This window comes from Niastella populi (assembly GCF_002078015.1).
Lineage (GTDB): Bacteria > Bacteroidota > Bacteroidia > Chitinophagales > Chitinophagaceae > Niastella > Niastella populi.
Window position 1 is genome coordinate 1 of record NZ_LWBP01000156.1, and the last position, 115,343, is coordinate 115,343.

Consider the following 115,343-nt stretch of genomic DNA (forward strand, 5'->3'; position numbering starts at 1 on the left):
GTTCGAACACCGGTTGGTTTTCCAGGTTGCCGATGAATTTCAATTCTGTTTTGTGATCATCTTTCCCACCATCATTGGCCATTGTTGGAGTAGAAAATGCCAGGGTAAAAGCCAGCGCTACGATAGCCAATTTTCCAAAATTCCTCGAATCAGTTTTCATAATTGTATGTTTTAAGGTGTGTTGCGTTTTGATGATGCAAACATACTGCGGCTTTTGGGGTGGTGAAAATCAACTCAACCGCATTTTTAGGATGCTAAAACCGTGTATAAAATGTTAAAAGCCGCCATGGCAGCGGTTTCTATTAAAAAAGCATTATGATGTCCAGGGCTGTAAAATGATTATAAATGTTTTTGGGACATGTATTTTTTATGATCAGCAACGGATAACCGAACGAACGAATGTTAGGGAATACGAATACAGCTGAAAGCTTAAAGCTTAAAGCTGAAAGCGAATACAGGAATACGGAATACAGCTGAAAGCTTAAAGCTTAAAGCTGAAAGCGAATACAGGAATACAGCTGCAAGCTGCAAGCTGAAAGCTGCAAGCGAATACGGAATACAGCTTAAAGCTGAAAGCGAATACAGGAATACAGCTGAAAGTTTAAAGCAAATTCAGTTTGAAGGAACTAAAAACTATAAACAATAAACCATAAACTTACTTTTGTATAAAATATTACTGTATGCAATTTGAACTTGAAAAAGCAATACCGGTGTTGGAAAGAACACCATTGGTGATCGAGTCATTATTATACGGTCTCGACGATGAATGGATCTACAGCAATGAAGGCGGCGATTCGTGGACTCCCTTCGAAATTGTAGCGCATTTGGTACATGGTGAAAAAACGGACTGGATCCCGCGAACCCAGATCATCCTCGGCGAAGGCAGCAAGGAGTTCACCCCGTTCGATATGGAAGGCCATATAAAAGAAGGCCGGGGAAAAACACTTCCGCAGTTGCTCGATGAGTTTAAAGTATTGCGAAAAGAAAACCTTGCACAATTGAAAGCTGTAGAAATTTCTCCCGATTTGTTAAACAATACAGGTATTCATCCCGTGCTGGGCGAGGTAACTTTACGGCATTTACTGGCAGCGTGGGTAGTACACGATATGACACATATTCATCAAATAAGCCGGGTGATGGCCAAACAATACGATGAAGCCGTAGGCCCATGGAAACAGTTTATGGGAGTGCTGGGGGGCAGGCGCTAGTTATGCAGTTCATTGGTTTTTTAGGTATTGAGTTTTGGCTCCTTTGATTGGAATTACTCCGAACTGAACAACTGAATAACTGAACAACTGAATAACTCATAAACAAACAATAATTTTTTTCAGGATAATACAATTTGATGACTTTGTTTCTTTTGTGTGTATTCGCCTTTCTTGCCGGCTTCACTGATGCCATTGCCGGTGGCGGCGGTTTAATTCAAACCCCGGCCGCATTGGTGCTGTTGCCTCAGTATCAGCTGGCCACCGTATTGGGAACGTTAAAAATTCCCTCATTCAGCGGCACCAGTATAGCTACTGTACAATACCTCCGCCGTGTACCGGTGAACTGGTTACTTATAGGGTTAATGACCGCTGTTGCGTTCTGCGCAGCCTTTGCCGGTTCTACCCTGCTTACCCATGTAAACAACAGCTTCATGAAACCGCTGTTGCTGTTCATGCTTGTCATTGTAGCCATCTACACGTACACCAATAAACGGTTTGGCGATCATATAGAAAAAGCGCACAGCTTCCGCCAGCAGGTGACCTACTCCTTGTTAATTAGTTTGATCATTGGATTTTATGATGGGTTTATCGGTCCGGGTGCGGGCAGCTTTCTGATCTTATCGTTTATCGGACTAATGGGTTTCGATTTCCTGAAAGCAAGCGCCTATGCCAAGTTCGTGAACCTGGCCACCAACCTCGGTTCTATAACATTTTTTACACTCACGGGTAAGATCATTTATTCCATTGCGCTTCCTATGGCCCTATGTAACGCATTGGGCGGATGGGCAGGCGCCCGGCTCGCCATCCTACGCGGCAACACTTTTATCAGGATCTTCTTTCTCATCGTTGTATGCGCTACCATTATCAGGTTTGCCTACGATGTGTGGGTGCGTTAGATAAAAGAACTGTTAAAATTTATTCAGATCGTATTTAGTTATGATCTTTAAACCTGTTACTCGTCAACTTGTAAACCAGTTAACTTGTTAACCTGTTAACCCTTTCAACTAATAATCTTATCTTTAGTAATCAATTTTACTGATCATGACGCAGGAATCAGAATCAAAGAAAAATGTGCAGGCAGGCAGCTATACCGCACTGGTGTGTGGGTTAATGCTGGTAATATTCTTTTTTGTAAAATGGGGCATGCCGCCGTTACCAGAGCCGCCTATGGATGAAGGTATTGAAGTGAACCTCGGTAACAGTGATATCGGTATGGGCAATGATCAGCCATTTGAACCCGGCTCACCTGCCCCTGCCAGCGAGCAAACAGCCTATGTTCCGCCCAAAGCAGAACCTGCAAAGGAAGATGTAAAAGATATCGAAACCGACGATACAGATGAAGAGGCCCCGGTAATTAAAAAGCCACCGGTGGCAAAACCCGAGGCTACCAAAGTTCCCGAAAAAGAAGTGGTGAAAAGCAAACCGGTGAGGAACCCGGTTCCGGTGGAAAACCCTGCGCCCCCGGCGCCGCGCGCAAAAGCGGTGTTCAAAGGCGTTAATGGAAGCGGTACCGGCGGTAATGAAGCATCTACCTATAAAAAAGGCGGCAGTGAAGGTATTGCAGGCGGCCGTGGCGACCAGGGACAACCCGGCGGTAATCCTGACTCTAAAAACTATACCGGTGGCGGCCGTGGAAATTCCGGAATAGGCATCAGGTCGGGCCTGGGTAGCAGAAAAGTAACCAATTGGCCCGGTTTCAGAGATGATTTTAATGAAAATGGCAAGGTAGTGGTAGCTGTTAAGTTCGGGCCCAATGGTAATGTACTTGGGGTTGAAATTGTTCCGAGAGGAACTACCGGCGGTGCGAAGCTGGTAGAAATAGCGAAGAGAAAAGCCCGGGAACTTAAGCTGAATGTCGATGAAAACGCGGCGGAAACGCAGATCGTTACATTCGAAATGAATTTCAAGGTCACTAACTAAGTAAAGCCCAAAACTTACTAGTCCATTTATATTGAAAGGTGTGCCATACTTTGAAAGTGCGGCACACCTTTTTTCATGGTTTTCTTTTAGCTTTGTCGCCCTAATTATACCGATGACCTACGAGCAAGCGACAAACTATCTGTTTACCAGGCTGCCGATGTTCAGCCGTATCGGCGCAGCTGCCTATAAAAAGGACCTCAGTAATACCATCAGGTTGTGTGCGTACCTCGATGACCCGCACAATAAAATAAAAACCATTCACATTGCCGGAACCAATGGCAAGGGCTCTACCAGTCATATGCTGGCGGCGGTATTGCAAACGGCCGGTTATAAAACCGGTTTATATACTTCCCCCCACCTGCGCGATTTCAGGGAGCGTTTCCGCGTAAACGGCGAAATGATCGACAAACAGTATGTCGTTGATTTTGTAGAACGCATTCAACCTGCCATAGATGAAATAGAGCCTTCTTTTTTCGAGATCACCGTGGCTATGGCATTCGACTATTTTGTGCGCGAACAGGTAGAGATTGCCGTAATAGAAACCGGTCTCGGTGGACGGCTTGATTCAACCAACGTTATTACACCCGAAGTGTCGGTGATCACCAATATCGGCTGGGATCATATGAACCTGCTGGGCGATACGCTCCCTGCCATCGCTTTTGAAAAAGCAGGCATTATTAAACAGCAGGTACCGGTTGTAATTGGAGAAACAGCCGCTGAAACCAGGGAGGTTTTTGAAAAGGTGGCCGTCGAAAAACAGGCGCCCCTGTTCTTTGCCGATCAACAACGATATGTAGCTGAATGGAAATACGAGCACCATCAGTTATTGATGCAGGTATCGCCTGCCGGTTCCGGTGAACGCACCACGTATCAGCTCGACCTGCCCGGTTATTATCAGATCAAGAATTGCATTACCGTGCTGGAAGTGGTGCATCATTTACAAAAAGCCGGGTATAAAATAACCGATGCGCATGTGCACCAGGCATTGAAGCAGGTAAAAAAACTCACTGGGTTACATGGCCGCTGGGAGGTTATTCATGCCAACCCGGTAGTGGTGCTCGACGTAGGGCATAACGAGGATGGCATAAAACAGATCACCGCACAAATTGAACTAAGCGATCACCAGCATTTGCATATCGTGATCGGACTGGTTAAAGATAAAGAGATTGAAAAGGTATTGGCGCTGTTGCCCAAAGAAGCCACTTATTACTTCACCCGTGCGCAAATACCGCGTGCATTGCCTGAAACGGAACTGGCCGCCCGGGCGCAGGCCATTGGGTTAAATGGCCATACTTATAGTGATGTGAATACCGCCTTGAAGCAGGCGATGAGTAAGGCCGATAAGCGCGATCTGATCGTTGTTTGTGGTAGTGTGTTTGTGGTTGGGGAGGTTAGTTTGTAAGTTGTTCAGTTATTCAGTTATTTAGTTCATGAGTTCCTGAGTTCATGAGTTCTAGAGTTCTAGAGTTTGCTATTAATCGCGAGCCAACTGAATAACTGAATAACTGAATAACTTAAAATTGTATTTCACCTAATTTACGTAGTGCATAAAACAACGCGGTAACGTGCATAGATTGTATGATCTGGTTATCGCGAAGTAATTGTTTTACTTCTTCCATCGAAGCCAGGTGAATGTCGATATCTTCATTATCGTCGAATTCCTGCTCTTTTACTTTTTTGCCGCCTGTTGCCAGGTAAAAATGCATCCAGTTATTATTGGTAGAAGGATTGGCGCAGGTTTTACCCAGGTATTCATAGTGCGTGAACTCGTAACCTGTTTCTTCCAGCAGTTCGCGGGCGATCGCTTCTTCATAATTCTTATCGGTATCATCAACACAACCGCCGGGGATCTCGTAGTTCGTGTCCCCTATTCCATGACGGTATTGCCGTTCCAGGATGATCTTTCCATCTTCTGTCAACGCCACCGCCGATACCCAGGTTGGGAACTCATACACATAATACGGGGTAACCAGTTTTCCATCGGGTCTTTCGCAGGTATCGTTCCGCACGGTAAACCAAAGGTCCTTGAATAAATACTCCGATTTGATGGTCTTCCATTTTAGATCTCTCATTGTTCTGTTTTTTATCGTCTATCGTGAATCGTGAAACGGCAAATCCCGGCTTCATCGGGGCAATCTGTATTCCATTATCACATCATCACATTATCGCATTATCACATTGAATTTACCAGCCATTTCTTTCTCTTAACGAAGTAATGTGCGCCACATGGTGCCGGCCGTGCCAGCTGTACGAACCCAGCAGGTAATACAACGACATTTCTTTTTTGCTTTCCGGGTGGAAAACCGAGCGGTTGTTCCAAACGTCTGCAGGCAAATTTAAGATAGCCGAATGCCAGCGGGTATGTAAAGCGTATAACAACGTAATGGAAATATTGATGGGCACTGCATTTACATCATTCAGGTTGGCCCATAACGCTTCCTCGTATGGTTTTATGGTCGGTTTGTCTTCCGTTAAACCCAGTTTGAAACGGACGTAAGCGTTCATATGGCTGTCGGCCACATGATGCACTACCTGTTTCACCGTCCAGCCGCCATCGCGGTAGGGTGTGTTCAGTTGTTTTTCATCCAGGTTTTCAATGGCCATTTCGAGTAAACCCGGTAAGAACTGAATATCCTGCAGCCATTCGCGTTTTTGTTTGTCGGAAAATGGTTGCGGTTCGTATTTGCCGATGGGATAACGTAGATCCATAATGTGCTGATTTGATAATTCGATAATGTGATAATGAAATACAGTTCAAAGGGCAAGCTGTCGGGAATCCGAATATAAAGCATTAGCTAATTAGCACATCAGCAAATTAGCTGATTGGTATTTATTCTTCCCGGAGGGCGTGTCCCGTCATATGAATGAACACATCTTCGAGGTTGGCTTTTTTTACTTCTTTGGGGCGTTCAAAACCGGTGGCTACCAGGTCGTCGATCAGTTTATCGGGCGTTGCCAGTGCAATGATCTTTCCCGAGTCGATGATGGCAATGCGATCGCACAACACCTCGGCTTCATCCATGTAGTGAGTGGTGATGATAACGGTAGTGCCTTTGGCCCTGATACTTTTAATGAGGTCCCACAAATTGCGGCGCGCCTGTGGATCGAGGCCGGTAGTGGGTTCATCGAGGAAAATGATCTTTGGATCGTTGATAAGCGTGGTCGCTATTGAAAAGCGTTGTTTTTGTCCGCCGCTGAGGTCCTTGAACTTGCTTTTGGCTTTGTCTTCGAGGTTCACCATTTTCAGCAGATCGCGCGGGTTGATCGTACGATTGTACAAACCGGCGAACAGGTCGATCAGTTCTACCAGGTTCAACCCGGGATAGAAACCCGAGGTTTGTAATTGTACGCCGATAAGTTGTTTTATGGAATTTTGTTCTGTATCGAGGTTGAAGCCGCCCACGAACACCTGGCCGGAGGTTTTTTCGCGCAGCGTTTCTATGATCTCGAGCGTTGTAGATTTACCGGCGCCATTGGGACCCAGCAAACCAAAGATCTCGCCTTCAATAACATCAAAGCTGATGCCTTTTACCGCTTCGAACTGTCCGTAATTTTTTTTCAGGTCCTTTACTGAAATGATCACCTTGCTCATTGGCCTTTCCTGTATTTATGCCACAAGATAGCGTGAAAGTTTGAAAACGGGTGCCCGGAAATGGAATAGCTGGCAGGCTGGTTGGGGCTGGAAAGCAATTTCAGATTTTAGATGTAGAGATTTGAGATTTCAAAAAGTTTTAGCCTTCTGATAAATTGTCAAATGCTGAAATCTCAAATCGAAAATATCGCTCACCTGGCAAAGATCTGGGTAAAATAAAGCTGGTTCTGCATATTACGGGTAACACCGATACCGGTGTATTTGAAATTGCCTTCCATGTTCTTCCGGTGTTCGGTGCTTTTTATCCAGCCGCTGACAACCGCCTTAGCCGACAGGTTACCAAATGCCACATTTTCGCCAACGATTGTGGCGCCGGGCACTTTCTCCTGAATATATTTTATGCGGAAGGATAAGCCCTGGTGGCCAAATGGAATGCGGTGGGTACCCATATCCATACTGTGACGGCGCGCCTGGTATTCGATGGCGGCGTTGTTTTGTAATGGCGCCAGTTTCTTTGTTTTGCGGTAATCGTTTACCAGGTCGAGGACCTGGCGTTCGAGTCCAGGCGCCAGGTTTGCCTCAACAACGGGCGTAGAAGGCGTTACGACCACCTTTTTTTCTGAAGTTGTTTTGGTGCTGCTCTCTTTGCCGGTAGTTCTGCCGCTTGTGCCGGAACCCGACGATTTGGTAGACTCACAACCGGTGTTTGTTAAAAATATGCTAATGAAAATTGTATAAATGCTTATAAATCGACACATATCCCGTTTCATGAAATGACTTTGATGCAGCAAAGCTAATACTATACCAGAAATACGCTGAACGCTAAAGGCTGAAGGCTTAACGCCAGTTCGCGAACTTTCCGGCTGTAAGAATAGACGGCCGCATTTTTCCTTTTCAGCCTTCCGCCTTTTCGTTATGAGGCTGAATATTGAGGGGCTGGCGTTAAGCGTTAAGCCTTCAGCCTTAAGCATTCTTCCAGTTCATCCATCATGCCCCTGCTGCCGATGAAGAGCGGACTGCGTTGATGCAGTTCTGTTGGCACCACATCGAGAATTCTTTCTTTTCCATTCGTAGCGCGGCCGCCTGCCACTTCCGCAATAAATGCGAACGGATTGCACTCATACAACAAACGCAGTTTGCCTTTGGGTTTTTCGATCGTGCCGGGATACATGAAGATGCCGCCTTTGATCAGGTTACGGTGCACATCGGCTACCATGCTGCCGATATAACGTTGCGTATACGGGCCGCCGGTATCCTTGTTCTTTTTCTGGCAAATATTGATGTATTTCTGAACACCCTGTTCGTACTGGAAGAAATTGCCATGGTTTACGGAGTAGATCTTTCCGAACTCGGGGCATTTTATATTGGGATGACTTAAACAAAATTCGCCAATGGAAGGATCGAGCGTAAAACCGTTCACCCCGCGGCGGGTAGCATACACCAGCATCGTAGAGCTGCCGTAAACGATATAACCTGCAGCTACCTGGTACCTGCCTGCCTGTAAGAAATCCTTTTCTGTGGCAACGGTGCCTTTTTCACTCACCCGGCGGTATACGCTGAAAATAGTTCCGATCGACACATTCACATCTATATTACCACTACCATCTAACGGATCGTATAAACAAACGTATTTCGAATTCTTGCTCACCGCATCGTCGAATGCAACATATTCATCGAGCTCTTCACTGGCAATACCGGCGCAACTGATACCGTGCTGCAACACACCGGTGAACTGGTTATTGGCAAAAATATCCAGCTTTTTTACATCTTCACCCTGTACATTGATGGAACCTGCATCGCCGAGGATATCTACCAGTCCGGCCTTGTTCACTTCCACGTTCACCCGTTTGGCTGCAAGGCCGATATCGCGTAACAAACCGCTAAGCTCTCCGGTGGCATGGGGGAAATCTCTTAACTGCTGAATGGTAAACTCGTCAAGGGTTAAAACATTTCTGTTGATAGTGGTCATAGATCAATCCATTGTTTTGGTTAACAGTTGTTAGTTGGCGAAGGTAGGGAAAACAGAAGCAATTTTTGATTTGAGATTTGTTGATTTCGGGATTTTCCTTAATCCAGGCCTTCCGCAAAATCGAAAAATCTCCAAATCCCAAAATCTCTAAATCCAACATGGCCAGCCACGTATATGTCCTACATCTGGCCCCAACTTCTACTTCTAACATACCTCTCACCTCCGACTTCTGACTTCTTTCACTACTTTTGCTCTCCCTTATCAACTTTTCATCTTGTAAACTTATCAACTCAGCAATGAAAGTCTTCAAATTCGGCGGCGCCAGTGTAAGCAGTACAGAAAGTATCCGGCAGGTTGCACATATATTAAAATCATACCAGGGTGAGGAATTGCTTATTGTGATCTCGGCCATGGGTAAAACCACCAACGCGCTGGAAAAAGTTGTGGAAGCGTTCTATGATAATAAAAAAGAGGCGGCGCTGCAATTGTTCGAAGCCATCAAACAAAGCCATCTTACCACGGCCAAGTACCTGCTGGTTAAAAATTTCAACGAAACGCTTGAACAGCTCACCAATTTTTTTACCGAAGTAGAGTGGCTGCTGCATGACAAACCGGTACAGGGTTTCGATTATTATTACGACCAGGTAGTATGCATCGGTGAATTATTATCAACCGTTATTGTAAGCGCTTACCTGAACGAGGCCGGCTTCGCCAATCACTGGGTCGACGTTCGCGATATCATCAGGACCGACGATAATTTCCGCGATGCCAATATCGACTGGCATTATTCAGGTGAAAAAGTAGAGAATGTAGTGTTGCCGTTGCTGAAAGAACATAAGGTGATCGTAACCCAGGGTTTTATCGGTTCTACCGATGAGAACGAAAGCACTACCCTTGGCCGTGAAGGCAGCGATTATACTGCCGCCGTATTTGCGAATTTGCTGAACGCCGAAGGACAATATATCTGGAAAGATGTGGAAGGTGTGATGAATGCCGACCCCAAATTGTTCCCCGATGCACAGTTGTTAAGCGAACTGAATTACGATGAGGTAATTGAAATGGCCTATTATGGCGCGCAGGTGATTCACCCGAAAACGATAAAACCGCTGCAGAACAAAGGCATTCCCCTGTATGTAAAATGTTTTCTGAATAAAGACCTGCCCGGCACCGTCATTCATAAAAAAAGCCTGAAAGGACTGCCGCCGATAGTGGTATTGAAACAGAACCAGGTGCTGATACAACTGCACTCGAAAGATTTTTCGTTTGTTGGCGAAAAACCGGTGGCCGACCTGTACCAGTTGCTGGCCGATAGTAAAATAAAACCCAACCTCATGCAGACCGGAGCGGTAACCATTCAGATTTGTCTCGATAACCAAACCGAAAAAATTGAAAAACTGGCCCTCGCTGCCGCCGGCATCTTTGAAGTTCAGGTTGAAAAAGGGCTCACCCTGCTTACCATCAGGCATTATAATGATGTGATGTTACAAAAGATGATCACCGGCAAAACGATTGAACTGATGCAGCAGACGCCGGAGACGGTGCAGGTAGTATTAAAGGGTATTTAGTCTTTTGTTCCCCCTTTGTGGTTCTTAGCTTATATTCCGGTAGTTCATAAGTTATTGAGTTATTCAGTTCGTAAATCGACAACTGACCAACTGAATAACTGACCAACTGAATAACTGAACAACTGAACAACTATCTCAAATATTTCTCAAAATCCAGTTTCCCGTAAATAAGCTTGTCTTTAACTAACAGTATATAAAGGACAACCTCCCGCCAGCGCATTGTCCAGCTTTCAACCGAACGCCAGGTAAACAGTTTATGTATGGGCAGCAGGTCGTATTCATAGGCGTTGAACACCAGGTTCAGGGCTTCCATGTATTTTTTTCGCTTTGACGTTACCTTATAAAATACACGTTTGCCAATACACATATGCGAGAAGATCCTGAATTCAATGCCGCGTAAAAAAATAAATGCGGTAGTATGAATTTGTATAGGATAAGTGACATGATCGAGCACGGTGTGCGGCGGCAGCTCTTCTACCCTGCCCTTGTACACGTTGATGTTGAAAATATATTTTGTAGCGCCGCCTGCAGAAAGTACATATGTAAATTGAACGGGTTTGAAATAACGCCTGATAAAAAACGGCAAACTGGCTGAGAATTGCCCAAAATACTCCGTCACTACCTGTTTTTCGATCACCGCCTCGTCTTCCAGCTTATAAAACTTTTGCAGGCTTTCGCTTTGTTGCTGTAAGTATTCTGCCAGTAAGGTTTCGCGGTTGGTGAACCAGTCTTTGTCGCTGATGTGGAAGCCGGTTTCAGTTGACCAGCGATCACCCGACAACATTACTTTCACCTGGGGTGTTTGTATGCCATGTTTTTTAAAATACGCTTCCACCAGCAGCGGATGTTGAATATACCGGTTGAAATGAAAAGAGTCTTTATGCAAATGGCAATGGTTGCTGGCGAAAGGAATGGCGTACCGGGCGCCGGTTGCCTGTGCGGTTTGCGCAAATTCTTTTATGTAACGGTCGAGGTCGTCAACGGGCGTTTCGGGTTCATCAACTATTTCATAGGAAAGCCGTTCATTGGCCGAGCTATGGCTTCTGAATACAAAATCGATGGGCCGGTGTTTGCGGGTGATCTGCCGAAGTGTAAGCCCCATATGTTTGGAATCGTTCAGGTTCAGCAGTTTTACGCCATCACATTCTATCAGCAGCGCGCTGTCGAGGAACATCCAGAACTGGTACGATGTAATGCTGAAACCGGCGTCGAGCTGAAACCGTTCGCCATGTTTTAATTCGATGATGTTTTTGTACCCGAGGTAATACAGGTCGTCTTTCATGCGTGTATAATTTCCCTTCGGAACAATAATGGGAATGTTACACGGGAACCGCTTTAATGAATCGCCATGAAAGTGGTCCCAGTGAATATGGGTGAGATAGATGAGATCGGGTTGAAGCGAATTGATGAGGTCTTTGCTTACAGGGGGGTAATTCCACCACGAGCGCCAGTAGCTGCTTCCAACGAGCCAGGGATCGCAAATAAGCGATTTGCCGGGCTTATTTTTTACCAATAAACCGGCATGGGATAAGATTTGAAATTCCATTTGCCAAAACCGTTTAACGTAGCTAAAGTTAAGGTTTATAACAGTGTAACACAAGTGAAGATGCCTGTGAATTCATATTTAAGTGACGGTAATATTTTGTGGAAGTATTGGGGAATTATTGAATATGGGCAGCCGTGAAACGGCAATCGGCAAACCTCAGCACGGAGTACAGCGGCAAACGGCAATCGGCTCGAATATCACGAGCCCTTTCACTGCCTGCCCCGGTGAAGTCGGGGTTTCACGTTTGCCGTTTCACGATTCACGATTCCGTATCTTGCATTCCGGAAAAATTATATACACCAACAATTATTATGGAGCCCACCATTGTTTACTACGAGGAAAAAGTGCAGTCTTATAAGGAAGCTTTACAAAAAATAAAGCCCGTAACCACGCTGATAGCTGCATTGCGGCTGGCTTGTTTTGTTGTGTTTGGCTGGGCCATATATAAATATATCGTTACCAATAGCACGGGCTGGATGGCCGCTACCCTGCTGTTGGCCGCAGCTTTTGCCATATTGGTACGCATTGCCTGGCGCCTGAACGATCGCAAGGCGTTGTTGGAGAAATTGCTGTTCATCAACACCAATGAATTGAATGTACTGCGGCATTTGCCGAATAAATTTGAGAATGGCGCGGCTTTTTCATCAAACGACAATAATTCGGGCGACCTCGATATCTTCGGTTCCGGCTCTTTATATCATTTACTCAACCGCACCACCACCTGGCATGGCAAACAGCAACTGGCTGCCATGTTGCAAGAGCCGCCGCTGGTAAAAAACGGAATAGAACAGCAACAACAGGCGGTACAGGCGTTAAGCACCCAAAAGGAATTACGGCAGTTGCTTACCGCGCATGGATTGTTGAACGAAGAAAAGGAAGGCAACCTGCACGATATCGCCAGCTGGCTGCAACGGCCGGCCATCATCCATGGTAAGGGCCAGATCAATGCCCTGCGTTTCATTACCTCTATATACAGCGCCGTATTGTTGATCTACTGGTTGATCTCGGGAAACTACTACCTGCTTATTCCGGTTGTTTTCCTGAATTGGATCATTATCGGCACCTATGCCAAACATATTCAGCAACAACACATCCTGTTGGGAAAAAAGCAGACCATATTAGATCAATACGCTGCTATATTATCGCTATTCTGTAAGGTGGAAACGGGTAATTCGGCGCTGCTGCAAAAAGAAAAAACCAGTGCCACCGAAGCGCACCAGGCGGTGAAGAAACTGTCGCGCCTGTCGGCCATGTTCGATCAGCGGCTGAACCTTATCGTAAATATCTTCCTGAACAGCTTTTTTATGTACGATATCCAATGCCTGTGGGCGCTGGAAAGCTGGAAGAAAAAACACAAAGCCCATTTTAACGACTGGATCCATTGCGTGGGCATGATCGAATGCCTGAACTCCCTGGCGACATTTGCGTCAAACTTTCCCGGCAATCAATACCCAACTGTAAACAGTGGTGGTATTTCCATTTCTGCTACGCACATGGCGCATCCGTTGATCCCCGCCGAAGAACGGGTGGCCAATGATTGTACGTTTGGCATAAATGAAAAGCTGGTACTGGTAACCGGTTCAAATATGTCGGGCAAAACCACCTTTCTGCGAACACTGGGGGTAAACCTCATACTGGCACAATGCGGCGCCCCGGTTTGTGCAGCTTCATTTGCCTTTACACCCATGGTCATTCGCAGCTCTATACGGGTAAGCGATTCGCTGCAGGAGCATACCTCCTACTTTATGGCCGAATTGAAACGCCTGCAGCAGATCATTCATTACCTGCAACAAAATTCAGTGCCGGTGCTTATTTTGATCGATGAAATTTTGCGCGGTACCAATTCGGAAGACAAAACCCATGGCTCGGAACAGTTCATAAAAAAACTGTTGCAGTACCGGTGCCTTACTTTATTTGCCACGCACGACCTGGCATTGAGCAGGTTGGAAGACGAACTGGCGGGAAAGGTAAACAACTATTGTTTTGAAAGCACCATCCGTAATAACGAACTCCTTTTCGATTACAAATTACAACGCGGCGTGGCCAAGAATAAGAATGCATCTTTCTTAATGGAAAAGATGGAGATCATTTAAATAATTCTTCGTAAGTATATTTATAGGTGTAGGTGATTGCTGATTTCGGGACTTAGAGATTTAGTCCAGCGCAAGCTTGCTGATCAGTTTTGAAATCCTACATCCTTAAATCTCAAAATCCCAAAATAAAAAAGCCCCCCGCAATAAAGCGAAGGGCCTTCGTCTTTTATAATCTCCTGTCGTCCTTATTTCACTTCTTCGTATTCGGCATCGGTTACGTTTTCACCGCCGCCGCCATTGTTACCGCCGCCCTGTTGCTGACCGTCGCCAGGTTGCTGGCCGCCGGCCTGTGCGCCTTGTGTGGCTTTGTACAACTCTTCGCTGGCTGCTGTCCAGGCATTGTTCATTTCCGTTGTAGCAGCGTCGATAGCATTCAGATCCTGCGATTTGTGCGCTTCTTTCAACTTATTCAGCGCAGTTTCAATAGGCGCTTTTTTATCAGCGGGGATCTTGTCGCCGTATTCTTTCAATTGTTTTTCGGTCTGGAAGATCAGGCTGTCGGCCTGGTTAACCTTGTCAACCTTTTCACGGGCTGCCTTATCGGTAGCTTCGTTGGCTTTTGCCTCGTTCTTCATTTTTTCGATCTCGTCTTTGCTTAAACCGCTGCCGGCTTCGATCCTGATCTTTTGTTCTTTGCCGGTGCCTTTATCCTTTGCCAGCACGTGCAGGATACCATTGGCATCGATATCGAAGGTTACTTCAATTTGCGGAACGCCACGGGGTGCAGGTGGAATGTCTGTCAACTGGAAGCGGCCGAGGCTCTTGTTTTGATTGGCCATTGGGCGCTCACCCTGCAACACATGTATTTCAACACCAGGCTGGTTGTCGCTGGCGGTAGAGAATACTTCCGATTTTTTAGTGGGAATGGTTGTGTTTGAATCGATCAAACGGGTCATTACACCACCCATAGTTTCTATACCGAGGCTCAGCGGAGTTACGTCGAGCAACAGTACGTCTTTTACTTCACCGGTCAATACCGCACCCTGAATAGCAGCGCCTACAGCTACCACTTCATCGGGGTTAACACCTCTGTTGGGTTTCTTGCCGAAGAACTTTTCTACGATCTCCTGTACTTTAGGAATACGGGTGCTGCCACCTACCAGAATCACTTCATCGATTTGAGAAGTAGACAAACCGGCATCTTTCAGCGCCTGCTCGCAGGGCTTCAGACAGCGTTCGAATAATTTATCGGCAAGTTGTTCGAATTTTGCGCGGCTCAGTTTCTTTACCAGGTGTTTGGGCACGCCGTCAACTGCGGTTATATATGGCAGGTTGATCTCTGTTTCGGTGGAAGAAGACAATTCAACTTTTGCTTTTTCAGCAGCTTCTTTCAACCGTTGTAAAGCCATCGGGTCTTTACGCAGGTCAACGCCTTCATCGTTCTTAAATTCGGCTGCCAGCCAGTCCATGATCACTTTATCGAAGTCGTCACCGCCCAAGTGGGTATCACCATTGGTTGATTTTACTTCGAAAACGCCATCACCCAGTTCCAGTACAGAAATATCGAATGTACCGCCGCCAAGGTCGAATACTGCGATCTTCTGATCGTGTTTGCCTTTATCGAGACCGTAAGCCAGCGCCGCAGCGGTAGGTTCGTTCACGATACGGCGTACATTGAGACCGGCAATTTCACCGGCTTCTTTGGTAGCCTGACGTTGTGCGTCGTTAAAGTAAGCCGGAACAGTAATTACGGCTTCATTTACTTCCTGACCCAGGTAATCTTCTGCTGTTTTCTTCATTTTCTGAAGTATCATGGCAGATAATTCCTGGGGTGTATATAAGCGGCCGTCTATGTCAATACGTACCGTATTATTGTCACCTTTTGCTACCTTATAGCTCCAGTGGCTGATCTCTTCTGTCACCTCGTCAAACCTGCGCCCCATGAAACGCTTAACGCTCATGATGGTATTATGCGGGTTGGTAATGGCCTGGCGTTTCGCCGGATCGCCTACTTTACGTTCGCCGTTCTTCAGAAAAGCCACTACAGACGGGGTGGTACGGCGTCCCTCGTCATTGGCAATTACCACCGGTTCATTTCCTTCCATTACTGCAACGCAGCTGTTGGTGGTACCGAGGTCAATTCCTATTATCTTTCCCATATATGCTGAATTTAATGTTCCAATATGGTTATCAATGATTATGCCGTGAGGGAGAAGGGTGCAAAAATGTCAGTTTTGCTGGCAGAATGAAATGTAAATGTGATAATTTGATAATTCGATAATGTGATAATGCTTCAGGTGTGGCAGGCTTGTTTTCCGAAAACTCCCTTTATGGCAGTTGTAGTTACTTTCTTGCATTTAAACCAGCCCACGCGTAGCACCCACGATGCTGTATTCAGTTATCACATTAGCAAATTCGCTAATTGACCCAAATCGAATAAGAAACAGTGACGCCACCCTTGTACATATAGTGATGTATTTATATCTTCACGCAACACCCCTAAGCTACCGGTTATACGCAGTAGAATTACTGTGCAGAACCGGGTGATTTTCAGTTAGAACGAATAAACCGTGAGTAAAACGATAGTTTTTGAAATCCGGCATTCCCTTTGAAAGAAAAGGGATTGACCTTAAATAATGTCCCTTAAAAAATTCTCTTATGGTTTTTCAGTTCTGGGCCCTATTTGCCATCCTGACTGCTGGCATTGTTTTTTGCGACCGAAAGTTCAATATGCTGCGTGACCTCAGCAAGGCCAATCCCCGGCCATATAGCTGGTCACGGGTTCAGTTAGCCTGGTGGTCGGTGATCATTCTGACCTCCTTTACCACCATCATGCTGCAAACCGGGCATGCACCCAATTTGCACACGTCTACACTGGTTTTACTGGGTATCAGCGCCGGCACCATGGCCGCCGCCCGGGTTATCGATCTGGCAGATCAGCAGAATTCGCTGGTATTCCGGCATCAGGACATCAAGACCAGCAATTTTTTTCTCGATCTCCTGTCAGATCAGAACGGGGTAAGCATTCAGCGTTTCCAGGCTATTATTTTCAATGCCGTGTTCGGCATCTGGTTCATTTCCTCCACGCTGGGTAACCTCGGCGATCCCAACTTTTGTTTATCGGATTTTGCCAAAGGCGATCCCAACCTGGCGCAATGCCTGCTGCATTCAACCGACTTTTTAATTCCAATCGTCAGTGACAATAACCTGATACTGCTTGGATTAAGTTCGGCCACCTACGCCGCATTGAAAATAACCGAAAACAAAGGAACTGCTTCGGAAACCCTGTCGGAAAAAGTGGTGGATGAAGCCTTGAACACCCCTGCACAGGGTTAAATCATTTATATGAACATCACTCCTGTTTTAAGTCCCAATTTTACCCAGGGAAGAAGGACCTACCGACCCGAAGCCATCGTTATTCATGTTATGGATGGAACGCTAAAAGGCACCGATAGCTGGTTCTGCAGCGCGCTGTCGCAGGTGTCGGCCCATTATGGTATTGGCAAGAATGGCGAAGTACACCAGTATGTCGATGAGATCGATACCGCCTGGCATGCCGGCCGCATTCATGACCCTACCTGGCCGCTCATTAAAAAAACTTCCGACGGAATGTATATAAACCCCAATTATTATACGATTGGGGTAGAACACGAAGGCAACGAGCAAAGCGAGTGGACCGACGCCATGTACGCCACCAGTGCCGAACTCATTCGCAAAATGTGTCAACGCTGGAGCATTCCGGCTGACCGCCTGCATATTATAGGGCATCATGAAATTTATTCTTTAAAGAACTGCCCCGGTTTTAAGGTGGATATGGATAAGCTTATCGCCCTCGTGAATGGCAGCACACAACATGTGAACGGACAAATAAGCAAGACCGAAAAATTCGGTAAAGTGACCACGTTAACCCGGCTGAACCTGCGTGCAGGGCCGGGTAAAGTATATAAGATAACGAATATGGTCAATGCCGGAATACAACTGGCCTATGATGGGTTTACCATGCAGGGCGAAACGGTGAACGGTAATGGAAAATGGTTTTATACTGAAGAAGGCAATTGGTTCTGGAGCGGCGGGGTGAAATAATGTGAGAATTTGCTAATATGATAATGTGATAATGCTTCTGGTGCAGCAGTCTTATTCTCCGAAACCTGACTATATCGCAATCGTAAACCCCTGCGTCAGCACCCAAACCGATCATGCGCAGCATCCTCGATGCTGTATTCATTATCTTATTATCACATTATCATATTATCACATTAGCTAATTATCTTTTCCTCTTCCTCAACAGTCGCCAGCTCTGCTGCATCTTCGGGCTGCAATATCTCCGGCGTTTCAGCGTCTGCTTTAAAAGTAAATTTCTTTTGGGTAATGAAACTGAAGGCTACTACAATGAGCGTAGTGAATATTTTAGCTACCGTGGGGTATAAATGACACTGTTCAACAAACAACTTAATAAAAATATAATTCAGCGATATACAGCATACCACCAATAAAAAGTACCGGAACAACTGAATACGGCCACGCAAAGTTGATCCCGGAAATACAATGGTGCGGCTCATATAAAAGCCCAATGGGAAAGTAATAGCAAAGGAAACAAGGAAAGCCGCTATATACGGACTGATATTTATACCAATGGGTGTATGAACCAACTGCTTTTTGAAAATGAAATTGTAGCTTATGGCATACAGGCTTATATCCAATATGGTATTGCCTCCCCCGCAAGCTGCATACCTAAAGGTTTGTAATGGCATGAACCGGCGAAAAAAAGGATAAAAGAAGTCTATAACGGCATTGATCAGGTTCTTCACTTTCGGTTATTTGTACGGTACAAAGGTAATTGAATAACAACAAACACCGGCGCCGTTCGCCCATTCATTCAGATTTAATGAGCTTACGGACCCGGATACCGCTTTTACCGCTCTTTTTTTGCCAAAACGGCGAAAACCTTCAATGTTTTTAAGTGTCCGATTGACCTGAATCAATAATATGCGACAACTGCATTTGTTCTCATAAAATACTACATATTTGAGTTCAGTTTAACCCCTAAGCACCATTTAAGAGCTTCTGCCGAAGGCAGGGGCTCTTGAAATTTTCCCCCGTCCATTCTACTCACAATCCACCTTCTTCAACGCACAATGGCGGTTATTGATTGTAAAAAGCAAATTATTCGTTCGCAACAGGTACTAATGACGCGTCAACGATAAAAATGCGGGCCCCAAAGTGGGTCTCTCACCAAAGGGTTCTAAAGGGTGGCTCATCTAAACCAGAATTGGGATCCTTGGCATGACACAAGTTTGTTGTAGGGGTATTGACTGGAATAGCTCTAAAATAGCGCTGAATACTCTCTGGGTATTCTCTGAATATTCTCTGGGTATTCTCTGGCGCCTATGTGTTCCTGTAGTGTCCGTAGAGTATCTCGGTACAGTACCCAGGCTATATTTCTACCATTCCCCTACCATTAGACTACCATATTGGTACTATTCCGCTACTATTGTCTGCCCACCCCGGTTCAATTATTAGGCAAGGGGCTCTCCTGTTTTAACCCGGTGAAGGTACCATGTGCCCGTTAACCATGCCCGAACCTGGAACCTGAAACTGAAACCCCGCAAAGCGGGGCAAGCGCTGAAAACCGTACCTTTGCACCCTCAAAATCAACGAATGGCAATAGTTTCCGTTATTCAGTCGGCAGTAAGCGCACAGATCAGTCAATTGTACCAGGTAAACATTGAGCCTTCTTCCATTACGGTTAGTGAAACAAAACCCGAGTTCGAGGGCGATTATACCGTGGTGCTCTTTGCCCTGCTGAAGACCCTGAAAAAAAAGCCTGAAGAATTAGGTACTGAACTGGGCCAGGCCCTGGTGGCTGGAAATGCCGCCCTTTTCAGCGGTTTTAATGTGATCAAAGGCTTTTTGAACCTCGCAGTCAGCGACAGTTGGTGGCTGCAATTCCTGAAAGAACAATACAATAATGCGGATTATGGCCGCCAGCCGCGCAATGGCCAGCGGGTAATGGTTGAATATTCTTCGCCCAATACCAATAAACCGCTGCACCTCGGTCATCTGAGAAACAATTTCCTGGGCTGGAGCGTAGCCGAGATCTATAAGGCCAATGGGTATGAAGTGGTGAAGACCTGCATCGCCAACGACCGCGGTATTCATATCTGTAAAAGCATGATCGCCTGGCAACGGTTCGGTAATGGCGCCACGCCTGAAAGCACAGGTATTAAAGGCGACCACCTGGTGGGTGATTATTATGTAATGTTTGGCAACGTGTTGAAAGAACAAATGAAACCCATTCTGGAAAAGAAACTGGCTGCATTAATTGCTGATGGAAAAACGGAAGAAGAAGCGCTCAAATACCTGAAAGATAAAAAAGATGAGCTGGAAAAAGAAGCCGAGATCATGCAGGCCGCCCAGCAAATGCTGGTTGACTGGGAAGCCGGTAAACCCGATGTGGTGGAACTGTGGCGTACTATGAACAGCTGGGTGTACAAAGGTTTTGATGAAACGTACAAACGTATTGGCAGCAACTTCGATAAGATCTACTACGAAAGCGAAACCTACCTGTTGGGTAAAGACCTGGTTGAAGAAGGCCTGCGCAAAAAAGTATTCTTCCTTAAAGATGATGGCAGTGCATGGGTCGATCTAACGGGCGACGGGCTCGATCAAAAGATCGTTCGCCGCCGCGATGGTACCGCTGTGTATATTACCCAGGATATTGGACTTGCCCACGAAAAGCAAAAAGAATTTCATTGTAACCGGAGTATATATGTGGTAGGTGACGAGCAGAACTATCACTTCAAGGTATTGAAACTTATTTGTCAGAAACTGGGTATTGAAGGCGCCGACGGCATTTACCATTTAAGCTATGGCATGGTGGAACTGCCTACCGGTAAAATGAAAACGCGTGAAGGTACGGTGGTTGATGCCGATGATATGCTCGATGAAATGATCCGTGAAGCAAAAAAGAAGAGAGAAGAAAAAGAAAAAGAACTTAACAAAACTGCAGAATTGAGCGCAGCGGAATTGCAGGAGCTGGACGAAATAGTTGGCAGCGGCGCTATTAAATTCTTCCTGGTTCGTGTAGATCCGCAAAAGCGGATGATCTTTAACCCCGAAGAGTCGATAGATCTGCATGGCTTTACGGCTACCGCTGTACAGTACACCTACGCGCGAACACAATCGGTATTCAGAAAAGAAATGTATACCGGCGGGGAACCTGGCGCCGACCTGTTGCCGCTGGAAAAAGAAATGATCATTAAGCTGGAAAGATACGCTGATATCATTCGCCAGGCCGGAGATGAAATGAACCCCAGTGCCATTGCCGGTTATGTGTACGAGGTGGCGAAGTTGTACAATTCGTTTTACAACGAGCATAGCATCCTGAAAGCTGAAACGCCCGTTAAGAAAGAATTGCGTTTACAGATAAACCAAATGACCGCCCATGTTATTAAATCGGGGATGGCATTGCTGGGAATACGGGTGCCGGATAGAATGTAGAACCAATAGGCAATAGGCAATGGGTAAAGGCAAGGAAATACAAACTTTTATTAAACAAGAAAAGCCCTGGAGTTAATCCTGGGCTTTGTATTTATTGCCAATTAAATGCTGTTGTGATTGATAGATCTGTTTCTTAAGAAACATTTACCTATTAGATACCTCCCGGCATCTTCTGCTCCTGCTTTAAATTCTTCAACGACGGGTCCATTTCAATGGCTTTATCGCACAACTGCTGGCCTTTCGCCTTCTCTCCTTTTTTCTGATACGAGAGGCCGATCATGTATAGTGCGTTGGCGTTTTTCTTATCAATGGCCAGGGCTTTATCCCAGTAATTGATGGCATCGTCGTATTTGCCGGTCTGGTAATAGGCGTCTGCAATATTGTACAGCAGTTCCATATCCTGCGGTTTCTTTTGCAACACTTCCTGCATCAGCGCCAGTCCTTTTTCATAATTCTTTATGTTCAGGTAGGCATTGGCGAGGTTTTCAATATAATCGTTGCTGCGGTTGTATCCTTTGGCGCCGGCTCTTTCGAACCAGTAAATGGCTTTTTTATCGTCGGGAATGGCGTAATACACCAGTCCGGCCTCATACATCCAGTTCGCTTTTGTGCTGTCGCGCTCGATGGCCTGCTCAAAACAACCGGCTGCTTTTTTGTAATTGCTCATTTCAACCAGGCTGCGGCCTGCGATGTAAGGCGTTTCAGCCCGTTTGGGATCTTCTTTAAACGCCAGTTCGCAATACTTCAGGCATTCGCCATAATTTCCCTGCTCGTAAAAACTTTTTGCAATTATGTAGTTGGAGGAATTGCCAACTTTGGCTTCCTGCATTTTTTTCGCGTAGGTAACCGCATCGTTCCACTGGCGGGTATTTAACGAAAGTATGGCCAGTTGTTCCAGCACTTCAGGATCTTTCGCATCTATCGCAAAGGCAGCTTTGTACTTTTCGCGCGCTTCCATATAACGTTTCTGCTCGAGGAGCGCCTGCCCCCAGCCTGCCTGTACTTTGGCATCGTTGGGTGAATAACCGGCGGCTTTGGAGAAATTCTTTTCCGCTTCACGAAAGCGGCGGGCTTCCTTTTCGGCTACTCCTTTTTTAAAATAATATTCAGCGCTGTCAGACTGGGCGTAAGTAATGTTGGAAATGATTCCAAACATTAAAATGAGGTTAATGCTTTTCATAGTTATCAACTTTTTCCGGTGTTTCAGGTGTGGCATCCGCCAGCTGGCGGATACCACACCTTTTTCACAAATATCTTTACTTCAAAACTACTGCTCCCAACGGCGGCAGGTGCACATTTATTTCATACATATTATCATTTTTATCCAGACAGGTTGTTAATATTTCCGGATTGAATACATCTCCGGTTCCCCAATATTGTTTGGCGTCTGAATTAAAGATCTCGCGCCATTCACTTTTCCCGTGCGTATATACCTTCCAGTCGTGCCGCGCCACCGGGGTAAGGTTTAAAATGATCAGCAGATCATTGGCCGGGTCTTTTCCCTTACGGCGATATGCCACCACACATTCTGCCGGATGGTTCAGGTCGACCCATTCGAACCCGTAAATATTGAACTGATTTTCATACATCGCAGGCTCGTTACGTAATAAATTATTCAAATCACGAACGCAATCTTTCAACCCACGGTGCGAATCGAACTGCAACAGGTTCCATTGCAATTCGCTTTTATAATTCCATTCACTGGTATCGCCGAACTCGCAACCCATGAATAAGAGTTTCCCCCCGGGATGCGTAAACATATATGTATACAGCGTGCGCAGGTTGGCAAACTTCTGCCAGTTATCGCCCGGCATTTTAAAGATCATGGGGCTTTTACCGTGTACCACTTCATCATGGCTTAAGGGCAACAGAAAATTCTCGTCGTAGTAATACATCATACTGAACGAAAACTTGTTCTGGTAATGCCGGCGGTAAATGGGGTCCATTTTAAAATAGTCAAGCGTATCGTGCATCCAGCCCATCATCCATTTCATGCCAAAGCCAAGTCCGTTCCCAAATGTGGGGCGCGAAACGCCCGGCCAGTCGGTAGCTTCCTCGGCAATGGTTTGCACGTCGTGAAAATCGCGATAGATGGTTTCGTTCAGGTCTTTTATAAAGGAAATGGCCTCTATATTGCCATCGCCGCCATATTCATTAGGTTCCCACTGGCCGTGAGTACGCGAATAATTCAGTTTCAGCATCGAACTTACCGCATCCACCCGAATACCGTCGATATGGTATTTATCGAACCAGAAGCGGGCGCTGCTGATAAGGAATGATTTCACTTCTCCCCTTTTGTAATTGAATACATAGCTGTTCCAGTCGGGGTGAAAACCTTTACGCATATCGGCATATTCGTAGGTGTTGGCCCCATCGAACATAAACAGCCCGTGCGCATCGTAGGGAAAATGCGAAGGCACCCAGTCGAGGATAACGCCAATGCCTGCCTCATGGAAGGCATTGATGAGCTCCATAAAACTTTGCGGATCGCCGAAGCGGGAGGTGGGGGCGAAATACCCCGTGCCCTGGTAACCCCAACTGCCATCGAACGGATGTTCCATTACCGGCATAAACTCAACATGGGTAAACCCCATTTCTTTCACGTATGGAACCATCAGCTCGCGGATCTGATCGTAGGTGTTGTATGATTCTTCGTCATGTTTGTTCGGCCGCATCCAGCTGGCAAGGTGAACTTCATAAATACTGTAGGGCGACTCAAGCGTATTGTGCCGGCCGCGGGTTTTCATCCACGCTTCATCTTTCCAGGTATAGTTCAGGTTCCAGGTAATCGACGCCGTATGGGGGCGTTTCTCCCAGAAATTGGCATAGGGATCGCCTTTGTCGCTTTTGGCGCCCTTGAAACCGTCGATATGATATTTGTAAACTTCTCCTTTAGGTAAAGCTGGAATAAATCCTTCCCAGATGCCCGAACTGTCGAGCCGTACATAGAGGGGATGAATGGTAGGGTTCCAGTCGTTGAAATTACCGATCACCGAAACATAGGTGGCATTGGGCGCCCATACGGCAAAGTAATACCCTGTTGTTCCCAGTACCTCTACTTCATGCGAACCAAACAGATCGTATAAGCGATAATGCGTTCCCTGTTGAAAGTTTCGAACATCTTCTTCTGTGAAAAATGAATAGTTCCATACTTTTTTTGTACTGTCTACAAAATGGATCTCTTCATATTTTTTTACCATATCCATGCCTGATTATTGGTTTTGTTCAGTTGTTACTTGTCTTGATAATAGCAACCAGATGATTATCGGTTTCTTTAACGATTAATTAAGAATACGTTTGTCCATTTACGAAATTCATTCCAGACATTCGTTCAACCACAAAGGCGTACAAGGGTGAGATTTCTTAAACATATTAACAGGTTAATATGCGTTTACGCTTTTGTCTTTTCCTAACCGCCATGAAAAAAACAACCGCACTCTTTTTCGTACTTTTTGTCATTTCCATTCCCGTATTTTCCCAGGATGCTGCTCTTAAAGGTACAGTAATTGATACTTCGGAAAAAAGAAACCTTTCCAATACAGTTATAGCATTATTGAGGCCAGCCGACTCGGTGTTGGTATCCTTTACCCGTACCAATAAAGAGGGAAATTTTACATTACAAAAGCTGCCGCCCGGTAAATTTATCCTTATGGTAACCCGCCCCGCCTATGCCGATTATTTCGACCGGGTAGCGATTGCCTCCGGCGCCACCGTTGACCTTGGTAAGGTCGCCATGACCCTGAAAAGCCAGTTGCTGCAGGAAGTAGTGGTGCAACATAAACTGGGGGCCATTCGCATCAAGGGCGATACCACCGAGTATGTGGCCGATAGTTTTAAGATGGCTGCCGGCGCTACGGTGGAAGACCTGTTGAAAAAATTACCCGGTTTGCAGGTAGATAAAGATGGCAAAATAACGGCCCAGGGCGAAACCGTGCAAAAGGTATTGGTTGACGGGGAAGAATTCTTTAGCGACGATCCTACCATTGCCACCCGCGGGCTCACCGCCGATGCGGTTGATAAAGTTCAAACCTTCGACAAAAAAAGCGACCAGGCTGAGTTTACCGGTATCGATGACGGGGAGAAAACAAAGACCATCAACCTGAAGCTGAAAGAAGACCGGAAAAAAGGGTATTTCGGAAAACTGGAGGCCGGGGCCGATGGCAATAAGTTCTGGAATAGTAACCTGATGGTAAATGCCTTTAAGGGCAAGCGGAAATTGTCGGCCTTCGGTATCATGTCGAGCACCGGCCGTACCGGGCTCGATTGGCAGGAAAGCACGAACTATGGCGGCGCTTCTATGGAAATGAATTCCGAAGACGGCGGCGGCATGTCGATAAATTTTAGCGGTGGCGACGATGAATTTGGCGGCGGCAGTTACTGGGGCGAAGGATTGCCAAAGGGCTGGAATGGCGGCCTGCATTATTCGAATAAATGGAATGCCGATAAAATTCATTTCAACGGCGGTTACCAGTATAATAAACTGAATACCGAAGCACAGGGAAATACTTTTAGTCAAAATAAACTGCCGAATTCTATCCTGTATACAAACGACTTTGGCAACAGTTTCAGCAGCCGAAACCGGAACATGGTCCGCGGCCTGTATGAATTTCAGATCGATTCGCTTTCAAGCCTGAAGATAACCGCTCAGGGATCGCAGGGAAATTCATTCAGCAAAAGTAATTTTCACCAGGAGTCACTGAACGGGAATGGCGATACGCTCAGCATAATCGACCGCGAAACAAATGTGGATGCCAATAGAAAGAATTTCAATTCCACGTTATTATGGCGGCAGAAATTTAGAAAACAGGGAAGAACACTATCGCTGAGTGCCCGGCAGAATTATACCGAAAACACTTCAACCGGTATTTATTTTTCCAATAATCATTACTATAAGATCGGGATCGATAGCACCAAAGTGCTCGACCAGCAAAAGCTGATCGACAATAAAAACTCGGTAGTGAACGCACGTATTTCCTATACCGAACCGCTGAACAAACGATCGTTGCTCGAGTTCAATTACAGCGTCGATAACAACAAACGGGAGTCGGGCATCATCACACTTGAAAAAATTAATCCGGTTGGGAAATATGAAGATAAGATCGATTCGCTGAGCAATGAGTACAGCTTTAATGTGCTTACCCAGTCGGGCGGCATCAATTACCGGTATGCCAAACCCAAAAAGATCTCGTTCTCCTTCGGGATGAATGTATCTTATGCCGAATTTACCCGCAAAGACCTGCGCGGCGATTCGGCCATCAGTTACAACTTTACCAATTTCTTTCCGCAGGCAAATTTGAACTGGACCATGGGACGAAATGGCAACCTGCGGTTCAATTATAACGGCAGTACGCGGGCGCCCGGCATCGACCAGATACAACCCATTCAGGATATTACCGACCAGATGAACATCAGGGAGGGGAATCCCGATCTGAAACAGGCTTTCCGCCATAACTTTTCCCTGCGGTACAACAATTACAAGTTCCTTTCCGAACGGGGTATTTATGCAGGTGTGAATTATAATGCCACGCAGAATGATTTCAGCTCAATAAATATCCTCGATACCACAACCGGTAAACGCACCACCCGGCCGGTGAACGTGGATGGTAATTACCGCATGAACGGCTGGATGGGGTATGGGCAGAAAATTAAGAAACTGGGCATCAGGGTGGGTATTGAAGGTGAGTGGAATATAAATCATAATACCAATTTCATTGGCGAATTACTGAACGAGAACGACAGTTATGTGTTCGGCGCCGGCCCCACGTTAAGTTATGAAAAAGAGAAGAAATTCGAGATCTGGATAAACACCAGTTTCAGGCGTAACATTTCGAAATCATCGTTACGAAGCGACCTGGTCACTAAATTCTGGACGCAAAACCATCATATTGATATGCGGGTGTACCTGCCCTGGAAACTGGAGATCGGCAGTTCCTGCAATTTCAATATCCGCCAAAAAACAAGTGTGTTTGAACGGAATAACAATTCTATCAGGTGGGATGTAAGGATCGACCGGAAGCTCTTCAAAAATGATGCAGCGCGTTTGCGGTTTTCGGCCAATGATATCCTCGATCAGAATATCGGGTTCAACCGGAATATCAACAGCAACTTTGTTTCGGAAAGAACATACGATACCATCAGGCGGAACTTCCTGTTGTCGTTCATCTGGAACTTTAGCAAGAACGGAAAGCCGCAAAGCTGGTAAACACGGATTCTTAAGTTGTTCAGTTATTCAGTTCATGAGTTATTGAGTTCATCAATTTCACTGGCTCGCTATTAGGAGCGAGTTTGAACAACTGAACAACTGAACAACTGAACAACTGAACAACTGAACAACTGAACAACTAATTATTATAAAATGAAGATACTCGTTTATATACTGGCCTTTTTGCTGCCCCCCACCCTGCAGGCGCAGCAGCAGAAATTTATTACCGAGGGAAAAATAGAATACGAACGCAAAACAAACCAGCATGCTTTTATGGAAGAAGGCAGTATGTGGGATGAAGCGGCCAAAAAGAGCATGTCGAAATTTGTGACCTATTATTACGATCTCACGTTCAAAGGCGACCGCACCTTGTTTCAAACGGGCCGTGATCCCGAAATAAAACAGTCGAAGTTCTGGGGTGTATTTGATTCTGAGAATACGATCTTCACGCGGCTCGACAGCAATGCATCAGTGACCCAACGGAACATTTACAGCGATCAGTACCTGGTAGCTGATTCGCTTCGCAAGATCGACTGGAAGATAACGCCTGAGATCAGAAAGATCGCGCAGTTCGATTGCCGCAAGGCCGTGGGCCGCATAATGGATTCCATTGTAGTGATCGCCTTTTATACCGATGAAATCCTTACCACCGGCGGACCGGAATCATTCAACGGGTTGCCGGGGATGATCCTTGGGCTGGCCATTCCCCGGATGCATACAACCTGGTATGCTACCAAACTGCATCTGGTTGAGGTAAATGATAAAGATCTTGTAGCGCCAAGGCGGGGAAAGAAAATGACCGGCAATAATTACCGGTCAACAGTAAAAGATATTCTTAAAGAATGGGGAACGGAAGGCGCTAGGCGGCAGCCTCAGCTGTTGTTGTAACGGCCTCGCCCAGTACTTCGTCGATCATGCCGAATGCTTTGGCCTCCTGCGCTTTCATCCAGTGGTCGCGGTCAGATGCTTCGTGCACTTTTTCATAGGATTGACCACTGTGCCGCGCAATAACGGAATAGAGTTCCTGTTGCAGTTTTTTTATTTCATTCATCGTGATCTCGATGTCGGACGCATTGCCTTGTATTCCGCCTGAAGGCTGGTGTATCATTACGCGGGCATGTTGTAAGGCAGCACGTTTGCCGGCTGCGCCGGCGCATAACAGTACGGCGCTCATCGATAAGGCGGTACCGGTGCAAATGGTGGCCACATCGGGTGAAATATATTGCATGGTATCGTAAATGCCCAGTCCCGCATATACCGAACCGCCCGGAGAATTAATGTACAATTGAATGTCGCGCCGCGCATCGGCCGATTGCAGGAATAACAACTGTGCCTGTATGATGTTGGCTATTTTATCGTCCACCGCATCGCCAAGGAAAATGATGCGGTCCATCATCAGCCTTGAAAAAACGTCCATTTGAGCAACGTTCAATTGCCTTTCCTCTGTAATATAGGGCGTCATAGCCATGGGAATAAAGCGGTTTTCCGTGCGGGCTATAAACCCGTCGACGTACTGGCTGCCTATGTGGTGGTGTTGAACGGCATAGGCACGAAAATCCTGTTTCATATTTGTCATATGATCGCTATTTAAGTTATGTGGTTTGTTTATTTCTATCAGTGCGAAACGCCTTTGTTAATGTTTAGGCGGGCGATGGAACAGGGCCATAATTTTCCGGCGGAAAGAATGATGTTCCGGTTCGGTGAACAACTGCTGATGAACCATTTCTATTTCGGCTTTTAACCGGCGGCGGCTGTATTGTTTTATGACCTCGTATGTTTTTTGTTGCCATAACAGGTCTTCCTGTAAGGCAGGTTGCAGTATCAGGCGCGCCTCGAATAAAGCCCGGTCGGTTTTGCCGGCATATTGCAACAGGTAATCGTCTATTTGTTGTATGTTATTCAAGGAAGTCCTCATACGTTAACGATTTATCTTTTACAAGATCCCTTACTTTTTCGAGGCATTTGTATTTCTGTACGGTGGCCGAGCGTTCGGTGGAGAAACCGAACAGGCCGGCTACTTTATTCATGGGCAGTTTGTCGTAATAGAATGCCTGTAACAGCTCCATGCATTTTTTGCCGGAGGCGTGCAACAGATCGAGCAGTTTACCAGTTGCGGTTGAAGCGGGGCTTTCTTCCATGGCTAAACCGTCAAGCGAGTTGGGAAGCGATGTATACCGGTTGTTCAGTTTGTTTTTCTTTGCCCAGCAATGGCGGGCTATGCCGAGCAGGTAGGCCTTTTCGCTGTATTGCAGCTTAAGGTTGGTTGTGGCCACCTTTTCATAATAGATGACCAGCGCATCCTGAAAAACATCTTTGGCTTCTTCAAATGAGCCCCCCATGTCACGTACATATTTAGCCACCAGCGGAAATGCCTGCTGGTACAATTGCATAAAAAGGACTTTCCTTTCCGCAGCAATATCTTCTATTTCCATCGTTTGGGTCATAGGCTTGCTTTACTAATAAGTGCCTGTTTGCAGTCAGATATCACCCAGAAATTACGAAATTATTTTTAAATGGGAGATGTTGGGGCGGCGGCATGGCAATGCTATTTAGCGATAAGCTGGTTGTATTTCATATGGAAGCAATGTTAGTTTACCAGCTTCTTACGGCATCAAAAAAATATCAATCAGCAATTTATTATCCTGCCGCCAGCGGATCCAGCCGGTTTGAGCGTTGTCGCATTTGTCAATGAAGTTATGACAGGGCTGACCTTCATATTTGCTGTCCTCATCGTTGTAAAAACAGTCATACTTTACCTGTAACCAATCGCCCTGTACCTGCATGGCGCAAAACATTTCGTGTCCGGCCGGCAGCGGTAAAATAGCTGCCGTATCGCTGGGGGATCTGTGCAGCTCGGTCAATGGTTTGTCCTCTTCTTCGGTGGCAGTTGTTTTACGCCTTACGCCAAACGAATGCAGCAGGTATTGCTCCCAGGTTTCGAACTGGATCTGTTTTTTAGGTAAATATTTCGTTTCCGACCGGTTGATCAGCACCCGGTATGCGTTTTCCGTTTCGCCTGTGCAGGCAAAATGCATAAGCCCGTATTCGGGATCAAACACCATGGTACATATGTTGGCCAGGCTGTCGTTTTGTTCGTTCATGTCAACGGCCAATGGCTTACCGGCAAGCAGGCTGTCGTCGTACAAGGTAAAGGTCTTGGGGGCTATTACCAGCCCAATGCCCAATGAGGCTACTTCGTTATCGATTGTGCATTTGTTTACACTGGCTTTAACCAGCCTGCTGCTGTCGCGGCTGATAGGAATGCTGATACTGTCTTGTTTAAGAACTGTTGGTTGTTCGTTGTTATTGTTTCCGGCACAGGAATACAATAGAACGGTCACCAGGGTTGTAGAAATGGTTTTCATTTGGGTATTATTGGGATTGTGATTTTGGATCGTAACCTGGCAACCAGGCGTTGTAAAAAGTAAAATGAGATCATGCCGCCTGCCAAACCGGATACCAGTCCGCAGCCCGCACCCAGCAGGATAGCATTTAATGTATCATGCCAATGGGTAGATAAGTTCAACAACCACAACCCTGCCGCGCCGAAAGTGCAACCTGCTACAATTGAGCACGAGATAAAAAATACTTTAAATCCTTTGGTCAGTGACCTGGTATAAATTCCTACAATAACCGAAGCAGAGATGATCCCTGCTGTTACCATGGCCGATACAATAAATAACGCTCCGATAGTTAGCAGAATTCCTATCCCTATTCCAGCCATAATTATTGCACAAACGCCCATTGCAAAAAATAAGAGAAAGCCTAAGAACTCGCCATCGTCCACGGGTTCAGTTGCTGCAGGGGTGGCCGCTACAACAGAATCAGCCTGTACAGTGGCCTGTTTTTGTTTGGCACTGTCGGTAACCTGCGCATGTGTTAGAGTGGCTGCCGTTAAGATCAGGATCAGTATTGTAAGGAAAAATTTCATTGGAACTTTGTGTTTAGGATTATTCAACTGTTTCCGGTCGAATACAAATTATCATTGGCCTGTTCACCTCTGCAGCTACTGTTTTGCCTCCACACACACCGGGCTGCCATTTGGGCATTAGCCTGATGATCCTTAGTACTTCCTTTTCAAAGGGGTTGAGCAACGTTGTATCGGGCTGGTCATGTACCACCGGGTTGATAATTCTTCCGTCAGTATCTACTATGAACTTCATTTTCGACATGGAACTTACATTTGCAAATTCTTCATTGTCTATCATCTCCTGTGGATACCTCAGATGGCGGTTAAGAAAACGCAGAAAAGCCGCCGGCCCACCCGCAAATTCCGGTTCAATGTCTGTTGTTGTATATACGTTCTTATTGAGCGGCTGGCTGTAATAGTGCCTGCAGCCTGTACCAGTATCATGTTCTGGCGAATACGAGCCGGCAATGAACAAAAATGCAAAGGATACTATTGATAGTTTCATTATCATTTCAACTCCTTACTTAAAAACTTTGTCACCTGGTCGCCAATTTCATTAATGGTCAGTAATACCGCCTGGTTTTGTACCCGGTTTCTTGCTTCATCCGTTTCAATGTCGGTTTTGTTTTGCGGTCCCATAAAATCACGGGTAACCACAGTGGTAAAGGGTACCAGTCCGGTGCGCACATCCATTATGATCAGCTGCGTAGTGGCAAACGCTTTTACGTCTGGCCTTTTGAACGAGCGATATTTTGTATAAATATCGCTGTTGATGGCATATACCACCACTACATCTGCCTGCATGCGCACTGCCGATTCACGTAATGTAGTGAACGATGCCGGCGCCTTTGACAATAACATGTCCGGAATGGAGGTGATCTTTATTACCCGCGGCGATTGTTGCAGTTTTGCGGTGAATGAGTCGAGGTAGGCTTGTTGTGTTTTCAAATACGCCTCGTCGCTCCAGTAGTTCCAGTAGTATCTTTTTTGCGTACCTTCGAGTTTTATTAGGGCAACCCGCAATTGTTTGGGTAGTGAATAATTACCGTCGAGGATCTTTTGAATGTTTTCTTCCGAAATAGTGGCCGCTTTATCGGCAAACAGTGATTGGGTTATCGGTGGGTCAGAATAATTGCCGCCATAAGATAATTGATGTGGTGATCCGCAGGATGACATCAGGCTTACAATGGCTAAGAGGCCAGCCAGGTATTTCATGACTAAGGGTTTGGGGACTAAAATATAAAAACATGCAGGCATTTCAAAGGATATTAGCGGATTCTAATGTTAAATTGACATTTCGCTGCCCCAAACCCATAAAAGGAGCAGGTGTGCCACACTTCAAAAGTGTGGCACACCCTGAACCCTTATTAAATTCGTATTAGAATTATTTTAACGGAATCAGTTTCACCGCGCCCTCCAAACCCGAAGGCTGCACCTTCCATTTGGCGGCATCGAAGTTCTTATAGTTGATGTTCACAAAGTTTATTTCGTGGTAATTGCGCCAAACTTCGCCTTTGCGGTCCAGATCCCTGATGCGGTTGGCCATGAGGTTACGTACCTCGATGCTGATGGTGTTTTTCCCTTCTTTCAAATACGCTCCTACGTTCAGTTCAAATGGCAGGCTCCAGATAAGCCCGGCATCTTTACCGTTGATGATCACCCGGGAAGATTCATACAACTTTTCCAACTGCAAAATGTAATCAGCCGCTTTGTTTTTAAGGGTAAAGGTTGTAGTATACACCCCGCTGCCCGAATACGATTGCGTGGTTGAATCATCAGTGAAAGCCGTCCACGGTTGAATAGTGGTCATTTTTTTCGTGGCCGGGCGTTGCGGACCGCCTTCTGTGAATTGTAACACCCAGCCGTTATCGTGAAGGTTTATTGGTTCGCCGGCCGTTTGCATATACCGGTATGGGATGGCCGTTTCTTTTATGTTGCTCAATTTCAGAATAACCGATTCGCCCGATCTCAACTGTAACCTCACTGCCGTTGCATTGTTTTGCTGATGATGCGGCAGCGAATTGATCTGTCCGTTCAGCGGGTCCATACGCAAAAGGGTACTGGCTGTATTTCGTAATACAACAGTTTCATCGACGTCATTGGCTGTGTTATTTACAATGAAATAGTATGTGCCATCCGGTTTTTTTCTGCGAATGAATTTTAAACCGCCTGCGGCTATGGATTCAGGCGCAATACCCAGGTATTTCAGGGCGGCGTTTACATCGCCCGCTACTATTTTTCCTTTCCCTGCCACTGCGGTTTGTAACTGGTTATTACCAGCGGAAAGCTGAATGCCGGCTATCAGCGCCTTCAGTTCCTGCCTGCCTTTTTCGGGGTCATTAAATCCGGGCACATCGTGCGGGAACTGTTCAAAGATCACGGTAGTGCCTTCATTTGCCAACCGGAGTATATTCCTTAATGTAGCCACGGGCATTTTATCACAGGCCGGCACCAGTAACAATTGGTGTTGCGCTCCTTTTGCAGCAACCCGTAAACCGCCATTTTGAGCGTGTGCCTGTTCTAGCATTTTGTCCGAGGCAAAGTCAAGCGAATAACCGGCGTTCTGTAAAGCCACCACATTTTTATAAAACCGTGTGGGGTGCAGCCAATGGTCTACATCATGCACTTTCAATGGCATATCCATTCCTTTTGCATTATGCCAGGCATCGTATACCGGCCAGTAGATCAGTATTTCATTATCGGGTTCGCCGCTCTGTAAAACAGACTGGCAACGCGTTATATAATCGTTCAGGCCTTTCAGGTGCGGCCACAAACTGTTATTGGGCACAAAGTTCACCGAGGCATAAAATAACCAGCCGGGCCATTTGGCATCGGCCGGACTATATGTTGTTCCATGATAAAAAACATGATTGATGCCTGAGAGAAATACCTGGTCAACTTCGGGTTTACACTGGCTCCATGATGTTTTGAAATGTTCGGTGAGCCAGGTAAAGGTTTCGCAACTGGTGAGCGGTTTGCCATAGGCATGGGCCGCAGAAGAGGCAAACTTTAGCATATTGGGATCGGGATCAACATCTCGAATGTCGGCGCTGTCCCTTCTTAAACCCCGGATGGGAAAATAACTGCTGCCAAATGTTTCCGTTTCCGGTATGTCGAATGCGGCATACAGATCGAGCAGGTTGCCGGGCGAACCATGCGCCTGGTTAACCGAAAGCGTTTTTCTTTTATTGGTCCATTGGGTGAATACGGTCGAAAAATTCTCACGCATGAGATCGGCCAGGGTTTCGCGGTAATCTGATTTCAGCCGCGCTGTGGCATCGTTTGAATCTGACAGGAACAGGTTGATGTATTTCCTGAGATCGTACCCTCTTCTCTTTTGAAATTCGGTGAAGAAATCGGGCGTCCAGTCGGCATTGTATACTTCATAGCTGTCGTTGAAGAAAGCTTTTACACCATGTGATGAATTGCCGAAGGCCGTATCGAAGATGGTGAAATAGTTGACTGTTGCCGCTTTTGAAAAATGATCGATGGTAAACCCTTCCCCACCCGGCGCCGCTCTTTTTACCGCCTGTTTCGTTTTGCCGGTGAATACGGCATACAGTTTAAGGTCACTGGCAGCATTGTATTGCAGGTTGCCGCCGGCATCTACCTTACCGGTAAGATCGATGGCTTCGCCATTACTATTAAAACCCATTAAAGCACTTAGAGAGGCCGCCTCTTTTTGTTTGGGATCGTTAATGACCAGAGGCTGTGCCAATGCGGCGCCCGCTTTTAGATCGTATTGCTGAACCAAAAGTTTTGAAGCGGCGTCCTGTACCGTTACATGCGAACCGCCAATGGGCCAGCCGGTTCCAACAGAAATATAAACGCCCATGTTGCGGGCATTCGATTGCTGTACGGTATAGTCGAGCATTTTCATCCATTGGGGCGACAGATATTTTATATACCGGTGCTCAAAACCTTTGGCGCCATAAATGGGTACAATTTCTACCCCGCCAAATCCGGCCTGGCTATATTGTTGTAAACTGGTGCTGATATTCTTTTCGTCAACGGCGCTTCCCATCCACCACCAGCGGGTCCAGGGCTTGCTTTGCTGTGTAAAGGCGGGCCATTTTGTTTGGGCAGAAAGATGCAATGTGAGTGCGGTCACATAGCAGGCAAGTAACGTTTTCTTGAACATGCCGCTAATATAATGAATTTGATATTCGGGCCGTCTTGTACTGTCGGGTAGCTTTCCCTGGTCTGAAGCAGGGCATATCCCGCCTGGTGTTTTGAATTTTGGATCTAATCCCCGGTACGGTCCTGCGCGTGCTCCTTCGGCCCCCATGGTGGCCGCATAATTGCAGGGTTTAATAAAGGTGAAATTTCCGCCGGTTGCCAAAGGAAACAGGGAAATGTTTGACGCCCAACCCTTATAATGAAGTTTTCTCCCGATTGACGGCAATGGCATGTATGAGTTGGCTGAACCCCCGGCGTAAAAGTGGTAAAGTCAGAAAAAGAATGACAAACGATATGCAAAAAGTAAAAACCCTGAAGGCGCAGCATAATTTTCTTGCCAATGTTCATGAGCAGATTGAAATAATCGAGCACGGGCAAACAGGAAACTTTGCCCTGGCGCCTTTTCAGCAAAAACTCGAAGCGGCCGGCCTGTTTCCGCTCAAGCCTGCCGCCATTGACATTTTCCAGGTAAACATGGGTAAGATGTGCAATCAGGTTTGCAGTCACTGTCATGTGGATGCCGGACCCGACCGTAAAGAAATCATGTCGAAAGAAACCATGCAGCAGTGTTTACATATTATCAGGAATGATCAATCATTTACAACCGTTGACCTCACAGGCGGCGCACCCGAAATGAATCTGCATTTTCGTTGGTTTGTCGGCGAAATAAAAAAAATGAACAGAACAGTGTTGGTGCGTTCCAATCTTACTATTATCCTGGCAAATAAAAAATATCATGACCTGCCGGAATTTTTCAAAGAGAATAATGTACAGGTAATAGCGTCATTGCCCTGTTACACAAAAGAAAACACCGACCGGCAAAGAGGCGACGGTGTTTTTGAAGATAGCATCAAAGCCCTGCAAATGTTAAATGCAGTGGGGTATGGAAAAGAAAATTCAGGGTTGAAACTGACGTTGGTGTACAATCCGGGCGGCGCCTCGCTGCCACCACCACAGCAAACATTGGAAACGGATTATAAACAAAAATTGCTCGACTGGTTTGGGATCAGCTTTAACAACCTGTATGTCATAACGAATATGCCAATCAGCCGCTTTCTGAATTATTTGCTTGAATCGGGTAAATATGAAACCTATATGGAGAAACTGGTAAATGCCTATAATCCTGTTGCCGCTGCCAACGTAATGTGCCGGAACACCATTTCGATCGGATGGGACGGATATATATACGATTGCGATTTTAACCAAATGCTTGAACTGAAAGTTGATTGTCATTCGAGGCATATTGCTGAATTCAATAAGGAGGCTTTAACGGGAAGAAGTATCGTGGTTGGTCAACATTGTTATGGTTGTACCGCGGGCGCCGGAAGCAGCTGTGGCGGCGCGGTAGCATAATTGTATTTAAACCTTATTATGATGAAACAGGCACTGCTGATCTTCGCACGGAACCTGGTATATGGGCAGGTAAAAACAAGGCTCGCCGCCACCATCGGCAGGCAGAGGGCGTTGGCTGTTTATGAACTCTTGCTGGAGCATACAGTTGCCGTTACGGAACGATTGCCCTTCGATAAGGTGGTCTTTTACTCCGAAAAAATCGATGGGGGTGATATATGGAACGATAGATCTTATAAAAAGCAGGTTCAGGCCGGCAATGACCTGGGAGAAAGAATGCGCCATGCATTCGCCACGGTATTTGGTAAAGGGTATCAGAAGGCAGCGATCATAGGAACCGATTGTTTCGAGCTCACCACGCTGATTATTACGGAAGCTTTCGAATGCCTCGACAAATACGATGTGGTCATCGGTCCCGCGAAGGACGGAGGATACTATTTATTGGGAATGAAAAAACTTTACCCGGGGTTATTCAATGACATACAATGGAGCACTGACCAGGTGTTGAAACAAACCCTTGCTGCCTGTGAACAATTGCAGATTTCAACACACCTGCTTCCGGCTTTATCAGATATCGATCATGAAGAAGACCTGAAAAATATACATATTTAATGTTATCGAAACGGCGGTAATATGATAAGCGTTATTATACCTGCATACAATGAAGAGGCACACCTCAAAACAACCATAGAAAAGTTATGGGACCTTGACGAGGAAAATTTAATCCAGGAGGTCATTGTAGCTGATGGTTCAAGTGAGGACGGAACGGTTTCCATAGCACAATCGGCAGGTGTAAAGGTTGTTACTGGTGATAAAGGAAGAGCAAAGCAAATGAACCGGGGCGCCTCGGCGGCAAAAGGAAAGATCTTATATTTCCTGCACGCAGACAGCATTCCGCCGAAAAGATTTAGTACAGACATCGTTAATGCCCATAGCAAAGGTTATCAAAGTGGATGCTTTCGGCTCGCTTTTGACCATGATCATTGGTTTCTGAAAGCAAATGCCTGGTTCACCCGGTTTGACGTAAATGCCGTTCGTTTCGGCGACCAGAGTTTGTTTGTGACAAAGAAGCTGTTTGAAAATGCAGGTGGTTTCAGGGAAGATCTGTTGATGATGGAAGACCAGGAGATCATTCATCGCATAAAAAGACATGGGAAATTTAAAGTAATGAATGATTATGTCACTACTTCTGCAAGAAAATACCTTGACAACGGCGTGTTTAGAATGCAGCGTATTTTTTATCGCATCTGGGCGCTGTATTATCTCGGGTATTCTCAGGAGAAATTACTTGAAATGCATAGAAAACTTATCAGGAACCACAAATTGTAAAAGGAACATTGCTGCGCTTATAAACAATCTGAATAATGAAACCCAACGACGATAACGCAAAACTTCCAACGGAACAGCGTCCTTTCAGGGTGTTGATCATTTCCGGGTCGAACAGGAGGCAATATAATTGTCCCGGTGTTGACAGTAAATCGAGGGCCCTGATGTTGAAGATGGCCGACATGCTGCCGGTGGATTGGGAAATTGATTATGAAGACCTGGGAAATGTTTATGCACGGGAAAGAATTCAAAGTTGTAATTCCTGTGTATCTACTTCGATGGCGCTCTGTGTATGGCCATGTAACTGTTATGAAAAGAACAGTAAAAAAGAGCCCGACCTGATGTGGAACCTTGACCTGTATGCGCGACTGGATATGGCGGATGCCTGGGCGATCATCGGGCCGATAAACTGGTATGCGCCTTCCGGTAACCTGAAACTTTTGTTTGACCGTTTGGTATGCATGAACGGTGGCAACCCCGACGAAAGAACGATAGATCATAAGAATCCCGAAAAAGCAATGACACTGGAACATACCGAAGAATGGAAGCGGATAAGTTTGAACCACCTTGAGGGCCGAACGGCAGCCTTCTTTTGTTATGGCGATGAAGGGGGCGACGAATTGGACGAAACAGGCAGGCCGGATATCCTGCAACACAAAAATTATTTCGATCCGGGGAAAGAACCCTTCGGAAATGAACGGGATGCCTATGCGCCATTGGTGTGGCAATGCAGGTATGGCGGCGTAGAAGTGCCCGATCGCTTATGGAAACACTGTACAAATGGAAAAGGAAAAAAGTACAGCGATAACCAGGCAGAGGATATGATCACCGAAAACGAATTCATGACTTCATTCGATAATTGGGTGCGCGATTTTGAAAACCTGGTTCGGCAAAAAGGAAAAGTGCCGCCAAATAAATACCGGGCTTATGGCTACAAACCACCAAAGCATTTTTGGGCCAATGTAAAGGATGGCATTCGATATTTTGAAATGATGGTGGGAAAGGCGCCAAAGCATTCGTCGCCCCGAATACAGGAGGAATTGGGGTTAAACCGGGATGCGGTGTGGCAGACCAAAAAAGGGGAAGGAAAAAAATTGAGAGATGATTAGATCCATTTTTGATCAGTTGGGCACTCCTATATTGATAGGGCTATTTTTGCTACTTTTTCTTCTTGAAACAAAATTTCAGCTGAGAAAACGTGTTCAACGCCGTATACAAAGGCTCATCGTCAACTTTGTAGTTTCGTTGCCGGCTTTTGCGTTATTAAGGATCCTGTTCATTCCCGCCATGTTGTGGCTGGCATCGGGCAATCAGGCCTGGCATTTCGGGCTGAACTACCTTTATAATGCCCCGGAATACATAAAATTCGCCATAGCTTTTTTACTTTTGGATTACAGCAATTACATCTGGCATATTTTACTTCATAAGCTTCCGCTAATGTGGCGGTTTCACCTGGTGCATCATACAGACCTGGATCTCGATGTAACCACCGCATTCAGGTTTCATTTTGGAGAAATGATAGCATCCGTTTTTTTCAGGGGCGCTGCAGTGCTCCTGACCGGCGCCTCACCCCTAACCGTTCTTGTTTATGAGATCGTATTCGAAGCGGCCACCCAGTTTCATCACAGCAACATGAAAATTCCATTCCGGTTTGAAAAGCTTTTGAATAAAATAGTTGTCACGCCGAGAATGCATGGCGTACATCATTCCATGATAAAAACTGAAACAGACAGCAACTATTCGATCATATTTTCCTTTTGGGACAGAATACACCGAACTATCCGGCTAAATCTTCACCAGCATGAAATAGTAACCGGCGTGCCGGCGTATGCAAACGAAAAAGAGCTAACGATCGGCAATTTGCTGAAGCTGCCTTTTACGAAAATTCGCGAGTGGAAGAACGCCGAACGAAATGCAGAAGGAAATGTAAGTCAATTAAAAGAATAAACGTGCCTTAGGTTTCAGCGCAATACACGGGGAAGCAGAAATGCTGCCCCGTTTATTGTATTCATGCTGAAATGCAGTCGGTTATTGCTGAGAGCGATAGAAATCGTAGTATGAAACAGCGTTGTGGCTGCCGGTGACATAAACCTGTACGTAGGTGTTTTCATTATCCTCGGCACTACAATAAACCGGGGTCGATGGGGTAAGGAATGCGTATCCGTTCGCGGAATATACCGTGTAATTGCCGGAAGAAACATACAGGTAATTGCCCGACCAGCTTAAGCCTGATATGGGGCCATTGCCGAAGGCGTAGGTGAAGGTCCAGACAAAAGCCGGTGCATGCAGGCCGGGAGCGGAAGTAACGGGTTTAAATGAGGAGGTGGCTTTAATACTCAATCCGCAACTAAGAATAATGGCAACGATCAAAAGGCAAGACTTTCTCGTCATAAGATAATTTTTAAATGATTAATGATTAAACCATCCAAAAGTTACCGAGACTTCCTATAACCGCTTATTCAATTTGTTTCATATTGTTGGCAATTTGAATCATTTTTGAGTTGCTTCATCAGGGCATTGAATATTCGGGCGATCCTATGGAGCAGTTATATTTCTTTAACGCGGCGGCGAATGGGGTGGGCTTTCTTCACACTAATAATTGGTCACTGCACTATTATCTTTTCTATTTGTTCTCCCGTTTTTAAAAGATAAATGCCGTTTGCATAACGGCTCACATCGATGCTATGTATGCCGGGAGCCAGTTGCCTGCGCCAAAGCAGGTTCCCATTACCGGAATGCAGGGAAACGGGTGTTGCTATGGATGCGGTTATTTTTACCAGTAATATTCCGCTCGCAATAAGATTGTTCATTACCTGAACCCCTTCCCTGTTCGTATTAAACTTTACACTGTTTATGACCGAATAACCAAATCTTCCATCAACATCTCTTTGCACAATGCGATAGTAGTTCATGCCCTGTAGAGGAGCTGTATGCAGATAACTGTAATTATTGATTGAAGAACTATTGCCTGTAGCAGCGTTGGTGGCAACGTTGGTCCAGCTACGGCTGTCTATACTGTGCTGCACAAGAAAATCTTTTGTATTATGCTCCTGTGCCGTACTCCATTGAAGCAATACATTGTTGTATTGTTTTGTTGTGATAAAGGAAATCCACCGCAACGGCAGAATAACCAGGTTGCTGTTTTGCGTTAGGTTGTTGGACGTACTGCCGCTGAGTGCAAAATTGGTGAGCGTACCATTGTTGCCGTTACCCGATTGGTCGATCAAAGCGGTAAGCCCCGTGTTATTACCAGCCGCAATACCCTGGTTGAACGTATAATACAGAGCAAGGCCGGAAGTGGAAGGGGCAATTTCACTATTCATGTTATTTTGTATCTCGGTTTGGGTACGGGCCGTGTTCCAGATCCGCACTTCGTCGATCATACCTCCAAATGGCTGACCATTTGCAACCGTATTAAACCCTAAAATAAAATTAGCAGAAGGCGTATTCGGGGTACCGGTATTGGAGTAAACATTCACGCCATTTTTATATAAAGTAAAACCCGTTGTGCCAATAACGAGAGCAAGGTGTGTCCATTGGCCTGTGGATAGGCCTATGCCCGTATTCCAGGTATTTACGCCATTAAATAGTACGATCAATTTGTGTGAAGTATTTAAAAACAAAGCATAACCATTGGAACCCATGACCCCATTTACCATAATAAGATGATCGGTACCGGTGCCTCCCTGGTGATACACCCATGCTTCCATCGTTACATTGCTGGTGGCGGTAGTGGGCAAAGGCGCTATGACCCGGTCATTGCCCTCATCAAAATGCAAGGCATTTCCTGCAAATTGAATGGGACTTGCCGCCCATGTGGGCCCGTTAGTCAGTGTTCCATCTGCACCGCTGGTATTGGTGCAGCTATTGGCAGCGGTGGTGCTGCTGCCCTCATTGAAACGATAGTAAGCAACCAGTCCTGTTGCATTGTTTGCAAGGTTTTTATTGAACATATTGGCTACTATTTCGGCCGCCGAACGGGCCGTGTTCCATATTCTGAGTTCATCTATTTTGCCTGCAAAAAAATCTGACTGGCTGGCCCGCCACCGAACACCGGCGTTTACTTTTGTGGGAGTCCACGAGGCCGGAGCGGTAAATGTTGCATTGTCTTTTAGCACGCCATTGATATAGGTTTTAATATTTGATGCCGAGGTTCGTACCACTGCAACATGCACCCAGGTGTTTGCCGTTACGGTGGCTGTTGCAGGTTGCATTACCAGACCGGTAGCGGAATTATCCCTCAACACCAATTCTATTCCGCCACCATTTGTACTACGGGGAATAATGCTGAACATCGGGCTGTTATTTCCCTGCACGGTTTCAGAGTAAATACATCCGTTGCCCGTGCCATTCCAATACACCCATGCCTCAACGGTGAACGTATTCAACTGGCTTACCGCAACACTTGTTGGAAGTGAAACGTAGTCATTAGAACCATCATTATTAACAGCATAGTTCGATTGTGCTAATGCGCAATTATTAATAATAAGACCAAAGAAAAAAACAAGTTTTCTCATGAGTCAGGTTTTTCAGGTTAGATTAATGCCAAAAAATAATATGTAATGTGCAGGAAATAAAAAAGTGAAGGATAAAAAGTAATATTCATTCCGGCCGGCTGCGTGAAAACTCTTATTCTTTATTGATAATAACCCCCATCAATAAACTGAGTTGTATTCTTTACGCTAAGTGGCTGGTCAATGGCACGATATGAAGTTTGTGCGGGTGGATAGTGTTAGATGTTTACCATGTCCGGACGTACCTACCAAACTTGCCGCTTCGCGAATACTCAATGAGGAATATGCCTGTATCCAGGCAACTTCCCAACCTGTCACATTCCACGAAAAAACAACCGGCCCCACCGAAGCAGAACCGGTTGTTATGAAGCTGTGTAATGCCAGCTGTACTTCCCGATAACCGGTAACCAGTAACCGGCGCCTACTGAATTACCCTGGCCACAGGCGGCGAATAAACGACCTGTTTACCCTTTCCAACGGCAAGTACGCGGAACCAGTAGCGGGCAACCGATCTCAGGTTAGTGAACGTATGTTCCCGCTCGGTGGTGGTTTCACTTATCCATACGTTATCGGGCGACAACGGGTCGGTGGTGTACTGGTGTACATATGACCTCGCCCCGGCTACCCTGTTAACCCGGGTGGTTGCCTGACCGGATTGGTCGCTCACCACAACCACCTTCCCGATGGGCGGTAATGCCTGTGTAAGGTCTTTATCGCCGGTGATATCGAAGCCGCTGCTGAGCAGCATCGTCTTATCGCCATTACTGGTTGTGGTTACATAATCGGCGAGATCATCGAGTATGCTCACCAATTCAGCTTTGTTATTAAGAATGAATAATTATAAGACGAACTCAATAAGAGATCGTATACCGGAGAATATTTTTTTTATTTTTTTGTAGTTCCGGGAAAATACAGCAGAACGAGGGGGCTCTTCCCCTTCACGGCTGCAACTCCCCTACCCATACCGTTTTCCCAGGTACTCTGAAACGGCCGGTTATATCCGCGATGGTACCGTCGGTGATGTTCCGCGCTTTGGTGTAGGTTTTTATTCGTTCTGCAAACCGCCGCAAATCGAGCTGCTTTTCGCCCTCACTGGCATTCATAACACACATGATCGTTTGCTGCGCATTGTACCTGAAATATACATACACGCCATCCTCTGGCACATACTGCATCAGTTTGCCGGTGGTTAACGCTGTTGAGGTTTTACGGAAGTTGGCGAGCGTGCTTACATAATTAAATACATCATTTTCGGCAGGCGTTCTACCGCCGGGCTCGAATTTATTGGCGGCATCGCCGGGCCAGCCGCCGGGAAAATCGAGGCGTACCTTGCCATCGGGATCGGCAAAGTTCTTCATCAGTATTTCAGTACCGTAATACAATTGGGGGATACCGCGGAAAGTCAACAGCCAGGCGATACCCATTTTCAGTTTGGCAATATCCTCACCTACCATACTGAAGAACCGGCTGAGGTCGTGATTATCGAGGAACAGCACATTTTTGGTTGGGTCGGTGTATACATAATCATTGGTTGCCGTCAGGTACAGGCGGTTCACCCCTTCCGTCCAGCCAAAACCCTGCGTTAATGCAGGCACAATACCATACAGGTTCAGCTGAAAATCGGTTACCCCAGGCAGATTGCTTTTGTAGGGGATGTTGTATTTGTTGCGAACGAAATAACTCTGGTTGGGGATGCCATGCACCCAGGTTTCGCCAAAGAGATGCAGTTGCGGATATTCATCGAGCAGTGCTTTGTTGCAACGGTTCATAAACGCGAGATCGTTATAGGCATAGGTGTCTATCCTCCAGCCATCGAGCCCGAACTCTTCGGTGCACCAGATGGCATGTTGTATAAGGAAATTCGCTACGAAGGAATTGTGCTGGTTCACATCGGGCATAACGCCGGTGAACCAGCCGTCGCTCATGCGTTTTTTGTCGATGGCAGCTGCGTATGGGTCCATCAGCACCTGGTCTTTGTAGGTAGTATTGGTATATTGGGGCCACCAATGGAACCAGCTGCTGTCGGGCATATCGCGGTAGAGGAAATGTTCAATACCTGTATGGTTGTACACCGCATCCTGGATGATCTTCATACCGCGTTTGTGCAGGCTGTCAATCAATTCATGATAAGCTTTGGCGCCGCCCAGCCGCGGATCGATAGTATAATGATCGGTAAAAGCATAACCATGTTCGGTGCGGTCGGGCATATCGTTTAGCAGCACCGGGTTTAGCCACAATGCGGTTACCCCCAGTTGTTGCAGGTAGTCAAGTTGGTTTTGGATGCCTTTGAGATCGCCGCCATGGCGTTTGAAATAATCGGAGCGGTCGAGGCTTTGATCGCGCAGTCCGGCTATGCGGTCGTTGCCGGCATCGCCATTACTGAAGCGGTCGGGCATTTTCAAATAAATAAGGTCGGAGCTGTTCACTCCCTGAATGCGGGTTTTGCCGTTTTGTTTGCTTCGGGGCTTTAGTTCAAAAAAGACATGATTCCATTCAGACCTGATAATACCGCCAAAGCTTATTTTATATTTGCCTGGTTTAGCATTGGCGGCAATTTCTACATCAACCACCAGGTAATGCCGGTTGCTAACTTTGTGTAGTTTTTTGATCTTTATGGCAGGGTGAGCCGATTGAATTACTCCTTTATCTACAGACAGGTTTTTAAACCTGTTATAAAATATCAGTTGCAGGTTGCGGTTTTTCATTCCCACCCACCAATGCGAGGGATAAACGTTAAGGCTGTCCTGAGCTGTCAATTGCAAAACCAGAAAGAAACAGGTAACAAAAGCGAGGGTTCTTTTACAGCAGTTCATCGGTTGTTTTTTCTTTTACTATTAAAGCGCATACAATACCTGCTGCCATTAGTAAACCGCCGCCAATTTGTACGGCCAGCAGCCGGTCGTTATGAAGTACGTTCTCCATGAACTTCCCGAAAAACAGCGACGCAATGATCTCGGGCAATACAATAAAGAAATTAAAAATGCCCATATAAATGCCAATTTTGTTTTCGGGTAAATGCCCGGCCAGCATGGAATAGGGCATCGACAAAATAGATGCCCAGGCAATACCCACCATACTCATGGCTACATAGAGTATAGACGGGTCGCTGATATATTTTACGCTGAACAAACCCAACCCGCCAATGAGCAGGCAAAAAGTATGGGTCATTTTCTTACCCAGTTTGGCTACCCAAAAGAAAAGCGTTAACGAAAACAGGAATGTAACGAGGTTGAGGATCGATGAAGTGGCGTTGGCATGTTCAATGCCCCGGGTATAAATTTCATTGGAAGTATCGGGGTCGCCCTTGAAAATATCGCGCGCTACGCCGGTTGTGTAATAGAACCACATCAGGAACAGGCCCGGCCAGGTGAGAAACTGCACCAGCGCCAGCCTTTTCATTTGCGCCGGCATATGGAGCACTGAAGAGGTAATTTCCTTAATGGCGCCACCGACGCCGCTGCCATGCTGCGCATCGAGCCGTTGCCGCCAGTTGGGATCGGTGGGTGGATATTCCCTGCTCCGGAATACCGTGTATAACACAGCGGCTAAAAACATAATACCGCCAATATAGAATGACCACATGATGTTTTGCGGAATGCCGCCCCCGGTTGTTGTGCGGGAAACGCCAAACCAGTTTACCAGTATACCGGGCAGAAAACCTGCTATGAATGCCGCTGCACCTATGAACATACTTTGCATGGCGTAACCAAACGGGCGTTGCCGTTCATTGAGGTTGTCGGCTACAAATGCCCTGAAAGGTTCCATGCTAACATTGATGCATGAGTCGAGGATCCACAGGGTGCCGGCCGCCATCCAGATGGCCGACGCATTGGGCATAATGAATAACGCAAGCGAACTGAGTATGGCGCCGACCAGGAAGTAAGGCCTTCTTCGACCCCACCGTGGGTGCCAGGTACGGTCGCTGAGATAACCGACAATGGGTTGAACGATGAGGCCGGTCATGGGCGCCGCCAGCCATAAGCCGGGGATCTGTTCTGCCGAAGCGCCGAGGTATTCGTAAATGGCGCTCATATTGTTCATTTGTAACGACCAGCCAAACTGAATGCCAAAGAAACCGAAACACATGTTCCAGATCTGCCAGAAGTTGAAACGGGGTTTACTCTGAATGGCCTGCTCTGTATTCAATACTATGGGTGATGGTTCCATATGCAATCGCTTTGAGGAGAGTAATGGAGAGTAAGTTACTTATTTTCCGTACACTTACCGTATCAAAACCGTACAGTTAAATAAACCGGTAAATTATATATTGTTGATTATAAACGATTATATTTCCGGCATTTTTATGGCAACTGGTCTGAAGCATCAAATGCCAATCACATGATCTCAAACTATTTAAAAATTGCCCGCCGCAACCTGTTCAGGAACAAACTGCATTCAACCATCAATATTCTGGGGTTGGCAACCGGTATCGCGGTGGCCTTATTAGCCGGTTTGTGGGTATGGGATGAGGTTTCGTTCAATAAATATTTCAGCAACCATAACAGGCTGGCGCAGGTAATGCTTAACCAAACCAGCGATGGAGAAACATATACCGGTAAAACAGTGGCCATGCCATTGGGTGATGCATTGAAGTCAAAATACGGGCGGGAGTTTAAATATCTTTCGCTTACGTCATATGAGTTCGAATACCTGGTTGGTGCAGGCGATAAAAAGTTTTCGCGGAAAGGTATGTGGGTGCAGCCCGATTTTACCCAAATGTTTACGCTTACCATGGTGAGGGGTGATCGGGCTGCATTGAAAGACCCTTCTTCTGTTCTGCTTTCTCAATCGCTTGCCAAAGCTACATTTGGCGAAAGCGATCCGTTGAATAAAGTAATCAGGGTAAACAATACTTTTGACCTGAAAGTAGCCGGTATTTATGAGGACCTTCCGCATAACACCAGCTTTTACAATATTCAGTTACTGCTGCCATGGGAACACCCCGAAAACTGGCTTAAGAAACAGGAAACATGGAGTAACCACTGCGGCCAGTTATTTGTACAATTGAACGATGGCGCTGATTTCGATAAAACAACCGCTACCATCAAACAGGTACCAACCCCGTTTATAAAAGATGTGAAAGAGGAGATCATGCTGCATCCGGTTGATAAATTGCACTTGTACACCGAATTCAAAAACGGAGAAGCTGTTGGCGGACGTATAGATTTTGTATGGCTGTTCGGCATCATCGGGGGTTTTGTATTGCTGCTTGCCTGTATCAATTTTATGAACCTTTCCACGGCCCGCAGTGCCATACGCGCCAAAGAAGTGGGTGTAAGAAAAACGATGGGCTCATTACGCGGGCAACTGATCGGGCAATTTCTGGCAGAATCTGTAGTGATGTCCTTTATCGCTTTTTTTCTATCCATTGTGCTGGTGCAGCTATCGCTTCCATTCTTCAACAACCTGGCCGATAAACAAATCGCCATTGTATGGAATAATCCCATATTCTGGCTGTTCACAATTGGCTTCACTTTGTTTACCGGGTTGATCGCCGGAAGCTATCCTGCTTTTTATTTGTCGGCTTTCAAACCGGTAAAGGTTTTGAAGGGAATTATACAGCCGGGCAAATTTGCATCGCTGCCGCGCCGGGTACTGGTTGTATTACAATTTTCGGTTTCCATTACACTCATCATAAGCACCATTATTGTGTTTCGCCAGATCCAACATGCACGCAACAGGCCCACAGGTTATAACCGCGATGGGCTCATCACCGTGCCAATGAACACCCCCCAGTTGCGAAAGCATTATGATGCCATAAAGAATGAACTTATGCAAAGCGGAATTGTGGAGCGGGTGGCGCTTTCAAGCCATTCGCCTGCATATTTTCCCAATAACAACAGCATCGACTGGCGGGGTAAGGATCCTAACCTGGTAGCCTACTTCAGAACAGTGACCGTGTCGCCGGAATTCGGTAAAACGATTGGCTGGCGTTTAAAAGAAGGGCGCGATTTTTTGCCCGATGCGCAAGGTGATTCTGCATCGGTGCTGTTGAATGAGACCGGGGCAAAAATAACCGGCCTTAAGAACGTTGTTGGTGAAACGGTCAAATACAACGGCAAAAATTATACGGTTGCCGGTGTAGTGCATGATATGATCACCCAGTCGCCCTATACCCCCGTTCCGCCTGCAATTTTTTTCCTCGACGGTTACCAGGGTGTTATTACCATCCGGTTAAAACCCAATACACCCATACAACAGGCGTTGGTGAAAATGGCTGCGGTATATAATAAGTATAATGAAGGCAACCCGTTTGAGTTCAAGTTTGTGGATGATGAATTTGCGAAAAAGTTCTCGAATGAAATGCGAATTGGCAACCTGTCAACCTTTTTTGCCATCCTGGCCATCTTCATTTCCTGCCTTGGATTATTTGGCCTCGCTTCATATGTTACTGAGCAGCGCACCCGGGAGATCGGTATAAGGAAAGTACTGGGCGCATCGCTCTTTAATTTATGGCGGCTTTTGTCGACAGAATTTGTGGTGCCGGTGGTCATCGCCTTATTCGTTGCCATACCAACGGCTTATTATTTTATGCATAACTGGCTGCAGCATTACGAATACCGTACCGCTATTCCATGGTGGATCTTTGCCATAGCAGGCATATGCGCTTTGCTGGTTACCTTGCTTACCGTAAGTTATCATTCAATCAAATCGGCAATAATGAACCCGGTAAAAAGCTTACGTACAGAATGATCCCATATAATGACCATATAGAATCTTAAAATATTATTCATGCTGCCTGTACATTTAAAAATAGCATGGCGCAACCTGCTAAAACATAAACAGTTTACTATATTGAACCTGGTAGGTCTCAGCACCGGACTGGCCTGCGCCCTGTTCATTTATCTGTGGGTACAGGATGAACTGAGTATTGACTCCTTTCATGAAAAAGACAAACAGCTGTACCAGGTTATAAAGACCTCACCTAATGCCGATGGTTCGGTTGATACACATGAAACCACTCCGGGTTTGCTGGCGAAATCTATGGCGGATGAGATCCCTGAAATTGCTTATGCCGTGCCGGTTGTTGTAATGGATGATTATGGACAGAATAAAGGCATCATTAATGCCGGTGGCAAACCTACTAAGGCAAGTGCTCAATTTGCGGGAAGCGATTATTTTCATGTTTTTTCTTATCGCCTGCTGTATGGTAATAAAGACAACGTACTCGATGATAAAGGCAATGTATTGATCTCTGATAAACTTGCTCATAAATTATTTAATACAACCGAAAATATTGTAGGCAAAACCATTACCTGGGACCAGGCCGATAAAATGAACGGGGTGTATGTGATTGCCGGTGTATTTGAAGCGCCGCCGGTTAATGCCTCCATGCAGTTTGATTGCATTTTCAGCTATTCGCATTACTACGATACATTCAGGGAAGATAATGGTTTGGATAAATGGTATAGCAATAACCCCCATACGTATGTTGTCCTGAAAGAAGGTGTAAACATTGAAGTTTTTAATAAAAAGATCAAAGGTTTCAGCAGGTTGAAGTATGCACAGGCGCATGGCGAAAAGGATGCAAAATGGGAAGGCGATATTTTTCTGCAACGATTTTCAAACAAACACCTTTATAACCACTATGAGAATGGCGTTATTGCCGGTGGCAGAATTGAATATGTGCGGTTGTTTTCGATCATTGCCATTTTTATTGTTCTCATCGCCTGTATCAACTTTATGAACCTGGCAACCGCAAAGGCCGCCGGGCGGTTGAAAGAGGTGGGTGTAAAAAAAGTTACCGGCGCAAGCCGCCGTTCACTGATATTACAATACCTGGGCGAATCGATACTTTTAAGTTTATTAGCATTGCTTATTGCCATTGTTATTGTCGCCCTGTTATTACCCGCCTTTAACAGCATAACGGAAAAACAAATTCAGCTTTCGTTTAACGGTGGTTTTATACCGGCCATATTGAGCATTACACTTTTTACCGGGCTCGTTGCCGGTAGTTACCCGGCATTGTACCTGTCAGGGTTTAACCCCATCGCCATTTTAAAAGGACAAATAAAAACCTCAACCGGCGAGTTGCTGGTACGAAAAGGCCTGGTGGTGTTTCAGTTTGTTTTATCAGTTGTATTTATTGTTTCGGTACTGGTAGTGTATAAACAAATGCAACTGATCCATACCCGCAACCTCGGATATAATAAGGATAATATCATTCAGTTTGCCAATGAAGGTAAACTGCGTGACGGCCTTGGGCCTTTTGTTACGGAGGTGAAAAAATTACCGGGTATTGTAAATGCCGCTGCCATGAGCGGAAACTTTACCGGTAACCATAGCGGCGGAGGTGGTATCAGCTGGCCGGGCAAACAGAAAGGGATTGAATTCGACGGCGTGGATGCGGATTATGATCTGCTTGAAACAATGGGTTTACAATTAACGGAAGGACGTTCGTTCTCGCGCCAATTCGGGGCCGACAGTAACAGCGTTATCTTTAATGAAACTGCCGTTGCCGCCATGGGTCTTAAATCACCTGTAGGGACCATCGTCGACATGTGGGGAAAGAAAAAAACAATTATTGGCGTTGTGAAAGATTTTCATTTTGAATCGCTGTATAAAAGTATAGGACCGTTCTTTATAAGATATTCAAACGATAACCAGAATGTGGTTGTCAAAATTAAAGCGGACCAGGAGCAAACGGCGCTTGCCAGCCTGAAGGCATTGTATAAAAAATTCAATCTGGGGCTCGACCTGGAGTATACCTTTCTGGATGATGATTATAACCGCCTGTATACGGCAGAGCAGCGGGTATCGGTACTCTCGCGGTATTTTGCTGCACTGGCTATTATCATTTCCTGTTTGGGATTGTTTGGCCTCGCCACCTTTACTGCACAAAAACGGCAAAAAGAGATCGGCATCCGGAAAGTGGTGGGGGCTTCGGTTCAACAGATCGTATTACTGTTGACGAAAGATTTTCTGGCACTGATACTGCTTGCGGTTATAATTGCATTTCCACTGGCCTGGCTGCTCATGCACCAATGGCTGCTCAAATTTACCCATCGCATTTCCATGGGCGCGGGGCTGTTCTTGCTAGCTGCCATGGCCGTGTTATTGATAACCATCGTTACAATAAGCGTACAATCGATAAAAGCCGCTATATCAAACCCAGTAAATAGCCTGCGAACAGAGTAGTTTTGTTTGGTTACGCGGCAGTAACAACAAAGCCCCGATGGTTCGGGGGCTACTTTACTACACGCATTGCCGAAAACGCTGATAAAAGTTAGTTTTTTTTAGTCAGTTAAAGCTGCCATGATGAAAATGGTGACGAGTTTGAAAAATAAGTTAAGGGAATTATCTTTGGCGGTAGATATTTCGGTTACACGTGTAATTTCGGTTAGTTTAAAGGCCCTTAAACATGAAATCTTTACCCCTTGCTGTTTTTTTCCTGCACTTTTTTATACTCGGAGATTATTTTGCACAATCCCAGGTTGTTGATCATAGTTTCGGCCAAAAAGGCGATCTGCTGATCAATAACAAAGATTTTGGCCAGCCCGAACACTATTTGACTGGGATACAGGTTTTTCCCGACGGGTCGTGCCTGATGGCCGCTAACTATTCATTACCCCGGGTTAATTATAGTAATAGCGGATACGCATTTGCAGTGATAAAGCTACAGCAGAATGGGCAGTACGACTCCACTTTTGGGACCGATGGTATCAGGATAATACCCATTGCTGCTACGGCTTATATGCAAAGCATGATGATACAACCTGATGGGAAAATATTATTATATGGAAGTGCCCAAGGGTACAATATTTCAATGGTACGCTTGTTGGCCAACGGTACGCCAGACAGTTCCTTCAATAAAACCGGGATCCTGAACACCTGGATAGGGCTTGCAAGTAACTATACCTTGCATACAATAAAGATCAGGGCGGATGGCAAATATTATGTGGTGGGAAGCAGGATTGACAACCTGAATATTACTTTATTAAACACCGATGGAAGTGTAAATGATAGTTTTGGTTTTCATGGCACGGTGGCGTCAAATACAATATCGAATTTGAGTAATGAGGGTGTTGAGGCAGTAGTGCATAACGATAATTCATTAAATATCTTTTATAGTTTATACCCGCAAACCACCAGCAAATACGTTTTCCAGGGCTTTAGATTAAACAGTAATGGGAAACCAGACAGCAGCTTTGGTGTAAACGGTTACTGCGATTATCCCCAGATGGGACAGTTGAAAATAACACAGTTCTTTCCTGCGGTTGATGATAAATGCTATATCCTGGCACAAACCAGCCCCGGAAACGGTACAAATGTGGTGGCGCGATTAAACGCCAGAACGGGTGATCCGGATTCTTCATTTGGAGTGAGCGGCCGGTTTGAAATTATCGACCGGCAACCGATTGGCATGGCCATGAGGCCAGATAGTACGTTTTTAATAAATTCCCGGCCAAATTCCGGAGGAAGTGTAGGTGTTATGGCTGTTACCAAACAGGGTTTTATCGACAATAGTTTTGGCGTTAACGGATTGATCAGTTATAACCTTACCCCCTTGTATAATTATAATTTTTCTCAAATTGGGACCAATAACCAAAAAATTGTTGTGGCAGGAACTGTCAACGATACAACCGGTCAGTTTTTACTACGGCAATTTGACCTAAATGGTAACGTTGACATTTCATTTGGAAACAACGGTATTTATCAATTCACTCATGGAGGAAGTTACGACCGGATCTCAGGTGTTATAGAACAACCTGGTAAAAAATTCCTGGTGGCAGGTATTACCCAGAATTATTATTGGAACCTGACCAACTGGTATTTTAAAAGATATAATAGCGATGGCACCATCGATCTTTCATTTGGCAATCAGGGGATCGTAGTAAGTAAAGAAAACGGCTTTATAATAAACGATGTAGTAGTGTTGCCCAATTATGATTTTTTGGTGGCGGGGTCACACACCAGTGGGTACATGATCAGGAAATATAAAGTAACCGGAATAATTGACAGCTCATTTGGTGTAAATGGTGTTGCTGATCCCACGGCTCTTTTCCCCAACGAAGGCTCCATAAATATTAGTAACCTTGCCGTTCAGCCCGATGGAAAAATTATTTATTCTGCAGGAGGCGCAAATTATAAAATGTACATTGGAAGACTTACGGCGACAGGTATCCCCGATGTAAGTTTTGGCAATAATGGGCTGTTGATCATTTCAAACCCATTTTCTATGGTATGGCATGAGGGAACCATGGGGGGCGTAATTATACTAACACCCGACAATAAGATCATAGTTGCAGGAACTGCCACCACCAACAACTACAAAATTTGCCACCTGGTACGGGTACTGGGAAATGGTACCCTGGATAGTGATTTTGGTACCAACGGACATGCCCGGTTTGACCAGGCAAACTCTAATGCCAGTATAAGCGTTTGTGATGCATTGATGCAACCAGATGGAAAGATTGTGCTGCTGTATAAGCAAAAACAAAACAGTGGGAATTACTACCACGGTGGCGGGGTGGTGCGCTTTTTACCCAATGGCTTTGTTGATTCGTTATTTGGGCAGGAATGCAGATATTACCTGCCTGGTATAGCCTATAAATTACAGTTGCAAAATGATGGAAGAATATTGGTAGGCGGGCTAATCAATAATAAGTCGGTCAACAGTGATGTAACAAATATGTATGTGCTTCGCGTGCGTAGTGATGGCAAAACTGACAGTACTTTTGGCAGTTCGGGAATGATAATAAACCGGAATTATTATGCCGTCAATAATGACAGGTTTCCTGCGGGTTATGGTTCGGGAACACCTACCCCCGCCATTCTGTATAAATCAGCGCCTGGCTCTTACTTTTATGGCGGTACCATTGCCTATAAGGCCGAAGATGGATTTTTGCAACATATACAGGTGCAGGAAAACGACTTTCCCGCACAACAAATAAAAGTTGCTGATACGGCTGCCGATCCGGGTTGTAAACGCACCCGTATCGATTGGGTTACTACTAATGAAACAGGCAGCGATTATTTTGTTATTGAAAGAAGTATTGATACCATCTACTTCAAACCCATTGCAGCAATAAGAGCGTCGGGCAATACCAATGGTACAGTTAGCTATAGCTATATAGATACCGTTTCAGATGGATCACTGTATAATTATCGGGTGCAATTGTTAAGCAAAGGAGGGGCCTGTATTGTTTCGAACCGGGTTACACGCAAAGCTGATTTTATTTCACCTGGCACCATTCAGCAACCTGGTTTGGTTTTTCAGAATGATGCGGGTGTTCGCCAGCATGTGATCAGTTGGAAAATTATTAAACAGCAGGTATTGAATTCGGTAATACTACAACGGAAAACCAACAACGGCAGTTTTACCAATTTCGCCGTTATTCCACCATTGCAAGCGGCCGATACGGTTGCCTACGCTTATACAGATAATGCCTTGCAGATTGATTCGGCCTATTCATATCGTGTGGTCATTACAGGAAATAATTGTATCATCATTACGTCGGCGGTTGTTAGCAATCGGGTTACCGGTTTGTTCGATCTGCCACAAGATGTTGAAACCCTGGTGGTGTACCCCAACCCGGTAAACCGCGAATTGTATATTACGGTACCTGCCAGCCTGTATAACGGGCAATTAATTGTTTATTCAATTGATGGTAAACCGGTGCTTACGCAAAAGATAACAAACAATGGCGCCAGCTTTATTCCAGTAAATATGCAATCGCTGGCTAATGGTACTTATTATATTAAATTGTTCGGTGGGAAAAAAATTTGGCTTGGTAAGATCTCGAAACTGTAAATAATAAAGAGGCTGCCGCTAACGTGACAGCCTCTCTTATAATAGAACATTCATTAATGAGATACCCTCGGCTTGTGCTCCGGAGGTATTATATCACAAACCCATCAGGCAGTATAGATCCTTTCTTAACTACCACAATGCCATCCTTGATGGTGTACAACGAGTGATCTGTATTTTCGAGGTGATTGCTGCCATTGATACGCACATCGTTGCCGATGCGGCAGTTCTTGTCGACAATGGCATTTCGAATATAACAACGTTCGCCTATGCCTAGTTTTGGCAATCCCCGTTCAACAGAGTGCTGCATTTCTTCAATGGTCTCAAAATAATCGGAGCCCATGATGTAGCTGCTTACTATCGTGGTGCCATGTCCTATGCGGCTGCGGATACCGATCACGCTGTTCTCGATGCGGCTGGCATTGATGATACTGCCTTCCGCAATAATGGTTTTCTCGAGCGTGGTGCCGCTTATTTTAGCCGGGGGCAACATGCGGGCGCGGGTATATACGGCGTTGCTGTTGTCGAATAAATTAAAGGGCGGAATATCCTGCGTAAGCGCGAGATTGGCTTCGAAAAAAGAATAGATATTACCGATATCGGTCCAGTAACCATCGTACTCGTAGCTCATGATCTTATGAACGCCGATCGACTTGGGAAGGATCTCCTTGCCAAAATCGGTTGCGTTCTTGTGTTCTTCCAGCAACTGATCGAACATCAGTCTGCGGTTGAAGATATAAATACCCATGGAAGCGAGGTATACCCTGCCCTGCTTTTGCATTTCTTCACTGGTTTCACTTTTCCAGTCAACAAGCATGTCCTGTTTGGGTTTTTCTGTAAATGCAGTGATATGGCCGTCGGGGTCGGCTTTCAGGATGCCGAAATCCGATGCTTCGCGGGCAGCCACCGGTATAGTGGCTACCGAAATATCGGCGCCCGATTCGCGGTGTTTACCAATGAAATCCTGCAGGTCCATCTGGTATAGCTGGTCGCCCGAAAGGATCAGCACATATTCAAAATCGTGCTGGCTCAGGTGACGGAGCGACTTGCGTACGGCATCGGCTGTACCCTGGTACCACGATGGATTATCGGGTGTTTGCTCTGCCGCCAGAATGTCAACGAAAGCACTGCTGAAAATACTGAAGTGATACGTGTTCTTGATGTGTTTGTTCAGCGATGCCGAGTTGAACTGCGTCAAAACGAACATGCGGTTGATGCCGGAGTTTATACAGTTTGAAATGGGAATGTCTACCAAACGGTATTTTCCGGCAATAGGCACTGCGGGTTTTGAACGGCTGGCGGTCAGGGGATAAAGCCGTGTACCGGCCCCTCCTCCCAGGATGACAGCAATCACTTGTTTACTCATCTGATGTTATTTTTTCGAGTTCTTGGTTCTTAATTCTTGAGTTGCTCGTTCGTATATCCTGTGGCAGAATATTTAGAGATTCAGAGATTTCGGGATTTATCGAACAACCCAGACCGCAGCAAATCTCAAAATCTCAAAAATCAGAAATTACTTCCTGTCTCCTACTTCTGACTTATTCTTAAAGTTATACAATTATTATACAACTAGTGCCGAATACACATCAATATAATGTTTAACGCTCGTTTCCCAGCTAAAATCGAGCTTCATCATATGTTGCCTGATGTGGTGCAGCTTTTCTTTATTGTGGTAGAGCTCGGCAGCCCGCCATACCGCATGCGTAACATCGGGTATACTGGTATGATTGTAACAGATGCCGTAGCCGTTCACATCACCAAAGTCAACAACGGTATCTTTCAATCCGCCGGTGCGGCGTACCATCGGCACGGTGCCATACCGCATCGAATACATCTGGTTCAGTCCGCAGGGTTCTACCCGAGATGGCATCAACAAAAAATCAAGCCCGGCATACATGGTATGACTTAACCCTTCATTATAACCGATAAATACATTGTAATCGTATTGCGATAATGGTTTTAGCGCCGAGAGACCGGCTTCTACTTCGGGGAACCCGCTTCCCAATACGAGGAAATTCATCCGCCGGCCTATAAAATAGAAGGAGTCGCTGATAACCTGTGGTAACAGATCGGCGCCTTTTTCGCCAACCAGGCGGCCAATAAAACCTATGAGGGGTTTATCGAAATCGAGATTGAACTGATCGCACAGCAGCATTTTATTTTTTGCCTTGCCGGCTTCCAGTTCGCCAATCGAATAATGGTGTTGCAGATATTCATCTTTGTTCGGGTCCCATACATGGTCGTCGATCCCATTCAGGATACCCACGCATTTTCCTTTTTCATACTCGAACAGTGGTTCCAGTCCGTTGCTCATCCATCTGAGCTCATCGAGGTAACTTGGGCTTACCGTGGTAACCCTGTCGGCGCATTTGATGGCGCTGGCCAGCGGGTTGATGGTATTGTTCCAGTCGAGCATCCCCCATTTCCACATATCCCATTGAGGTATCAGAATGCTGCGGTTCCAGCCCATCCAGCCCTGATATTGGGCGTTATGAATGGTGAGCACCGTTTTTACGTGCGAAAGCCCCCGGTACCTGAGGCAATGTTTTACCATAAAAGGTATAAGGCCGGTATGGTGGTCGTGCACATGAATGATGTCGGGCTTTTTTGCCCACGAGCTCAGCCAGTCGAGCACACAGATCTGAAAAGCGGTAAAACGTTCATTGTCGTCGCTGTAGCCGTATACTTTTTCGCGGTCGAGCAAACCGTTCACATCAACCAGGTACAGTTCAAAACCCAGTTTGTCGGTCTTTTCCTTGATAATGGTGAATTCGAACCACCAGTTGCCCATATTGGTGGTGCTTTTATGTACTACCGCCCACTCATTGGCATATAGGAATTTGGTGCGGTACATTGGCATTACCACTTTGGCTGTATGGCCAAGCTGGTTCATGTATTTTGGCAGGGCCCCTACAACATCTCCCAACCCGCCTGCCTTAGCTACAGGGTAACATTCCGCGCTTACGTGTAATATGTCCATTCTTGTTGTTCAGGTTAAAAGTAAAAAGGAAATGTGTGTTCAATATAGGAAGGATTTTGATTTTATGGCGCAACTATGAAAAAAATGATTACAAAAGAGATTGTATATGTCACGTTACCATGACAGGTTGCTGGTTCGGGCATATAAAATTTCATGCCGCATGTTGCTAAAGCGGTATCTTGGCAGATGTAACGAAAAAGGTATATGTAACAGTCGTAGCCGGCAATGGCAAAAATCTTATTACTTTTAAAAAATCTTTAGACTAAAACCAACCACTCAATGAGTCAACAAACAAAATGGTCGCAATTTGCTGTTCTTATTTCTGTTTTCTTTTTTTGGGGTTTTGTTGCGGCCAGCAACGATATCCTGATCCCGGTTTTTCAGGAAAAGCTTAATCTGAAACCATGGCAATCACAAATGATTGTTTTTGCTTTTTATGTAGCGTATACTGTTGGTTCTGTCATTTATAACCTCATCAGTAAAAGTACAGGGGGCGATATTTTAAACAAAATCGGCTATAAGAACGGTATTGCACTGGGCCTGGTGATCTCGGCCCTGGGTACCCTGTTGTTCTATCCTGCGGCGGAAACCCAGTCGTTTATTATCATGATCACAGGTTTATTCATTGTTGGACTTGGTTTTTCCCTTCAACAAACGGCCGCCAACCCACTGGCCATTAATATGGGCGACCCCAAAACCGGTTCACAGCGGTTAAGCCTGGCTGGGGGTATCAATAACTTCGGTACTACCCTGGGCCCGGTGATCGTAAGCCTTGCTATTTTTGGATCGGTTACCGGTGCAAAGCAGGTGGCTGATATCGGTGCGGTAAAAGTGCCCTACCTTATATTGGGCGCAGCGTTCATTCTGGTAGCCATCATTTTCAAATTCTCGCCCATTCCCAACAAGATAGAACACGCAGATGAAGCCAGCAAAGTGGCTACGCCTACTGATGTTGCCGCTCCCATGGCCGCCGTAAAACGTAGCGCGTTGAACTATTCACAGCTTTGGCTGGGGATGATCGGCATTTTTGTATATGTGGGTGTGGAAGTAGCAACCGCCAGCAATCTGCCGCTTTTTATGAAAGAACATCTTGTAATGTCCGACGGTCTTCCTTTCCCAACCGAAAATATTGCACCGTATGTTTCTTTATACTGGGCCAGCCTGATGATGGGCCGCTGGACATCTTCCATTGGCGCCTTCGGCATTCCGAAATCAGTAAAAGAAGTTTTACGTTTCGTTATGCCTTACCTGGCATTTGGCGTTTTTCTGCTCATCAATAAGATTGCCAATCATGACATTACACCGTTTTATGTATATGCGATCGTGATCGTGGGACTGATCATCGGCGATTTGCTGAGCCGCGGAAATCCCGCCCGCCAGCTGCTGATCTTTTCTTTATGTGGCATCACGGCCCTGCTCATAGGAATGCTGGCAGATGGAATGGTAAGCGTTTTTGCCTTCATCAGTGTGGGTTTGTTTTGCTCTACCCTGTGGCCGTGTATTTTTACTTTGGCCATAGCAGGTTTGGGCCGCTTTACTAACCAGGGCGCCAGCTTCCTGATCATGATGATCATGGGCGGCGGTATTATTAGCACTTTGCAGGGATTGCTGGCCGACGAAAAGGCCCTTGGAATTCAGGCTTCATTCATTATGGGTGTACTTTGTTTTGCGTACCTGGCATTTTACGCGGTTCGCGCCAAAGCAATTTTAAAGACCCAAGGCATTGATTATGACAAACTAGAGAGCGCTGGTGGTCATTAATACACAAATAGATGGTATCTTCACGCCGCAAAACGGTTCCCGCGTTGGCGCGGGAGGCCGTTTATGACTGAAACTAAGAAACAGAAAATAGCAATGAGACAACAAGAGTATGCCATTGGAATTGATATTGGCGGAACCAATACCGTTTTTGGGATCGTAGATCACCGGGGAGATATTTCGTACCGGGGGGCCATTTCAACCCGCAAACACAAAGATGTGGCGGATTATATTGAAGAACTGGCCGGCGCGCTGGCACCTGCCATCGACCAGGTTGGCGGCATCAACGGTATCCGTGGTATTGGTATTGGCGCACCCAATGGAAATTACTATAAAGGCACTATTGAATATGCGCCCAATTTACCCTGGAAAGGCCTTATCCCTTTGCAGCAGCTCATGAACGAAAAATTCGGGGTTCCCTGCTCGCTCACCAATGACGCCAATGCGGCGGCGGTGGGTGAAATGATGTATGGTGTGGCCCGTGGCATGCGCGATTTTATAATGATCACCCTGGGTACCGGCGTAGGCAGCGGTATCGTGGCAAACGGTCAGCTTATTTATGGTCACGATGGTTTTGCCGGTGAACTGGGGCATACCACCATTATCCCCGGCGGCCGTTTACATAAAGGCACCGGCTTACGCGGCTCGCTTGAATCCTATGCTTCGGCTACCGGCGTTGCGTTGACCGCTCTCGAGTTCCTCGACCGCGATCCCAAACGCGACAGCCTGTTGCGGAACTTTGCCAAAGAAGAGATCGATAGCCGCATCGTATACGATTGCGCCATCCAGGGCGATGAAATTGCCAAAGAAGTGTATGAGTTTACCGGTGAGGTACTTGGGCTTTCATTAGCCAATTTCGTCATGTTCTCCTCACCAGAGGCCATCATTTTATTTGGTGGTATGACGAAGGCCGGCGACCTCATCCTGAAGCCTACCCGCGAGCATATGGAGAAGAACCTGCTCCCTATTTTCCAGAACAAAGTACAGCTGTTGTTCTCCGAGCTGCGCGAAGCAGATGCAGCGATCCTCGGCGCAAGCGCGCTGGTGTGGGAAGCGAAGACGGATAAGGTTGTTTAGAATGTAGAATAACGAATGTAGAATATTGAATGTCGAAGTGAATACAGTTTTATATTTCTGTATTTACTTCGACATTCTACATTTAATATTGGGCGTTCGATATTATTTCTTCTTCTTGGGCTGTTTTCTTGTAACGATAAACACACTTGCCACCGGCCGCTGGTCTTTTTCTGAAGGAACTATCGTTTCCTTTCCATTTACCAGCATACAACTGCTGCTGCCGCCATCGAGGTTGATGGCTTCCACACAACCAAGATCAACCAGCATTTTCGCCTCTTCTTCCAACGTGGCGCCTTCGGCAATACCGGGCGCACGGCCCTGTATCACCAGTATGATCAACCGGTTATTACGGGTATAACCGATAGCCGTTCGCGGATGCCGGTCATTTCTTTCAAAGGCATACAATTGTTCTTCGCGGTTGGTGATCATTACCGCCCCTTCCTGCACCAATACCGGACCGCCGCCTATGGCGGTATGCATCTTCCACCAGTTCCATTGTTCAATGGTACGCAGATCGGCAAAAGAAGGATCGGGATTGCTGCCTTTGGCTATAATAGGATGTGATTGAAATGCGTATGGCCATCGTTTGGCCGTATCGGTAAACAACCAGGCAACATCGGCGCGGCGTTTTTTCGAAATGCCGAATGCACCGCGGGTAGCATAATAAAAGGAATCACTGAACAGGCTTTTCAGGGCCGGAATATTATACGCAACCATTTTTCCCTCCCTGATGATCACGTTCAGGTTTTGATTGGTTTGAAAAGAAAAATACCCGCCATTTATAACGATATACGGGTTACCTTCTCTGGAATAATATTCTGATGGTGTATAACTGTTACCCCCGCCCGTTTGCGCGGTGAACTCGAGTTTCTTATCTTTTAATTTTATCTGGGCGCACCAGGCTTTGAAAGGGCGGCCGTTCAGAGAATCGGAGGTTTTGAATATACGGATGGAAGCCGGAAGATCGTTGAATTCGCTGGTTGCTTTTACCCAGCGCAGCTGGCTAAAAACGATTGAAGGTAATAAAAGGCAAAACAATATCGAAAGTCGAGTGTTCAATGTAAAATGTCGAAGTTGAAATACAGGCAATTTAGGACTTTATTGTATTTCTACTTCGACATTCAAAATTCATTATTTGATATTCGACATTTCTTTTTGCTTCAACCATTGTTCTTTGCCGTAACCCGGTATTACATGGCGTTCGCTGTGGTAGGAAGAACGAACGAGCGGACCGCTTTCTACATAATCAAGCCCCATATTGTAGCCGGCTTCGCGGTATTCGGCAAATTCATCGGGATGTACAAACCGTACAACCGGTAAATGCTTTTTGGTGGGTTGCAGGTACTGGCCAATTGTAATAACGTCTACCCCGCTGTTGGCCAGGTCGCGGATCGTTTGCAGTACTTCTTCTTTTGTTTCACCCAAACCGAGCATGATACCGCTTTTGGTACGCATACCACCTTCTTTCAGCATCTTCAGCACTTCCATGCTGCGGCGGTATTTGGCCTGAATACGTACCTGGCGGGTAAGGCGCTCAACGGTTTCTATATTGTGCGATACTACTTCAGGCGCTGCGTCGATAACACGTTGTACATCTTCGGCCCTGCCTTTGAAGTCGGGGATCAGCGTTTCGAGCGTAGTATCGGGATTTAATGCTTTTACGGCTTTGATGGTATTGTGCCAGATGATGCTGCCGCCGTCTTTCAGTTCGTCGCGGTCAACAGAGGTGAGTACGGCGTGTTTCACCTTCATGAGGTGAATGGCTTCCGCCACGCGTTGCGGTTCGTCCCAATCAACGGCTTCGGGCCGGCCGGTGGCCACCGCGCAGAAACCGCAGCTTCGGGTGCACACATTACCAAGGATCATAAATGTTGCCGTGCCTTCGCCCCAGCATTCGCCCATATTCGGACAATTGCCGCTTTCACAAATGGTGTGGAGTTTATGTTGGTCAACCAGGTTGCGTACGTGCCGGTAGTTTTCACCGGTGGGTAATTTTACGCGCAGCCAGTTGGGCTTCTTTACTACGGAAGTTGATTCATTTACACTACTGATAACGGGTAATTCCTGCATATGTCAAATATATTCTGATTAAACCTTTGGGTGTTCCCTAACCAGGTATTATAACATCCCAAAACCCAAAAGGTTGCTGACGCTGATATAACAAATTGATATTTAGTAACCTACTGGACTAGTGTTGACTATTAGCGTACAAAAATAAAGAAAAATGAGGGAATAAGGTAGATATAGGCAACGAGGCAACGAGGAATAGCGACAGGCTTCGGGTTACGCGTATACAGGTAAAAGTTGAAAGGCGAAAACAGCATACAGCTTAAAGCCGAAAGCCGGAAGGCGGGAGCGAAATACGGAATTTAGCCTACAGGGAAAGCTAATATTGGCTGAAAGCTAATGCGGGGACTTTATTGGCTTTAGGGGCTTTTGCCTTTCGGCCGGGGCCCCAAAATAAAAAGTGAGCCCCCTTTTAAAGAGAAGCTCACTTTAGTATTTAAACTCGTTGCCTTTATGCCTCGTTGCCTTTTTCTTCTAATTCTTTCGCCGCCCCAGCAGCAAAGATATATATGCGTTGAAGAAAAAGCTTTTTTCGGGGTTATAGGTCATCTGCGCCACTTTTCCGAAATAGTATTCGGCATTTAATCCCACCTCGATAGCCGAAACGGTTTCATTGAACCGGCCATAGTCGAACCGCAGCGCACCCTTGGCCGAAAGACCGAATTTCGGCTGCACCTTGTCCCACCCTACAGTAAAACCTGAAGCGCCCTGCTCGATATAGCCGCTATCGATAATCGTGGGATAGGTTTTGCGGTACCGTTGCTGGGCATTGTCTATAACGTCAACAAAATAGGGTTTTTGCAATCCAACAGCAAGCCCGCCGGTATACACGGCCATAACCGCTACCCCGTTCTTGTTGCCTTTACCGCCGATGATGCGTTGCTGGCCGGCGTTCAGCTTTACCTGGTAGAAGTTGTTCAGTTTACCGTAAATAACGCTGTTGAAATTAAACCCGTTCAGGAGTGAAGTGCGTTTTTCTTTCTTATGCTTTTTCTCATTGATCTCTATCTGAAAGATATTTGCCACCCGGGCGCTTTTGAACCGCCCGATCTCATAAGAAAGCCCATAGCCGTCGGTATTTAATTTTATTCCGAAAGCGCTTTGTTTACTAAAAATGATCTCTCCTTCTTCCTCCTGCTTAAGCAGGTTATTGATCCTTTCACGTTTCGCGGCCTGTCTGTCTTTTTTTGCTGTCGGTGATTTGGGAGTTGGATTATCCTGCGCCCGCAAATTGGATGCAAGCATACCAGCCAAAAGGAACAAAACTAATTTCTTCACTGGCTATGATTTGATTATTAAACGTAAATTTAAGGTAAAAATATACATAATGACCTCAACAGTAGTTTACGAAGGAAATCTGAGAACGGTTTGTACCCATTTAAAATCCGGATCCGTTATTGAAACCGATGCGCCGCTGGATAACCAGGGGCTGGCTGAGCGGTTTTCGCCCACCGATATGGTGGCAACTGCGCTAGGAACCTGTATGCTAACAATTATGGGTATCAAAGCCCGTGATATGAACCTCGATATAAAAGGCATTAAGATCGATGTGGAGAAGATCATGAAGGCCGATCCTCGCCGTATTGGTGGTATAAATTTAACATTTCATTTTCCCGATTCCCTGCGGGTCGACGAAAAACAAAAGACCATACTGGAACGTGCAGCCCAAACCTGCCCTGTTATGTACAGCATTCATCCCGATATTGAAGTGAACATAGTCTTCAATTGGCAACTGGCAGTAAGCAATGGACAATAGGCCGGTTGTAGTTCTATTCGAATTTAATATTATTTGCATATTGCCTGTTGTCTGTTGCAGTCAGGCAGAGGGCCGATAGGGATCTATCGGCTTTTTTTTATACGTAACACAACCTTTTGTATTCTATTTGCTTCTATTTCCTTTTAAATTGCTATTGGTCTCAAACGTCCATGGCAAATTTTCTTTATGCCCCTCTGGGCAATGAAAATTTTGCCCTGGCTTGCCGGGGGTAAGTTGTCGTCCGAACGGGTCATCCGGGCGGACATCCGGCCAAAACCAAATAAATATTTTTCAGATGAAAAAATGGTCATCGCTCCTTTTCTTCAGTTTATTTTTCATTGCCGCTCATGCTGCGATCCGTTTGCCCGCTGTTATCAGCAGTAACATGGTACTGCAACAACAGTCAACCGTAAAATTATGGGGCTGGTGCAGTCCCTGGGAAAAGATCGCCATTACCACTTCCTGGAATAACAAAACCGATTCGTTAAAAGGTACCCGCGATGCCAACTGGGTGCATTCCATTCAAACGCCGGCTGCCGGCGGTCCGTTCACCATCACTATCTGGGGCAGCAATACAGCTGCGCCTGTTGTGCTGGAAAATGTACTGATAGGTGAAGTGTGGGTTTGTTCGGGACAAAGCAATATGGAATGGAATTATTATAACAAACTGCCCGATATTGCCGCCGAATTACCTACCTGCTACAATAAGAATATCCGTTTCTTTCATATTCCCAAAACAACGGCCGTAACGCCGCAGGACGATTGTGCCGCCAAATGGACCATCTGCGATTCAAATACGCTCAAGTTCTTCAGCGCCGTTGGTTATTTCTTTGGAAAAAAGCTGAACCAGGACCTGAATGTGCCTGTTGGCCTGGTGAATTCAAGCTGGGGTGGAACGCCCGCCGAGGTTTGGACTCCCGAAGCAAAGGTGAACAACGATGCGGAGCTGAAAGCCAGTGCCGCCAAACTAAAGCCTGATGCCCGCTGGCCACTTACACCAGGGTATACCTACAATGCCATGATCGCTCCTATTATTAATTATGGCATTGCCGGCGCCATCTGGTACCAGGGCGAAAGCAATGTTGAAATGTATGATACCTACACGAAGTTGTTTACAACCATGATCGATAGTTGGCGTAAGGCATGGAACAAAGAGTTTCCTTTTTACTATGTACAGATCGCACCTTACCGGTATGGTGTTCCGTTGACCGGCGCCCTGTTGCGCGAAGCGCAAACAAAGGCCATGAGCCACCCGAATACCGGCATGGTGGTTATTACCGACCTGGTGGCCGATACCGGTAATATTCACCCGACCAACAAACATGATGTGGGCGCCCGCCTCGCCAACTGGGCCCTGCACGATACCTATAAAAAAGAAGGAATTGTGTATAAAAGTCCCATGTATAAAAGCATGGAAGTAAAAAAAGGCAAAGCATATCTCAGTTTCGATAATGCGCCAGCCGGTTTAATGGCGAAGGGAAAAAAGGTAACCGAGGTATATGTGGCCGGCAGCGATAAACAGTTTTATCCCGCAGAGGCGAAGATCGAGAACAACCAGCTGGTGGTTTTCAGTAAACAGGTGAAAGAGCCCGTTGCCGTCCGGTATGGATTTACCAATACCGCTGTAGGAAACTTGTTCGGAAAAGAAGGATTACCGGTAAACCCGTTCAGGACAGACAATTGGTAGATACCGTTTGGGGTTTGGGTTTGTTGTTAATTGCCGGATTTATTAGAATACCTAATAAATCCGGCAATTATAATTTCGGCAGGTGGCTGCAATTAATTCGAAACGTGAGAATGCGAAGCAACCACAAACCATCAACTTTCGGGTGGATGCCTTTAATTAGCAACTTCGACTTGCGAAGCAACCACAAACCACAAACTAATAAATCCTTCCTCTTCCCTCGGCGGTTTTGATCAATTCTTCGGCAAGGGTGTCATCAAACACTTCGGCCTTGTTGGCCAACACTTCCCTGAGAATATCGTGAATGGTGATAATTCCCATAAACTTTTTGTCATCGATGGCTACCAGGTAGCGGGCTTTGCTCCTTATCATCAGGATCATACAATGCTCCACCGTTTCCTCGGGGCCTACCACCGGTAAATCGGTGGTCATAACTTCGTGTACATGGGCTTCCCTGCTACTGCGGCCTTTTAAAACTACATTCCGGCTGTAATCCTTTTCCGAAAAAACGCCGCTGTACCTGTCACCGTCCATTACTATCAGGTAACTCAGGTTTACCTGTTCAAGCAGATGCAATGCATCGATCACCAGCGCTCCTGGCTGTATGATGTTCTCCGGACGTGGTTTGCTGGCAATAAGGTCGTCTACCGTTCTCATGAAATGAACATTTGTTTAAAGTTCGTATTTTATTCTATTCGAATAATGATTAAAATCATATGCCAGACGACATATGGGGGATAAATTTATCACATAATTATTGCGAGCTTTCATGAACTGTCCTGCTGCGGCAAAAAACGGCATGGGTGAAATATGGGTTCCGCTGGCCGGAGTGAACGGAAACGCCTATTTTCGCAGCAACCATAAACGTAGTATCTATGAATATTCAGGAGCAATTTGACCAGGCTGTGGCCCGTAGTAAAACCCTCAGCGAAAAGCCGGGCAACGATGTGCTGCTGCAATTATACAGTTTGTACAAACAGGCCACCGAAGGCGATGTAAACATCGATCCTCCTTCCAATATGTTCGATTTTGTGGCAAAAGCCAAGTATAATGCCTGGGAGTCGTTAAAAGGAAAGACTAAAGAGAGTGCGATGATGGATTATGTGGAATTGGTTCAAAAACTGAAGTAAGTTGCTCAGTTAGTGAGTTCGAAATTAACTAAATATTCTATTTATTTTCAAACTGAACAACTGAACAACTGAACAACTAAAATGCTGAAGCAAACTTTCCTTTACCGGGTATGGCATCATAATAAGAAGTTGTTTTATATTATGACCACTTTCGCTGTGCTTACCATCGCCACCAACCTGGCCGGTGACCAGGTAACGCCTTTTTTTGTGTGGGGCATGTATTCGGCGAAGGAAGAACCGGTTCAGCAGTATAGCATATTGCAAACGGTCGTCAACGATAGCATATTGGTGAACCCCTACGAACTACCGGTTTCCGATACGCGGTTCTATCTTACTTCTCCCCTTTCTTATTACAAAAAAATAAAGGATAATAATAATACAGATCCTACTGTGTCTTTTCTGCAGTCAAAGCTGAACTGGCATGTTGAAAACAATAAAATGTTGAAAAACCTGTTTAACGCCGGGCCGCAGCGCGATTCCTTTTTTACCTGGTATGCCCGCTACCTTTCACAGGTTACGCATCTGCCAGTTCATTCCATACGAGTAGATGACATAAAAGCGCATTATTCCGGATCAAAATTAATTGTAGACTCCACTCACCTGTTCGATCGATGGGAAAAGCCATAGCACATATAATTTTTTACACGCCCTGGGAAAGAAAACGCATTGCGCGGCTGGTATTTGCATTAACGCTGGCCTCGCTGGTATGGTCGTTCTTTTCAAACACCCTGCTGCACCAGTTGCAGCGGCCTGTTATCAAATATCCGTACGTAGATCTCTCTTACTGGGTAATGCATTTTTTACACCTGCCCGAGATCATAACAGGCAGTTTCTGGCTGGCCTGTTTGTTCGATCTGGCGCTTTTTGCGTTTTGTATTTTGTGTTATGTGTATCCCGAAAAACGGTGGTGCATCTGGTCGTTTATCGCGCTGTACTTTGTATATTTTATTACGTTCAACACGTTTGGCGCTCATCATACCAATCACAAGATCGGGTTCCTGCTTATCGCCATTCCATTTACGGTGTCGAATTACAAATCATTTAATTATCTGTGGCAGGGACTGCGGTATTTTCTGGTATTTGCTTATACCGATGCGTTTTTATGGAAGTTCTTTCGCCTCTCATGGCTGCATCCCAACCAGGGTATGCTGATTGTGAAAAAGAACCAGGCCGCCTATTTGTACCTGGAACCCGATACCATGCTGGCGGGTTTGTACCGCTGGCTGTTACTGCAACCGGCCCTGGTGAATGGCGCTTATATTGCCGGGGTAATAATGGAGGGATTGTTCATCATCGGGTTCTTTACCCGCAAATACGATAAGTTCTTACTGATACTGTCCATACTGATGCCTGTCGGTTTCTGGTTCACTGCCGATGCCTACTTTTTTGAGCTTCTCATTCTCAGTTTAACGCTGGTGAATTTTCACGCCATTTATGCCCCGCGCCGTTTTTCGAATAATCTGAAAAGAGGTGCGCTCACCCCTGTATAACGTTTGGCATAGATGGCCAGTAAAATATTGTAAACTGCATTGCTGAAAAGCATGGCCAGCGCTGCGCCGGTAATCCCCTGCATAGGTATTAAGATACTGCTTAAAACAGTTAAAAGAATAACATATACCAACAGGGCAATAGCCGATACTTTTTCCCGGCCCTGCATCATGAGTATCGTATTGGCTGGCCCGAAGATCGCGAACAACGCGTTGGAGATGCTCATATACACAAGTGCGGTATAACCTTCAGTAAATGCTTCGCCAAAATAACCCAACAACCACGGACCGGCCGCCAGGTTCAATAATAATAGTGGTAATGAGGTGATCAGGATGATCCAGGTGCTTTCGGTATACAGTTTTTGATTGTATAACCGGTCTGCCTCGTGGTGCCTGGCAAACAACTGGGGCAGCACCGCATGTAATAAAAAGAACGGGTAAATGATGAGGTCTGAAAACCGCGCAGCAATATTGAAAACGCCGATATGTTTTTCTTCGGTAAAATACGGCATTATCAACATGCCGATCTTGGAAGTAAGCAGTTGCAGCAGGCTGATGGTTAAAAAATAAAAGGTTTGTTTCGATATGCCTTGTCCCCTGTACCGTTCCGTGCCTTTTCTGAAAAAGGGTTTTGTTTTTTTGAACACGATGTAACCCAACACCAGCGTACAAATGGCCAGGTTTACCACGGCTATCAGTATGAGCCGGCGGGCATCGATATTAAACGAAAGCATGCCTGCTGCGCAAATGAAAACGATAAACAAAAATGGTTTTAATAACCGTTCTATTACCTGGCTCAGCCTGATATGGTTCAGTGCCTGTAAAACCATTTGGTTAACGCTCAGGAATGCCGACAAATAAATTGCCAGTGACGCTATCAGGAATTCATAGCGGTATTCGCTGAGTTTGTTGATGGGGAAAATATAAATAAGCAGTAGGAAGAATACGCTGATGGCAATACCACCAATGGCTGCCCGTACATTGGCATGTCGTATTACCGCCCCGGTTTGCAACAGGTTGTTCTGCGCAATGTATTTCGGCACACGGCTTAATACTATATCTTCCTGTCCGTTTGCCGCCAGTATGGTTAAAATGCTGATCCAGTTGAACACGTGTACATACACACCATATTTTTGCGGGCCGAAGAATTTCACCAGTAAAAAATTGCCGGCAAACACCAGCACCATGGAAATACCCTGGATGACGAACGAGTGAATGATGCCTTTTACAAGCCGGTTGCGGTCTGCCTGTTGCAGATCGGTTTTCAGCATTTTCTCATAAATGGTCTGTATCAGGCTCATGCAGTATCGATGGCGTTATAAGGTGGCGTGAATATCAACCCAAAAGATCAGTTGCCTGGTTACATTCACCCCGGTCATTTTACCAGTAACTATGGCCAGGTTAAACTTTCTTTCCAGTTCTTTTGCCAGCTGCGGACTGGCTTCCACGGCTACTTCGCGATAGCCCGGTTGCAGATACCAGCCGGAATCATCACCCTTGTGCGCACCAAAATCATAGATCAGATCTGTGTGTGTCATTAGCCGATTGGTATTTAAACCCCGCAAATATATTGTTTGCCTGCTGTAAATTCATCCTCAAAATACTGCGAAAGGTTCGTTTTATTAGGCATTTTTAGCCAAATTCGCGGTCTGTAAACAAGGCATTATGAAAACAGGCATATTTGAAATGGAACATTTTGAAGGCGCTTACCCGGTGATTCAGCTGTTTGACATGCCTGGCAGCCAACTGGTGATCTTTACCGATGCCGATACGTATCAGCGCTTTGCCGATCTGTTCAAACAGCATATGGACCGCTTTCAATGGGAAGTGCTTGACAATACCCGCGGCAAATGGCGTTTCTTCAACCAGCTTTATAAAGCGGCCAAAAAACATAGACTGGATATTTTCTATTTGAATACTATAAGCGATAATCATTTGTTCTATGCATGGGTTATAGGACTGCTGCGCATTGCCCGGGTAGTGATCACCGTACATGATATAAACTGCATGTTCAAAAGCAGCTGGTCGTGGAGAATAAGACCGCTGTTCCATCACATGGGAAAAAAAGCCATTATAAAACGGGTGAAGGAATTCAATGTGGTATCTGATACCATGGTTGATTATTTACGCGAAACCACCGGTAGACAAAAACTAGTGCATAATATCCCCGGCGCCGTGTTTGAAAGTGAACAGGTATCGCTGACAATAGCAGACCATATTCACCTCGTGGTTCCCGGCTCGCTCGATAAAAAGCGGCGCGATTACCACCAGGTATTTGCCTTGCTGAAAGCGGCGGAGGCAAAACAACTGCCCTTGCATATTACGTTGCTGGGCGGTTATATGGACGAGTACGGCAAAGCGATCATTGAACAGGCAAGATCGCTTTCATTGAAATATACGCGGGTTACGGTATACGATACCCGCCTTGTTCACCAGGATGAATTCGATAAACAGCTGAATGCGGCCCATTTTGTTTTCATTCCTTCCGTTATCGATACAGCTATTTGTTTTTCCATTCCCGAAGTATATGGCCTTACGAAATCTTCGGGGAATATGTTCGATGTAATAAAACATGCGCGCCCATTCATTACCCCGCAGGCATTGTGTATTTCGGCTACCCTCGGTAGTAGTTGTTACCGCTATACTTCCATCGATCAGTTGACAGAATTCCTGCAAGAGTTATTTCAAAAGAAAAAAGAATATGTTTCATGGCAGCAGCGGGCGCTGGCAAATTCAAAAGAATACACCATTGCCAAAGTGCGCAGCCGTAATCCTACGCTTTTTGCAGCGGGCTAATGCCACTATGCTGAAGGAATATGTTGAATACTTCATTGGGAGCAACAGAATCGATTACAGCCTGTGAAAAGCTGGTCTTGTAAAACGCCTGGTGTAACAACGGGCTAACCACTTTTTTCAGTGTGCCGTAATCATGGATCTCGGCCGCACTGGTACAATTAAATATGGCGATGGATGGAATGTGGTAGGCTATGGCCACATGCATGGCGAGGGTATCGCCCGAAATAAGAAAACTGCAGCTGGCGATATCATCGAGGTATTCGGTGATGCTGTCGCGTTGTTCAAGTAGTTTTATAGTGTAACCAAGGGCCTGCAGTTTTGTTATCAATGCCGGGTAACCGCTCCAGCCTTTATTGGGCCAGCGTGCTCCTACCCTTGTTTCAATACCAATAACCTTTGGTACAGGTCTTATATGATTATTCCGGTATATACAATATTGCTCACCGTTGAATGGCAAATTGAACATGCTTAGCACCAGTTGCTGAAAGGTGGCCGTGTTGCGTCTTTTGGCTTCGTTGGCGCAGGATGCGCCCAATGATGAAACCAGGCTCATGTCATACCATGGGGCTGAATCGGGAGTATAAGTGAGCTTTTTATTTTCCAGGCTGATGCCGGTTAATTTCTTAGTGGGAACTCTGCTCGCAAGCAAAGCGCACGCAGCATCTTCTTCAAGCGAAATCGTATGATCAAAAATTTCGTGCTGTAAAGTAGTCAAGGCATTATCCAGGGTAACAACGCGATGGAGATTAGGATGCCTGGCAGGCAAAATGCCCTGATACCTGCTGTCGATAACCCAGGTTACGGAGCCCTGCAGCGCATTCAATAGTACGGTTGTACGAACAACGTCACCTGCTGCTCCGGTTTTTATAAGCAGAATTTTTGTCATCTCGGGCGTAAATGTACACTTCCAATTTTAATTGGCTAAACATATATGACAAAAAATAATGACAATCAATGCCGGGTCACATGATGACCTCTATCATTTTGTTACCGCCGCCATTGAAACATTAAGCTGGGAAAGTTCGTGTTGTGGAATGTCTTCTTCCATTTTTCTGAAGATGATCTCATCTTCAAAATGGCTGTGCTGGTCTACCAGTTTTATGAATGCTTTGTAGAGGTAATAATCCTCATCGTTGCGACTGAGGCGTTCGGCCAGCAACCGGATGGTATCATGTTCGCGCTTCAAAACATTGATGTAATTGTAGCTGAACTGATGCTTCTGCAAAAAAGGAAATAATATCGCCTCTTCTGCATCCACATGCTTTTGCAGCTCGTTTTTCCAAAATTGAACGATGCGCTGCCTGATGGTTGATTTATCGCGCTGCTGTTGGATGTCTCGTAAGAACTCACGGCATTTAAGCCTGTCTTCCTTATGTTGCCAGGATAGTACCTGTAAAGACCTTGAATGTTCCATATAGCAATTCCTCCCCTATCAGTTAAACAATAATCAAACCAGTAGTAAATAATGGGGAAAAGTCGGGGTTTGATTGAATGTTTAACTTATGTTAAAATAGTGGGAATCGGCAATCGGCAATCGTAAATCGGCTCGAATTCGGGCGGCGCAAGGTCGTAAATAAATCTCAAATTTCACGAGCCCTTTCACTGCCTGCCCCGATGAAGTGGGGGTTTCACGTTTGCCGATTCACTGCCATAAAAGCAAAAGCCCCGGATGTACCAGGGCTTTGCTATATGATCAAATTACTTCAAACTATTAATTATAGTAATAAACTCTCCCGCATTAAGGGACGCTCCACCTACCAGCCCGCCGTCAACATCGGGTTGAGAGAACAGTTCTTTGGCATTATTTGCTTTTACGCTTCCGCCGTACAGGATAGAAATTTCGGCGGCTACCGCTTCGCCGTATTGTTTGGCAAGAACGCTGCGCAGGTAAGCATGCATTTCCTGGGCCTGGTCAGACGTGGCCGTTTTACCGGTGCCAATGGCCCAAATGGGTTCATAGGCGATCACGATGCGTTTGATATCTTTTTCTGATAAATGGAACAGCGATTCTTTCAATTGCGTTTCAACATAACTGTTTTGTGTGCCGGCCTCCCGAATGTTAAGCGGTTCGCCACAGCAAAAAATGGGCGTTATATCGTATTGCAGGCAGAGGTCGGTTTTCTCAGCCAGCATTTTGTTCGATTCCTGAAAGTATTCGCGGCGCTCGCTATGACCCAGTACGCAAAAAGGTATGCCGATCGATTGCAGCATTTCAACAGAAACCTCACCGGTATAAGCGCCGGATTTTTTATTATAGCAGTTCTGGGCAGCAACAAAGTAGTTGTTCTCATTTTCAGTTTCGCTTTTTGCCATGATCAGGTACGGGAACGGAACAGCAAAAATGGTTTGCTGATGGTCTTTCAATGCAATGCTGGCTGAAAGGATCTCATCGAGTAACTGTTCACCCGCCTGATAGGTACAATTCATCTTCCAGTTAGCCGCAGCAATTTGTTTGCGCATAAGAAATCGTCTTTTTTAGTGATGGTCGTTTATGATTGTCCAAAAATATGTTTCAATTGTTTTATTTCTTCTTCTGAAAGCATTTGATTTTTTAATTTTTTCCAGTTCCCGATATCTCTCAGCGCTTTTTCGAATTCGTAAAGGCTGAGCCCCTTGTTGCCCCAGGTAAAGCTGGGAATGAATTTGGGTGGAATGCCCTCGCCAAAAACGTTGGCGCAAATGCCTACCACGGTACCGGTATTGAAAGAGGTATTGATGGCCGCCCGGGAGTAATCGCCCATTATTAGTCCGCATTTCAACCCTACCCGCATGTAGTCGCGGCTATGGAAATGCCACACGCTCACGTCACTGGCCGTGTTCTTTATATTTGAATTGGAGGTTCCGGCACCCAGGTTGCACCACTCGCCTATCACCGAATCGCCCAAATAACCATCGTGGGCTTTATTTGAATAGCCGAGCAGAACAGTGTTTTTGACCTCGCCCCCGATCATGCTGTACGGACCAACAGTAGTAGCCCCGTACACTTTGGCGCCCATTTTTACCAGCGCGCCCTCGCCCATGGCAAAAGGCCCGCGGATAAGCGCTCCTTCCATGATCTCGGCATTCTTTCCAATATAAATAGGGCCGGTGGATGCATTCAGGACGCAATGATTCAGCATGGCCCCCGGTTCAATAAAGATATTGCCCGGGTTGGTGGTGAGAACCGTTTCCGGAATGGCAGCCGATTGCCGGTTTTTTGTAATCAATTGAAAATCTTCACGTAAGGCCCAATCATTCCATTGAAATATATGCCAGGGGTACTGCAGGATCTTTACCTGGCTGTAATCGGGCTCACCGGTAGGCTCGCCACTGGCATCGAAAATTGACTTAACAAAGCCGGCTGTTGGCAGAATATTGGCGGCAAAAACAATGGCGTCGGCAGGCGCCTGTTCGTTGCTTTTAAGTAAGGTTACAGGTCGCTGCAGCAATGCTTCCCATTTTTGCCTGATGGTGAGAATACCGATACGGATCTCGGCCGCATGGCGGGTTTGGGCAAAAGGAAAGAGGTGATCTGCCACTTCTTTATCGGAAAGGAATACCCGTTTGTTCATAGTTTTCTGTTTACAGTTCTCAGTTCATAGTTCACAGTTCATAGTTCACAGTTCATAGTTCACAGTTCATAGTTCACAGTTCATAGTTCACAGTTCATAGTTTCGGTGCCCGTTTCGCAGTTTCAACACATGGCTTTTAATGACTGGCCCTTTAAGGATGAGCGCCCAAACTTAATTCATTTTGCCCTTATCTACGTATGCACCCATATTTACACGACACCGCCGCATTTTTGGATGGTAGCGGCGGTCTGTTCTTGGTTGCACTGATAAATATCCTGTTTGCTCCGGTACGTTTTCTATTTGTTATGGTATGTTTTCTGTCAGCGCGAACACCACGCTGACAGATTTTGACCATTTTCTGTCAGCGCGAACACCACGCTGACAGATTTTGACCATTTTCTGTCAGCGCGAACATCGCGCTGACAGATTTCGGCCATTTTCTGTCAGCGCGAACACCGCGCTAACAGATTTCGACCTCGCGCTAACAGATTTGACCCAATTTCTGTCAGCGCAGACAATGCGCTAACACATTTCAGCTGTTTACTATCAGCACAAACACTGCGCTAACAGGTTTGGACCCATTTCAATTGACACCGGTGCTGTAACAGTTCCAATGGCCAGCAAAGTTTCCATGAAAAGCCCGGCAAAAACCAAAACTACCCGAAAAATGATGCCGGCAACAGGTAACGGTCCACGTTTCCGGTTTAAAAAAGATAAATCAACTAATCATGATAGCCTGCCGGAAGGCGAACAGTTGAAAGCAAACACCTGCAATGCAAAATGACCTGGCAATGGCCGGCAATACACAGGCAGCGTCATGAATTCGAAAAGCATCAACTGATAAGCAGCACACAGTTTATCAATTAACAATGCGCATTAATTAAAGCGAGACTTTAAACCGGGTGAAGTAATTCGGGAATACTTTATCACATTTATGAAATGTATAAATGACACAATTAGCCACGGGCATATTGTTCAGGAAAAAGCGCAATAAATACGAACAGGTGTAAGTATAATAAAACAATAGAAGCAGGAGTGCAGTGAGTTAAAGGAGTATTAACGAATGCCAGGCAATAAAACGAATTAATAGACGCGTTATTGAATTGTTGTAGAACAAAAATCCCCTTCCTTAGACAAGGAAAGGGAAAGTATAGCCATGAAAAACAAAAATGTTTGTATTGAAATTACGCTTTTTATTTTTTCTTTTCGTAACGTTTCTTGAATTTATCAATACGACCCGCTGTGTCTACCAGTACGTTCTGTCCGGTAAAGAAGGGGTGAGATGTGTTAGAAATTTCTAATTTGATCAGAGGGTATTCGTTACCATCTTCCCATTTAATGGTTTCTTTTGAGGGAGAAGTGGAACGGCTGAGGAAACTGTACCCGTTACTCATATCTTTAAATACTACGAACCGATAATTTTCGGGATGAAGTCCCTTTTTCATAACTCTTTGATTTTAATTGTGCACCGATTTTGCGGTACTACCTGTTTAAATGTATTTGTTATACTGGTTTTATCAGCAAAGCCGCAAAATTAGCTCTCCCTCATAACTCCGCCAAATTAAATTTTATTCCTGACTTTTTTAAATATTTATTAAAGATAATTGGAAAATTGATTAACTGGGGGGCAAAAATAATTTATTCAGGCAAGAAATTAAAAAAGAAAGCACCGGATCCATTTTATACCTGCTACGAGCACGTATAACCTGTATAACCCAATGCTTTCCGCTAGCCGCATTGAACCATTTTACCAGTCTACTGCGACTTTCTATACCTAAGATACTTATTATATTGTTTCTATTCCAAAAAAAAGGCCGTTATGTTTTGCACCTGTTCTGCACCATTTTATCCACACCCCCGGCCCCTAAAGGGGAGGAAGAGGATCAGGAACGCCTTCGGCTTTTACCTGTATTTGCTTTCAACTTGAGTTTTGCGGCTTACAGCTGTATTCGCTTTCCGCTTTTGCCTTTGGGCTTTAGCCTGTTTTTGCTTGCAGCTTGAGGCTCGCAGCTTGCAGCCTGTATTCCCTAACTCCTCATGTTCTCGTACTGCAACGGAATTCCCAGGGATGCTTCGCGGCAAAGTTTGATCACATCCTGCAGGTCGTCGATCTTTTTGCCGGTAACCCGTACAATATCGTCATTGATCGATGCCTGCACTTTCAGGCCCGAGTCCTTGATCAGTTTTACGATCTTTTTGGCGTCTTCCTGTTTCAATCCATTGCGTACAGCAACCTCCTGCTTGGTATACTTACCGCTCTGGTAAGCTTCTTTGCTAAGGTCAAACGCTTCGGGCGAAATGTTCTGTTTGTGCGCCCGGTTGATGAGTACATCGATCAACTGGCCCATCTTCATTGCATCTTCCGTTTCAATGTTGATCTTGAATTCTTTTTTATCGAGATTGATCACCACGTGCGAACCTTTAAAATCGAACCGGTTGGTGATCTCCTTGGTGGTAACATTCACTGCATTGTCCAGTGCCTGTCCATCCACTTTACTTACAATGTCAAACGAAGGCATAGCGATAGTTTAATGTGCTTAAAAGTATACGAAGCACGAAAATAAGCAATGTTAATGTGATAATTCGATAATGTGATAATGTGATAATGAAATTGGGTGGGTGCTTCGTAACAGCTTTGGTGATATTAAAGTTAATGTGATAGTTCGATAATCCAGCAGGGCGTTACAGGTTGTGCTAATGAATACAGTTTTGTGGATGCTTTTGCGCGAGCCTGTATTCCATTGGCTAATTATCACATTAGCTAATTATCGAATTAATTTTGCCCCCCTCCTGCCCGGTTCTGTTCTTCAGTAGCCCCGGTATTTCTTTTTCTTGCCTGCGCTACCGACGATTTTCCAAACCGGTAACTGAACGTGGCTGTAATATTTCTATTATCCCACCGGTTGAAAATGCTTACATCTATATCGCTGTATAAAGTGCGCCCCCTGAACTGCTGCCAGTGGAACGGGTCGCGTACATTCAGGCGCAGCGTGCCCTTACCCTTTATGATCGCTTTCTGAACCCCGAGGTTCATAAAGTACATAGGGTCGGCAATGGTCAGCTGTTCGATGGTTTTGCCCCGGTAAAAACCGCTCACTTCCCCACTCCATCCTTTTTTAAAGCTAAAAGTGTTGCTTATGTTCACCAGGGCCGAAGTATAGCTGATGTCTATAGGATCGTTGTTACCAGTGAATGAATTAAAATAAACGCCTTCATAACGGTTGTTGAATACGTTTACAAAGAGGTTCACATTCCAGTTCTTTACCACGGTGAACGGCGCATTTATAGCCAGCCCTATATTCTTGAACCGCGCTACGTTATCGGTTGTAAGAAAAGTGATCCTTTTTTCGGTATTCTGTTTTAATAACTGTGAAATTACATCGTCTGTGATCGTATAATTGATGGTTGTGGTAAACCGCCCTTTTAGGGTATGCCGCAGTTCAATATTATTAGCGTATTGCGGCAACAGGTATGGGTTGCCCTGGCGGTATTGTAACGAATCGAGGAACCAGATGAACGGGTTCAGGTCCTGGTAATTGGGCCGCTCTATACGCCGGCCGTATGATAACGTGAACGAATGATTTTTGCTGGCTTCATAGTTCACATACATGGTTGGGAACAAACTGGTGTAATTCCGGGTAAAGTTGCTGTCATTGGTTACCTGATTTCCCCTGGCTATCGTATTTTCTGCACGCAGGCCCACCTGCCCGCTCCATTTCTTCCATTTTTTATTAAGGCTTACATAGCCTGCATTTATGTTCTCGCGGTATATGAAGTGGTTCGAACGGTCATCGGGTTGAATGGTGCCGTTATCGCTGCGTTCATAAATTACTTCATTGTCGTTTTTTACATAGCTTACCTTAAACCCCGCATCAAAACGCAGGTTGTTTTTAAGCGGATGCACATAGTCGGCCTTCGCTGAATAAATATTGATGAGGCCGGGGATATCGCCAAACAGGGCGAGGTTACCAAGCGTATTGCCGCCATAGCCATCATAAATGGTTGTAAGCAGCGTGGTTTTTGCGTTATTGCTGTATCCTATATAATCCAGGTCGGCAGTAAGTTCACGGCCTGTTGAATCGAAAGTGTGTTTGTAATTGAAGTTGGCTGAATAATTAAAGAAATTATTCCTGTTGGTGGTATTGGATTCCAGCACCTGTTCAATAGTGCCGTCGGGCCGGCTGATGGCCTGTACGCTGTACGGGGCGGGACGGCCAAAAAATCCAAAGCCATTCAACACCACGCCGAAGATGTTCTTTTTATCGGCATAATAATCGAAGCCAGCTTTTAATGTCTGGTTATTATTGCGAAAATTAAAATCGGTTCGTGAAGAGGATGTGGAGTTCAATGAACCGTCCTTCTCGAAGAAGCGGCGGGTAAGTTCAAGACTTCCTTTTCCATCGCGATAGTTGTAGTTATAGTTGGCGAACAGGTTCCATTTGCCTTTACGGTAATTGAGGTTGACACTGGTGGTGGAACGTAAAGGCGCGTACCAGGTATCGCGACGTTTGAATATACCTACCGTTCCGCCCAGGGTTATACTGCCATTCAACCCTTCGGTAAGGCTTTTCTTTGTTTTTATATTGATGATGCCCGAATTGCCACTGGCATCGTACCGGGCGGGCGGATTGGTCATGATCTCTATTTGATCGAGCGCCGATGCCGGCAGGTTCTTCAGTACATTGGCGAGGTCGGCCGGTGACAAATAAGTGGGTTTGCCATCGAGCATGATACGCACCCCCTGTTTGCCTTTTAAACTTATTTCGCCTTCATTACTAACGGTAACGCCGGGCGATTTCTCCAATACTTCAAGCGCCGATGCGCCGGCATTGGTAGGCGCCGCTTCTACATTCACTACCATTCGATCGATCTTGTTTTCAATAAGCGGCCTTTTACCGGTTACTGTAACAGCGCCCAACGTTTTGGCCGCAGATCTTTGTAATTGAAAGGAAGGTAATTTAAAAAGTGATGTACCTGAAACCGTAAAACGTTTGCTGTTTGTTTTGTTAAAGCCAACCGCGGTAACGATCACAAAATATTCGCCTTCGGTAAGGTTGTCAAATTCGAAAAGTCCGTATTTGTCGCTCACAGCCACTTTTACCAGCGATGAATCTTTTGCCCGCTGCAATGAGGCCGTTGCCGATTCAACGGCTTGTGCATCGGTATCGGTTACTACGCCGCTGATTTTGCCCGACTTATTTTGTGCTGAAACTACAGTTGAAAGAAAACATAATAAACCCATTAACCATGTAGATCTGTTTTTCATGTGCTATTATTGAAGGGTGCTAACGGTGGAATCTCTGGTGCAAATTGCGATGTAACGAGGGAATTAAAAAACGATTAATGATAATCAGTTTGAATTGCCTACAGGGGGGCTATATTCAGTACCAATACACCAACGGAAAATAATCGGGAAGAAAGGTAGGGTATTGAAAGGTTGATCGGGGGGTAACATTTTTTGGGGTTATTGATCTACACTCTGTTCAACAGCTATAGTTTATAGCAAAAGTAAAGGCCCCATGGAAATGGGGCCTCGTTAACCAAAACTAACTGCTTATGAGAAAAACTGTATGACTGCTATTTATGAAAAAAGATTATTTACTTAATTACTTGTTCGTTACATATAAGAAATTCCACATCCTACCAGGTACATCAGTGCTATTGCTATTAGTATTATCTTTCTCATTGTCCATTCTGTTTTAATTATTGCCGCTTTATTATAAGACGCTTAAAAGGAAAAAAGGTTTCATCGTTTACTGTTAAAAAAAACTAAAATGCTTTTATTACTTTATCTTTCTTTTCAAACAGCTATCAGTACCTATTCAGAAATTGTGCCACGGTAACGTAAGGGTTTCTTAAAATGTTTTTAATATCCTGTTACCTTCCGTGCTGTCCTCTTTCCTATTTATGACTTGTTGATCGCCTGTTGGTTTAACCAATTTACCAAAGATGTTTGTTAACTATCTGTTATTGGGCTGAAGGCTGAATGCTGAACGCTTAACGCCAGTTTCCGAAAAATCATCTTCCCGTATAATTTCAAACAGCTATGAAGTTCGGGAATTAGCCTTCCGCGTTTAATTTCCCATATTCACGCGGTTTTGCTCATCGCTGGCGCCGCCTTTTTTACGCTGGCCATTGGTGCTTTTAATAGGTTTGCCAAAGCGATAGGTGAATGTCAGGTTGGCAACCCGGGTATCGCGTGTATTGCGGAAACGCGCTTCGGTCTTTTTGAAATTGATATCTCCATTGGGTACCTGGGTATAGAGGATGTCACGCACATTCAGCTTCACGGTGCCTTTACCCTTCAATACCTGCTTTGAAACACCTGCCGCCAGCTGGCCCATTGGTTCCATTAATATTTGTCCGTCAACGCCCCTGCTTCTGTACCAACCGCTTACTTCAGCGCCCCAGCCTTTTTTGAAGCTCAACTGGTTATTTATATTCATTTGTAATGTACCGGCCGATACATCCAGGTCTTCGCCATATAAGTTACCCGAGTAACGGGTATAACTATAGTTGGTATACACCATGGTGGTAAGCCATTGGGCAAAACGGATCTGTGCATTCACGGCCATACCATAATTCTCCCGGCGGCCGATATTGCCTCTTCTTACGATGGTGGCTTTATCGAGCTGATCGAAGGTTTCGTTGAAAAGATCTTCCGTTAAACTATAATTGAGCGTGGTGGTCAATTTGCCTTTATAGATATGGGTTAGTTCGAAATTGTTCGAGAACTGTGGCCGCAGGTACGGGTTCCCCTGTTCGTAAGTGAAAGGGTCAATATAGAACAAGAACGGGTTCAGGCTTTGATAACCGGGCCGGTCGATACGGCGGCCATACGATAACCCGAACTGATTATTCTTATCGGCGCCATAACTGAGATACACAGTCGGGAACCAGCTGTTATAGGTACGTTTAAAAGAAGAGTCGCTTTTTGTCGGGTTGCCATGCTGGTGCCCTTTATAGTTCGTATTCTCAAAACGCAGACCGGTTTGTAAACCCCATTTTTTTGTGAACTGTTTGTTGAGGCTGATATACGCAGCATTGATGTTTTCTTTGTAATCGAAAAAGTTTGTTTTTCCGTAATCGGTCACCCACTCGTCGCCGTTGTAGCTGTACAAATAGTAGTTGGCCTTGTTTTCAGTTTGCACATAGCTGGTTTTCCAGCCGGCTTCAATTTTTGCATCGCCTTTCAACGGATGGGTATAGTCCATCTTGGCAGCGTAAATGTTCACGGAAACCGGCAGTACACCCTGTATTTGTTCTTCTCTTTTCTTTATCCAGTTTGGTTCGAAAGTGGTATTTACAAAATGCTGGTTGTTCGAGTTATCGTAAACGATATAATCGAGGTCGGCGGTGAGCTCGCGGCCGGTTGAATCGAACTGGTGACGCATATTCAGGTTAACGCTGGCATTTTTCCAGGTGCCTTTAATATTTGAGCCGGCGGTTACGATAGAGTCAACCACATAAGCGGCATCTTTCAAATAACTGGTATTGTGGTTGACACTGCTTTCCGGATTATAAGCGCCGCTCAATACAATACCAAAGGTGGTTTTATTGGTTACATAGTAATCCATACCCAGCTTCAGGTTATTGCTCATATTTCGTCTTTTCATAAAAGCTACCTGTTCAAAAATGGCGTCGGTTGATCCGTCATCATTTTTATAGCGGCGGAAGATCTCCAGTTCCTGGAAGTTGTTATTGCGGTTGAAACTGTATGAACTGAACAGGTTCACCTTACCGTTGCGGTAGTTAAGGCTGAGGCTTTCATTGGTTTTGAAATATACGCCCTGTCCTGCCCCGGCGCTCAGGTTGCCGTTAAAGCCTTTTATTTTATTCTTTTTGGTTTTGATATTGATGATACCGGCGTTACCGGCGGCATCGAATTTTGCGGGCGGGTTGGTCATGATCTCGATCTGTTCCAGTTGTGACGCCTGCATACCTTTTAACATATTGGCCAGTTCGGCGCCACTTATGTAGGATGGGCGGCCATCGATAAGCACGATCACATTCTGTTTGCCCTTCAGGCTGATATTGCCGTCTTTATCAACCTGTACACCGGGCGATTTTTCAAGCGCTTCGAGGGCATTGGCGCCGGTATTGCTTATAAAGGCGTCAACATTCACCACCATACGGTCGATCTTTTGTTCAACCAAAGGCTTTTTGGCGCTTATGGTCACCGCTTTCAGGTCCTTGGTTTTCGGGCTGAGCACGAATGCGGCCAGTTCGGTAACTGCCCTGTCGGGCGAGATGGTAAAAGGCGCCGAATATTGTTTTTCATAACCTACGGCTGATACCGATACCAGGTACCTGCCCTGCGGCGGGTTATCGAACGAATACCGGCCGTCCTGGTCGGTTACCGACATCTTCACCACACTTGAATCCTTAGCCTTTAAAAGGGTTATGGTGGCCGCTGATAAGGCTGTTTGGTTGGTTGCGCTTACTTTTCCGCTAAGCTTTACTTCAGTTCTAGTTTGCGCCCTGCTTATAAAGGACACTGTTAACAGTAAGATTATAAACAGGTTGTAATGCTTTCTCATGGTTCTTTTATTGGTTGTGAATACTTTGCTTAATAGATTACAGTTCAAAAGTAGGTACTATGCAATCTAAAGTACCTGATTTTGTGTCTGCCGGTTGTTTTTACTGATATCCGGAAATAACAGGTATGCAGGTAGGACGTATTGCCGGTCCCGGAGTTACAGTAACATGGTGGTTTGGGATGAATGGCGGGAAAGCCGGTTAGCCGGCTGTTCAGTTGTTCAGTTGTTCAGTTGTTCAGTTGTTCAGTTGTTCAGTTGTTCAGTTATTCAGTTGTTCAGTTATTCAGTTATTCAGTTATTCAGTTATTCAGTTATTCAGTTATTCAGTTATTCAGTTATTCGGTTCCGGGTTTGGGGTGCAGGCAGGCAGCGGTGCGGCACTGATATCATAAAAAAAGCCCCTGCTATTTGCAGAGGCCAGTTATTTGATGCGGGTTCATGTTAAACTTTCGCGGTGTCGCTTTTGGACATGTGTTTTTTCTTCATAAAATAATATATAGCAGCGCCCGTGATGATCAATGCCACCGCAATGATCTCGGCCTGTGTGGGATGGAACCCAAAAATATCATACTTGGTATTCACGCGGATCTTTTCCACAAAAAAGCGTTCTATTCCATTTACGATAAGATAAACGCCGAACAGGGTGCCTGGTACCTTCATCTTTTTCCTGAGCGACCATAAGAACAGGAACAATAACAAGCTGACCACCGTTTCATAGAACGGGGTGGGAAAAACCGGTATGGGCAACTGGTTACAGAACTGCTCTTCGGTACAACCCGGAATGGGCGCACCTTCATTTACCACGTTATGCGGGTAAGAATAAGCAAATAGCCAGTTGGGCAACCAGCCTGGCGCTTTTACCGAAGCATGTGGTATTTCTGAAACATTATTTACCTGGAAAGTTCTTAAATATAAACTGCTATGCGCCTGTAATGTATTTTGAAACCGGGTGCTGTCTACAAGTTCAACTTTCGACTTATTGCCGGGCACCGTTACATAGGCGCTGTTCAGAATGCCCCAGTCGCCATCGCCGGCCACCTGGCAGCCGATACGGCCCAAAGCATAAGCCAGGATAAGCGCCGGCGCCATGGAGTCGCACAAATGACGGAAGGAGATCTTGTGTTTACGGGTATAGAACCAGATGGCAACGGCGGCAGTGATCAAACCACCGTAAAAGGTTAAGCCGCTGAAGGATAACAATGCCTCCACCGGGTTCTCTTTGAAGTCATTCCAGTTCTCGAGGTTATGAAATATTTTGGCGCCCAGAAAGCCGAACAGGGCGGCATAGATCACCAGGTCTCCTACCCTGTCGTGCGGCCAGATGCGAATGGTGCGCTCTTCGGGCTTATCGAGTTTTTGTTTTTGCTTTTCCCACCATTTCAAACCGGCAAACAATACGCCGAGGGCAATACCCACCGGCCAGTTGCCTTCTGAAGAAAATATAAATTGCTGCGGATCTGCGGTTGCCTTGCTGTCTGACAGAAATAAACCAATGATCTTGTATCCCAGTAAAAAGCCCAGCAGGAAGTTCAGCAACAATTCGCTCATACTGGCCTGCTTCCCCACCACCATTTTCACTTCCTGAAAAGAAAGCAAACCCATCCTTTCCTTGCGTTTTAATTCCAGAGTTAAAACATACGCAGCTGCTAAAAAAGACAGTGCAACAAAAAAACCGAAGGAATTAATAAAACGAAGTCCGTTCCAGTTAACACCAAAAAGATCCTTAAAAGCGTAATATAGGTTGGGATACATGTATCAGGAATAGATTTTATCTATCAATTATTTAAATAAAGGTGCAATGATAAGAAAACCAATCGGCAATTGGCAATTTGCAATTGCTTAAAATATGCGAAACGCCCGATTGTTGGCGGTTATTGTCTGTTACCAATTGGCATTTGCCTGGTAAAGCAAAAACCCTCTCAGGAATGAGAGGGTTCATCACTATGAACAAAGCTGAATTAATCAGCTAAGAAATTTAACAATATTCTTCAAATGCCGCTATCAGGTTGTGAGCGATCAGCTGGGCCGGACGGCCTTCGATCATATGCCTTTCGATAAAGTGAACCAGCTGGCCATCTTTGAAGAGGGCTATGGCCGGTGAAGATGGCGGATAAGGCATCAAATGCTCGCGCAACTTCTTTACAGCATCAACATCATATCCTGCAAAGCTGGTTGTTAAATGATCAGGCTTTTTTGCGCTGTTGTTTACAGCCATCAATACGCCGGGACGGGCAGAACCTGCCGAGCAACCACATACCGAATTGATCATTACCAGGGTTGTTCCTTTTAAACTTATTTGATTATCAACATCTTCGGGGGTTAACAGCTCCTGAAAGCCGTTGTCTGTCAACTCCTCTTTCATTGGAAGTACTATTTCTGTTGGATACATTCTACTATTTTTTAATTGAAACGCAAAACTACGTAAAAAGTTTATTTATACCCCAGATCGGAATTTATGTCAGCTAAAAATGAGCCTGGCTGCAATAATGTCTTGTTGCCTGGTTCGTTTTCTGTCAAATCGTTCGCGAAACCGGGGCTTTTATGCAATGGTACGCCGTTTGGGAATAGGTAGTCGTACTTCAAAATTTAAAAAACAATAAAAATTATAATTATGACAGTCAGACTGCACCATCCCGCCCGCAAATCATTCGATACTGTAGTGGATGATTTCTTTAATTCAATTCCCGGTTTATGGAATGACGGCTACAGCGGCATTAACCTGGCACCAGTGAACATCTCCGAATCGGCCAGTGGTTTCAACCTCGATGTGAGCGTGCCCGGTATCAATAAAGAAGATATTAAGGTGAATATCGAAAAGGGTTTACTCACCATCAGCTACGAGAAAAAGGAAGAACAAAAGGCCGAAGATGTAAAAAACATTCGCCGCGAGTTCAGCCATCGCAGCTTCAAGCGTAGTTTTACCATAGCCGATCAGATCGATGCTGAAGCTATTCAGGCTAAATACGAAAATGGCATCCTGAAGCTGTTCCTGCCTAAAAAAGAGCAGGTCAAAGACACCCCTAAGCAGGTTGTGGTTCAATAATAAAGTAAAAGAAATATTAAATTTTAAGTTTCATAAGCAGTTGGTTTTGGTTTAGATGACCATCCGCCGTTTGGTGGATGGTTTTTTTTGCGTTTTATCCTAACTTCGGCCCCCATGAGAGAACTCACCTCCTGTATCCGAAAGACGTTGGGATTGATCGTACTGTGTATCTTCTCCGGTTTATGGTCCTTTGCTCAGGACCGGCAGCCGGGCGATACCGCATTCCAGGGCCATAAGCATATCGACACTATTCCGTTTATTGTCGACTCTGCCGAGGTGGCCCTGCGTATAAAGAATCTCAATCCTTACTTTACCCTGCACGTTGATTCCACGCTGGCATACAAACTGGAGATCAATAAAGATCAATCGAAATATTACTGGTTCCTGCGCAACCCGCCGGTGGGCCTTCGTATAAATAAGGACAATGGCTTACTCTCCTTTAAAGTTGAAAAGTCATTTTTCCTTTCAGGTAAGCTGAAATATGATTATCAATACAAGGTGAATGTAGGGGTGCAGAACCTCGAAGTGCCCAACGATCACGTAGATACTTCCTTCTATATCACCTTTTATAATACCGATATCATTCAATCGAGAGTTAAACCTACTATCGGTTCAACCGTAGTGATCGATGAGGGCGATACGGTAGCATTTAAAATACTTTGCGAGAACGGCAACTTCCCAATCGAAAACATCACTTTTTTTTCAAATTTGCCGGTAAAAGGCGCCACCCTGGTAAAAAAGTGTGATGATGATTTTATATGGTCGCCATCATTTGATTTTGTAAAGGAAAGCGACCCCGGCAAGGAACGCACGGTAGTTTTAAGTTTTGTTGGGGCCAATAAATTTATGGTGCGCGATACCGCCCAGGTTAAAATTGTGGTAAAGGATGCGCTGAACTATCCATTGACCTTAGAGGATTATAAACTCACCGTAAATGTGATCAATAGCTATGTGCTTCGTTTGAAATATACCTTCCTGATGCTTGACAAAGGGGTAAAGAACACTAAATCGACCCGCACCACTTTTGATATTACCGGTTCTACCACCGCTTTAACCGGAAGCATTTTGTCTTCATCCAAGGGCGCCAATGAACAGAGTATCGGAAAGGTACTTCCGAGTGTGGGCGTTTCGCTGGTTCCGGTAAAAGAGGCCGTTGCGCCGCAGAAGGTTACCGAAATGAACCAGGCCTCACAGGTGAGAACGGCGATCAAAAGGCTGGAATATATGGTGAGCGACAATGCCCTGGTGGGTGAACGCGATCCCGATATTGCCCGCAAAACAGCCAAACTGAAAGAAGAATTAAAACAGATGCAGGTTCAGCTGGTTGATATACCCATTGAAATAACCAGCGAAATGAGCGAGAAGGAACTGAACCAGTATTTTAACAGTCCGAAGGTTTTGAAAAAGTACCGGGTAAAGAGATAATTAGCTAATGTACTAATGGAATACAGGTAATGTGGGTGCTGCGCATGTGCAATTGATTAATGTGCTAATTTGATAATTCGATAGTCAAATAATAAAAAATCCCCCGGACAAGAGTCGGGGGATTTTTTTATAGTATTGTAATTATCACATTATCGAATTATCACATTATTTTTCACAAACCTTCCGCCGTGTATCAATCAGGAAATGGATCTTCCAGCCGTCTTCGAGCCTTACCAGGTGAAAAGAATTGACGCCGCAATGGCGGAACTTGCCTTTGTAATAGAACTCGTAGGGCGTCCATACCACAGCAAGCGGGCCATCGATAAGAATAGTGCCGAACTGAATGCGTTCATCGGCCTCCCCTGATTTCTGCTGACCGGTAATTTTTACAAAGTCGGCGAACTTTTCGCTTCGTACATACACCTTCTTCTTCTTATTGGTAGCAACGGTGTTCAGGATGGGCTCGGCGGTAAATGCAGATTTCAGCACCGTGGTATCGGCGTTCTTCATGCCTTCAAACAACCGGTTAATGGTGGCTTTCACCGAATCTTCCGTTGTTGGGGAATCTTCGGTTGTTGGGGCCTTCGCCTCTTCCTGCGCCCGCACTGCGCCTGTTATGGCCGTAAGTATCGTAAATAATATTGCAAATCGTTTCATGTAATAACTTAACGAGATCGGTGAACTAATATCCTAAAATCTTCAACATGCTTTGAGCGGTTTGCTCTTTCGCATACACCCAGTCCACCAATTTACCGTTTTTATCGTGACCGACAATAACGTGTTTGGGCGACGGAATAAGGCAGTGTTTAATACCGCCGTAACCGCTGATCTGGTCCTGGTAAGCGCCGGTATGGAAAAACCCTACGTACAGGGGCTCGCCATTATTAAGCTTTGGCAGGAACACCTCGTTGATATGTTCCTCCGAGTCGTAATAGTCGTGGCTGTCGCAGGTGATACCGCCCAGCACCACACGCTGGTATTCCTGGTCCCATTTATTAACGGGCAGCATCAGGAACTTTTCTCCAATACCCCAGGTATCGGGTAATGTGGTGATGAACGATGAATCGATCATATACCAGATCTCACGATCGTTCTGGGTTTTTTGTCCGATTACGCTGTAAATATGCGCCATGCTCTCCCCTACGGTATAGCTGCCGAATTCGGTGAAGATGTGCGGCATCTGTACATTGTTCTTTTTGCAGGCTTTTTTGATGTTGCCTACAATTTCATTGATCATGAACTGGTAGTCGTATTCAAAACCAAGCGAGTGTTTGATGGGGAAACCGCCGCCGATATTGATAGAATCGAGTTCAGGGCATATTTTCTTAAGCTGGCAATACAGGTTGATCACCTTGTTGAGCTCACTCCAGTAATAGATATCATCCTTGATACCTTTGTTGAGGAAGATGTGAAGCATCTTCAACTGGAAACGGTCTTCATTGCCTTCAATTTTATCAACGTAGAACTCCAGCACGTCCCTGGCACGGAAACCGAGGCGGGAAGTATAGAACGGGAATGTCGGTTCTTCTTCCGCCGCTACCCTGATGCCGAGTTTGAAAGGAACTTTTACCGATTTTTTATATTGCTGCAGTTCTTCTCTGTTATCGAGGATGGGCACCACATTCTTGAAGCCGGTGTTCAGCAGGTTGGCTATGCGGCTGGTGTAGGTCTTTTGTTTATACCCGTTGCAAATGATGAATGTGTCCTTGGTGATCTTTTTTCGGGCGTACAGCTTTTTGATTATCTCGATATCGTAAGCGTAAGATGTTTCGAGATGAATATCGTGTTTCAGCGCCTCTTCAACCACAAACGAAAAGTGGGAGCTTTTGGTGCAATAGCAATAGTTGTATTCACCTTCGTACCTGTGCTTTTTGATAGCGTTGGCAAACATCTTTTTTGCCTTTTTGATCTGCATACCGATCTTGGGAAGATAGGTAAGTTTCATGGGCGTGCCATATTTGGCTATAAGCGATTTGAGCTCGAGCCCGTTGAAATGCAGATAGCTGTCTTTTACATCGAACCCTTCCTGGGGAAAGTTAAAGGTCTGGTGCACCAGGTCGGTGTACGAGTTATTCATGTACTGGTTCAGGTTGCTGATGGCTGTGAATTTTAATGGTCAGAAAAAGTTGTACCCAAACTGAAAAAAAATTATTGCAAAAGTAATCGTTTGAACAATTTTTCAAATAAAAAAACATGCCGGGACAAAAATTGTCAATATGTTGTTAGTTGCCGGATTCCGGTTACCGGTTGCCGGGTACCGGGGGTAAATTCCTGAACCGCTATAGGTGGGAACAGGTCTTTGTTGATGTGGCCATTTTCTTCCCGGCCATCCCGGTCCTGAACCCTGCAGCGTTGTTAAGTAAATGTTACTTAAAAAAAAACGGGTGCCTTTTAAAAGACACCCGTGATATATTGTTTGCTTTTGCAAGCTTATTTTACAGAAGCGATCAGGTTCTTGAAAGTCTCAGGCTCATTCATAGCCAGGTCGGCCAGGATCTTACGATCGAGGGTGATACCTTTCACGTTCAATTTGTGAATGAACTCAGAGTATGTTAAACCTTCGGCGCGTACAGCGGCATTGATACGTGCGATCCACAGTGCGCGGTATTCTCTTTTCTTTAATTTACGGCCTACATATTTATATTGCAGACCTTTCTCCATTACGTTTTTCGCAACGGTATATACATTTTTACGTTTGCCGTAGTAACCTTTGGCGGCTTTCAGAATCCTCTTGCGGCGTGCCCGTGATGCTACAGCATTTACTGAACGTGGCATATCTTAATAATTTGAAAATTTAAAATTGGTTAAAGGGGACGGGTTTACTTCAGTCTCAGCAAACGCTTAACGAAGTCAACATTGGATTTGTGTACAACACCATCTTTGTTGAGTTTGCGTTTACGGCGATTAGACTTTTTGGTAAGAATGTGACGCTTGAAGGATTTCTGATGCGTGATCTTTCCGGTGCCGGTTACTTTAAATCTTTTTTTGGCACTCGAGTTTGTTTTAACCTTTGGCATAAGTTAAATACCTTTTCTTGTGATACCCTGCTGGCGCTCCCGAACTGACGGGAAACTTTTTGGGCCTTGTGGGCAATGTTGTTTTATAGGTTATAGCCGATAAAACGTAAAATGGAGCGCAAAGGTAGGTTTATTTATAACAACCGCCAAAAGAATAGCTGCGAATGACGAAGTTAATTGTTGATTGATTATTAAGAAGTTATCGGTTGCCAGTTTCCAGGTACGGGGGCTTAGGCTTCGAGCATCGCTTTAACGCGGTTATCGGCACCCGGCACCGGTAAACTAAAAAAAGCACCCCTCCTTGCGGAAGAATGCTTTAAAGCTCGATCTATAGCTGAATTTAGCCTTCTTTTTTCTTCTGCTTGCCTTTGGGCGAAATGATCATCAGCATGCGTTTACCTTCCAGTTTCGGCAAGCCTTCGGGCTGACCAACTTCTGCCAGGCGCTCTGCAAATTTCAACAGCACCAGCTCACCCCGTTCCTTGAACATGATGGCGCGGCCTTTAAACTGCACATATGCCTTTACTTTATTGCCTTCTTTTAAAAAGCTTTCAGCATGGCGTGCTTTAAAATCAAAGTCGTGATCATCTGTACCAGGCGTAAAACGGATCTCCTTTACCTCGGCCGTTTTACTCTTCGACTTCATCTCCTTTTCCTTCTTCTTCTTCTCGTACAGAAATTTATTATAGTCAATGATCTTACAAACGGGTGGGTCAGCCTGCGGCGAAATCTCTACCAGGTCAAGCTGTTGTTCCTGAGCCATTTTCATGGCTTCCTGAATAGAATATACTCCTACTTCTACATTATCGCCAACCAAACGTACCTGCGGTACGCGTATCATGTTGTTGGTGCGATGTTCCTGCTGTTGTTCTTTCTTAAATCGGGGATTGAAATTACCTCTCGGTTGTCTCGGTGGAAATGCCATTTAAATCTTTTAATTAAACAATTTTTTAGTGTGGCGCCCAGGCTACTTCTGAAGCACCGGTTTTGAATGTTGATTTTGTTTTCGAATGTATGTTACGGACCAAAATGCGTTCTTCGTCCTAAGTTATGAAATCTATACGAACCTGCAACTACAAACTTATTCTCCCCGGCGTTCTTTGATCTCGGCCCTGGCCTCATTGATGAACTCATCCAGGCCTTTGGTGATATTACCCGCATCGCCCCTGCCCTGGCGGCGTACAGCCACCTGGTTCTCATTCGCCTCTTTTTCACCTACAACCAGCATGTAAGGCACTTTCATCAGCTCGGTATCGCGGATCTTTTTGCCTATTTTTTCGTTGCGGTCGTCCACTTCGGCACGAATATCTGCATTTTTCAGTGATTCCAAAACACTATTTGCGTATGGCAGGAACTTGTCACTGATAGGCAGGATCTTTACCTGAACCGGCGCCAGCCACAACGGGAATTTACCGGCATAATGCTCGAGCAGGAAGCCAATGAACCGCTCATGGGTGCCCAGGGGCGCCCGGTGAATGATCAATGGGGCTTCTGCGGAATTTTCCTTATTGGTGTACTCCAGTTTGAAACGGCGGCCCTGCGCAAAATCAACCTGGTTGGTGGCCAGGGTAAACTCACGGCCTATTACGCTCCAGATCTGCACATCAATTTTTGGACCATAGAATGCGCCCTCATCGGGGATCTCTACATAAGGGATATTCGATTCTATCAATACCTGCCGAACCATATCCTCGGTTTCCTTCCACAGTTCCGGTTCGTTAATGTATTTCTGACCCAGCTTTGAAGGTTCATGTAACGATAAACGCATTACGTATTTGTCGATGCCGAAGATCCTGAAATACTTAAGGTACATTTCGTTCACGGCCCTGAACTCGTTGGCAAATTGTTCGCGGGTGCAATAGATATGCGCATCGTTCATATGTAAACAACGCACACGCATCAGTCCAAACAGCTCCCCGCTTTGCTCGTAACGGTAACAGGTACCGTACTCGGCCAGTCGCAACGGAAGGTCTTTGTAACTTCTGGGCTCTGCGCTGAAGATCTTATGGTGGTGCGGACAGTTCATTGCCTTCAGGTAGTACTTCTGCCCGTCCAGTTCCATGGGCGGGAACATACTATCCTGGTAATACGGCAGGTGACCGCTGGTAATGTACATACTTTCCTTGGCAATGTGCGGGGTTACCACTCTTTTGTAACCGCCGGCCTGCTCGGTTTCCTTGGCCAGTTTTTCCAGCTCTTCAATAATGATGGTGCCGTTGGGCATCCATAAAGGCAAACCAGGGCCTACATCATCATCCATGGTGAAAATTCCCAATTCCTTACCCAACTTGCGGTGATCGCGTTTTTTAGCTTCTTCCAATAAGGTCAGGTATTCATCGAGTTCTTTCTGTGAAGGGAAAGTAACACCATAAACACGGGTCAACTGCTTATTGTTCGAATCGCCTTTCCAGTAAGCACCGGCAATGCTGGTAAGCTTAATGGCTTTTATGGGCGCGGTTGACGGAATATGCGGTCCGCGGCACAGGTCGGTAAAACCGCCCTGTGTATAGAATGTGATCGATCCGTCGGTAAGGTTGCCCAGCAGATCGAGTTTATATTCGTCGCCTTTATCGGTAAAATATTTAATGGCTTCGGCCTTTGCCATTTCTTTACGAACGTAACTGTTGTTCTGTTTAGCCAGCTCGTTCATTTTCTTTTCCAGTTTTGCCAGGTCTTCTTCGGTGAGCTTGCGGTCGCCGAGGTCCATGTCGTAGTAAAATCCGGCCTGGCTTTCCAGTGCAGGGCCAACCCAGAACTTCACACCGGGGAACAGGCTTTCAACGGCTTCAGCCATCAGGTGAGCCGAAGAGTGCCAGAAGGTTAATTTACCGTCCTTATCGTCCCACGTGAGTAAGTTTAGGGTAGCGTCTGTGGTAATGGGACGCGTGGCATCCCACACTTCGCCATTAACTTTTGCGGCCAATACTTTTCGAGCCAATCCTTCGCTGATCGACTTCGCTATTTCCAAACCAGTGGTTCCTTCATTGTACTCCCGTACATTTCCATCCGGGAAAGTAATTTTAATCATTTTATCACTACCTTTTTTTGTGACCGGTCATACTTATAGGTGTGCCAAGCTTCAGATAACAGCGCAATGGTAAGCGTGGCACATCTATAGTATAAGCCGGAAGAACGGCAAATTTAACGAACAATTTGCAGACCACCATTTACGATATGTGTCGTAAAAAACTAATTATTAAGTAATTTGCCGGTTAATGCCCGGGGTTTCCCGGTAATGCTTGGTTTAGTACCCAGATATAAAATCAGCGAATAAGATGAAATCAGTTTTACTTTTTGTGCTTTTAGGCCTGGGTTTTTGTGTACAGGCGCAGGATCTTACTGGCATTTGGCGTGGAAATTTCAAAAGAACGCCGGTGGGGGCTAATGGCCGCATGATGGAACTGCTGGGCGGCGATGAACGTTATAAGTTTGAAGTTCAGGTAGATCAGAATAGTAAAAATTTCAGCGGTGTTACCTACTCTTACCTTACCACCGTGTTTTACGGAAAGGCAACCTGCAAGGGCACGGTGAACCCTGCCACCAAACTGGTTCGGATCGAAGAGCTGAAAATAGTGGAAGTGCGTATGGCCGGCGGCAGCGATGCCTGTGTAATGACCCTGAATTTGAGATATTCAAAAGAAAACGATGAGGAATTCCTGGAAGGCACCTATACCAGCTTCAACACCCGCGATTCGGGCAACTGTGGCAAAGGGACGGTTTTTTTACGCAAAGTGACCACTTCCGATTTTTATGAGGAACCCTTCCTGGTAAAAAAGCGAAAGGAAGAGAAAGGGTTAATAGCTAAAGTACCTCCGCCAAAAACCACCACTTCAAAAGCCCCTGCGGTTAAGACAACCCCGAAAACAACACCTAAAACCACTCCGAAAACACCACCGGCCAGCACAGCCAAAAAAACGGTTACAACAAATACTACCCAAAAACCCAATAATAAAACCATTGCCAAAACGCCGGAAACAAGACCCAATGTGAAAATAGTTCCGGTTGATTCGGCGAAAAAAACTGAGGTAAAAATGCCGCCGCTTGTCAACATTCCAACGCCAAAGGTGCTGGCCAGCCGCGAGAATGAACTGGTAAAGACCATTACTACCAGCGCCACCGAAATTGAGATCAATATTTACGACAATGGTACCGTCGACAATGATACTATTTCTGTTTACATTGATAAAAAGCTCGTGCTGGCAAGGAAGCGGTTAACTGAAAAGGCGATTACCCTCAAGGTAAACCTCGATGAAACTGACAGCTATCATGAACTGGTGATGGTGGCAGAGAACCTTGGTGAAATTCCACCCAATACTTCGCTGATGGTGGTAAAGGCCGGCAAACAGCAATACGAGGTGCGGATCACCTCTACCGAACAGAAGAATGCGGTTGTGGTGTTTAAATATCAACCATAGTAATTCGATAATTCGATAATGGAATACAAATTTTGAGCATGGAATACAGATTCCACGCGCAAGCACTCACAGCTGCTGTATTTCCATTAGCACATTAGCACATTAGCTAATTATCACATTAGCATTTTCTACCGTTTACATAAAATTATCTGTACATCTGCCTGGTACGTGGTAAATTCCAATAAAAATAGAGAATGCGTTTTTTGCTGTTTCCCATGCTGCTTGGGTTAACCCTGTTTTCCAATGCTCAACTGCTTACGGGCGTTTGGGGCGGTATCAGAACTCAAAATGCGGGCGGTTGTTTTCCGGCATATTCAACGGAGCTGCATATCATTCATATGCAAAACAACTCATTTATGGGTAACGTATACAGCTATGATAACGAGCGCTACACCAAAATCAACTTCACCGGCAAATTCAATCCCCTCACAAAGCGCATAGTAATTATTGAAAGCGCCGTATTACAATATAACATCCCCGATAGCTGCGTTCCCTGTATAAAAACCTACGAGCTTACCTTTTCAAAAAATGGTGTAGCCGATTTATTGCAGGGCGAATGGCGTGGCCATGAAATGGGTAATAATCACCATTGCCAACCCGGTAAAATATCGTTGTCGCGGCTCACCAAAGCCGCCTTTCCCATTGACGTATACCAGAACGATACGCTTGCCGGTGTGCAGAAGAATTTAAAGCTGCAGAACAGGCAAAAAGACCTGGTACAAACGATCGCTGTCGATACCTCGTTCATTAAAATTGAACTGTACGATAATGCAGAAATAGATGATGATACCGTATCTGTTTTCCTGAACAACACCCTGCTTCTATATAAAAAACGGCTCACGGGCAAACCGCTGGTGCTCGATGTCAATGTGTTTGCCAATACCGAATACGAATTGATGATGTATGCCGAAAACCTGGGCCGTATTCCGCCCAATACTTCCCTGATGGTGATCACCGCCGGTAGAAAACGTTATCAGCTGCACCTGTCGTCGAGCGAGCAGAAAAGCGCCATTGTAAAATTTAAGTATGAACCGTTTGCAACCGGGCAATGAGATCACCTACTTGAACAACTCGGAACTATTTTCTCGGGATTTTTTCATTTCGTTGTGCCGCATGATACACAAACGACGCAATAATAACCGCAGCCTGTTTCAGATCGCCGGGTTGTAAATGATCGTATGAATCCATATTGCTGTGGTGTGTGCGCGAGTCATATTCTATGTCATCCTGTATGAACTGAAAACCGGGCAGTCCAATGGCATCGAACGACAAATGATCGGTGCCGCCCGTACGTTGTAACGTAATGGTTGAAGCGCCGAGGTCGGTAAAGGGTTGCAGCCATTTGGCAAAAACGGGTTGCACGGCTGCATTTTCCTGCAGGTAAATACCTCTTATTTTACCGGTTCCATTATCAAGATTGAAATACACCGAAACCTTGTCGCCTGCTGCATTGTACCGTTGCGTGGCCGTATCGGTGAAGTGCTGCCGCACATAGTTCTTCGAACCAAGCAGCCCCTGTTCTTCCCCACCCCACAATGCTATGCGAATGGTTCGCCGGGGTTGTACATTCAACGTTTTCAGAATGCGCATCGCTTCCAGCATTACCGCACAACCGGCGGCGTTATCCGTAGCGCCTACCGATGCATGCCACGAGTCGAGATGCGCCCCGATGATCACCAACTCCTGTTTTAGTTTGGGGTCGGCGCCTTTTATTTCGGCAATTACATTATAACCCTGCAGGTCATCGGTATGGAACTGCGTTTTTACATCTATTTCGAGTGTAACCGGAATGCGGCGTTGCGCCATTCGTTGCAGCATCATATAATCTTCATACGCCAGCACCAGGTCGGGAAAATTTTCAGCAGCACTGCCTGCCCAGGCCCCGCCGCCCTGTACAAACACGGTGCCGTCGCGGCCGCGGGGATTCGTACTTAAAATGGCAAGGGCGCCTTCCTCCCGGGCAAACTGTTTCAGTTGGGTATAAGAAAGCCCGCCCGGCCGTTTTGGTTTTTCATTGTGATCATGCGCTGAAGTATATCCTTTCCCCTGTAACCCGGTGTTTGCCGTTTTGTTCAATTCACCGGCTTCAACATTTTTCCATTTGGCCATTTCTTTCAGCTCTTCATTGCTGTAGCGCCTGGCGTCGGCTTCGTATGCAGGTTCCAGTGAATCTATCCGCCGCAATAAGATCACCTTGCCGTTCAGTTTGCCTTTATATGCCTCCAGGTCGCTCGCATCGCCTATCGATAACAACACCACCCCGGCGGTTTGCAAACCATTGGTGCCGGCCGTCCAGCTTTTGGGAAATGCAATAACAGGTTTATAATAAGGGGCGCTCATGGCCACATAACAACGTTTCAATTCCCAGCCCTTCCCCCATTCGCCAAAAGGTTCTAGCCGGGCGTTACTAAGGCCCCATTCACTGAGTTTGTTTTTTGTAAAATCCGCCGCCCGGCGAAAACCGGGAGAATTGTTCAGGCGCGGCCCGCTTGCTTCGGTGAGAAAAAATGCAAGATCCATTACCTGCGAGTGGTTGAACCCTTCCTGCCTGATCTTTTTGATCATGTTCAGGTCTGGCTCATCATGTTGAGCCTGCAGGTGCCCCGGTGGTATACAAATCAGTAACCCAAGGATAAATGTTTTCATGAGTGTATCATTTCATGGAGTCGGCGGTGAGGTAATACCATTTTCGTGCCGGTAAGCAGTACAGCGTTCCTATGCGCATTTGTTTGCATTCAAATCGCCTTGAATTGAAACGGGTTAGCCTGTATGAACTGTTTAAAACTTGAAATTCCAGGTAACGGCGGGAATGATCGGGAACAGCGAAACCTGCTGTGTTTTCATGGTTAAACTGCCGTTGTAAGGGTTTCCGTCCTGGCTGAAGTAAATAAAGTATGGGTTCAACCTGCTGTATACATTATAAATACTGAACACCCAGCTTTGCTGCCATTTCTGTTTGGGTTTTGTACCGGGAGTAAGCGTTGCAGAAAGATCCATACGGTGATATGGCGCCAGCCGGTATTGATTGATCTTGCTGTATTCCTGGGTGAAAACGCCGCCAATCACATAAAAGCGTTCGGGCAACGACACTGCATTCCCACTGCCATAAACGAACACAGCAGAGAACTTCCATTTCTTGTTGAGCTGGTACGTGCCTACTACCGACAGATCGTGCCGCCGGTCGTATTTCGACGGAAACCTGATGCCGCCATTGAGCGTATCGAACTGGCGCCAGGTCCAGGAAAGCGTATAACCGATCCAGCCGGTGAGTTTTCCCCGGGTTTTATTGATGAACAGTTCCGTACCATAGCTCCACCCTTTTCCAAAAACAAAATCTTCTTCCGGGTCTTTTAAAGATGGCGTGTATCCCTCCCTGTATTCGATCTGGTTATCCATTCGTTTGTAATACAATTCCACCGAAGTCTCCAGCATATTATTGCTGAAGTTTTTAAAGAGCCCGGCCGCATATTGCCAGCTGATCTGTGGTTTTACACGGTATGTGCTGGGCACCCACAGGTCGGTTGGTAAGGTTGAACCGGAATTGCTTACCAGGTGTATGTATTGCAGGTTTCTGGTTACGGCTGCTTTTAGCGAGGTTTCGTTATCGATGGCATACCGAATGGTGAACCGGGGTTCAAAGCCGTAATATGTTTTTACCGGTTTGTTGGTGCCGTAGCTGATGCTGTCGTTCTTGTTGCCATTGATATCGTTGCTGAATATTTTATATGGGCCCAGTTGAACAAAACGGCTGTATCTGAGGCCGGCATTTACTTTTATCCTTTTGCTAACCTCCCAGTCGTTCTGCAGGTAAATACCCGTTTCACCGGCGTATTTTCTCATTTCATTATCGGGGAAGAACTGGTTATCGCCCTGGTTACCACTCAGGATATTCGGGGTGAATGTATGATGGGTGAAGGCCGCGCCGAAACGAAGTTTATGCTGTGGGGAAGCATACAGGTCGAAGTCGGTTTTGGCGCTCCAGTCGTGAATGCCCGATGACAGTTTGATGTTGAAATCGTTTTGGGCAGCGCCAAAGGAAAAAGCATAATCATTATAAACCACGGTGGTATTGGCAAATAATTTCCGGTTGAACACATGGTTCCAGCGCAGGGTGGCCGTTGTATTGCCCCAGGGAATATCGGCCCTGAAAGCCCGGCGGGCATTGCGGTAAGTAAATACATCCCTGCCAAAATAACCGCTCAGGTACAGCCGGTCTTTTTCTGAAAAAATATAGTTCACTTTTGCGTTGAGATCATAGAAGTAATACCCCGATCCGTAGAAATCGCTTTTTTCAGAAATAAAGGGTTTCATCAACAGGTCGATATACGTGCGGCGGCCCGAAACAATAAAGGAAGATCTATTTTTTTTAACAGGCCCCTGTACCGATAACCGCGAGGCAATGGCCCCTATTCCGCCCTCCACCTCGAATTTGTTCAGGTTGCCTTCTTTCATGGCCACATCGAGCACGGAAGATAAGCGTCCGCCATACTGGGCCTGCATCCCGCCTTTTACCAGCGAGATGTTCTTTATTGCATCGGAATTGAAGATGGAAAAAAAGCCAAAGAGGTGGCCGGTATTATATACGATGGCGTCATCGAGCAGGATCAGGTTCTGGTCGGGCCCGCCGCCGCGTACATACATACCGGTATTGCCTTCACCGGCATTGCGTACGCCCGGCAGTAACTGCAGGGTTTTTAAAAGATCGGTTTCGCCCAGCAGTACCGGCACCGATTTAACCTGGTTTATTGAAAGATCTATTTTACCCATTTGGGCGCTGGTAACGTTGCCATCGCGCCGGCGCGCGGAAACGATCACTTCCTGTAAAACAGGTTTTGCCGGCAGATAGAAGTTTTGTTCTATGTTCCTGTCGAGTGAAATGGTCAGCGGCTGCATTTCATAACCGGCAAACGTAGCAACAACCATGTAGGTGCCGCGGGGCAGTGTTATAGAATAAAAACCGAACTGGTTACTGGCAATGTTTTTTCCATTGCCGTTAACGGAAACCGTTGCACCGATAAGCGTTTCGCCCGATAATGAGTCGCGCACATAACCGCTGAGTGTAAATTTCTCCTGTGCGGTGGCGTACAGCGCACAACATACCCCCCATAATATCGCAACGAACCTCAACATGTGCAGTAATTTCCGTTAACGTTAACCGGTTTGCCGGTGAACGGGAAACTACTTCTAATAGCTCAGTGAATCCTCGACCGTGCCGCAATTCAGCATTTTACTACCGAAGTAGGGATTTTTTATCTCCCGTTCGTAGCTGATCCAGTAAGCGCCTTTATTGTCAAAAGCCATAGGGCAGTATTGCCAGTATAACTTTTGTCCGCTATAACGAACCGTGCGGGTAAGGCTCCAGATGTTATCAGCTATGGTTACAAATTCTTTTCTTTTATTATTCAGGTCTTTTGCTGCTGCCAATGCCTGTGCCGAACCTGAAATGGTGGATGAAAAACTGGCCGCAGTTTCTTTTATCACTCCTGTGCTGTCACCTTTTATCTCATTTACCTTCAAACTGTCGGCTGCTGTGTGCAATGCCAGCGCAGCGGCAGACGCCTTTGCCGTATCACTGGCCACCAGCGCGTTTTTAAGGGTATTGTAAGCATCGAGAAGTTGGGTGTACGATTGTTTAAAGGCATCTGTATTGTCAGAGATCGATAAAGGCTGCTGTTTTTCTGGTTCCTTGTCGCTCTGCTTGTCTTCGGTATTGCAAAAAAAGGGCCGGGCGATCAAAACTATTACAACCAGTAAAATAACTACGATTAGCGTTTTTTTCATCCTTTTAAGTTTAGTGTGCGGTTTGGTTAAAGTGCGGAAGGAACTTCACAGAAATAATCCTGCCGGTTTTCCCCGTGCCGGTCGTTCCGGGTTTATGATAATCCAAAGATAAAGAATAACCTTACATTACTGCTTCATATACAGGGTATTTCGCATGAACCGGGGCTTTATAATTTTCTCATCATCAAGTTTCACCATTAACTTCCTTAACGGCCTTATTTGTTATATTTTTGCAGATCATTTGATGTAAAAAATTATGCTGGCAGGATTAACGAACGTTACTTTTGAATTTGGAGCCCGGGCAATTGTAGAAGATGCAACCTGGCATATTCAACCCAATGAACGCATTGGTCTTATTGGATATAATGGAACCGGAAAATCAACGCTTTTAAAACTTCTGGTGGGTCAGTACCAGCCCTCGGAGGGTACGGTAGAGCGCAGCCGCGGTACATCTATCGGCTATTTGCACCAGGACCTCCTGAGTTTTGATACCTCCGATTCCATTTTACAGGTGGCTCTGGGCGCCTTTGAACGGGTAATGCAACTCGAAAAAGAGATCGAAGAACTGGGCAAACAACTGGAAAATTCCCCAACCAGCGGCCTCAGTGCCGAAGAAACCGATGCCCTGTTGCACAAATATTCCGACCGCTTACACGAAATGGACACCCTCGACGGGTATAATATTCATCATAAAACCGAAGAAGTATTACAGGGGTTGGGTTTTTCGAATGCCGACCTGCAGCGGCCCTACCGCGAGTTCAGCGGGGGCTGGCGTATGCGGGTATTGCTGGCCAAAATGATCCTGCAACAACCCGACCTGCTGCTGCTCGATGAGCCTACCAACCACCTTGACCTGCCATCTATCGAATGGCTCGAAAAATACCTGGTGCATTACCAGGGCTCGGTGGTGATCGTGAGCCACGATAAATATTTTCTCGACCGCATGGTTACCAAGATCGTGGAGGTTTACCAGCGGCAACTGCATATTTACAATGGTAATTATTCCTATTACGAAACGGAGAAAGTACAGCGGGTAGAACTGCAGCAACGGGCGTTTGAGAACCAGCAGGATTACATTCGCCAGCAGGAACGTTTTATTGAACGCTTCAAGGCCAAGGCATCAAAAGCCGCAGCTGCCCAAAGCGCCATGAAACGGCTTGAAAAACTCGACCGTATTGAGGATGTGGCCATTGAACGGCCCAATATCCGCATCAACTTTCAGGTTGATAAAGTACCGGGTAAAGTGTTGTGCGAGCTGAAACACATCACCAAAAAGTTTGGCGATAACACCATTGTCGAGGATACCCATGCCGAGATCAACCGGGGTAACAAGATCGCCCTTATCGGCGCCAACGGTAAAGGTAAATCAACCCTGCTGCGGATCATCGCCGGGGCCGAGTCGTTTACCGGTGAACGCAAGTGGGGACATAATGTAGATGAAAGCTTCTATGCCCAGCATCAGCTGGAGGCACTGGATGTGAACAATACCCTCATAGAGGAAATGAAAGCAGCCGGCAGCCAGAAAACGGAACAGGAGCTACGTAACCTGCTCGGTTGTTTCCTTTTCGGCGGTGACGATATCGATAAAAAGATCAAAGTATTGAGCGGTGGTGAAAAAGCCCGTGTGGCGCTGGCAAAAACCATCATCAGTAAAGCCAATTTCCTGATGCTCGACGAGCCTACCAACCACCTCGATCTGCATTCGGTTGAACTGTTGATAGATGCATTGAATAAATATGAAGGCAGCCTGATCTTTGTTAGCCACGACCGGTATTTTGTATCGAAAGTGGCCAATACCATTTGGGAGATCGATAACCATAAGATAAAGACATTCGACGGCGGCTACGAAGAATGGAACGAATGGAAAGAACGCCAGAAGCAACGCGCCGAGGCGGCCGGTGGTCAAAAGGCAGAGGGTGGTAATAAAAAGGCGGAGCCAAAAGCTGAACCGGCGCCTAAAAAAGCGGAACCGGTACAGGAAGCGAAAGCGCCTGTTGCCGAGGTAAAACCGCAGGGCCCCATCAATAAAGAACTGAAAAAAGAATTACAGAAACAGCAAAAGGTGTTTCAGCAACTGGAGGAAAAGATCGGGCAGCTGAACCAGCAGAAAACAACGCTGGAAGCACAACTGACGGCGCCCGACACGTATTCAGACCGCAACAGGTTCGTGCAAACGGAAACCGACTATAAAAAGGTGAGCGAAGAATTGCAGCGGCTGAATAAACAATATGAGGAAGTGTTTGAAAAGATAATGGAACTGGAAGCGCAGGCTTAATTCCTTTGGCCGTGCCCGGTAATGCAGGCAAACCCGGGCACGGCAGTTTTCCCCCTTAAAAAACCATCCCATGAATATTACCATCCGCAAAGGAACAGAAGCCGATTACCCGGCGATCATCGATCTGATCCATCAGTTTGCTTTGTACCAGAAAACACCGGAAAGGGTAACAAATACGGTAGAACAGATGAGATCAGACAACAATTTGTTCCAATGTTTTGTTGCTGTAGATGAAAATCAAAAGATCGTTGGTTATGCGGCCTGGTTCTTCGCTTATTTCTCCTGGACGGGTAAGGCGCTTTATCTCGACGATTTATACGTGGTTGAATCGGCCCGCGGGCAAGCCATCGGAACACGGCTGTTGCAAACGGTTATCGACTATGCCAGGCTTACAAACTGTGTAAAAGTACGTTGGCAGGTTTCGAACTGGAACAAACCGGCTATTGCCTTTTACAGGAAAATGGGCGCCCTGATAGATGATGTTGAAATGAACTGCCATTTTGAGTTGATGCATTGATAACAATTCGTGAATGTGATTTTGGGTAGATTTTATGATTTGGCAATTAGATTTCAGGGGCGAAACCACTATTTTGAAAAGGATATTATCGAAACGAAATAAATCGCATATTCCCGAAATCAATTGTGGGGGTAACAGATGGTCACATTCAAAAGATACAAACCCATACTGGTTTGTTTGTTTTTACTGGTTCAAACGGCTACGGCCCAGCCTCCGGCTCCCCAACGCCCCCGGATAGGCGTAACCCTGAGCGGCGGCGGCGCCAAAGGGCTAGCGCATATCGGTATTCTGAAAGCTATCGACAGCGCCGGTCTGAACGTCGATTATATAACCGGCACCAGTATGGGCAGCATCATCGGCAGCCTGTATGCCATTGGTTATACCGCCGACAGTATTGAAAAGATCACCCGCACTATCGATTGGGACCTGCTGCTCAGTAACCAGTCTTCCCTCCGCAGCATTTTCATGGAAGAAAAAGACGAGTATTCAAAATATGTGATAGAACTTCCCTGGCAAAACCACAATTTCCGCCTTCCCAGCGGTCTGCTGCAGGGCCAGGAATTATGGCTGAAATTCTCAGAGCTCTATTTTCCCGTTCACCAGCAAAAAGACTTTTCGCGGTTCAGTATTCCGTTCCGCTGCATTGGTACCGATGTGGGCAATGGCGAGGCCGTTGTTATGAAGGAAGGTGAAATTATTTCCGCTATCCGTTCAAGCATGGCCATCCCATCGGTATTTACCGCCGTTGATTTCAATGGCCGCCGCATGGTCGATGGCGGTGTAGTACGCAATTTTCCCGTGCGTGACGTAAAAGAAATGGGCGCCGATATTGTCATAGGCAGTAATGTGGCCAGTGGACTGTTACCATCTGAAAAAGTGCGCAACGCATTACAGATCTTACTACAGATCGCATTTTTCAGGGAGGCGGAAGACGCCAAAACCGAAGTGCCGCAATGTGATATTTATATTCCATTCAAAATGGAAAAGTATAACATGGGCAGCTTCAACGACGGCGGCGCCATACTTGACCTTGGTATTGAAGAAGGCCGCAAATTATACCCGCGGTTCAAACGGCTGGCCGATTCGCTGAATGCGATCTATGGGCCCGCCCCGCTAAAAAAGAACCGCCTGCCGCACGTAAACTCGGTGGTTATTTCATCATTTGAAGTACATGGGGTGGAGAAAACTTCTACCGAGTTCTTTGTACATACCATGGACCTGCAACTGGGTAAAACCTACAATGCGCACAGGCTCTCGAACATGGTGCGCCAGGCATATGGCACCCGCTATTACAGCCGTATTATTTACTCGCTGGTACCAAAACCCGATGGCACCTGTAAGATCATTTTTGATGTAACGGAAAACCCGTTCACCTTTGCCAAACTGGGTATCCATTACAACCGGTTTACGGGTGTTGGTATTATCGGCAACCTCACAGCCCGCAATTTTTTCATAACCAATTCACGCAGCCTGGTTACCATCAATATCGGGGAAAGTTTTCGCATCCGCGGCGAGCACCTGCAATACATTGGCCGGTTAAAGAATTTTGCGCTGGTGGCCGAAACCCAGTTCGACCGTTTTGAAGTGAATACGTATGACCAGTACAAACAGGATGGACTATACAAACAAACCTTTTTCAAAGTAGGCGAAAAGCTGCAGTTCTCCCCTACCCGTAATTTTTCCATTGGCGCCGGCCACCGGTTCGAATGGGTGCATTATACGCCCAAGATCTCAAAAGGCGTAGAGTTCAGGGGAAGCAATAATTATAATACCTTGTTTGGGTTTATATCCCATAACTCGCTCGATAAGGCTATTTTTCCGCGGCGGGGAGTGAAGGTGTATGGTGAGGCCGGACGGGTTTTTGAGCAGCACCCGAACCTTGATTTCCTTTCCGACGGGGTGCCTATCAATCCCGATTCAGACACAACACGCATCAACACGTATCCTTACCTGCGCACTACGCTCGATGTGGAAAGTTATATTCCCATTGGCCGCCGGACCACTTTTCTTTTGAGCGGACAGGGTGGTATAAACTTCAACTATACGCGGAATGTGTTGAATGAATTTGCGATCGGCGGTCTTACCAAGGTTTTCCGTAACCAGATAACGTTTGCCGGTTTACAGGAAGGCACGTTGTATACGCCTTCCGTGGCCATGTTACAGGGCGGTGTTCGGGTAAATGTGTTTGCCAATTCATACCTTACCGGTAAGGCCAATGTATTGTTCACCAATTTTGTAAGCAAAAGCGCCTTCTTCAATAACCCCGATTTTCTTTCAGGCTATTCATTGACCTTCTCGTATAACTTTGCACTGGGCCCCCTTGAAATAAGCACCATGTACTGCGATCAAACGAATAAACTGCAATGGTATATTAATTTAGGAATTCCCTTTTAACGCCGAACGCTGAACGCGGGATGTAAATACAGCCTCTAAATTTATTTTGTCAGATCTTCTTATTCGCCATGCTCTTCGTGCGCCTTTATAAAATCACTTACCAGGTAACTGATCAGTTTACCGGTGGTATCGTTACTGCGGCCATCACTCAACCTTGTGGCGCCCTCGCATATATGTAAATAGGCAACCTGGCTTTCACGGGCGGCCAGCGTTACATACTGGCGGGCGTGTACGGGTGAAATACCCGATGGCGTCATGGCGCTCGACAATGTGTTTTCAATACAATCGAGGTCAAGCTCTATGCCGGTAAAATTCTCTTCGGTAAAATTGGTAGCGTGGGCTATGGCCTGAATGAAATTTCTTTTTTCGAGGATGAAGATATCCTCATAGGTGATGAAATCGAGGAAGGGATTGTTTACGATATCGAGCCAGACGTTTTGTGGCAGGTAATTTTCATGCAGCCCTATAACACAGTACTTCTGTAAATAGCCATCTTCTTCGGCATAGCGAAAACCATTGCCGCTGTGCCTGCCTTCCGAAGGGCGAAAATCGGCATGCGCATCGAGATTGATGCAATTTATCTGCGCCAGCGGCAAAACACCCGCTTTGTGTAATCCCTTGGCCGTGCCTTTTATCAGCGGATAGGAATTGTTATGACCGCCCCCGATGGCGATGGGGATCCTGTTATGTGATGTAATGATCTTAGCCAGTTCTTCAACCGCATCGTCTATTGTAATAACGGCGTGGCGGTAGGCATCTATTTTTTCTTCATAACCATATGCGTTCTGTTCTATCAGTTCGCTGGCATCGGTGAAGTTGAATTGACCAAGTAACAACACTTCTTCCCCGTTTAAAAAATCATTGCTTTGCAGGTTTAAAAAAGCCGAGAGGAAGGGTAACCAGGCTGAGTCGGCCCCACCGGTACCATGGTTGGCGCGAATGCCGATATCTTCCGGTATTCCAAATACTACATACTTTGCCGGCGATTGCTGCAGGGCGGTTTCCCAGGCGGTTTTTTCGGGCAGTACATGTACACTTTCTCCCAATTTGGTTTCAAACCGGCGGATCCTTGTAAGATTCAGTACATCGTGTTTGCTGTAGAATTTGAAATGTTTCATCTGGAAGTATTTATGGTGATATTTCAGATGTGCCACCCTTCAGATGTGCCATACTTTCAAAGTATGGCACATCTCTGTTACCTCAAAGTGCGGCACATCTCTTTTATAGTTCTGTGCGTTTAAGCCGGTTTCGCGGTCTCACGAAATCGAGCGGATATTTGTAAAAATATTTCCATAAGATGCGTACAAAACCGGGATAATCTTTTAACCGTATACCGCGTGAACGTACTGCTACAAAAAAGGCAAGTGAAAAGCTCACCAGGAAGTTCAGGAACCCGATACCCAAAACGCCCATAAATACATTGGCAAGGTACCGGTAGTTAATATGATCCCACCCTACTCCATAGGCCCCCAGTGAAATATTGGCTGCTGAAATGGTAATGTGCCTGATATCGAAAGGTATACCAAATATTTTACCCGCGATGCCGGCAAAGCCAAGAAAAAATCCCAATGAGATATTGCCGGCAAGGCTGCCGCCGTTCCGGTTTACATAATCGGATATCCGCTGCAGCCTGTTTTGCGAAAGCGATAAACGCAGGATGGGATGCTCGGTAAGGCGTTTGCCAATACGGCCATAGTTTATTTTATTCTGTACATAACCGGCGATGATACCGCTCAGGAAAAGAAAAAAACCGGTATTGCAGGCGTATAAAAGAGAAAGGCTTTGCCAGGGATGCTGGTCCTGCAACAACTGAACAGCCTCTTCGCCCTGTACCAGTGAATGCCCGAATACCCAATCATACAACCACGCCAGCAGCCAGGTACCCGGGAACACAATGATCAGGTTCCCGATAAAGGACGCGATCTGGCTGCGGCTCACTTTCGAAACCGTAACCGCCAGGTTGTACAGGTTAGGCGGTTCATCGCTTTTGCGGGCGTCTAACGAACTGGCTACAGCGCTGGCCGTAAATGCCGGCTGTTTGGTGGCCAGGGTCGATTTGGTTTCTTCAATGGCTACAAACCCCAGGCTGTAATTGACGCTGTAAACAAAACCGCTCCAGAATGGCGCCAGGTGCAGCAGTGTCAACAGGTTTTTAAAAACGGCCACAAAACAAACGATCAAACCGCCCCACATGGCGCTCCAGATCATTTGAAAGTATTCAAACGGTGAAGCCGTAATATATTTATTGCCTTTTTTGCCTTTGTGTTCGGCGATCTGGTAAGCGAGGTAATTGGTGGTTTGCGACAAAAATTCCCTGATACTGTTCTTCCGGTTCTCATTACGTACTACCGTAATGAACAGGTTGGCGAAACGGCTCAGGTTGATCTTTTCATCGGCATCGGCAATATCGAGAAGCAGGTACATGCGGTTCAGCTTCTGCTCTATCTGAAACAAAATAAAGGTTTGCGATAAACTGGTTCCTTTATCGGCTGTTTCATTGCGAATTTGCTGAACCAGCCCGGCGCACTGCTCCAGTACAGCCATTAATTCTTTTACCAGCTCGCGTACCGCTTCGGGATGTTTATTGTGCCGCAACACCATTTCTTTTATCTGGTATACCAGGTGTTGTTGTACTGCAAACGGATAATTGGGCGGTTGCCATTGCTGCGGTATATGTTGGCTGATCTCATTTTCCCAACCCAAATGCGTTACCCGCGCGCTTAATATTTGTAATGACAGCACCGATTGTTTTATGATCGCCGGCTCGTTCCCTGAAAATGAAAGTCCGATCTGTTCAAAGAAGTGCACCCATTTCCCGCGGCCTATCTGTTCTACCCATTCATAATCGTTATGCTTAAAAAAAATGCGGTTCAACAGGTATAAAAAGTCGTTCGGGTCCTGCGCTGCCGGTAAGAACTTATGTTTAAGGCGTGCATACAGCTCCCGGCCCGCACCCCGCGAAACCGTGATCCCGCTTTCGGTAAGCATGGGTACCAGGTTGCTGTTGATCAACTGCGCCATAATGGCCACACGCAGGTTGTTCAATACCGAGGGATGCTGGTGCATAAACCGGATGGCTTCTGCAAATTTTTTATTGGCCTTTTCCAACTCAGGCAGGTTGGGGCGGATCATAGCAATAAACGCCACCAGGTAATTCAATGCTTCTTCCCGGTCCTTTATTGATACGGAACGCCCTTTTTCAAGGAAGTCTTTTACGAGATTAATTTTTTTCTTTCTTCGTATCATTTGTCATTTGCGTGATATAGGCAATGCGGTCGTGAATCGGCAATCGGCAATCGTGAAACGGCAACCCCCGACTTCATCGGGGCCGGCTGTGAAAGGGTTGTCGAATTTCGGGACTTACTCCATTTCAACATTCGACATTGGATATTCAACATTCAATATTTTTGTATTCCCTTTTTTCATTTCTCTGTTCTTCATTTTTCATTTCACTGCACCCATTCTCCTTTTATCATTACTTTGTCGATCAAATTCGACCCAAACGCGTACGGCAAATATGCCAGCGACGGCACGGGTTGGGTTAGAATAATACTGGCTTTTTTGCCAATGGAAATACTACCCAGTTCATCGGCGCATTCCATGGCCCAGGCCCCGTTGAGCGTAGCGGCATTGATGGCCTCTTCAGGTAACATTTTCATTTGAATACAGCTCATATTCACTACCAGGTTCATATTGCCGCTGGGCGATGAACCGGGATTGTAATCAGATGCCAGCGCAATGGCGCAGCCCGCATCTATAAGAGCGCGTGCCGGTTGAAAGGGCATGCGTAAAAAAAAGGCCGCCGTTGGCAGCAACGTGCCAATGGTTGACGAACCAGCCAGTGTGCTTATTGCATCTTCATCCATCGTTTCAAGATGGTCAACGCTGATTGCGCCTGCAGCAACGCCGGCCTGCACCCCGCCCGATAAATTAAGCTGGTTGGCATGGATCTTTGGTTTTAAGCCATGCTGTATGCCGGCCCTGCAGATGGTTTCCGTTTCCGCTGCGGAAAAGAAACCCGTTTCGCAAAAAACGTCGATATAATCGGCCAGTTTTTCCCGCGCAATAACGGGTAACATTTCCTGTATAATAAGATCGATATACGCCTGGTGATTGTCTTTATACTCCACCGGATAGGTATGCGCGCCAAGGAACGTAGCCCTGATGGTAAGCGGCGATCTTTCACGCAGTTTCTTTATCACCCGCAGCATTTTCAGCTCTCCGGCTACGGTCAATCCATAACCGCTCTTGATCTCTATTGCGCCGGTTCCCAGCCTGCTCAATGCGGTGAGCCGTTCCCAGGCCATGTTGAACAGTTCATCTTCCGTTGCATCGTTCAATTTGCGGGCAGAATTAAGGATGCCGCCGCCCTTGGCGGCGATCTCGGCATAACTAAGGCCCTTTAATTTATCGATGAATTCATTTTCCCTGCTGGCGGCAAATACAATGTGGGTGTGACTGTCGCACCAGGCGGGTAATACCAGTTTACCGGTGGCGTCGATTGTATCGGCCGGGAGTGAACGGTTGATCGACGGAAGCTGTTCCATAGGTCCATAGGCGGCTATGGTGTCGTCTTCAATAAGTAAAAATGCGTTATCTATACATGGAAGGAGGGCAAGTTCTTTTCCTCGCAGTACAGGCCATTGTTCCCGTACGTTAACGAGTTGTTTTACATTGGTGAGCAGTAATCGGGCCATTGAGTGAAGATACTGAATTTGAAAACCCGGGTATTAATAATAACGAACGATTACCCTGATTTTTCAAATTGCCGGTAAAAATAAGTCCGGAAGAAAGGGCACCTGCTATGCGCTTCTTCCGGACTTTCTCCGTCGGACATTTTATCTTTAATTACGTTCCAGCGTACTGTTGTTTATTGACCAACGGTAACATCAGCTTTCTTAATAATTGTAATACTTTTTGCTGTGAGAAAACGGTGTATTGGGCAGAGGTTGAGCCATTGCTTACTTTTATGCTATAGGCGCGTTCGCCCAGTGCTTTGAACATATCCTCATCGGTTGTATCATCGCCCATACACAACACAAAATCAGGTTGCAGGTCGTTCACGATCTTGAGGGCCATAATGCCTTTATCAAAACCCGACATGCGCACTTCCACCACTTTGTTTCCATCTACCACCTGCAGCATGGTATTTTGCAACAGCTGCGAAAGGTTGTTGATCAGTTCCCTCGACCGGGTAAAACCGAGATCAGGGTGTGTGTTGCGGTAGTGCCAGGCCAGCGTATTCGTTTTTTCTTCTATAAATGAGCCTACGCAATGGGTAACGAACAACTGCATAATGGGCCGGATCTCGTTCTTCCATTGATCGGGGATCGAAACGGCTTGTTGCCATTGTTCATTTTTGGGTTTGAAGCTGGCGCCATGTTCCGCTACCAGCATCAATGGCAGATCGCCCAGCCATTTCTCGAGGGTTTCCGCCTCGCGGCCGCTGATAATAACCACATTGTTTCCGGGGTCGGCCGTTAAACTGGCCAACAATGCCCGCAGCTCATCATCGGGTGTTGCATCCTTGGGTAATTTCGCATACGGAACCAGGGTGCCATCATAGTCGAGCAGCAGGCAGCGGCTTTTGGCCATCTGGTAATGCAAATGAATTTGTGATCCCGTTCTTTCATCGAGCACTTTCACCTGTTGTTTTTCCTGTTCTACTTTTACATTCGATAACTGGTCGAGAAAATCACTTACCCATTTGATCACATCATAATCTGACAACCGTTGTTGCATCAGCGCCATCCGGTGCTGCTGTTCTTCCTGCGGCATGGTCAATGCCTTGTTTATGGCATTGGAAACTTCAACAATATCGGTCGGGTTCACCAGCAGCGCCTCATTGAGCTCATTGGCTGCGCCGGCAAGTTCACTCAGGATCAAAACGCCTATCCGTGCTGAACAACTGGCTACATATTCTTTGGCAACCAGGTTCATTCCATCGCGTAACGGAGTGATCAATGCCACATCGGCTGCTTTGTATAAAGCGGCCAGCTCATTGAACGGAAGATGGGTGTACCTGTAAATAATGGGTTGCCAGGTAATGGTAGAAATTTTACCGTTGATGGTGCCTATTTTTTGCTCTATCTGTTGTTTACGGTCGTTGTATGCCTGTATATCGTCGCGCGAAGGCACAATGTTCAGGATGAACACCACTTTTTCGCGCCATTCGGGATACTGCTCCAGGAAATATTCAAATGCATTCAGCCGGTCCATCAGCCCTTTTGTATAATCGAGCCTGTCGACCGAGAAGATGATCTTTTTGCCTTCGAAATTATTCCTGATGTCTTTATAGTGTTGTTTCGTTTCAGGATCGTCGCAGGCAGTATTGAACTTTTTATAATCGATACTGATCGGGAACAGGTCGGCTTTCACCAGCCTGTCCTGGTATTGCATGTTATGAAAATTACTGTCAACGCCAAGGATCATTTTAACCGATTGCAAAAAGTGCTGTGCATAATCGTGCGTATGGAAGCCCACAAGGTCACTGCCAAGCACGCCTTTCAGTAAGGATGATTTCCATTCCGCCGGTAACATTCTGAACAATTCGTATGAAGGGAATGGGATATGTAAAAAGAAACCAACGGTGATATCGGGATTATCGGTGCGCAGCATTTCGGGTAACATCATCAGTTGATAATCGTGTACCCATACAGTATCGTCGGGCTGAAGTAACGGTTTCAGTTTATCGGCAAAGGCCCTGTTCACTTTTACATAGGCATCGTAATAGTGGGCCTGGTATTCGACGAGACTGGGAAAATAATGGAATAAAGGCCATAAAAGCGAATTTGAAAAACCGTTATAATAGTCCTTGTATAACAGTTTGTTCAGGAATAAAGGAATAACCTCGAAATCTCTGCCTTCGAGTTTTTCAGCTACTACTGTCCATTCATTTTGGGGAAAATCTGCCACACCAAGCCACAATTTTTCGGTAAAGCCCCTGTTTTTTGAACTCTCACTTTCAAAGTAACTTTTTATTGCAGATACCAACCCGCCGGAGCTTTGCCTAAGTGTAAGTTGATCTCCTTCACGGTCAATGGAAAATGGTAGCCTGTTAGATATAATGATCAATCGTCCCATAAAAATTACAGTAAACCAGTTAATAAAGAGTCTGTTTTGGCACGCCGGCCTAATCAGTCATTTGTCGCTGGGCTGTTATTAAAGAAATTATAATGCCAATAAGGGAGAATTGTTGAAGGGGCTGGCGTATTTAAAGAGATTGTAATGTGGATTTAATGTGAGATTAAGGAGGGGTTAATGTTCACAGTTCATAGTTCACAGTTCATAGTTCACAGTTCATAGTTCACAGTTCATAGTTCACAGTTCATAGTTCACAGTTCATAGTTCACAGTTCATAGTTCACAGTTCATAGTTCACAGTTCATAGTTCACAGTTCATAGTTCACAGTTCATAGTTCACAGTTCATAGTTCACAGTTCATAGTTCACAGTTCATAGTTCACAGTTCATAGTTCACAGTTCATAGTTCACAGTTCATAGTTCACAGTTCATAGTTCACAGTTCATAGTTCACAGTTCATAGTTCACAGTTCATAGTTCACAGTTCATAGTTCACAGTTCATAGTTCACAGTTCATAGTTCACAGTTCATAGTTCACAGTTCATAGTTCACAGTTCATAGTTCACAGTTCATAGTTCACAGTTCGTAGCTTATAGTTTAGGGGTTGGGCTGGGTTTAAAAAGAAAAGGAGACAAAGCGTTTCCACTTCATCTCCCTTTAATGTTGTATGTTCTTAGTGCCTATTTAAAATTCAATTTCATCCGTTGGCGATAAAGCTCTCGTACTACTCCCCGTTGGTTATAAGGGTTTGTAACCAGGAAAAACAAATACAATGGTTCAGTAACTTCTGACATCTTCAATGTTTTTTCCTTAACAGGGAAGTATACCTGTTCAATAGTTCTTGTAGCGGTAACAGTATTTGCATCTACTGTTTTGATATCTCTGTCGAACCGGTATTCGTTGTTGGCTTTATTATAAAGCCAGAACGCCCAGTTGTCAGAGTTAATGGCAATTTGCTTGTTGGTGTTAAAGTTCTCTTCCTTTAAAATTTTGTAGGGAATGTCT

General features: G+C 45.7%; 90 protein-coding genes (1 of these 90 running past the window's edge). 35 read left to right on the plus strand and 55 right to left on the minus strand.

All coding sequences use genetic code 11. The annotated features are described in order from the left end of the window. The first annotated feature begins 680 nt into the window (after nucleotides 1–680). The 4 genes from A4R26_RS13705 (at nucleotide 681) to A4R26_RS13720 (ending at nucleotide 4,530) form a co-directional block, all read left to right on the plus strand. Nucleotides 681–1,208 (plus strand): DinB family protein, encoded by a 528-nt coding sequence (locus tag A4R26_RS13705; protein ID WP_081164325.1) that lies wholly within the window; start codon nucleotides 681–683, stop codon nucleotides 1,206–1,208. Nucleotides 1,209–1,345: 137 nt separating this feature from the next. Further along, the gene (locus A4R26_RS13710) at nucleotides 1,346–2,104 is read left to right on the plus strand and encodes a sulfite exporter TauE/SafE family protein (RefSeq protein WP_081164326.1); all 759 of its coding nucleotides are present in this window, start codon (nucleotides 1,346–1,348) and stop codon (nucleotides 2,102–2,104) included. Nucleotides 2,105–2,249: 145 nt separating this feature from the next. Beyond that, complete coding sequence (locus tag A4R26_RS13715; protein ID WP_081164327.1) at nucleotides 2,250–3,128, plus strand: hypothetical protein; 879 nt, start codon at nucleotides 2,250–2,252, stop codon at nucleotides 3,126–3,128. Between the two features lie 112 nt (nucleotides 3,129–3,240). After that, on the plus strand, nucleotides 3,241–4,530 hold the full coding sequence (locus A4R26_RS13720) for a bifunctional folylpolyglutamate synthase/dihydrofolate synthase (protein WP_081164328.1): 1,290 nt from the start codon (nucleotides 3,241–3,243) through the stop codon (nucleotides 4,528–4,530). Between the two features lie 112 nt (nucleotides 4,531–4,642). On the opposite strand, the gene A4R26_RS13725 is transcribed toward A4R26_RS13720, so the two are convergent. The 5 genes from A4R26_RS13725 to fbp form a co-directional block, all read right to left on the minus strand. Beyond that, on the minus strand, nucleotides 4,643–5,200 hold the full coding sequence (locus tag A4R26_RS13725; protein ID WP_081164329.1) for an NUDIX hydrolase: 558 nt from the start codon (nucleotides 5,198–5,200) through the stop codon (nucleotides 4,643–4,645). Between the two features lie 112 nt (nucleotides 5,201–5,312). Continuing rightward, entirely contained in the window at nucleotides 5,313–5,837 is a 525-nt protein-coding gene (locus A4R26_RS13730; RefSeq protein WP_081164330.1) for a YfiT family bacillithiol transferase, read from the minus strand. A 121-nt stretch (nucleotides 5,838–5,958) separates the two neighbouring features. After that, nucleotides 5,959–6,720, minus strand: a complete 762-nt coding sequence (locus A4R26_RS13735; protein ID WP_081164331.1) for an ABC transporter ATP-binding protein — start codon at nucleotides 6,718–6,720, stop codon at nucleotides 5,959–5,961. Nucleotides 6,721–6,911: 191 nt separating this feature from the next. Beyond that, nucleotides 6,912–7,490, minus strand: a complete 579-nt coding sequence (locus A4R26_RS13740; protein WP_165760262.1) for a CAP domain-containing protein — start codon at nucleotides 7,488–7,490, stop codon at nucleotides 6,912–6,914. A gap of 179 nt (nucleotides 7,491–7,669) precedes the next feature. Next, a complete protein-coding gene (gene fbp, locus A4R26_RS13745; RefSeq protein ID WP_081164333.1) occupies nucleotides 7,670–8,689 on the minus strand; it encodes a class 1 fructose-bisphosphatase in 1,020 nt (339 codons plus the stop codon). Between the two features lie 296 nt (nucleotides 8,690–8,985). Here fbp and A4R26_RS13755 point away from each other — a divergent pair, with 296 nt between their 5' ends. Further along, entirely contained in the window at nucleotides 8,986–10,254 is a 1,269-nt protein-coding gene (locus tag A4R26_RS13755) for an aspartate kinase (RefSeq protein ID WP_081164335.1), read from the plus strand. Nucleotides 10,255–10,384: 130 nt separating this feature from the next. Here A4R26_RS13755 and A4R26_RS13760 read toward each other — a convergent pair whose 3' ends face one another. After that, nucleotides 10,385–11,800 (minus strand): MBL fold metallo-hydrolase, encoded by a 1,416-nt coding sequence (locus A4R26_RS13760; RefSeq protein ID WP_081164336.1) that lies wholly within the window; start codon nucleotides 11,798–11,800, stop codon nucleotides 10,385–10,387. A gap of 311 nt (nucleotides 11,801–12,111) precedes the next feature. Here A4R26_RS13760 and A4R26_RS13765 point away from each other — a divergent pair, with 311 nt between their 5' ends. Next, the gene (locus tag A4R26_RS13765; RefSeq protein WP_081164337.1) at nucleotides 12,112–13,893 is read left to right on the plus strand and encodes a MutS-related protein; all 1,782 of its coding nucleotides are present in this window, start codon (nucleotides 12,112–12,114) and stop codon (nucleotides 13,891–13,893) included. Nucleotides 13,894–14,078: 185 nt separating this feature from the next. Here the strand turns inward: A4R26_RS13765 and dnaK are convergent, their stop codons facing one another. Beyond that, nucleotides 14,079–15,992, minus strand: a complete 1,914-nt coding sequence (dnaK, locus tag A4R26_RS13770; RefSeq protein ID WP_081164338.1) for a molecular chaperone DnaK — start codon at nucleotides 15,990–15,992, stop codon at nucleotides 14,079–14,081. A gap of 499 nt (nucleotides 15,993–16,491) precedes the next feature. On the opposite strand from dnaK, the gene A4R26_RS13775 reads away from it, so the two are divergent. Continuing rightward, the gene (locus tag A4R26_RS13775; protein WP_081164339.1) at nucleotides 16,492–17,169 is read left to right on the plus strand and encodes a hypothetical protein; all 678 of its coding nucleotides are present in this window, start codon (nucleotides 16,492–16,494) and stop codon (nucleotides 17,167–17,169) included. A 9-nt stretch (nucleotides 17,170–17,178) separates the two neighbouring features. Further along, the gene (locus tag A4R26_RS13780) at nucleotides 17,179–17,916 is read left to right on the plus strand and encodes an N-acetylmuramoyl-L-alanine amidase (protein ID WP_081164340.1); all 738 of its coding nucleotides are present in this window, start codon (nucleotides 17,179–17,181) and stop codon (nucleotides 17,914–17,916) included. Between the two features lie 173 nt (nucleotides 17,917–18,089). Here the strand turns inward: A4R26_RS13780 and A4R26_RS13785 are convergent, their stop codons facing one another. Next, entirely contained in the window at nucleotides 18,090–18,641 is a 552-nt protein-coding gene (locus A4R26_RS13785) for a GtrA family protein (RefSeq protein WP_081164341.1), read from the minus strand. Nucleotides 18,642–19,491: 850 nt separating this feature from the next. On the opposite strand from A4R26_RS13785, the gene argS reads away from it, so the two are divergent. Continuing rightward, nucleotides 19,492–21,333, plus strand: a complete 1,842-nt coding sequence (argS, locus tag A4R26_RS13790) for an arginine--tRNA ligase (protein ID WP_081164436.1) — start codon at nucleotides 19,492–19,494, stop codon at nucleotides 21,331–21,333. Nucleotides 21,334–21,484: 151 nt separating this feature from the next. On the opposite strand, the gene A4R26_RS13795 is transcribed toward argS, so the two are convergent. Further along, nucleotides 21,485–22,513: a tetratricopeptide repeat protein gene (locus tag A4R26_RS13795; protein WP_165760263.1), complete on the minus strand. Its 1,029-nt coding sequence runs from the start codon at nucleotides 22,511–22,513 to the stop codon at nucleotides 21,485–21,487. A gap of 76 nt (nucleotides 22,514–22,589) precedes the next feature. After that, nucleotides 22,590–24,539: a 1,4-alpha-glucan branching protein GlgB gene (gene glgB, locus A4R26_RS13800; protein WP_081164343.1), complete on the minus strand. Its 1,950-nt coding sequence runs from the start codon at nucleotides 24,537–24,539 to the stop codon at nucleotides 22,590–22,592. Between the two features lie 212 nt (nucleotides 24,540–24,751). Here glgB and A4R26_RS13805 point away from each other — a divergent pair, with 212 nt between their 5' ends. Both A4R26_RS13805 and A4R26_RS13810 read left to right on the plus strand, forming a co-directional pair. Further along, entirely contained in the window at nucleotides 24,752–27,535 is a 2,784-nt protein-coding gene (locus A4R26_RS13805) for an outer membrane beta-barrel family protein (protein ID WP_165760264.1), read from the plus strand. A 153-nt stretch (nucleotides 27,536–27,688) separates the two neighbouring features. Then, nucleotides 27,689–28,423: a GLPGLI family protein gene (locus tag A4R26_RS13810; protein WP_081164345.1), complete on the plus strand. Its 735-nt coding sequence runs from the start codon at nucleotides 27,689–27,691 to the stop codon at nucleotides 28,421–28,423. Here A4R26_RS13810 and A4R26_RS13815 read toward each other — a convergent pair. The 8 genes from A4R26_RS13815 to A4R26_RS13850 form a co-directional block, all read right to left on the minus strand. Next, nucleotides 28,395–29,111 carry an ATP-dependent Clp protease proteolytic subunit gene (locus A4R26_RS13815; protein ID WP_081164346.1) on the minus strand — a complete coding sequence of 239 codons (717 nt, stop codon included), beginning with the start codon at nucleotides 29,109–29,111 and terminating at the stop codon, nucleotides 28,395–28,397. The two genes, A4R26_RS13810 and A4R26_RS13815, sit on opposite strands and share 29 nt — an antisense overlap. 57 nt (nucleotides 29,112–29,168) lie before the next feature. Then, entirely contained in the window at nucleotides 29,169–29,450 is a 282-nt protein-coding gene (locus A4R26_RS13820; protein ID WP_133054664.1) for a hypothetical protein, read from the minus strand. Continuing rightward, nucleotides 29,431–29,979, minus strand: coding sequence for an RNA polymerase sigma factor (locus A4R26_RS13825; protein WP_081164348.1), 549 nt, complete (start codon nucleotides 29,977–29,979; stop codon nucleotides 29,431–29,433). Before A4R26_RS13825 ends, A4R26_RS13820 begins: the two co-directional genes overlap by 20 nt. 159 nt (nucleotides 29,980–30,138) lie before the next feature. Continuing rightward, nucleotides 30,139–30,900, minus strand: coding sequence for a hypothetical protein (locus tag A4R26_RS13830; protein ID WP_081164349.1), 762 nt, complete (start codon nucleotides 30,898–30,900; stop codon nucleotides 30,139–30,141). Beyond that, nucleotides 30,897–31,493, minus strand: a complete 597-nt coding sequence (locus A4R26_RS13835) for a hypothetical protein (RefSeq protein WP_133054665.1) — start codon at nucleotides 31,491–31,493, stop codon at nucleotides 30,897–30,899. Before A4R26_RS13835 ends, A4R26_RS13830 begins: the two co-directional genes overlap by 4 nt. After that, entirely contained in the window at nucleotides 31,486–31,950 is a 465-nt protein-coding gene (locus A4R26_RS13840; RefSeq protein ID WP_081164351.1) for an energy transducer TonB, read from the minus strand. Before A4R26_RS13840 ends, A4R26_RS13835 begins: the two co-directional genes overlap by 8 nt. Nucleotides 31,951–31,952: 2 nt before the next feature. Then, nucleotides 31,953–32,660, minus strand: a complete 708-nt coding sequence (locus A4R26_RS13845; protein WP_081164352.1) for a hypothetical protein — start codon at nucleotides 32,658–32,660, stop codon at nucleotides 31,953–31,955. A 169-nt stretch (nucleotides 32,661–32,829) separates the two neighbouring features. Next, nucleotides 32,830–35,586, minus strand: coding sequence for a glycosyl hydrolase (locus A4R26_RS13850; RefSeq protein ID WP_081164437.1), 2,757 nt, complete (start codon nucleotides 35,584–35,586; stop codon nucleotides 32,830–32,832). A 332-nt stretch (nucleotides 35,587–35,918) separates the two neighbouring features. Here A4R26_RS13850 and arsS point away from each other — a divergent pair, with 332 nt between their 5' ends. Genes arsS through A4R26_RS13875 form a run of 5 tightly spaced genes read left to right on the plus strand, consistent with a single transcriptional unit; the run spans nucleotide 35,919 to nucleotide 40,247 of the window. Beyond that, nucleotides 35,919–36,977, plus strand: a complete 1,059-nt coding sequence (arsS, locus tag A4R26_RS13855; RefSeq protein ID WP_081164438.1) for an arsenosugar biosynthesis radical SAM (seleno)protein ArsS — start codon at nucleotides 35,919–35,921, stop codon at nucleotides 36,975–36,977. An 18-nt stretch (nucleotides 36,978–36,995) separates the two neighbouring features. After that, nucleotides 36,996–37,586 carry a TIGR04282 family arsenosugar biosynthesis glycosyltransferase gene (locus tag A4R26_RS13860; protein WP_081164353.1) on the plus strand — a complete coding sequence of 197 codons (591 nt, stop codon included), beginning with the start codon at nucleotides 36,996–36,998 and terminating at the stop codon, nucleotides 37,584–37,586. Nucleotides 37,587–37,607: 21 nt separating this feature from the next. Continuing rightward, nucleotides 37,608–38,303: a TIGR04283 family arsenosugar biosynthesis glycosyltransferase gene (locus tag A4R26_RS13865; RefSeq protein WP_081164354.1), complete on the plus strand. Its 696-nt coding sequence runs from the start codon at nucleotides 37,608–37,610 to the stop codon at nucleotides 38,301–38,303. A gap of 35 nt (nucleotides 38,304–38,338) precedes the next feature. After that, on the plus strand, nucleotides 38,339–39,409 hold the full coding sequence (locus A4R26_RS13870; RefSeq protein ID WP_081164355.1) for an NAD(P)H-dependent oxidoreductase: 1,071 nt from the start codon (nucleotides 38,339–38,341) through the stop codon (nucleotides 39,407–39,409). After that, the gene (locus tag A4R26_RS13875; protein WP_081164356.1) at nucleotides 39,402–40,247 is read left to right on the plus strand and encodes a sterol desaturase family protein; all 846 of its coding nucleotides are present in this window, start codon (nucleotides 39,402–39,404) and stop codon (nucleotides 40,245–40,247) included. The genes A4R26_RS13870 and A4R26_RS13875 overlap by 8 nt, the downstream gene beginning before the upstream one ends. An 81-nt stretch (nucleotides 40,248–40,328) precedes the next feature. Here the strand turns inward: A4R26_RS13875 and A4R26_RS13880 are convergent, their stop codons facing one another. From A4R26_RS13880 to A4R26_RS13900, 5 genes are all read right to left on the minus strand, one after another. Beyond that, a complete protein-coding gene (locus A4R26_RS13880; RefSeq protein WP_133054666.1) occupies nucleotides 40,329–40,691 on the minus strand; it encodes a hypothetical protein in 363 nt (120 codons plus the stop codon). Nucleotides 40,692–40,903: 212 nt separating this feature from the next. Further along, nucleotides 40,904–42,817: a LamG domain-containing protein gene (locus A4R26_RS13885; RefSeq protein ID WP_081164358.1), complete on the minus strand. Its 1,914-nt coding sequence runs from the start codon at nucleotides 42,815–42,817 to the stop codon at nucleotides 40,904–40,906. Between the two features lie 418 nt (nucleotides 42,818–43,235). Further along, nucleotides 43,236–43,622 (minus strand): hypothetical protein, encoded by a 387-nt coding sequence (locus A4R26_RS13890; protein ID WP_133054667.1) that lies wholly within the window; start codon nucleotides 43,620–43,622, stop codon nucleotides 43,236–43,238. Between the two features lie 130 nt (nucleotides 43,623–43,752). Further along, nucleotides 43,753–45,627 carry an alpha-amylase family glycosyl hydrolase gene (locus tag A4R26_RS13895; RefSeq protein WP_081164360.1) on the minus strand — a complete coding sequence of 625 codons (1,875 nt, stop codon included), beginning with the start codon at nucleotides 45,625–45,627 and terminating at the stop codon, nucleotides 43,753–43,755. Beyond that, complete coding sequence (locus A4R26_RS13900) at nucleotides 45,614–46,981, minus strand: MFS transporter (RefSeq protein WP_081164361.1); 1,368 nt, start codon at nucleotides 46,979–46,981, stop codon at nucleotides 45,614–45,616. Before A4R26_RS13900 ends, A4R26_RS13895 begins: the two co-directional genes overlap by 14 nt. A gap of 171 nt (nucleotides 46,982–47,152) precedes the next feature. Here A4R26_RS13900 and A4R26_RS13905 point away from each other — a divergent pair, with 171 nt between their 5' ends. The 3 genes from A4R26_RS13905 (at nucleotide 47,153) to A4R26_RS13915 (ending at nucleotide 55,568) form a co-directional block, all read left to right on the plus strand. After that, nucleotides 47,153–49,507 carry an ABC transporter permease gene (locus A4R26_RS13905; RefSeq protein WP_081164362.1) on the plus strand — a complete coding sequence of 785 codons (2,355 nt, stop codon included), beginning with the start codon at nucleotides 47,153–47,155 and terminating at the stop codon, nucleotides 49,505–49,507. A gap of 39 nt (nucleotides 49,508–49,546) precedes the next feature. Next, entirely contained in the window at nucleotides 49,547–51,952 is a 2,406-nt protein-coding gene (locus A4R26_RS13910) for an ABC transporter permease (protein WP_081164363.1), read from the plus strand. A gap of 223 nt (nucleotides 51,953–52,175) precedes the next feature. Beyond that, the gene (locus tag A4R26_RS13915) at nucleotides 52,176–55,568 is read left to right on the plus strand and encodes a T9SS type A sorting domain-containing protein (protein ID WP_081164364.1); all 3,393 of its coding nucleotides are present in this window, start codon (nucleotides 52,176–52,178) and stop codon (nucleotides 55,566–55,568) included. Nucleotides 55,569–55,656: 88 nt separating this feature from the next. Here A4R26_RS13915 and A4R26_RS13920 read toward each other — a convergent pair whose 3' ends face one another. Both A4R26_RS13920 and A4R26_RS13925 read right to left on the minus strand, forming a co-directional pair. Then, nucleotides 55,657–56,931, minus strand: a complete 1,275-nt coding sequence (locus A4R26_RS13920) for a glucose-1-phosphate adenylyltransferase (protein ID WP_081164365.1) — start codon at nucleotides 56,929–56,931, stop codon at nucleotides 55,657–55,659. Between the two features lie 195 nt (nucleotides 56,932–57,126). Beyond that, nucleotides 57,127–58,545, minus strand: coding sequence for a glycogen synthase (locus A4R26_RS13925; protein ID WP_081164366.1), 1,419 nt, complete (start codon nucleotides 58,543–58,545; stop codon nucleotides 57,127–57,129). Nucleotides 58,546–58,824: 279 nt separating this feature from the next. Between A4R26_RS13925 and A4R26_RS13930 the strand changes: the two genes are divergently transcribed. Both A4R26_RS13930 and A4R26_RS13935 read left to right on the plus strand, forming a co-directional pair. After that, the gene (locus A4R26_RS13930) at nucleotides 58,825–60,306 is read left to right on the plus strand and encodes an MFS transporter (protein ID WP_081164367.1); all 1,482 of its coding nucleotides are present in this window, start codon (nucleotides 58,825–58,827) and stop codon (nucleotides 60,304–60,306) included. A gap of 93 nt (nucleotides 60,307–60,399) precedes the next feature. Next, on the plus strand, nucleotides 60,400–61,380 hold the full coding sequence (locus tag A4R26_RS13935; RefSeq protein ID WP_081164439.1) for an ROK family protein: 981 nt from the start codon (nucleotides 60,400–60,402) through the stop codon (nucleotides 61,378–61,380). 102 nt (nucleotides 61,381–61,482) lie between these two features. On the opposite strand, the gene A4R26_RS13940 is transcribed toward A4R26_RS13935, so the two are convergent. The 3 genes from A4R26_RS13940 to A4R26_RS13950 form a co-directional block, all read right to left on the minus strand. After that, on the minus strand, nucleotides 61,483–62,439 hold the full coding sequence (locus tag A4R26_RS13940; protein ID WP_165760265.1) for a phosphodiester glycosidase family protein: 957 nt from the start codon (nucleotides 62,437–62,439) through the stop codon (nucleotides 61,483–61,485). A 72-nt stretch (nucleotides 62,440–62,511) separates the two neighbouring features. Beyond that, on the minus strand, nucleotides 62,512–63,450 hold the full coding sequence (gene lipA / locus A4R26_RS13945; RefSeq protein ID WP_081164369.1) for a lipoyl synthase: 939 nt from the start codon (nucleotides 63,448–63,450) through the stop codon (nucleotides 62,512–62,514). Nucleotides 63,451–63,921: 471 nt separating this feature from the next. Continuing rightward, entirely contained in the window at nucleotides 63,922–64,725 is an 804-nt protein-coding gene (locus A4R26_RS13950) for a hypothetical protein (RefSeq protein WP_081164370.1), read from the minus strand. 49 nt (nucleotides 64,726–64,774) lie between these two features. On the opposite strand from A4R26_RS13950, the gene A4R26_RS13955 reads away from it, so the two are divergent. After that, nucleotides 64,775–65,203: an OsmC family protein gene (locus A4R26_RS13955; RefSeq protein WP_081164371.1), complete on the plus strand. Its 429-nt coding sequence runs from the start codon at nucleotides 64,775–64,777 to the stop codon at nucleotides 65,201–65,203. 295 nt (nucleotides 65,204–65,498) lie between these two features. Beyond that, nucleotides 65,499–66,890 carry a sialate O-acetylesterase gene (locus tag A4R26_RS13960; protein ID WP_081164372.1) on the plus strand — a complete coding sequence of 464 codons (1,392 nt, stop codon included), beginning with the start codon at nucleotides 65,499–65,501 and terminating at the stop codon, nucleotides 66,888–66,890. Nucleotides 66,891–67,085: 195 nt separating this feature from the next. Here the strand turns inward: A4R26_RS13960 and A4R26_RS13965 are convergent, their stop codons facing one another. Next, nucleotides 67,086–67,544 (minus strand): CBS domain-containing protein, encoded by a 459-nt coding sequence (locus tag A4R26_RS13965; RefSeq protein ID WP_081164373.1) that lies wholly within the window; start codon nucleotides 67,542–67,544, stop codon nucleotides 67,086–67,088. Nucleotides 67,545–67,762: 218 nt separating this feature from the next. Here A4R26_RS13965 and A4R26_RS13970 point away from each other — a divergent pair, with 218 nt between their 5' ends. The 3 genes from A4R26_RS13970 (at nucleotide 67,763) to A4R26_RS13980 (ending at nucleotide 69,507) form a co-directional block, all read left to right on the plus strand. Further along, entirely contained in the window at nucleotides 67,763–68,017 is a 255-nt protein-coding gene (locus A4R26_RS13970; RefSeq protein WP_081164374.1) for an acyl-CoA-binding protein, read from the plus strand. Nucleotides 68,018–68,098: 81 nt separating this feature from the next. Beyond that, nucleotides 68,099–68,644 (plus strand): hypothetical protein, encoded by a 546-nt coding sequence (locus A4R26_RS13975; RefSeq protein ID WP_081164375.1) that lies wholly within the window; start codon nucleotides 68,099–68,101, stop codon nucleotides 68,642–68,644. Beyond that, entirely contained in the window at nucleotides 68,629–69,507 is an 879-nt protein-coding gene (locus tag A4R26_RS13980) for a hypothetical protein (protein WP_081164376.1), read from the plus strand. The genes A4R26_RS13975 and A4R26_RS13980 overlap by 16 nt, the downstream gene beginning before the upstream one ends. Here the strand turns inward: A4R26_RS13980 and A4R26_RS13985 are convergent. Both A4R26_RS13985 and A4R26_RS13990 read right to left on the minus strand, forming a co-directional pair. Continuing rightward, nucleotides 69,450–70,805 (minus strand): oligosaccharide flippase family protein, encoded by a 1,356-nt coding sequence (locus tag A4R26_RS13985; RefSeq protein ID WP_081164377.1) that lies wholly within the window; start codon nucleotides 70,803–70,805, stop codon nucleotides 69,450–69,452. The genes A4R26_RS13980 and A4R26_RS13985 overlap by 58 nt on opposite strands. A 15-nt stretch (nucleotides 70,806–70,820) precedes the next feature. Continuing rightward, nucleotides 70,821–71,042, minus strand: coding sequence for a class I SAM-dependent methyltransferase (locus A4R26_RS13990; RefSeq protein ID WP_081164378.1), 222 nt, complete (start codon nucleotides 71,040–71,042; stop codon nucleotides 70,821–70,823). A gap of 127 nt (nucleotides 71,043–71,169) precedes the next feature. On the opposite strand from A4R26_RS13990, the gene A4R26_RS13995 reads away from it, so the two are divergent. Continuing rightward, nucleotides 71,170–72,300, plus strand: a complete 1,131-nt coding sequence (locus tag A4R26_RS13995) for a glycosyltransferase (protein ID WP_081164379.1) — start codon at nucleotides 71,170–71,172, stop codon at nucleotides 72,298–72,300. Here the strand turns inward: A4R26_RS13995 and A4R26_RS14000 are convergent. The 4 genes from A4R26_RS14000 to A4R26_RS14015 form a co-directional block, all read right to left on the minus strand. After that, the gene (locus tag A4R26_RS14000) at nucleotides 72,278–73,186 is read right to left on the minus strand and encodes a glycosyltransferase family 9 protein (RefSeq protein WP_081164380.1); all 909 of its coding nucleotides are present in this window, start codon (nucleotides 73,184–73,186) and stop codon (nucleotides 72,278–72,280) included. The two genes, A4R26_RS13995 and A4R26_RS14000, sit on opposite strands and share 23 nt — an antisense overlap. Before the next feature lie 93 nt (nucleotides 73,187–73,279). Further along, entirely contained in the window at nucleotides 73,280–73,714 is a 435-nt protein-coding gene (locus A4R26_RS14005; RefSeq protein WP_081164381.1) for a hemerythrin domain-containing protein, read from the minus strand. Nucleotides 73,715–73,998: 284 nt separating this feature from the next. Beyond that, entirely contained in the window at nucleotides 73,999–74,760 is a 762-nt protein-coding gene (gene tpiA / locus A4R26_RS14010) for a triose-phosphate isomerase (RefSeq protein ID WP_081164382.1), read from the minus strand. Between the two features lie 29 nt (nucleotides 74,761–74,789). After that, nucleotides 74,790–75,851, minus strand: coding sequence for a putative sugar nucleotidyl transferase (locus tag A4R26_RS14015; protein ID WP_081164383.1), 1,062 nt, complete (start codon nucleotides 75,849–75,851; stop codon nucleotides 74,790–74,792). 613 nt (nucleotides 75,852–76,464) lie between these two features. Here A4R26_RS14015 and A4R26_RS34975 point away from each other — a divergent pair. Further along, complete coding sequence (locus A4R26_RS34975) at nucleotides 76,465–76,635, plus strand: hypothetical protein (protein ID WP_165760266.1); 171 nt, start codon at nucleotides 76,465–76,467, stop codon at nucleotides 76,633–76,635. Between the two features lie 409 nt (nucleotides 76,636–77,044). Here A4R26_RS34975 and A4R26_RS14020 read toward each other — a convergent pair whose 3' ends face one another. The 6 genes from A4R26_RS14020 to A4R26_RS14055 all read right to left on the minus strand — a co-directional run bounded on the left by A4R26_RS14020 (nucleotide 77,045) and on the right by A4R26_RS14055 (nucleotide 86,780). Further along, nucleotides 77,045–77,296 (minus strand): type B 50S ribosomal protein L31, encoded by a 252-nt coding sequence (locus A4R26_RS14020; RefSeq protein ID WP_081148966.1) that lies wholly within the window; start codon nucleotides 77,294–77,296, stop codon nucleotides 77,045–77,047. A 582-nt stretch (nucleotides 77,297–77,878) separates the two neighbouring features. Next, nucleotides 77,879–78,370, minus strand: a complete 492-nt coding sequence (locus A4R26_RS14030; RefSeq protein ID WP_081164385.1) for a YajQ family cyclic di-GMP-binding protein — start codon at nucleotides 78,368–78,370, stop codon at nucleotides 77,879–77,881. A gap of 254 nt (nucleotides 78,371–78,624) precedes the next feature. Beyond that, the gene (locus A4R26_RS14035; protein WP_081164386.1) at nucleotides 78,625–81,117 is read right to left on the minus strand and encodes a TonB-dependent receptor domain-containing protein; all 2,493 of its coding nucleotides are present in this window, start codon (nucleotides 81,115–81,117) and stop codon (nucleotides 78,625–78,627) included. An 808-nt stretch (nucleotides 81,118–81,925) separates the two neighbouring features. Continuing rightward, nucleotides 81,926–84,391 carry an outer membrane beta-barrel family protein gene (locus A4R26_RS14040; RefSeq protein ID WP_081164387.1) on the minus strand — a complete coding sequence of 822 codons (2,466 nt, stop codon included), beginning with the start codon at nucleotides 84,389–84,391 and terminating at the stop codon, nucleotides 81,926–81,928. Between the two features lie 441 nt (nucleotides 84,392–84,832). Next, nucleotides 84,833–86,143, minus strand: a complete 1,311-nt coding sequence (locus A4R26_RS14050; RefSeq protein ID WP_081164389.1) for a prolipoprotein diacylglyceryl transferase — start codon at nucleotides 86,141–86,143, stop codon at nucleotides 84,833–84,835. Nucleotides 86,144–86,366: 223 nt separating this feature from the next. After that, on the minus strand, nucleotides 86,367–86,780 hold the full coding sequence (locus tag A4R26_RS14055; protein ID WP_081164390.1) for a BrxA/BrxB family bacilliredoxin: 414 nt from the start codon (nucleotides 86,778–86,780) through the stop codon (nucleotides 86,367–86,369). A gap of 222 nt (nucleotides 86,781–87,002) precedes the next feature. On the opposite strand from A4R26_RS14055, the gene A4R26_RS14060 reads away from it, so the two are divergent. After that, nucleotides 87,003–87,434 carry an Hsp20/alpha crystallin family protein gene (locus tag A4R26_RS14060; RefSeq protein ID WP_081164391.1) on the plus strand — a complete coding sequence of 144 codons (432 nt, stop codon included), beginning with the start codon at nucleotides 87,003–87,005 and terminating at the stop codon, nucleotides 87,432–87,434. A gap of 114 nt (nucleotides 87,435–87,548) precedes the next feature. Further along, entirely contained in the window at nucleotides 87,549–88,859 is a 1,311-nt protein-coding gene (locus tag A4R26_RS14065) for a hypothetical protein (protein WP_081164392.1), read from the plus strand. A 165-nt stretch (nucleotides 88,860–89,024) separates the two neighbouring features. Here A4R26_RS14065 and A4R26_RS14070 read toward each other — a convergent pair whose 3' ends face one another. The 6 genes from A4R26_RS14070 to thrS all read right to left on the minus strand — a co-directional run bounded on the left by A4R26_RS14070 (nucleotide 89,025) and on the right by thrS (nucleotide 94,904). Beyond that, the gene (locus A4R26_RS14070; RefSeq protein WP_081164393.1) at nucleotides 89,025–89,516 is read right to left on the minus strand and encodes a nuclear transport factor 2 family protein; all 492 of its coding nucleotides are present in this window, start codon (nucleotides 89,514–89,516) and stop codon (nucleotides 89,025–89,027) included. Nucleotides 89,517–89,541: 25 nt separating this feature from the next. Continuing rightward, nucleotides 89,542–90,936, minus strand: a complete 1,395-nt coding sequence (locus A4R26_RS14075; RefSeq protein WP_081164394.1) for a type III PLP-dependent enzyme domain-containing protein — start codon at nucleotides 90,934–90,936, stop codon at nucleotides 89,542–89,544. Nucleotides 90,937–91,289: 353 nt separating this feature from the next. After that, entirely contained in the window at nucleotides 91,290–91,634 is a 345-nt protein-coding gene (gene rplT, locus A4R26_RS14080) for a 50S ribosomal protein L20 (protein WP_081164395.1), read from the minus strand. Nucleotides 91,635–91,678: 44 nt separating this feature from the next. Then, nucleotides 91,679–91,876 (minus strand): 50S ribosomal protein L35, encoded by a 198-nt coding sequence (gene rpmI, locus A4R26_RS14085; protein ID WP_081164396.1) that lies wholly within the window; start codon nucleotides 91,874–91,876, stop codon nucleotides 91,679–91,681. A 340-nt stretch (nucleotides 91,877–92,216) separates the two neighbouring features. Then, on the minus strand, nucleotides 92,217–92,801 hold the full coding sequence (gene infC, locus A4R26_RS14090) for a translation initiation factor IF-3 (RefSeq protein ID WP_081164397.1): 585 nt from the start codon (nucleotides 92,799–92,801) through the stop codon (nucleotides 92,217–92,219). Between the two features lie 156 nt (nucleotides 92,802–92,957). Beyond that, nucleotides 92,958–94,904 (minus strand): threonine--tRNA ligase, encoded by a 1,947-nt coding sequence (gene thrS, locus A4R26_RS14095; protein ID WP_081164398.1) that lies wholly within the window; start codon nucleotides 94,902–94,904, stop codon nucleotides 92,958–92,960. Nucleotides 94,905–95,151: 247 nt separating this feature from the next. Here thrS and A4R26_RS14100 point away from each other — a divergent pair, with 247 nt between their 5' ends. Beyond that, nucleotides 95,152–96,291 carry a hypothetical protein gene (locus tag A4R26_RS14100; RefSeq protein ID WP_081164399.1) on the plus strand — a complete coding sequence of 380 codons (1,140 nt, stop codon included), beginning with the start codon at nucleotides 95,152–95,154 and terminating at the stop codon, nucleotides 96,289–96,291. A 194-nt stretch (nucleotides 96,292–96,485) separates the two neighbouring features. Then, on the plus strand, nucleotides 96,486–97,343 hold the full coding sequence (locus A4R26_RS14105) for a hypothetical protein (protein WP_081164400.1): 858 nt from the start codon (nucleotides 96,486–96,488) through the stop codon (nucleotides 97,341–97,343). A 25-nt stretch (nucleotides 97,344–97,368) separates the two neighbouring features. On the opposite strand, the gene A4R26_RS14110 is transcribed toward A4R26_RS14105, so the two are convergent. The 3 genes from A4R26_RS14110 to A4R26_RS14120 form a co-directional block, all read right to left on the minus strand. Beyond that, complete coding sequence (locus tag A4R26_RS14110; RefSeq protein ID WP_081164401.1) at nucleotides 97,369–98,937, minus strand: M20/M25/M40 family metallo-hydrolase; 1,569 nt, start codon at nucleotides 98,935–98,937, stop codon at nucleotides 97,369–97,371. Nucleotides 98,938–99,069: 132 nt separating this feature from the next. After that, nucleotides 99,070–101,421 carry a TonB-dependent receptor gene (locus tag A4R26_RS14115; protein ID WP_081164402.1) on the minus strand — a complete coding sequence of 784 codons (2,352 nt, stop codon included), beginning with the start codon at nucleotides 101,419–101,421 and terminating at the stop codon, nucleotides 99,070–99,072. Nucleotides 101,422–101,475: 54 nt separating this feature from the next. After that, a complete protein-coding gene (locus tag A4R26_RS14120; protein WP_081164403.1) occupies nucleotides 101,476–102,072 on the minus strand; it encodes a DUF3347 domain-containing protein in 597 nt (198 codons plus the stop codon). A 256-nt stretch (nucleotides 102,073–102,328) separates the two neighbouring features. Here A4R26_RS14120 and abc-f point away from each other — a divergent pair, with 256 nt between their 5' ends. From abc-f to A4R26_RS14135, 3 genes are all read left to right on the plus strand, one after another. Continuing rightward, nucleotides 102,329–104,347: a ribosomal protection-like ABC-F family protein gene (gene abc-f / locus A4R26_RS14125; protein WP_081164404.1), complete on the plus strand. Its 2,019-nt coding sequence runs from the start codon at nucleotides 102,329–102,331 to the stop codon at nucleotides 104,345–104,347. A gap of 70 nt (nucleotides 104,348–104,417) precedes the next feature. Continuing rightward, on the plus strand, nucleotides 104,418–104,864 hold the full coding sequence (locus tag A4R26_RS14130) for a GNAT family N-acetyltransferase (RefSeq protein WP_081164405.1): 447 nt from the start codon (nucleotides 104,418–104,420) through the stop codon (nucleotides 104,862–104,864). Nucleotides 104,865–105,002: 138 nt separating this feature from the next. Then, complete coding sequence (locus A4R26_RS14135) at nucleotides 105,003–107,258, plus strand: patatin-like phospholipase family protein (protein WP_081164406.1); 2,256 nt, start codon at nucleotides 105,003–105,005, stop codon at nucleotides 107,256–107,258. A 59-nt stretch (nucleotides 107,259–107,317) separates the two neighbouring features. On the opposite strand, the gene A4R26_RS14140 is transcribed toward A4R26_RS14135, so the two are convergent. The 5 genes from A4R26_RS14140 to A4R26_RS14160 form a co-directional block, all read right to left on the minus strand. Continuing rightward, nucleotides 107,318–108,376 (minus strand): formimidoylglutamase, encoded by a 1,059-nt coding sequence (locus A4R26_RS14140; protein ID WP_081164407.1) that lies wholly within the window; start codon nucleotides 108,374–108,376, stop codon nucleotides 107,318–107,320. A gap of 103 nt (nucleotides 108,377–108,479) precedes the next feature. Continuing rightward, nucleotides 108,480–110,504, minus strand: a complete 2,025-nt coding sequence (locus A4R26_RS14145) for a site-specific recombinase (RefSeq protein ID WP_081164408.1) — start codon at nucleotides 110,502–110,504, stop codon at nucleotides 108,480–108,482. A gap of 203 nt (nucleotides 110,505–110,707) precedes the next feature. Continuing rightward, a complete protein-coding gene (hutI, locus tag A4R26_RS14150; RefSeq protein ID WP_081164409.1) occupies nucleotides 110,708–111,955 on the minus strand; it encodes an imidazolonepropionase in 1,248 nt (415 codons plus the stop codon). A 151-nt stretch (nucleotides 111,956–112,106) separates the two neighbouring features. Then, nucleotides 112,107–114,341, minus strand: a complete 2,235-nt coding sequence (locus A4R26_RS14155; RefSeq protein ID WP_081164410.1) for a bifunctional alpha,alpha-trehalose-phosphate synthase (UDP-forming)/trehalose-phosphatase — start codon at nucleotides 114,339–114,341, stop codon at nucleotides 112,107–112,109. Nucleotides 114,342–115,018: 677 nt separating this feature from the next. Next, nucleotides 115,019–115,343, minus strand: partial view of a hypothetical protein gene (locus A4R26_RS14160; protein ID WP_081164411.1) — the 3' portion only. Its footprint extends 254 nt past the window's final position; 325 of the gene's 579 nt are visible here — the last part of the coding sequence; its start codon lies off the right edge, out of view — the gene reads right to left on this strand; its stop codon occupies nucleotides 115,019–115,021.

Coding starts and splice junctions, on each gene's coding strand:
- A4R26_RS13705 (WP_081164325.1), top strand. CDS start 681: ATGCAATTTGAACTTGAAAAAGCAATACCGGTGTTGGAAAGAACACCA.
- A4R26_RS13710 (WP_081164326.1), top strand. CDS start 1,346: ATGACTTTGTTTCTTTTGTGTGTATTCGCCTTTCTTGCCGGCTTCACT.
- A4R26_RS13715 (WP_081164327.1), top strand. CDS start 2,250: ATGACGCAGGAATCAGAATCAAAGAAAAATGTGCAGGCAGGCAGCTAT.
- A4R26_RS13720 (WP_081164328.1), top strand. CDS start 3,241: ATGACCTACGAGCAAGCGACAAACTATCTGTTTACCAGGCTGCCGATG.
- A4R26_RS13725 (WP_081164329.1), bottom strand. CDS start 5,200: ATGAGAGATCTAAAATGGAAGACCATCAAATCGGAGTATTTATTCAAG.
- A4R26_RS13730 (WP_081164330.1), bottom strand. CDS start 5,837: ATGGATCTACGTTATCCCATCGGCAAATACGAACCGCAACCATTTTCC.
- A4R26_RS13735 (WP_081164331.1), bottom strand. CDS start 6,720: ATGAGCAAGGTGATCATTTCAGTAAAGGACCTGAAAAAAAATTACGGA.
- A4R26_RS13740 (WP_165760262.1), bottom strand. CDS start 7,490: ATGAAACGGGATATGTGTCGATTTATAAGCATTTATACAATTTTCATT.
- fbp (WP_081164333.1), bottom strand. CDS start 8,689: ATGACCACTATCAACAGAAATGTTTTAACCCTTGACGAGTTTACCATT.
- A4R26_RS13755 (WP_081164335.1), top strand. CDS start 8,986: ATGAAAGTCTTCAAATTCGGCGGCGCCAGTGTAAGCAGTACAGAAAGT.
- A4R26_RS13760 (WP_081164336.1), bottom strand. CDS start 11,800: ATGGAATTTCAAATCTTATCCCATGCCGGTTTATTGGTAAAAAATAAG.
- A4R26_RS13765 (WP_081164337.1), top strand. CDS start 12,112: ATGGAGCCCACCATTGTTTACTACGAGGAAAAAGTGCAGTCTTATAAG.
- dnaK (WP_081164338.1), bottom strand. CDS start 15,992: ATGGGAAAGATAATAGGAATTGACCTCGGTACCACCAACAGCTGCGTT.
- A4R26_RS13775 (WP_081164339.1), top strand. CDS start 16,492: ATGGTTTTTCAGTTCTGGGCCCTATTTGCCATCCTGACTGCTGGCATT.
- A4R26_RS13780 (WP_081164340.1), top strand. CDS start 17,179: ATGAACATCACTCCTGTTTTAAGTCCCAATTTTACCCAGGGAAGAAGG.
- argS (WP_081164436.1), top strand. CDS start 19,492: ATGGCAATAGTTTCCGTTATTCAGTCGGCAGTAAGCGCACAGATCAGT.
- A4R26_RS13795 (WP_165760263.1), bottom strand. CDS start 22,513: ATGAAAAGCATTAACCTCATTTTAATGTTTGGAATCATTTCCAACATT.
- glgB (WP_081164343.1), bottom strand. CDS start 24,539: ATGGATATGGTAAAAAAATATGAAGAGATCCATTTTGTAGACAGTACA.
- A4R26_RS13805 (WP_165760264.1), top strand. CDS start 24,752: ATGAAAAAAACAACCGCACTCTTTTTCGTACTTTTTGTCATTTCCATT.
- A4R26_RS13810 (WP_081164345.1), top strand. CDS start 27,689: ATGAAGATACTCGTTTATATACTGGCCTTTTTGCTGCCCCCCACCCTG.
- A4R26_RS13815 (WP_081164346.1), bottom strand. CDS start 29,111: ATGACAAATATGAAACAGGATTTTCGTGCCTATGCCGTTCAACACCAC.
- A4R26_RS13820 (WP_133054664.1), bottom strand. CDS start 29,450: ATGAGGACTTCCTTGAATAACATACAACAAATAGACGATTACCTGTTG.
- A4R26_RS13825 (WP_081164348.1), bottom strand. CDS start 29,979: ATGACCCAAACGATGGAAATAGAAGATATTGCTGCGGAAAGGAAAGTC.
- A4R26_RS13830 (WP_081164349.1), bottom strand. CDS start 30,900: ATGAAAACCATTTCTACAACCCTGGTGACCGTTCTATTGTATTCCTGT.
- A4R26_RS13840 (WP_081164351.1), bottom strand. CDS start 31,950: ATGAAACTATCAATAGTATCCTTTGCATTTTTGTTCATTGCCGGCTCG.
- A4R26_RS13845 (WP_081164352.1), bottom strand. CDS start 32,660: ATGAAATACCTGGCTGGCCTCTTAGCCATTGTAAGCCTGATGTCATCC.
- A4R26_RS13850 (WP_081164437.1), bottom strand. CDS start 35,586: ATGTTCAAGAAAACGTTACTTGCCTGCTATGTGACCGCACTCACATTG.
- arsS (WP_081164438.1), top strand. CDS start 35,919: ATGCAAAAAGTAAAAACCCTGAAGGCGCAGCATAATTTTCTTGCCAAT.
- A4R26_RS13860 (WP_081164353.1), top strand. CDS start 36,996: ATGATGAAACAGGCACTGCTGATCTTCGCACGGAACCTGGTATATGGG.
- A4R26_RS13865 (WP_081164354.1), top strand. CDS start 37,608: ATGATAAGCGTTATTATACCTGCATACAATGAAGAGGCACACCTCAAA.
- A4R26_RS13870 (WP_081164355.1), top strand. CDS start 38,339: ATGAAACCCAACGACGATAACGCAAAACTTCCAACGGAACAGCGTCCT.
- A4R26_RS13875 (WP_081164356.1), top strand. CDS start 39,402: ATGATTAGATCCATTTTTGATCAGTTGGGCACTCCTATATTGATAGGG.
- A4R26_RS13880 (WP_133054666.1), bottom strand. CDS start 40,691: ATGACGAGAAAGTCTTGCCTTTTGATCGTTGCCATTATTCTTAGTTGC.
- A4R26_RS13885 (WP_081164358.1), bottom strand. CDS start 42,817: ATGAGAAAACTTGTTTTTTTCTTTGGTCTTATTATTAATAATTGCGCA.
- A4R26_RS13895 (WP_081164360.1), bottom strand. CDS start 45,627: ATGAACTGCTGTAAAAGAACCCTCGCTTTTGTTACCTGTTTCTTTCTG.
- A4R26_RS13900 (WP_081164361.1), bottom strand. CDS start 46,981: ATGGAACCATCACCCATAGTATTGAATACAGAGCAGGCCATTCAGAGT.
- A4R26_RS13905 (WP_081164362.1), top strand. CDS start 47,153: ATGATCTCAAACTATTTAAAAATTGCCCGCCGCAACCTGTTCAGGAAC.
- A4R26_RS13910 (WP_081164363.1), top strand. CDS start 49,547: ATGCTGCCTGTACATTTAAAAATAGCATGGCGCAACCTGCTAAAACAT.
- A4R26_RS13915 (WP_081164364.1), top strand. CDS start 52,176: ATGAAATCTTTACCCCTTGCTGTTTTTTTCCTGCACTTTTTTATACTC.
- A4R26_RS13920 (WP_081164365.1), bottom strand. CDS start 56,931: ATGAGTAAACAAGTGATTGCTGTCATCCTGGGAGGAGGGGCCGGTACA.
- A4R26_RS13925 (WP_081164366.1), bottom strand. CDS start 58,545: ATGGACATATTACACGTAAGCGCGGAATGTTACCCTGTAGCTAAGGCA.
- A4R26_RS13930 (WP_081164367.1), top strand. CDS start 58,825: ATGAGTCAACAAACAAAATGGTCGCAATTTGCTGTTCTTATTTCTGTT.
- A4R26_RS13935 (WP_081164439.1), top strand. CDS start 60,400: ATGAGACAACAAGAGTATGCCATTGGAATTGATATTGGCGGAACCAAT.
- lipA (WP_081164369.1), bottom strand. CDS start 63,450: ATGCAGGAATTACCCGTTATCAGTAGTGTAAATGAATCAACTTCCGTA.
- A4R26_RS13955 (WP_081164371.1), top strand. CDS start 64,775: ATGACCTCAACAGTAGTTTACGAAGGAAATCTGAGAACGGTTTGTACC.
- A4R26_RS13960 (WP_081164372.1), top strand. CDS start 65,499: ATGAAAAAATGGTCATCGCTCCTTTTCTTCAGTTTATTTTTCATTGCC.
- A4R26_RS13965 (WP_081164373.1), bottom strand. CDS start 67,544: ATGAGAACGGTAGACGACCTTATTGCCAGCAAACCACGTCCGGAGAAC.
- A4R26_RS13970 (WP_081164374.1), top strand. CDS start 67,763: ATGAATATTCAGGAGCAATTTGACCAGGCTGTGGCCCGTAGTAAAACC.
- A4R26_RS13975 (WP_081164375.1), top strand. CDS start 68,099: ATGCTGAAGCAAACTTTCCTTTACCGGGTATGGCATCATAATAAGAAG.
- A4R26_RS13980 (WP_081164376.1), top strand. CDS start 68,629: ATGGGAAAAGCCATAGCACATATAATTTTTTACACGCCCTGGGAAAGA.
- A4R26_RS13985 (WP_081164377.1), bottom strand. CDS start 70,805: ATGAGCCTGATACAGACCATTTATGAGAAAATGCTGAAAACCGATCTG.
- A4R26_RS13990 (WP_081164378.1), bottom strand. CDS start 71,042: ATGACACACACAGATCTGATCTATGATTTTGGTGCGCACAAGGGTGAT.
- A4R26_RS13995 (WP_081164379.1), top strand. CDS start 71,170: ATGAAAACAGGCATATTTGAAATGGAACATTTTGAAGGCGCTTACCCG.
- A4R26_RS14000 (WP_081164380.1), bottom strand. CDS start 73,186: ATGACAAAAATTCTGCTTATAAAAACCGGAGCAGCAGGTGACGTTGTT.
- A4R26_RS14005 (WP_081164381.1), bottom strand. CDS start 73,714: ATGGAACATTCAAGGTCTTTACAGGTACTATCCTGGCAACATAAGGAA.
- tpiA (WP_081164382.1), bottom strand. CDS start 74,760: ATGCGCAAACAAATTGCTGCGGCTAACTGGAAGATGAATTGTACCTAT.
- A4R26_RS14015 (WP_081164383.1), bottom strand. CDS start 75,851: ATGAACAAACGGGTATTCCTTTCCGATAAAGAAGTGGCAGATCACCTC.
- A4R26_RS34975 (WP_165760266.1), top strand. CDS start 76,465: ATGGCCAGCAAAGTTTCCATGAAAAGCCCGGCAAAAACCAAAACTACC.
- A4R26_RS14020 (WP_081148966.1), bottom strand. CDS start 77,296: ATGAAAAAGGGACTTCATCCCGAAAATTATCGGTTCGTAGTATTTAAA.
- A4R26_RS14030 (WP_081164385.1), bottom strand. CDS start 78,370: ATGCCTTCGTTTGACATTGTAAGTAAAGTGGATGGACAGGCACTGGAC.
- A4R26_RS14035 (WP_081164386.1), bottom strand. CDS start 81,117: ATGAAAAACAGATCTACATGGTTAATGGGTTTATTATGTTTTCTTTCA.
- A4R26_RS14040 (WP_081164387.1), bottom strand. CDS start 84,391: ATGAGAAAGCATTACAACCTGTTTATAATCTTACTGTTAACAGTGTCC.
- A4R26_RS14050 (WP_081164389.1), bottom strand. CDS start 86,143: ATGTATCCCAACCTATATTACGCTTTTAAGGATCTTTTTGGTGTTAAC.
- A4R26_RS14055 (WP_081164390.1), bottom strand. CDS start 86,780: ATGTATCCAACAGAAATAGTACTTCCAATGAAAGAGGAGTTGACAGAC.
- A4R26_RS14060 (WP_081164391.1), top strand. CDS start 87,003: ATGACAGTCAGACTGCACCATCCCGCCCGCAAATCATTCGATACTGTA.
- A4R26_RS14065 (WP_081164392.1), top strand. CDS start 87,549: ATGAGAGAACTCACCTCCTGTATCCGAAAGACGTTGGGATTGATCGTA.
- A4R26_RS14070 (WP_081164393.1), bottom strand. CDS start 89,516: ATGAAACGATTTGCAATATTATTTACGATACTTACGGCCATAACAGGC.
- A4R26_RS14075 (WP_081164394.1), bottom strand. CDS start 90,936: ATGAATAACTCGTACACCGACCTGGTGCACCAGACCTTTAACTTTCCC.
- rplT (WP_081164395.1), bottom strand. CDS start 91,634: ATGCCACGTTCAGTAAATGCTGTAGCATCACGGGCACGCCGCAAGAGG.
- rpmI (WP_081164396.1), bottom strand. CDS start 91,876: ATGCCAAAGGTTAAAACAAACTCGAGTGCCAAAAAAAGATTTAAAGTA.
- infC (WP_081164397.1), bottom strand. CDS start 92,801: ATGGCATTTCCACCGAGACAACCGAGAGGTAATTTCAATCCCCGATTT.
- thrS (WP_081164398.1), bottom strand. CDS start 94,904: ATGATTAAAATTACTTTCCCGGATGGAAATGTACGGGAGTACAATGAA.
- A4R26_RS14100 (WP_081164399.1), top strand. CDS start 95,152: ATGAAATCAGTTTTACTTTTTGTGCTTTTAGGCCTGGGTTTTTGTGTA.
- A4R26_RS14105 (WP_081164400.1), top strand. CDS start 96,486: ATGCGTTTTTTGCTGTTTCCCATGCTGCTTGGGTTAACCCTGTTTTCC.
- A4R26_RS14110 (WP_081164401.1), bottom strand. CDS start 98,937: ATGAAAACATTTATCCTTGGGTTACTGATTTGTATACCACCGGGGCAC.
- A4R26_RS14115 (WP_081164402.1), bottom strand. CDS start 101,421: ATGTTGAGGTTCGTTGCGATATTATGGGGGGTATGTTGTGCGCTGTAC.
- A4R26_RS14120 (WP_081164403.1), bottom strand. CDS start 102,072: ATGAAAAAAACGCTAATCGTAGTTATTTTACTGGTTGTAATAGTTTTG.
- abc-f (WP_081164404.1), top strand. CDS start 102,329: ATGCTGGCAGGATTAACGAACGTTACTTTTGAATTTGGAGCCCGGGCA.
- A4R26_RS14130 (WP_081164405.1), top strand. CDS start 104,418: ATGAATATTACCATCCGCAAAGGAACAGAAGCCGATTACCCGGCGATC.
- A4R26_RS14135 (WP_081164406.1), top strand. CDS start 105,003: ATGGTCACATTCAAAAGATACAAACCCATACTGGTTTGTTTGTTTTTA.
- A4R26_RS14140 (WP_081164407.1), bottom strand. CDS start 108,376: ATGAAACATTTCAAATTCTACAGCAAACACGATGTACTGAATCTTACA.
- A4R26_RS14145 (WP_081164408.1), bottom strand. CDS start 110,504: ATGATACGAAGAAAGAAAAAAATTAATCTCGTAAAAGACTTCCTTGAA.
- hutI (WP_081164409.1), bottom strand. CDS start 111,955: ATGGCCCGATTACTGCTCACCAATGTAAAACAACTCGTTAACGTACGG.
- A4R26_RS14155 (WP_081164410.1), bottom strand. CDS start 114,341: ATGGGACGATTGATCATTATATCTAACAGGCTACCATTTTCCATTGAC.